At 36.5% G+C, this 115,343-nt stretch carries 126 protein-coding genes, 2 pseudogenes and 1 other annotated feature (2 of these 129 cut by a window edge); of the genes and pseudogenes, 78 read left to right on the top strand and 50 right to left on the bottom strand.

The genetic code is table 11. The annotated features are described in order from the left end of the window. Both NSQ59_RS13240 and NSQ59_RS13235 read left to right on the top strand, forming a co-directional pair. Positions 1-788: the 3' portion of a lipid II:glycine glycyltransferase FemX gene (locus NSQ59_RS13240; RefSeq protein WP_340831617.1), read on the top strand. Its footprint begins 286 nt before the window's first position; only the last 788 of its 1,074 coding nucleotides appear in the window; its start codon lies off the left edge, out of view; its stop codon occupies positions 786-788. A 158-nt stretch (positions 789-946) separates the two neighbouring features. After that, positions 947-1,435, top strand: coding sequence for a DinB family protein (locus NSQ59_RS13235; RefSeq protein WP_055739782.1), 489 nt, complete (start codon positions 947-949; stop codon positions 1,433-1,435). A 190-nt stretch (positions 1,436-1,625) separates the two neighbouring features. Here the strand turns inward: NSQ59_RS13235 and NSQ59_RS13230 are convergent, their stop codons facing one another. Next, the gene (locus tag NSQ59_RS13230) at positions 1,626-2,462 is read right to left on the bottom strand and encodes a DMT family transporter (protein ID WP_340831615.1); all 837 of its coding nucleotides are present in this window, start codon (positions 2,460-2,462) and stop codon (positions 1,626-1,628) included. Between the two features lie 252 nt (positions 2,463-2,714). Between NSQ59_RS13230 and NSQ59_RS13225 the strand changes: the two genes are divergently transcribed. Next, positions 2,715-2,813 (top strand): putative holin-like toxin, encoded by a 99-nt coding sequence (locus tag NSQ59_RS13225; protein ID WP_133120535.1) that lies wholly within the window; start codon positions 2,715-2,717, stop codon positions 2,811-2,813. 195 nt (positions 2,814-3,008) lie between these two features. Here NSQ59_RS13225 and NSQ59_RS13220 read toward each other — a convergent pair whose 3' ends face one another. Then, a complete protein-coding gene (locus NSQ59_RS13220; RefSeq protein WP_055739780.1) occupies positions 3,009-3,209 on the bottom strand; it encodes a hypothetical protein in 201 nt (66 codons plus the stop codon). A 327-nt stretch (positions 3,210-3,536) separates the two neighbouring features. Between NSQ59_RS13220 and NSQ59_RS13215 the strand changes: the two genes are divergently transcribed. Both NSQ59_RS13215 and NSQ59_RS13210 read left to right on the top strand, forming a co-directional pair. Further along, entirely contained in the window at positions 3,537-3,635 is a 99-nt protein-coding gene (locus NSQ59_RS13215; protein WP_220096207.1) for a putative holin-like toxin, read from the top strand. A gap of 251 nt (positions 3,636-3,886) precedes the next feature. Then, positions 3,887-4,306, top strand: a complete 420-nt coding sequence (locus NSQ59_RS13210; protein WP_340831610.1) for a GNAT family N-acetyltransferase — start codon at positions 3,887-3,889, stop codon at positions 4,304-4,306. Between the two features lie 233 nt (positions 4,307-4,539). On the opposite strand, the gene NSQ59_RS13205 is transcribed toward NSQ59_RS13210, so the two are convergent. Further along, positions 4,540-4,872, bottom strand: a complete 333-nt coding sequence (locus tag NSQ59_RS13205) for a hypothetical protein (RefSeq protein WP_055739778.1) — start codon at positions 4,870-4,872, stop codon at positions 4,540-4,542. 267 nt (positions 4,873-5,139) lie between these two features. On the opposite strand from NSQ59_RS13205, the gene NSQ59_RS13200 reads away from it, so the two are divergent. The 3 genes from NSQ59_RS13200 (at position 5,140) to NSQ59_RS13190 (ending at position 6,796) form a co-directional block, all read left to right on the top strand. Next, on the top strand, positions 5,140-5,487 hold the full coding sequence (locus NSQ59_RS13200; RefSeq protein ID WP_055739777.1) for a hypothetical protein: 348 nt from the start codon (positions 5,140-5,142) through the stop codon (positions 5,485-5,487). 254 nt (positions 5,488-5,741) lie between these two features. Next, a complete protein-coding gene (locus NSQ59_RS13195; RefSeq protein WP_340831607.1) occupies positions 5,742-6,362 on the top strand; it encodes a TetR/AcrR family transcriptional regulator in 621 nt (206 codons plus the stop codon). Positions 6,363-6,403: 41 nt separating this feature from the next. Further along, entirely contained in the window at positions 6,404-6,796 is a 393-nt protein-coding gene (locus tag NSQ59_RS13190; RefSeq protein ID WP_055739775.1) for a DUF6262 family protein, read from the top strand. Positions 6,797-7,005: 209 nt separating this feature from the next. Here NSQ59_RS13190 and NSQ59_RS13185 read toward each other — a convergent pair whose 3' ends face one another. Continuing rightward, positions 7,006-7,200 carry a hypothetical protein gene (locus NSQ59_RS13185; RefSeq protein WP_055739773.1) on the bottom strand — a complete coding sequence of 65 codons (195 nt, stop codon included), beginning with the start codon at positions 7,198-7,200 and terminating at the stop codon, positions 7,006-7,008. Positions 7,201-7,350: 150 nt separating this feature from the next. Between NSQ59_RS13185 and NSQ59_RS13180 the strand changes: the two genes are divergently transcribed. The 9 genes from NSQ59_RS13180 (at position 7,351) to NSQ59_RS13140 (ending at position 15,348) form a co-directional block, all read left to right on the top strand. Next, positions 7,351-8,157 carry an amino acid ABC transporter substrate-binding protein gene (locus tag NSQ59_RS13180; RefSeq protein WP_152982374.1) on the top strand — a complete coding sequence of 269 codons (807 nt, stop codon included), beginning with the start codon at positions 7,351-7,353 and terminating at the stop codon, positions 8,155-8,157. A gap of 13 nt (positions 8,158-8,170) precedes the next feature. Continuing rightward, entirely contained in the window at positions 8,171-8,854 is a 684-nt protein-coding gene (locus tag NSQ59_RS13175) for an amino acid ABC transporter permease (protein ID WP_055739771.1), read from the top strand. A 13-nt stretch (positions 8,855-8,867) separates the two neighbouring features. Beyond that, complete coding sequence (locus NSQ59_RS13170; protein WP_055739770.1) at positions 8,868-9,614, top strand: amino acid ABC transporter ATP-binding protein; 747 nt, start codon at positions 8,868-8,870, stop codon at positions 9,612-9,614. 155 nt (positions 9,615-9,769) lie between these two features. Continuing rightward, positions 9,770-9,907: a hypothetical protein gene (locus NSQ59_RS13165; RefSeq protein WP_163258566.1), complete on the top strand. Its 138-nt coding sequence runs from the start codon at positions 9,770-9,772 to the stop codon at positions 9,905-9,907. A gap of 65 nt (positions 9,908-9,972) precedes the next feature. Further along, positions 9,973-10,422, top strand: a complete 450-nt coding sequence (locus NSQ59_RS13160; RefSeq protein ID WP_340831601.1) for a Dps family protein — start codon at positions 9,973-9,975, stop codon at positions 10,420-10,422. A gap of 205 nt (positions 10,423-10,627) precedes the next feature. Further along, complete coding sequence (gene argH / locus NSQ59_RS13155; protein WP_445669242.1) at positions 10,628-12,118, top strand: argininosuccinate lyase; 1,491 nt, start codon at positions 10,628-10,630, stop codon at positions 12,116-12,118. Positions 12,119-12,239: 121 nt separating this feature from the next. Further along, a complete protein-coding gene (locus tag NSQ59_RS13150) occupies positions 12,240-13,526 on the top strand; it encodes an extracellular solute-binding protein (protein WP_083489314.1) in 1,287 nt (428 codons plus the stop codon). 65 nt (positions 13,527-13,591) lie between these two features. Next, positions 13,592-14,506 (top strand): carbohydrate ABC transporter permease, encoded by a 915-nt coding sequence (locus NSQ59_RS13145; protein WP_340831598.1) that lies wholly within the window; start codon positions 13,592-13,594, stop codon positions 14,504-14,506. Between the two features lie 11 nt (positions 14,507-14,517). Then, a complete protein-coding gene (locus tag NSQ59_RS13140) occupies positions 14,518-15,348 on the top strand; it encodes a carbohydrate ABC transporter permease (protein ID WP_126646963.1) in 831 nt (276 codons plus the stop codon). A gap of 225 nt (positions 15,349-15,573) precedes the next feature. Here NSQ59_RS13140 and NSQ59_RS13135 read toward each other — a convergent pair whose 3' ends face one another. Then, positions 15,574-16,059: an NUDIX domain-containing protein gene (locus tag NSQ59_RS13135; protein WP_340831594.1), complete on the bottom strand. Its 486-nt coding sequence runs from the start codon at positions 16,057-16,059 to the stop codon at positions 15,574-15,576. Positions 16,060-16,196: 137 nt separating this feature from the next. On the opposite strand from NSQ59_RS13135, the gene NSQ59_RS13130 reads away from it, so the two are divergent. The 3 genes from NSQ59_RS13130 to proC all read left to right on the top strand — a co-directional run bounded on the left by NSQ59_RS13130 (position 16,197) and on the right by proC (position 17,931). Next, on the top strand, positions 16,197-16,391 hold the full coding sequence (locus tag NSQ59_RS13130; RefSeq protein WP_126646965.1) for a hypothetical protein: 195 nt from the start codon (positions 16,197-16,199) through the stop codon (positions 16,389-16,391). Positions 16,392-16,510: 119 nt separating this feature from the next. Then, positions 16,511-16,999, top strand: a complete 489-nt coding sequence (locus NSQ59_RS13125; protein WP_126646966.1) for a glutathione peroxidase — start codon at positions 16,511-16,513, stop codon at positions 16,997-16,999. A gap of 101 nt (positions 17,000-17,100) precedes the next feature. After that, entirely contained in the window at positions 17,101-17,931 is an 831-nt protein-coding gene (gene proC, locus NSQ59_RS13120) for a pyrroline-5-carboxylate reductase (RefSeq protein WP_340831592.1), read from the top strand. 264 nt (positions 17,932-18,195) lie between these two features. Here the strand turns inward: proC and NSQ59_RS13115 are convergent, their stop codons facing one another. Beyond that, on the bottom strand, positions 18,196-19,458 hold the full coding sequence (locus NSQ59_RS13115) for an Nramp family divalent metal transporter (RefSeq protein ID WP_321198422.1): 1,263 nt from the start codon (positions 19,456-19,458) through the stop codon (positions 18,196-18,198). Positions 19,459-19,766: 308 nt separating this feature from the next. Here NSQ59_RS13115 and NSQ59_RS13110 point away from each other — a divergent pair, with 308 nt between their 5' ends. The 4 genes from NSQ59_RS13110 (at position 19,767) to NSQ59_RS13095 (ending at position 22,523) form a co-directional block, all read left to right on the top strand. Next, on the top strand, positions 19,767-20,204 hold the full coding sequence (locus tag NSQ59_RS13110; protein ID WP_126646969.1) for a MaoC family dehydratase N-terminal domain-containing protein: 438 nt from the start codon (positions 19,767-19,769) through the stop codon (positions 20,202-20,204). 81 nt (positions 20,205-20,285) lie between these two features. Continuing rightward, on the top strand, positions 20,286-20,672 hold the full coding sequence (locus NSQ59_RS13105; protein WP_055739760.1) for a MaoC/PaaZ C-terminal domain-containing protein: 387 nt from the start codon (positions 20,286-20,288) through the stop codon (positions 20,670-20,672). A 200-nt stretch (positions 20,673-20,872) separates the two neighbouring features. Continuing rightward, complete coding sequence (locus NSQ59_RS13100; RefSeq protein ID WP_055739759.1) at positions 20,873-21,340, top strand: flavin reductase family protein; 468 nt, start codon at positions 20,873-20,875, stop codon at positions 21,338-21,340. A gap of 142 nt (positions 21,341-21,482) precedes the next feature. Then, positions 21,483-22,523 carry a TldD/PmbA family protein gene (locus NSQ59_RS13095; RefSeq protein ID WP_340833161.1) on the top strand — a complete coding sequence of 347 codons (1,041 nt, stop codon included), beginning with the start codon at positions 21,483-21,485 and terminating at the stop codon, positions 22,521-22,523. Between the two features lie 72 nt (positions 22,524-22,595). Here the strand turns inward: NSQ59_RS13095 and NSQ59_RS13090 are convergent, their stop codons facing one another. Next, positions 22,596-24,422, bottom strand: coding sequence for a LysM peptidoglycan-binding domain-containing protein (locus NSQ59_RS13090; protein ID WP_340831586.1), 1,827 nt, complete (start codon positions 24,420-24,422; stop codon positions 22,596-22,598). Between the two features lie 227 nt (positions 24,423-24,649). Between NSQ59_RS13090 and NSQ59_RS13085 the strand changes: the two genes are divergently transcribed. From NSQ59_RS13085 to NSQ59_RS13055, 7 genes are all read left to right on the top strand, one after another. Continuing rightward, positions 24,650-25,711, top strand: a complete 1,062-nt coding sequence (locus NSQ59_RS13085) for a permease (protein WP_340831584.1) — start codon at positions 24,650-24,652, stop codon at positions 25,709-25,711. Positions 25,712-25,823: 112 nt separating this feature from the next. After that, positions 25,824-26,447, top strand: a complete 624-nt coding sequence (locus NSQ59_RS13080) for a hypothetical protein (protein WP_126646974.1) — start codon at positions 25,824-25,826, stop codon at positions 26,445-26,447. Between the two features lie 3 nt (positions 26,448-26,450). Continuing rightward, entirely contained in the window at positions 26,451-27,674 is a 1,224-nt protein-coding gene (locus NSQ59_RS13075) for a histidine kinase (RefSeq protein WP_126646975.1), read from the top strand. Beyond that, entirely contained in the window at positions 27,671-28,336 is a 666-nt protein-coding gene (locus tag NSQ59_RS13070; RefSeq protein ID WP_055739753.1) for a response regulator, read from the top strand. Before NSQ59_RS13075 ends, NSQ59_RS13070 begins: the two co-directional genes overlap by 4 nt. Before the next feature lie 152 nt (positions 28,337-28,488). After that, on the top strand, positions 28,489-29,421 hold the full coding sequence (locus tag NSQ59_RS13065; protein ID WP_126646976.1) for an ABC transporter ATP-binding protein: 933 nt from the start codon (positions 28,489-28,491) through the stop codon (positions 29,419-29,421). Positions 29,422-29,432: 11 nt separating this feature from the next. Continuing rightward, positions 29,433-30,629, top strand: coding sequence for an ABC transporter permease (locus NSQ59_RS13060; RefSeq protein ID WP_055739751.1), 1,197 nt, complete (start codon positions 29,433-29,435; stop codon positions 30,627-30,629). Positions 30,630-30,652: 23 nt separating this feature from the next. After that, positions 30,653-31,810 (top strand): ABC transporter permease, encoded by a 1,158-nt coding sequence (locus NSQ59_RS13055; protein ID WP_340831577.1) that lies wholly within the window; start codon positions 30,653-30,655, stop codon positions 31,808-31,810. A gap of 26 nt (positions 31,811-31,836) precedes the next feature. On the opposite strand, the gene NSQ59_RS13050 is transcribed toward NSQ59_RS13055, so the two are convergent. Next, positions 31,837-32,112 (bottom strand): alpha/beta-type small acid-soluble spore protein, encoded by a 276-nt coding sequence (locus NSQ59_RS13050; RefSeq protein ID WP_055741221.1) that lies wholly within the window; start codon positions 32,110-32,112, stop codon positions 31,837-31,839. Between the two features lie 261 nt (positions 32,113-32,373). Between NSQ59_RS13050 and glsA the strand changes: the two genes are divergently transcribed. Beyond that, positions 32,374-33,303: a glutaminase A gene (glsA, locus tag NSQ59_RS13045; RefSeq protein ID WP_340831574.1), complete on the top strand. Its 930-nt coding sequence runs from the start codon at positions 32,374-32,376 to the stop codon at positions 33,301-33,303. 132 nt (positions 33,304-33,435) lie between these two features. Continuing rightward, entirely contained in the window at positions 33,436-33,648 is a 213-nt protein-coding gene (locus NSQ59_RS13040) for a hypothetical protein (protein WP_126646980.1), read from the top strand. Positions 33,649-33,689: 41 nt separating this feature from the next. Here NSQ59_RS13040 and NSQ59_RS13035 read toward each other — a convergent pair whose 3' ends face one another. The 3 genes from NSQ59_RS13035 to NSQ59_RS13025 are packed head-to-tail and all read right to left on the bottom strand — an operon-like array spanning position 33,690 to position 36,671. Further along, a complete protein-coding gene (locus NSQ59_RS13035; RefSeq protein WP_340831571.1) occupies positions 33,690-34,574 on the bottom strand; it encodes a glycine betaine ABC transporter substrate-binding protein in 885 nt (294 codons plus the stop codon). Continuing rightward, positions 34,574-35,422: an ABC transporter permease gene (locus NSQ59_RS13030; RefSeq protein ID WP_340831569.1), complete on the bottom strand. Its 849-nt coding sequence runs from the start codon at positions 35,420-35,422 to the stop codon at positions 34,574-34,576. Before NSQ59_RS13030 ends, NSQ59_RS13035 begins: the two co-directional genes overlap by 1 nt. A 1-nt stretch (position 35,423) precedes the next feature. After that, positions 35,424-36,671, bottom strand: coding sequence for a quaternary amine ABC transporter ATP-binding protein (locus NSQ59_RS13025; protein ID WP_340831568.1), 1,248 nt, complete (start codon positions 36,669-36,671; stop codon positions 35,424-35,426). 403 nt (positions 36,672-37,074) lie between these two features. Here NSQ59_RS13025 and NSQ59_RS13020 point away from each other — a divergent pair, with 403 nt between their 5' ends. From NSQ59_RS13020 to NSQ59_RS12990, 7 genes and pseudogenes are all read left to right on the top strand, one after another. Continuing rightward, complete coding sequence (locus NSQ59_RS13020) at positions 37,075-37,614, top strand: GbsR/MarR family transcriptional regulator (protein WP_126646984.1); 540 nt, start codon at positions 37,075-37,077, stop codon at positions 37,612-37,614. A gap of 393 nt (positions 37,615-38,007) precedes the next feature. Continuing rightward, positions 38,008-38,103 (top strand): annotated as a pseudogene (locus NSQ59_RS27920) (DUF1641 domain-containing protein); the annotation flags it as partial. 175 nt (positions 38,104-38,278) lie between these two features. After that, positions 38,279-39,214, top strand: coding sequence for an NADP-dependent oxidoreductase (locus NSQ59_RS13010; protein ID WP_055739742.1), 936 nt, complete (start codon positions 38,279-38,281; stop codon positions 39,212-39,214). 130 nt (positions 39,215-39,344) lie between these two features. Next, complete coding sequence (locus NSQ59_RS13005; RefSeq protein ID WP_126646986.1) at positions 39,345-39,734, top strand: CidA/LrgA family protein; 390 nt, start codon at positions 39,345-39,347, stop codon at positions 39,732-39,734. Next, positions 39,712-40,398: an LrgB family protein gene (locus tag NSQ59_RS13000; protein WP_340831562.1), complete on the top strand. Its 687-nt coding sequence runs from the start codon at positions 39,712-39,714 to the stop codon at positions 40,396-40,398. The genes NSQ59_RS13005 and NSQ59_RS13000 overlap by 23 nt, the downstream gene beginning before the upstream one ends. Positions 40,399-40,668: 270 nt before the next feature. Next, positions 40,669-42,288, top strand: a complete 1,620-nt coding sequence (locus tag NSQ59_RS12995) for a long-chain fatty acid--CoA ligase (RefSeq protein WP_340831561.1) — start codon at positions 40,669-40,671, stop codon at positions 42,286-42,288. Between the two features lie 75 nt (positions 42,289-42,363). Beyond that, positions 42,364-42,978, top strand: a complete 615-nt coding sequence (locus NSQ59_RS12990) for a lytic transglycosylase domain-containing protein (protein ID WP_340831559.1) — start codon at positions 42,364-42,366, stop codon at positions 42,976-42,978. A 153-nt stretch (positions 42,979-43,131) separates the two neighbouring features. Here the strand turns inward: NSQ59_RS12990 and selD are convergent, their stop codons facing one another. Next, the gene (gene selD / locus NSQ59_RS12985) at positions 43,132-44,187 is read right to left on the bottom strand and encodes a selenide, water dikinase SelD (RefSeq protein ID WP_083489311.1); all 1,056 of its coding nucleotides are present in this window, start codon (positions 44,185-44,187) and stop codon (positions 43,132-43,134) included. A gap of 115 nt (positions 44,188-44,302) precedes the next feature. Between selD and selA the strand changes: the two genes are divergently transcribed. Continuing rightward, positions 44,303-45,712 (top strand): L-seryl-tRNA(Sec) selenium transferase, encoded by a 1,410-nt coding sequence (gene selA, locus NSQ59_RS12980; RefSeq protein ID WP_340831557.1) that lies wholly within the window; start codon positions 44,303-44,305, stop codon positions 45,710-45,712. A gap of 100 nt (positions 45,713-45,812) precedes the next feature. Here selA and NSQ59_RS12975 read toward each other — a convergent pair whose 3' ends face one another. Further along, on the bottom strand, positions 45,813-45,959 hold the full coding sequence (locus NSQ59_RS12975; protein ID WP_083489310.1) for a small acid-soluble spore protein P: 147 nt from the start codon (positions 45,957-45,959) through the stop codon (positions 45,813-45,815). Positions 45,960-46,076: 117 nt separating this feature from the next. Here NSQ59_RS12975 and NSQ59_RS12970 point away from each other — a divergent pair, with 117 nt between their 5' ends. Then, on the top strand, positions 46,077-46,334 hold the full coding sequence (locus NSQ59_RS12970) for a hypothetical protein (RefSeq protein WP_055739735.1): 258 nt from the start codon (positions 46,077-46,079) through the stop codon (positions 46,332-46,334). Between the two features lie 63 nt (positions 46,335-46,397). On the opposite strand, the gene sspO is transcribed toward NSQ59_RS12970, so the two are convergent. Then, positions 46,398-46,547, bottom strand: a complete 150-nt coding sequence (gene sspO / locus NSQ59_RS12965) for a small acid-soluble spore protein O (protein ID WP_055739734.1) — start codon at positions 46,545-46,547, stop codon at positions 46,398-46,400. A 340-nt stretch (positions 46,548-46,887) separates the two neighbouring features. On the opposite strand from sspO, the gene acnA reads away from it, so the two are divergent. The 7 genes from acnA to NSQ59_RS12930 all read left to right on the top strand — a co-directional run bounded on the left by acnA (position 46,888) and on the right by NSQ59_RS12930 (position 52,026). Then, positions 46,888-49,599, top strand: a complete 2,712-nt coding sequence (gene acnA / locus NSQ59_RS12960) for an aconitate hydratase AcnA (protein WP_055739733.1) — start codon at positions 46,888-46,890, stop codon at positions 49,597-49,599. A 112-nt stretch (positions 49,600-49,711) separates the two neighbouring features. Further along, positions 49,712-50,302, top strand: a complete 591-nt coding sequence (locus NSQ59_RS12955; RefSeq protein WP_055739732.1) for a TlpA family protein disulfide reductase — start codon at positions 49,712-49,714, stop codon at positions 50,300-50,302. Positions 50,303-50,425: 123 nt separating this feature from the next. Then, positions 50,426-50,560 (top strand): FbpB family small basic protein, encoded by a 135-nt coding sequence (locus tag NSQ59_RS12950; protein WP_083489309.1) that lies wholly within the window; start codon positions 50,426-50,428, stop codon positions 50,558-50,560. A 55-nt stretch (positions 50,561-50,615) separates the two neighbouring features. Continuing rightward, positions 50,616-50,759, top strand: a complete 144-nt coding sequence (locus NSQ59_RS12945; RefSeq protein ID WP_055739731.1) for an acid-soluble spore protein N — start codon at positions 50,616-50,618, stop codon at positions 50,757-50,759. A 95-nt stretch (positions 50,760-50,854) separates the two neighbouring features. Further along, positions 50,855-51,088, top strand: coding sequence for a small acid-soluble spore protein Tlp (tlp, locus tag NSQ59_RS12940; protein ID WP_055739730.1), 234 nt, complete (start codon positions 50,855-50,857; stop codon positions 51,086-51,088). Between the two features lie 203 nt (positions 51,089-51,291). Further along, entirely contained in the window at positions 51,292-51,714 is a 423-nt protein-coding gene (locus NSQ59_RS12935; RefSeq protein WP_055739729.1) for an acyl-CoA thioesterase, read from the top strand. A 12-nt stretch (positions 51,715-51,726) separates the two neighbouring features. Continuing rightward, positions 51,727-52,026, top strand: coding sequence for a hypothetical protein (locus NSQ59_RS12930; protein ID WP_055739728.1), 300 nt, complete (start codon positions 51,727-51,729; stop codon positions 52,024-52,026). 44 nt (positions 52,027-52,070) lie between these two features. On the opposite strand, the gene NSQ59_RS12925 is transcribed toward NSQ59_RS12930, so the two are convergent. Next, complete coding sequence (locus tag NSQ59_RS12925; protein ID WP_055739727.1) at positions 52,071-52,364, bottom strand: HesB/YadR/YfhF family protein; 294 nt, start codon at positions 52,362-52,364, stop codon at positions 52,071-52,073. Between the two features lie 224 nt (positions 52,365-52,588). Here NSQ59_RS12925 and NSQ59_RS12920 point away from each other — a divergent pair, with 224 nt between their 5' ends. Further along, complete coding sequence (locus tag NSQ59_RS12920; protein ID WP_340833160.1) at positions 52,589-54,265, top strand: FAD-binding dehydrogenase; 1,677 nt, start codon at positions 52,589-52,591, stop codon at positions 54,263-54,265. A 118-nt stretch (positions 54,266-54,383) separates the two neighbouring features. Here the strand turns inward: NSQ59_RS12920 and NSQ59_RS12915 are convergent, their stop codons facing one another. Both NSQ59_RS12915 and plsY read right to left on the bottom strand, forming a co-directional pair. Beyond that, positions 54,384-55,532: a CapA family protein gene (locus tag NSQ59_RS12915; protein ID WP_055739726.1), complete on the bottom strand. Its 1,149-nt coding sequence runs from the start codon at positions 55,530-55,532 to the stop codon at positions 54,384-54,386. A 366-nt stretch (positions 55,533-55,898) separates the two neighbouring features. Next, positions 55,899-56,498 carry a glycerol-3-phosphate 1-O-acyltransferase PlsY gene (plsY, locus tag NSQ59_RS12910; protein WP_055739725.1) on the bottom strand — a complete coding sequence of 200 codons (600 nt, stop codon included), beginning with the start codon at positions 56,496-56,498 and terminating at the stop codon, positions 55,899-55,901. Between the two features lie 313 nt (positions 56,499-56,811). Here plsY and NSQ59_RS12905 point away from each other — a divergent pair, with 313 nt between their 5' ends. From NSQ59_RS12905 to NSQ59_RS12865, 9 genes are all read left to right on the top strand, one after another. Next, positions 56,812-58,530: a glycosyl hydrolase family 18 protein gene (locus NSQ59_RS12905; RefSeq protein ID WP_055739724.1), complete on the top strand. Its 1,719-nt coding sequence runs from the start codon at positions 56,812-56,814 to the stop codon at positions 58,528-58,530. A 35-nt stretch (positions 58,531-58,565) separates the two neighbouring features. Beyond that, on the top strand, positions 58,566-59,861 hold the full coding sequence (locus tag NSQ59_RS12900; protein WP_055739723.1) for a purine/pyrimidine permease: 1,296 nt from the start codon (positions 58,566-58,568) through the stop codon (positions 59,859-59,861). Between the two features lie 58 nt (positions 59,862-59,919). Then, complete coding sequence (locus NSQ59_RS12895) at positions 59,920-60,333, top strand: CoA-binding protein (RefSeq protein WP_055739722.1); 414 nt, start codon at positions 59,920-59,922, stop codon at positions 60,331-60,333. Positions 60,334-60,801: 468 nt separating this feature from the next. Continuing rightward, entirely contained in the window at positions 60,802-62,778 is a 1,977-nt protein-coding gene (gene parE / locus NSQ59_RS12890) for a DNA topoisomerase IV subunit B (RefSeq protein WP_055739721.1), read from the top strand. Continuing rightward, a complete protein-coding gene (gene parC / locus NSQ59_RS12885; RefSeq protein WP_055739720.1) occupies positions 62,778-65,222 on the top strand; it encodes a DNA topoisomerase IV subunit A in 2,445 nt (814 codons plus the stop codon). Before parE ends, parC begins: the two co-directional genes overlap by 1 nt. A gap of 128 nt (positions 65,223-65,350) precedes the next feature. After that, positions 65,351-66,109: a hypothetical protein gene (locus NSQ59_RS12880; RefSeq protein WP_340831541.1), complete on the top strand. Its 759-nt coding sequence runs from the start codon at positions 65,351-65,353 to the stop codon at positions 66,107-66,109. Between the two features lie 58 nt (positions 66,110-66,167). After that, a complete protein-coding gene (locus NSQ59_RS12875) occupies positions 66,168-66,644 on the top strand; it encodes a staygreen family protein (protein WP_055739718.1) in 477 nt (158 codons plus the stop codon). A gap of 158 nt (positions 66,645-66,802) precedes the next feature. Further along, entirely contained in the window at positions 66,803-68,293 is a 1,491-nt protein-coding gene (gene glpK / locus NSQ59_RS12870) for a glycerol kinase GlpK (protein ID WP_055739717.1), read from the top strand. Between the two features lie 576 nt (positions 68,294-68,869). After that, complete coding sequence (locus NSQ59_RS12865) at positions 68,870-70,198, top strand: 6-phospho-beta-glucosidase (RefSeq protein WP_055739716.1); 1,329 nt, start codon at positions 68,870-68,872, stop codon at positions 70,196-70,198. 135 nt (positions 70,199-70,333) lie between these two features. Here the strand turns inward: NSQ59_RS12865 and NSQ59_RS12860 are convergent, their stop codons facing one another. Continuing rightward, positions 70,334-71,185, bottom strand: a complete 852-nt coding sequence (locus NSQ59_RS12860) for a LysR family transcriptional regulator (RefSeq protein WP_055739715.1) — start codon at positions 71,183-71,185, stop codon at positions 70,334-70,336. 227 nt (positions 71,186-71,412) lie between these two features. On the opposite strand from NSQ59_RS12860, the gene NSQ59_RS12855 reads away from it, so the two are divergent. Then, positions 71,413-72,567: an MFS transporter gene (locus NSQ59_RS12855; RefSeq protein WP_055739714.1), complete on the top strand. Its 1,155-nt coding sequence runs from the start codon at positions 71,413-71,415 to the stop codon at positions 72,565-72,567. 186 nt (positions 72,568-72,753) lie between these two features. Here NSQ59_RS12855 and NSQ59_RS12850 read toward each other — a convergent pair whose 3' ends face one another. After that, the gene (locus NSQ59_RS12850) at positions 72,754-73,356 is read right to left on the bottom strand and encodes a TetR/AcrR family transcriptional regulator (protein WP_083489306.1); all 603 of its coding nucleotides are present in this window, start codon (positions 73,354-73,356) and stop codon (positions 72,754-72,756) included. A gap of 222 nt (positions 73,357-73,578) precedes the next feature. Here NSQ59_RS12850 and NSQ59_RS12845 point away from each other — a divergent pair, with 222 nt between their 5' ends. From NSQ59_RS12845 to NSQ59_RS12830, 4 genes are all read left to right on the top strand, one after another. Further along, positions 73,579-74,331: an SDR family NAD(P)-dependent oxidoreductase gene (locus tag NSQ59_RS12845; protein ID WP_055739712.1), complete on the top strand. Its 753-nt coding sequence runs from the start codon at positions 73,579-73,581 to the stop codon at positions 74,329-74,331. A 329-nt stretch (positions 74,332-74,660) separates the two neighbouring features. Next, on the top strand, positions 74,661-75,383 hold the full coding sequence (locus tag NSQ59_RS12840; protein ID WP_055739711.1) for an SDR family NAD(P)-dependent oxidoreductase: 723 nt from the start codon (positions 74,661-74,663) through the stop codon (positions 75,381-75,383). Further along, positions 75,383-76,414, top strand: coding sequence for an S-adenosylmethionine:tRNA ribosyltransferase-isomerase (locus NSQ59_RS12835; RefSeq protein WP_235950419.1), 1,032 nt, complete (start codon positions 75,383-75,385; stop codon positions 76,412-76,414). Before NSQ59_RS12840 ends, NSQ59_RS12835 begins: the two co-directional genes overlap by 1 nt. Before the next feature lie 13 nt (positions 76,415-76,427). Further along, complete coding sequence (locus NSQ59_RS12830) at positions 76,428-76,796, top strand: VOC family protein (protein ID WP_055739709.1); 369 nt, start codon at positions 76,428-76,430, stop codon at positions 76,794-76,796. A 462-nt stretch (positions 76,797-77,258) separates the two neighbouring features. Here the strand turns inward: NSQ59_RS12830 and NSQ59_RS12825 are convergent, their stop codons facing one another. Next, positions 77,259-77,639 (bottom strand): rRNA methyltransferase, encoded by a 381-nt coding sequence (locus NSQ59_RS12825; RefSeq protein WP_244885869.1) that lies wholly within the window; start codon positions 77,637-77,639, stop codon positions 77,259-77,261. Between the two features lie 16 nt (positions 77,640-77,655). After that, the gene (locus NSQ59_RS12820; protein ID WP_055739707.1) at positions 77,656-78,444 is read right to left on the bottom strand and encodes an LAGLIDADG family homing endonuclease; all 789 of its coding nucleotides are present in this window, start codon (positions 78,442-78,444) and stop codon (positions 77,656-77,658) included. Between the two features lie 168 nt (positions 78,445-78,612). On the opposite strand from NSQ59_RS12820, the gene NSQ59_RS12815 reads away from it, so the two are divergent. Continuing rightward, positions 78,613-79,401 carry a Cof-type HAD-IIB family hydrolase gene (locus NSQ59_RS12815; RefSeq protein ID WP_055739706.1) on the top strand — a complete coding sequence of 263 codons (789 nt, stop codon included), beginning with the start codon at positions 78,613-78,615 and terminating at the stop codon, positions 79,399-79,401. A 182-nt stretch (positions 79,402-79,583) separates the two neighbouring features. Here NSQ59_RS12815 and NSQ59_RS12810 read toward each other — a convergent pair whose 3' ends face one another. The 5 genes from NSQ59_RS12810 to NSQ59_RS12790 all read right to left on the bottom strand — a co-directional run bounded on the left by NSQ59_RS12810 (position 79,584) and on the right by NSQ59_RS12790 (position 82,545). Further along, positions 79,584-80,192 carry a class I SAM-dependent methyltransferase gene (locus NSQ59_RS12810; protein WP_055739705.1) on the bottom strand — a complete coding sequence of 203 codons (609 nt, stop codon included), beginning with the start codon at positions 80,190-80,192 and terminating at the stop codon, positions 79,584-79,586. 50 nt (positions 80,193-80,242) lie between these two features. After that, positions 80,243-80,767 (bottom strand): GNAT family N-acetyltransferase, encoded by a 525-nt coding sequence (locus NSQ59_RS12805; RefSeq protein ID WP_055739704.1) that lies wholly within the window; start codon positions 80,765-80,767, stop codon positions 80,243-80,245. A 274-nt stretch (positions 80,768-81,041) separates the two neighbouring features. After that, entirely contained in the window at positions 81,042-81,635 is a 594-nt protein-coding gene (locus NSQ59_RS12800; RefSeq protein WP_055739703.1) for a DinB family protein, read from the bottom strand. A 27-nt stretch (positions 81,636-81,662) separates the two neighbouring features. Next, the gene (locus tag NSQ59_RS12795) at positions 81,663-81,938 is read right to left on the bottom strand and encodes a BlaI/MecI/CopY family transcriptional regulator (protein WP_244885868.1); all 276 of its coding nucleotides are present in this window, start codon (positions 81,936-81,938) and stop codon (positions 81,663-81,665) included. Positions 81,939-82,050: 112 nt separating this feature from the next. Further along, entirely contained in the window at positions 82,051-82,545 is a 495-nt protein-coding gene (locus NSQ59_RS12790; protein ID WP_055739702.1) for a GNAT family N-acetyltransferase, read from the bottom strand. A 156-nt stretch (positions 82,546-82,701) separates the two neighbouring features. On the opposite strand from NSQ59_RS12790, the gene NSQ59_RS12785 reads away from it, so the two are divergent. Next, positions 82,702-82,920, top strand: coding sequence for a hypothetical protein (locus tag NSQ59_RS12785; protein WP_055739701.1), 219 nt, complete (start codon positions 82,702-82,704; stop codon positions 82,918-82,920). A gap of 73 nt (positions 82,921-82,993) precedes the next feature. On the opposite strand, the gene NSQ59_RS12780 is transcribed toward NSQ59_RS12785, so the two are convergent. The 4 genes from NSQ59_RS12780 to NSQ59_RS12765 all read right to left on the bottom strand — a co-directional run bounded on the left by NSQ59_RS12780 (position 82,994) and on the right by NSQ59_RS12765 (position 86,658). Beyond that, complete coding sequence (locus NSQ59_RS12780) at positions 82,994-83,932, bottom strand: phosphotransferase (protein ID WP_055739700.1); 939 nt, start codon at positions 83,930-83,932, stop codon at positions 82,994-82,996. Positions 83,933-84,377: 445 nt separating this feature from the next. Next, on the bottom strand, positions 84,378-84,869 hold the full coding sequence (locus tag NSQ59_RS12775; RefSeq protein ID WP_055739699.1) for an endolytic transglycosylase MltG: 492 nt from the start codon (positions 84,867-84,869) through the stop codon (positions 84,378-84,380). Next, complete coding sequence (locus NSQ59_RS12770; protein ID WP_055739698.1) at positions 84,859-85,239, bottom strand: hypothetical protein; 381 nt, start codon at positions 85,237-85,239, stop codon at positions 84,859-84,861. Before NSQ59_RS12770 ends, NSQ59_RS12775 begins: the two co-directional genes overlap by 11 nt. Before the next feature lie 234 nt (positions 85,240-85,473). Continuing rightward, positions 85,474-86,658, bottom strand: a complete 1,185-nt coding sequence (locus NSQ59_RS12765; RefSeq protein WP_055739697.1) for an LL-diaminopimelate aminotransferase — start codon at positions 86,656-86,658, stop codon at positions 85,474-85,476. Positions 86,659-86,785: 127 nt separating this feature from the next. On the opposite strand from NSQ59_RS12765, the gene NSQ59_RS12760 reads away from it, so the two are divergent. The 3 genes from NSQ59_RS12760 (at position 86,786) to NSQ59_RS12750 (ending at position 89,831) form a co-directional block, all read left to right on the top strand. Further along, positions 86,786-88,156: an aldehyde dehydrogenase gene (locus NSQ59_RS12760; protein ID WP_055739696.1), complete on the top strand. Its 1,371-nt coding sequence runs from the start codon at positions 86,786-86,788 to the stop codon at positions 88,154-88,156. Positions 88,157-88,324: 168 nt separating this feature from the next. Continuing rightward, on the top strand, positions 88,325-89,461 hold the full coding sequence (locus tag NSQ59_RS12755) for a DUF2515 family protein (RefSeq protein ID WP_055739695.1): 1,137 nt from the start codon (positions 88,325-88,327) through the stop codon (positions 89,459-89,461). Continuing rightward, positions 89,358-89,831: a CBO0543 family protein gene (locus tag NSQ59_RS12750; RefSeq protein ID WP_280513054.1), complete on the top strand. Its 474-nt coding sequence runs from the start codon at positions 89,358-89,360 to the stop codon at positions 89,829-89,831. The genes NSQ59_RS12755 and NSQ59_RS12750 overlap by 104 nt, the downstream gene beginning before the upstream one ends. Here the strand turns inward: NSQ59_RS12750 and NSQ59_RS12745 are convergent, their stop codons facing one another. From NSQ59_RS12745 to NSQ59_RS12730, 4 genes are all read right to left on the bottom strand, one after another. Continuing rightward, complete coding sequence (locus NSQ59_RS12745; RefSeq protein WP_055739694.1) at positions 89,832-90,296, bottom strand: GNAT family N-acetyltransferase; 465 nt, start codon at positions 90,294-90,296, stop codon at positions 89,832-89,834. It lies immediately after the preceding gene. 36 nt (positions 90,297-90,332) lie between these two features. Continuing rightward, positions 90,333-90,917, bottom strand: coding sequence for a hypothetical protein (locus NSQ59_RS12740; protein WP_055739693.1), 585 nt, complete (start codon positions 90,915-90,917; stop codon positions 90,333-90,335). A gap of 21 nt (positions 90,918-90,938) precedes the next feature. Next, the gene (locus NSQ59_RS12735; protein ID WP_055739692.1) at positions 90,939-91,505 is read right to left on the bottom strand and encodes a hypothetical protein; all 567 of its coding nucleotides are present in this window, start codon (positions 91,503-91,505) and stop codon (positions 90,939-90,941) included. A gap of 93 nt (positions 91,506-91,598) precedes the next feature. After that, positions 91,599-92,843: an aminopeptidase P family protein gene (locus NSQ59_RS12730; protein WP_055739691.1), complete on the bottom strand. Its 1,245-nt coding sequence runs from the start codon at positions 92,841-92,843 to the stop codon at positions 91,599-91,601. A 148-nt stretch (positions 92,844-92,991) separates the two neighbouring features. Here NSQ59_RS12730 and NSQ59_RS12725 point away from each other — a divergent pair, with 148 nt between their 5' ends. Continuing rightward, positions 92,992-93,150 (top strand): Fur-regulated basic protein FbpA, encoded by a 159-nt coding sequence (locus NSQ59_RS12725; protein ID WP_126647015.1) that lies wholly within the window; start codon positions 92,992-92,994, stop codon positions 93,148-93,150. A 55-nt stretch (positions 93,151-93,205) separates the two neighbouring features. On the opposite strand, the gene NSQ59_RS12720 is transcribed toward NSQ59_RS12725, so the two are convergent. The 8 genes from NSQ59_RS12720 to NSQ59_RS12685 all read right to left on the bottom strand — a co-directional run bounded on the left by NSQ59_RS12720 (position 93,206) and on the right by NSQ59_RS12685 (position 100,204). Next, the gene (locus NSQ59_RS12720) at positions 93,206-94,396 is read right to left on the bottom strand and encodes a S53 family peptidase (protein WP_055739690.1); all 1,191 of its coding nucleotides are present in this window, start codon (positions 94,394-94,396) and stop codon (positions 93,206-93,208) included. A gap of 550 nt (positions 94,397-94,946) precedes the next feature. Further along, the gene (locus NSQ59_RS12715) at positions 94,947-95,933 is read right to left on the bottom strand and encodes an LLM class flavin-dependent oxidoreductase (RefSeq protein WP_055739689.1); all 987 of its coding nucleotides are present in this window, start codon (positions 95,931-95,933) and stop codon (positions 94,947-94,949) included. Continuing rightward, the gene (locus NSQ59_RS12710; protein ID WP_055739688.1) at positions 95,930-96,226 is read right to left on the bottom strand and encodes a DUF3219 family protein; all 297 of its coding nucleotides are present in this window, start codon (positions 96,224-96,226) and stop codon (positions 95,930-95,932) included. The genes NSQ59_RS12715 and NSQ59_RS12710 overlap by 4 nt, the downstream gene beginning before the upstream one ends. 355 nt (positions 96,227-96,581) lie before the next feature. Then, positions 96,582-96,809, bottom strand: coding sequence for an SHOCT domain-containing protein (locus NSQ59_RS12705; protein ID WP_152982370.1), 228 nt, complete (start codon positions 96,807-96,809; stop codon positions 96,582-96,584). Next, a complete protein-coding gene (locus NSQ59_RS12700) occupies positions 96,806-97,210 on the bottom strand; it encodes a DUF6220 domain-containing protein (RefSeq protein WP_055739686.1) in 405 nt (134 codons plus the stop codon). The genes NSQ59_RS12705 and NSQ59_RS12700 overlap by 4 nt, the downstream gene beginning before the upstream one ends. Positions 97,211-97,225: 15 nt before the next feature. Continuing rightward, the gene (locus NSQ59_RS12695) at positions 97,226-97,726 is read right to left on the bottom strand and encodes a hypothetical protein (RefSeq protein ID WP_055739685.1); all 501 of its coding nucleotides are present in this window, start codon (positions 97,724-97,726) and stop codon (positions 97,226-97,228) included. A 337-nt stretch (positions 97,727-98,063) separates the two neighbouring features. Then, entirely contained in the window at positions 98,064-98,750 is a 687-nt protein-coding gene (locus NSQ59_RS12690; RefSeq protein ID WP_055739684.1) for a response regulator transcription factor, read from the bottom strand. Beyond that, entirely contained in the window at positions 98,747-100,204 is a 1,458-nt protein-coding gene (locus NSQ59_RS12685) for a sensor histidine kinase (protein ID WP_055739683.1), read from the bottom strand. The genes NSQ59_RS12690 and NSQ59_RS12685 overlap by 4 nt, the downstream gene beginning before the upstream one ends. A 167-nt stretch (positions 100,205-100,371) precedes the next feature. Between NSQ59_RS12685 and NSQ59_RS12680 the strand changes: the two genes are divergently transcribed. From NSQ59_RS12680 to NSQ59_RS12670, 3 genes are all read left to right on the top strand, one after another. Continuing rightward, on the top strand, positions 100,372-101,067 hold the full coding sequence (locus NSQ59_RS12680; protein ID WP_055739682.1) for a hypothetical protein: 696 nt from the start codon (positions 100,372-100,374) through the stop codon (positions 101,065-101,067). A 111-nt stretch (positions 101,068-101,178) separates the two neighbouring features. Further along, complete coding sequence (locus tag NSQ59_RS12675; RefSeq protein ID WP_055739681.1) at positions 101,179-102,027, top strand: hypothetical protein; 849 nt, start codon at positions 101,179-101,181, stop codon at positions 102,025-102,027. A 24-nt stretch (positions 102,028-102,051) separates the two neighbouring features. Continuing rightward, on the top strand, positions 102,052-102,954 hold the full coding sequence (locus NSQ59_RS12670; RefSeq protein WP_055739680.1) for a VanW family protein: 903 nt from the start codon (positions 102,052-102,054) through the stop codon (positions 102,952-102,954). A 51-nt stretch (positions 102,955-103,005) separates the two neighbouring features. On the opposite strand, the gene NSQ59_RS12665 is transcribed toward NSQ59_RS12670, so the two are convergent. The 5 genes from NSQ59_RS12665 to NSQ59_RS12645 all read right to left on the bottom strand — a co-directional run bounded on the left by NSQ59_RS12665 (position 103,006) and on the right by NSQ59_RS12645 (position 107,356). Beyond that, the gene (locus NSQ59_RS12665) at positions 103,006-103,140 is read right to left on the bottom strand and encodes a hypothetical protein (protein ID WP_280513053.1); all 135 of its coding nucleotides are present in this window, start codon (positions 103,138-103,140) and stop codon (positions 103,006-103,008) included. 198 nt (positions 103,141-103,338) lie between these two features. Further along, the gene (locus tag NSQ59_RS12660) at positions 103,339-103,626 is read right to left on the bottom strand and encodes a DUF6509 family protein (protein WP_055739679.1); all 288 of its coding nucleotides are present in this window, start codon (positions 103,624-103,626) and stop codon (positions 103,339-103,341) included. Positions 103,627-103,720: 94 nt separating this feature from the next. After that, on the bottom strand, positions 103,721-105,679 hold the full coding sequence (locus tag NSQ59_RS12655) for a GTP-binding protein (protein ID WP_055739678.1): 1,959 nt from the start codon (positions 105,677-105,679) through the stop codon (positions 103,721-103,723). A 260-nt stretch (positions 105,680-105,939) separates the two neighbouring features. Next, positions 105,940-106,566: an HAD family hydrolase gene (locus NSQ59_RS12650; RefSeq protein ID WP_055739677.1), complete on the bottom strand. Its 627-nt coding sequence runs from the start codon at positions 106,564-106,566 to the stop codon at positions 105,940-105,942. A gap of 22 nt (positions 106,567-106,588) precedes the next feature. Beyond that, on the bottom strand, positions 106,589-107,356 hold the full coding sequence (locus NSQ59_RS12645) for a DeoR/GlpR family DNA-binding transcription regulator (protein WP_055739676.1): 768 nt from the start codon (positions 107,354-107,356) through the stop codon (positions 106,589-106,591). Between the two features lie 267 nt (positions 107,357-107,623). Beyond that, positions 107,624-107,837: a binding site (T-box leader), on the top strand. A gap of 57 nt (positions 107,838-107,894) precedes the next feature. Here NSQ59_RS12645 and NSQ59_RS12640 point away from each other — a divergent pair. Further along, the gene (locus tag NSQ59_RS12640; protein ID WP_055739675.1) at positions 107,895-109,226 is read left to right on the top strand and encodes an amino acid permease; all 1,332 of its coding nucleotides are present in this window, start codon (positions 107,895-107,897) and stop codon (positions 109,224-109,226) included. 164 nt (positions 109,227-109,390) lie between these two features. Here NSQ59_RS12640 and NSQ59_RS12635 read toward each other — a convergent pair whose 3' ends face one another. After that, complete coding sequence (locus NSQ59_RS12635) at positions 109,391-110,098, bottom strand: DNA alkylation repair protein (protein ID WP_055739674.1); 708 nt, start codon at positions 110,096-110,098, stop codon at positions 109,391-109,393. Positions 110,099-110,325: 227 nt separating this feature from the next. On the opposite strand from NSQ59_RS12635, the gene NSQ59_RS12630 reads away from it, so the two are divergent. Further along, positions 110,326-110,814, top strand: a complete 489-nt coding sequence (locus NSQ59_RS12630; RefSeq protein ID WP_055739673.1) for an SRPBCC family protein — start codon at positions 110,326-110,328, stop codon at positions 110,812-110,814. A gap of 561 nt (positions 110,815-111,375) precedes the next feature. On the opposite strand, the gene NSQ59_RS12625 is transcribed toward NSQ59_RS12630, so the two are convergent. Beyond that, on the bottom strand, positions 111,376-112,497 hold the full coding sequence (locus tag NSQ59_RS12625; protein ID WP_055739672.1) for a sensor histidine kinase: 1,122 nt from the start codon (positions 112,495-112,497) through the stop codon (positions 111,376-111,378). Next, positions 112,494-113,183, bottom strand: a complete 690-nt coding sequence (locus tag NSQ59_RS12620) for a response regulator transcription factor (RefSeq protein WP_055739671.1) — start codon at positions 113,181-113,183, stop codon at positions 112,494-112,496. Before NSQ59_RS12620 ends, NSQ59_RS12625 begins: the two co-directional genes overlap by 4 nt. A gap of 290 nt (positions 113,184-113,473) precedes the next feature. On the opposite strand from NSQ59_RS12620, the gene NSQ59_RS12615 reads away from it, so the two are divergent. From NSQ59_RS12615 to NSQ59_RS12605, 3 genes and pseudogenes are all read left to right on the top strand, one after another. Continuing rightward, the gene (locus NSQ59_RS12615; RefSeq protein ID WP_126647025.1) at positions 113,474-113,950 is read left to right on the top strand and encodes a DUF6220 domain-containing protein; all 477 of its coding nucleotides are present in this window, start codon (positions 113,474-113,476) and stop codon (positions 113,948-113,950) included. A gap of 281 nt (positions 113,951-114,231) precedes the next feature. Continuing rightward, positions 114,232-114,435: pseudogene (locus NSQ59_RS12610) on the top strand (MMPL family transporter); the annotation flags it as partial. Between the two features lie 309 nt (positions 114,436-114,744). After that, positions 114,745-115,343, top strand: the 5' portion of a protein-coding gene (locus NSQ59_RS12605) for a serine hydrolase domain-containing protein (protein ID WP_340831500.1). 937 nt of this gene lie beyond the right edge of the window; the window shows 599 of its 1,536 coding nt (coding positions 1-599); it begins with the start codon at positions 114,745-114,747; its stop codon lies beyond the right edge, outside the window.

Raw genomic sequence — 115,343 nt, 5'->3', positions numbered from 1 at the left:
ATTTAGACGAACAATTATTAATTCATTTCAGACGGGACTTTGAAGACTACTGTAAAAAGGAAAACATCATTAGTGAATTTATCCGTTTTCATCCTTTATATCAAAATCATACCTATTTGGAGAAATTAGTGGATGTTTCATATGATAGGGAAACAATCTATGTTGACTTAACAAAAAGGGAAGATGAAATTTATAATGGTTATCATAAAAATCATAAAAGAAATATTAAAAAAGCAATAAAAAATCAGCTGACATTTAAAGTCTTTCAAAACGAAAATGCCTGTCCGATTATCGATACCTTCTATGAAATGTACAAAAAAACAATGGACAAAGTAAACGCCTCGGCCTATTCCTACTATTCAAGGGATTACTTGGAACAGCTGGTGCAGGAGTTTCCTGATAAATCAATGATTGGGACTGTTTATTATAATGGCGATATGATTGCAGCTGCATTGTGTCTTTATGACGGATTGGTGCTCCATTATCACCTGGGGTGTTCGGAACAAAAATTCTTAAGTCTTGGTTCCAATACTTATCTTTTGCATCACATTGCTTTATGGGGAAAAAGTGAGGGGCTGAATGTTTTCCATTTAGGCGGAGGACATATCGGAAGAGATTCGCTTTTTCAATTTAAACATCGGTTTAATCCAGAGGGGACATTGAATTTTTATATTGGAAAAAAAGTGCATAATCCTGAAAAGTACAAATCACTAGTCGAAAAATGGGAAAAGTTTTACCAGCAAGAATCTAAGCCGTCTTTTTTTCCTGAATACCGGCAAAAAATATAAAAGATAACTTTACGATTACCGAAATGGTTTTAGACAATTGTTCTTTCTCCGTTAACAAAACATATGATAAACTAGAATTATCAGAATTTTATAAATAACAAAGTAAATTTTGACCATGTGATTATCTATTAAAGGGATTAAAATGGAGGGAATAGAAAATGGAGGTAAGGACACTTTTGTTACAGCAATGGGCAAGCTGCTTAGATCAAGAAGACTGGTTTCCACCACTTGAAAAAGTGCTAGAGGATATCACTTTTGAACAGGCAATTTGGAAACCAGTTGAGGGGGCACATTCCATTTGGGAATTAGTTTGTCATTTGCTTTTCTTTGAAAAAAGAATTCTGTTACGATTTCTTGGTGAAACAAAAAATGAACCACAGGCAGAAAATAATGAGGCTACATATCGATTACCAACTGAGACGTCTCAAAATTGGCAGAAAACAAAACAAGAATACTTTTATGTTCATCGTGAACTAGAAAAAATACTAGCAACATCAGAACTAGAAGATTTGTATAGAGAAATCCCTAAAGACAATCCATTAATGATTGAACTAAAGAGTTTAGCAATGCACGACGCCTATCATATTGGGCAAATTGTATTCCTAAGTAAAATGCAAGGAGCTTGGGCAGCGAAACGAAGCTTTTAAAAAGCTTCGTTTGCTTTACAAACTTTAATGGAATAAGAACGGGAACGTCCAAACCGGACGTTCCCATATTTTATACTTAAATACTATTTATCAAAGCCTTAATCTAAATAAGTTGTTCCTTAGCATTTCGTATACAAAAGCAACAAAGTATAAGAAAAGAGCCTTTCATTATGTAAATTTTTATCTGGTGTCAAATTTTCGTCAGCACAATTCCAATTAATGCCGCGACAATACCAGCAACTTGATAGGACCGTAATGATTCTTTGTATATGTAACATCCGGCAAGTACCACGACTAAGCAGTTTAAGCTGACAATAGGGAAGACTATGCCACCTAATCCTTTGTTCAGTGCGTAAAAATAGCAACTGTAGCCGATAACACTAATGATCCCAATGATTGTACCCGTTTTTATTTCGGGAAATGCAATTTTTTCTCTTGTGATCAACATATTAATCCCCAAATATAAGCATCCACCGCCGTACATAGACACTAGCACATCCAAGGAATGAAGATGAAGATAAGAGGTTGTCTTCATTAAAATTCCTAATATCCCAAAAGACAGAATGGATAGCAATATACGAAGCATCCATGCCAAATAGTTTGTATTTGTATGGTGTTTTGGGGTGTACTGAATAACAAAAACAGCGCACAACATACAGATGATACCAATCCACTGTATCCCATTAATTTGTTCTTTAAAAATGAATGCAGCACATATTATCGGAATAATGGTATTTGCTGCAATTAATGGTGATGTTAAGCTTGCCGGTCCCTTTTCAAAGGATTGCGACATTTGAATATTACCATTGGCATTCAAAATGCCGATAAAGCTTCCTAAAAAAATGGACAGTAAACTTGGATGAAATCTGCTTGAAACAGATCCATAACAAAGGGTAAGCAGAAACGCCATGAAATAAAAGAAAAACTGGATTTGTACTTTCGAAAGATTTTTAGTGCCACTCCATTTAAAAATCGTATTGTTGACACCAAAACCAATGCTAGTTGTTAATGCTGCTAGAATCCACACGATGACTACGCTTCTTTCCTAGGAGAGTATTGAATTTTGCCACTATTATTCTAGCATATAAATGAATCTATTTAACGGAAATTTTTAAATGAAAAAAATTTTTTATGAAGAGTAAATACGAAGCACATAGGTCAAATGATACATTTTAATTGCTCTATTATATTTTGCGAACATTTGTGCTATACTAGATTTAGCATAGCAATGTAGGGTGGGCAGTGGTCACTCCTTTTTCAGAAGGGGGGTGATGCACTGATGGTCACAGTTTACGAAGCATTATCATTAATGGTCACTTTCGGATCGTTAATCGTAGCAGTGATTGCAGTTGTTATTTCGCTTGTAAAACGAAAATAACCCACCCTGCCTAGGCCATGGTTAGGGTGAGTTATTCGCATCTTCTCCGGGCCACTGCACTTCTTGCAGCAGCTATGCTTGGGAACATGACCTGACACGTCATTGTTCCTTTTTATTTTATTCTGTTACTAACATTATATACAATTTGATTTTTGTAAGCAAATGATTCTATGATAATCCCGTCATCATTTTTGCTTATTCAGTTTCCGGAGTCCAATCAGAATACAACCCACTTCCGTTGCAGCCTGGACAATCTATTGGTACTGTATAGGCTGTAAAAGCCGGGATGAATCCTCTGCCTTTACAGTCTGGGCATTTCCCCAAAGCTTCCATTGTGGACAGATGCTTCTCATATCTCTCTGCTCTCCAATTAGAAAATGAGTTTAATAATCCCATCCTATCACCTCCATTTAATGAAGAATAAAGGCTTTAAATATATACGCATTTGTTATTATCTCCAAAAAACAAATATTTATAATAGATGGGTGATAGTCGATTATACGGATGAAAATGGTCATAAAAAAAGCGTCAAAGCCGAAAAAAGATTAAGCAAAAATATTCAGCCTCTTTTTTAAAAATGGACAATTTAGAAAGTCTAGTGGGTATAATGAATTATTTTTGTAAGAATTTTCCGAAAAATAGAGGTGGATGTGCTATAATTTTATATAACACAGTTGCAGGGTGGGGAGTGGTTACGTCCTTTTTTGAAAGGGGGGATCACTGTTGATTACGACTTACCAGGCGTTATCATTAATGATTATGTTTGGATCATTAATACTAACAGTGATTTCGGTTGTGCTTTCCATCACTAAAAAGAAATAACCCACCCTGCAGGCCAAAGTTTGGGTAGGTTAACTCGTTTTTTAACGGGCCACTGCTCAACTTGCGGTTTACTGTGTAAGGAACTGTGGTTGGGAGCCACTGTTCCTTTTTTTTCTATTATTTGGCCCAAGGCACTTACCCTTTTAATTATATTTCACTAAAATCATTATATACAATAAAATTTTTATATTCAAATAAACATGTAATATTGTAATGTTTTTTTAAAATTAAGTTGATAAAGAGGGATTAGCATGAATGTCATTTTTCAAGAAGATTTATCAAATGTAAACTGGACAGAAATGAAACAAGTCTATCAATCTGTGGGGTGGAACAAGCACACCGAGGAAATCATTCAATCAGTATTTCAAGCGAGTAATGTAATCGTTATTGTTAGAGATGAAATGCGTATTGTGGGCTTTGGCAGAGCTCTTACAGATGGAGTATTTAATGCTGCTATATATGATGTGGTTGTGCATAAGCATTTTCAAGGCAAAGGGATTGCAAAGCAAATCATAATGCTTCTAACTAGGAGGCTTGAAGGGGTTTCATGCATACACTTAATTTCTACGACAGGTAACGAAGCATTTTACGAAAAAATGGGCTTTCAAAAATTGAAGACTGGAATGGCAAGGTATTTAAACTCATCTCTTGCTGAAGAATATTTAGAATAATAATGGGATATTTACATACATCTGTGAATATATTGACTTAGGTAATTAGAGGGAGAGCAGAACAGGAAGAATGAAAATCATGATAAACTTTGTCGAGCTCCAACGCCTATCGGCTAGCGGATTTCGTAGTCTTGTCAACATCAGCTCGTGGACTATCTCACTGTGTTTCCTTTATCTCAATCGAAGACTACGAAATCCGTACGTCGATGAGCAAGGCGTTTCCGCTTTTCTGTTTATTTCCGTCTTATATCTAGCAATTTTCCATCTTTATATTTAATTTTTACATTCTCGCCAATACTATAATTTAAAAAAGTATGGCAGTCCATGATAAAAACTTTGTCATTGTCAAATTCCATCGCGCATGTTTCTGATTTGGGATTAGTAGGAAGAGAGAGTTTTTTCTTTGTCTTGCTCCCAGTCAGTTTTTCTGTTGGCTTGGAAGCATAATATTTTTCTGTAATTTTTACTTTTTCATAGGTTGTTTGAATAGGATGATAGATTACTAAGCCAACTAGACAGCCGATAAGCAGCACTAACAACAAAGATTTTCCTAATATTTTTTTCATTTTACACTCCTTTTTTTGTAAGGCAAATTACCGATTACCAACAATGTATGGAGCAAAACTAGTATTTATGAATCAATTCCTCATTTTTATTAAGGAAAACTTAATTAAAAAATTTTGAAACTTTTTCCTTCTTTGGAAAGTCTAATATAATGAGGTGTTATCTAAAGAAGATAAAGTTCAATCTGATGATGAACTAAAGCTATATACCTATATGAAATTTTGGGAACTATATTATAGATAAAATCGCAGATTGCGTAGGGGGACGCCATGAATAGAAAGGTAATGCTCTATACTTTTACCATTAGTTTAGTATTAGTCTTATTATCACCATTCCTATTACCAGTCGAGGTCACTAATTTTAGTCAGTTAAAAGCACTAAGATTTGGATTTCCTTTTCCTTTTATTGAACAAGTAAGCAATATCATTCCGGACCGTGAAGAATTTCCAATAAGGTTAACCATGCAGAACCCTTTGACAAATGTAACGCAAATATTACTTGGAAACCTTGTACTTTCAGTGTTAAATGTGATGGTGTTTTATTTGGCATGCTGGTATTTTATTAAAATAATGATGTTCAAAAGAAAAAAGTCTATCAGGTCAAAAATGGACAGTTGATCCTAATAAGCGAAAGAAGTTTTGTTATTCCCTCTACTCAAAAAGAATAAAAAATTCTTGAAATTATAACATTTCCCATTTATGATAGATTTAATGGAAAAATTTTAATAGTTTAAACCGCGAAAAAGTGATAGAACATTCAAGAATATCATATAATCTCGAACATTAAGTTAAATAAGGTAGTAACATTAAATAAACTGACTAGTCATTTTAATACAGTTAACAGATTGCTTGAGATAGCTCGGAGGAACATAATGTCACCTATTGTGTCAGAAGAATACAAAGAAAATCGCAAGAAGTTGATTTTAGAGAGTGCACTTAAATGCTTTGCCGAAAAAGGCTTCGAACTTGCAACCATTGATGATATTTGTGCCAGGTCAGGCATGAGTAAAGGATCCATATATAATTACTTTAAAACAAAAGATGATATATACATACAGCTAATGAATGAACAAACAAAAGCCAATTTTGATTATTTTCAAGAACATTTTAAAACAATTTCGAATGCAACGGAAAAACTGCAATTTCTTTTTAAAACATATCGGGAGGTATCCCTTACGGAGGATTTCAAACATTTAATGCTTGTTCATGGTGAGTTTTGGCTTTCCTCTTCTCGTAAAAAAGAAATACGCAGTATTATGCTGGAAAGATATCAAAATGTATATAAAAGCTTTGTTATAGCAATTCTTGAAGAAGGTATAGCAAGTGGTGAATTCAGAAAAGATATTGATTCATCTGTTATTTCTACCATTTTCTGGACATATGTCGATGGAATTTGCTTGGATTATGCAGTATTAGGTACTGAATATCCGTATTGTGAGGTTTTTCGAAAGACAGAAGAGATGATTTTTTTCTTATTAATGAAACGTGACTAATTTTTGCTAAATGGACAATGATTAGAAAGCAGGTGGAGGTAATGAGTACAAAAAATATTAACGAACATTTAAAGCAAGTTCATGAATTAAAAAGAAAAAGAACTGTACAAAAGGTAAAAAAAGCAATTGATTTATTAATCGAAAGCAACGAAAAAATTAATTTTAACAGCATTTCCAAAGCATCCGGGGTCAGTAAAGCAACGCTCTATAAAAATACCGAAATAAGAACATTGATTGAAAAAATGAGATTACAGGATTCATCGATACCATCTATACGGGAAATTAAGCGGGAAAAAGAAGAAAGATACAAAGGCGTCATGATTTCTTCCTTAAAGAAAAAAATTAAGTTTCTAGAGAAGGAAAACAATGAATTAAGAGAAGAATTAAAAGAAGTATCTCAGCGCCTTGAAAAACATCGCAATTCCGCATCTTAAAAAGAAAAGCGCAAGCACCTTCTTCATCCGCTGACCGATACACCCGGACCAAAATTTCAAAATAATTAATATTAAAGTGAAAGAAAGAGGAATAAGGTTCATACCTTCATTCCTCTTTTTTAATGTAAAAAAGGAGTGAAAATAGTGTTACATAATAATATTATGTTAACGTAATTTGCTCCAATACTTCTAACATTCATTTATCCTTATTATTTAAGACGATTTCCAAAGAGGACTATTAAAGCTTTTACAATTAAAACAACGGAGAAAAGAATGACGATAATTGCACCAACTACCATTAAAACCGTTGCTAAAGTTGCAGGTATGATGGATGTTGTAACCAATGATGGAAGGATAATTAAAGCAAACCCGGAAAGGATTGCGTAGAAATACTGAAGATTCATCTTCACCACCTCCTTGAATTAATATATGTACAATCCTTAAGATGGTGAAGAAATTCCGCATATTTGAAACATTGTCCTATTTGCATACATTTGAAAAACCGTGGAGATGATAAAAAAAGAAACGATGATTTAAATATTGGGGGAATCATTTTGAAAAAATATACACTCATCATCCTATTCTCGGTTTTATTCCTATTGTTAACAGCTTGTGGTACTTCCAATCGCAATACAGGAAGTGATAAGGATGGTAAAAATACTCTTTACCAAAATATCCAAAAAAAAGGAGTTATTACGATAGGGACGGAAGGAACATATGCCCCTTTTACGTATCATGACAGTACTGGAAAGCTGACTGGATTTGATATTGACATTGCAAATGAAGTGTTTAAAAGATTAAATATCAAACCTAAGTACATTGAAACCAAGTGGGACGGAATGATAGCGGGCTTAGATGCTAAACGATATGACTTGGTCGCCAACGAAGTAGCAGTAAGACCTGATCGATTAAAAAAATACGATATGTCTGATCCGTACATTGTTTCAAAAGCTGTGTTGATTGTTCGCAAAGATAACAACACCATCAAATCATTAGATGATTTAAAAGGGAAAAAGGTTGGGCAATCTTTGGATAGTAATTATCGAAAAATTGCAGAAGATCACGGTGCAACAAATACGGTCGTAGACGGCTTTAACCAAGCCGTTGATCTTATAACTTCCCGACGTATTGATGCAACGATAAATGACAGCCTTTCTTATCTCGATTTGAAGAAGCATCGTCCGGATTTACCGATTAAAGAAGTATACGAGGAAAAAAAAGCAACAAGTAATGCCTTTTTATTCCGAAAAGGCAATAAAGATCTAGTAGATGCGGTTAATAAAGCTCTTGCAGATATGAAAAAGGATGGCTCGTATTTAAAGATTTCAAAAAAATGGTTTGGTACAGATGTATCGAAGTAAAGGATAAAAGACAATGTTTACTAGTGACCGTTCAGAACATATTATAGGGATCCTACGCGATTCCTTTTTTCCTATATTACAAGCAGGGTTATACTTTACCATTCCATTAACCCTCATCACTTTTGTTTTAGGTCTGATATTAGCCTTTTTAACCGCATTGGCAAGAATATCTGACATTAAAATAGTGGATTACATTGCTCGTTTTTATGTATGGATATTCCGTGGAACACCATTAATTGTTCAATTATTCATTTTGTTTTATGGTTTTCCTAGTATCGGAATCACATTAAACCCCTTTCCAGCGGCAATCATTGGATTTACATTGAATGTCGGTGCCTATGCTTCCGAAATATTTAGAGCTTCCATTCTTTCGATTCCTAAAGGCCAATGGGAAGCTGCATTCTCAATAGGGATGACAAAATCGCAAGCAATGAAACGAATTGTATTGCCGCAAGCAATGCGGGTTTCTGTTCCTCCATTAGGCAATTCGTTTATAAGTTTGGTTAAGGATACCTCCTTGGCAGCAACGATAACCGTAACAGAAATGTTTCAAAAAGGACAGCAAATTGCCGCTGCAACCTATGAACCATTATGGTTATATATTGAAGTCGCTTTTATTTATTTAATATTTAGCACTGTGCTATCCTATGCACAATCGGCGCTTGAAAAACGGTATAATCGTAGCATAGCAAAATAATGGAGGAAACATCATGATTACAATTGAAAAGCTCTATAAAAAATTTGATGACCTTGAAGTGTTAAAAGGTATTGATGTAACACTGGAAAAAGGAAAAACTGCTGTTATTATAGGTCCCTCTGGGTCGGGGAAAACAACCTTACTCCGTTGTTTAAATCTATTAGAAATACCGGATAGCGGAAAAATCACATTGGGTACAAAGAAAATCGAATTTATTCCCTCCACTAAATTAAAAACCAGGGAAATGATGACATTTCGAAAGCAAACAGGGATGGTATTTCAAGGGTACAACTTATTCCCTCATTTAACTGCAATCGAAAATATTATGGAAGGACAAATCGTTGTGCTGAAAAGGTCAAAGGAAGAGGCTCGAAAAAAAGCCCTTACCTTGTTGGAAAAGGTTGGTCTAAAGGATCGCGGGGATATGTATCCCCATCAACTTTCCGGAGGGCAGCAGCAGCGGATTGGGATTGCCCGGGCGATGGCCATGGACCCGGAAGTACTCCTATTTGATGAACCTACATCAGCCTTGGACCCAGAACTAGTTGGCGAGGTTTTAAAAGTTATGAAGGATCTTGCTAAGGAAGGGATGACAATGGTAATTGTAACGCATGAGATGAAATTCGCTCATGATGTTGCTGACCAAGTCATCTTCATGGACCAAGGTATTGTGATGGAGAATGGGACACCTGATGAAGTATTTGATCACTCCAATAACCCGAGGCTTTTACAGTTTTTAAATAAGGTTATTGCTAGATAAGAAAAGTGAAGCACTGCAGCTCAAGCCTGTGGATTTCGAAGTCTTCGACACAAGGAACCAAGGCGAGGGACAAGCCGATGTTGACTGAGAAATCCCGCTTGCGGGCGAATGACTAGCCAAACTTGTGCAATGATAAAAAAACGAGGTGTAAAAAGATGAATAAGAAAACGGAGACAAATAGAGCTTCCCAGAAGGGCAACAAAGATAATCAATCTTTAGAAGAAAGAGCATTAAAGAATATGCCATCCGAACCATTACCACAGCCAAAAGATTATGATGAAATCGAATATTAATTTTTCATGTATAAAAGCCAGCGCCTTTCAAAAAATAAGAAAAAACTTGAAAGGTAAGGTATTACATGTCAAATCAAAAGCTTATCAATTTTTTAAACCAAGAACTATCTAATTTTAATATTATGTATGTTAAATTGCATCGATATCACTGGTTTGTCCAAGGCAGACATTTCTACTCACTGCACCAATTATTTGAGAATTTATACAATGAAATGGCAGACGATCTAGATGAGATAGCTGAAAGAATCTTGTCCATCGGCGGAAAACCGCTCGCAACAATGAGTAAATATTTAGAGGAAACTACTCTTGTAGAGGCAACAGCTGATGACAAAGAAAATGAAATGATTTCACAATTGATCAAGGATTACCGTCAAATGGTGGATGAAATGAAAAACACCGGTGTTACACTAGCGGAAGAAGTGAAAGATGAACCAACTGTTGACTTACTAAATGAACTTCAAGCAAAATTTGAAAAACATTTATGGATGCTTGGTGCACTAATTGCATACGAATAAAACCTGAAACCGGAACTAGTTTTTGCTTAGTTCCGGTTTTTTACGATTTGGCCTTCCTTGATGGACAAGTATACCTATTAATGTTTAGGTATTCGAAAAAACCATGTCTAATGTGAGGAATGATTTAATAAACTTTTACCAAGTTCGTTTATTTCATATCTAATGTAAAGAAGGAGAGGAAAGCTTGCATAGAATAGAAAAAATAATGAAACAAGAAGGCTGTAAATTTCCGGGGATAACGTACTCGGAAGTCGTATTGGAACCAGCATTTGAAAATGCAAAAAAGCAATTGTTAGAACCAATGTTAGAAGTTAATCGAGCACATTTAATTATGTTGGTAGAACAAAACTTATTGAGCCAAGAAGAAGGAGCAACCATTCTCGATGCTATCAGTCAGATAGATATTGAAACAATCAAAAATACCTCTTACGCTGGAGAATATGAAGACTTATTTTTTCTGATCGAAAGTGAAATTATTCGTCATGCAGGTGAAATTGGGGGCAGTCTTCATTTGGCACGGAGCCGAAACGATTTAGGTGTTGCTATTTATCGCATGACATTAAGGCAGCATATACTTCAAACCATTCAATCCGCACAAAACTTCCAACAAACCTTACTTGACGTTGCCGAGGAGCATTTAGATACATTAATGCTAGGGTATACGCATACTCAGCAAGCTCAGCCCATGACTTTTGCCCATTATTTACTTGCCGTCTATGACATTGTCAATCGTGATGTTAAAAGGCTTCTCAATGCTTATAAAACGTGTAATAAAAGCCCGCTGGGAGCAGCTGCCTTAACAACCACAGGGTTTCCTATTAATCGTTATCGAGTTGCAGAGCTTTTAGGATTTGATGGGCTAGTAGAGAATTCATATGACGCAATTGCAGGTGCAGACTACTTATGTGAGGCTGCATGCACCATTAAAGTAGCACTCATTAATTTAGGGAGGGTTGCCCAAGATTTGTTGCTTTGGTCCACACAGGAGTTTTCTGCCATAAGCGTCGCTGATCCATATGTGCAAATCAGTTCCATAATGCCCCAAAAGCGAAATCCAGTGTCTTTAGAACACATTCGTGCCCTTAGTTCGAGCGGAGTCGGGGATGCCGAGACGGTGTTGCAAATGATTCATAATACTCCGTTCGGGGACATCAATGATACAGAAGATGACTTGCAGCCTTTTATCTGGAAATGCCACAAAACTGCTAAGGACGTATATGCATTATCGACAGTTGTTATCGGTACTCTTAAGGTTAATAAAAATACTTTATATAAGCGTGCAAAGGAAAGTTTTGCAACGATAACGGAATTGGCAGATGCCTTAACACGTGAAGTAAAAATTCCTTTTCGATCATCGCATGCCATTGCCAGCAAACTTGTCCGCATTTGCATGAATCGCAAATTACTACCCTCTCAAATTTCAGACAAACATTTAGAGGAAGCGGCAATACATATTCTCGGAAAACCTCTTCATCTTTCCAACCAATTCGTAGAAAATGCAATGAATCCCGTACAATTTATCCAAAAAAGATCTCAACCGGGAGGGCCGGCTCCAACTGAAGTAAAACGAATGATAAAGAACAGAAAAAATAACATAAAAGCTCAGGTCTTAGAAACAAAAACATTATTTGATAAACTATCCTCTTGCAGCGAATCATTGCATGAAATCACGAATAAATGGACGAAAACAGATTAATAAGAAAAGCGGAAGCACCTGGCCCATCCGCTAGCCGAAAGGCGCTCGAACTAGACAATGGCTAAACATGTCAATCAATTTATCGGAAGTTTTATAGACAGCTTAATGAGGGGGAACTTATATGAAGAAAAGAAAGTATATGATTTTTATTACCTTAGTAATCAGCGTGCTGTTGCTAACAAGTGCATGCGGCAAAGAAGATGGCTCTAAATCAGGCAAGATAACCATTACGTATTGGCAGTACACCTTCCCACAAAAAGTAGATATTATCAAAGATTTAATCAAAAAGTTTGAAGCGGAAAATCCGAACATTAAAGTTGTAGCACAGGATTTCCCATATGATCAATACAATCAAAAAATTGCGGCAGCAGTAAATGCCAAAAAAGGTCCGGATATTATGAATCTCTACTATGGCTGGCTTCCTCAATATCAGCAAAAAGGCTATATTCAACCCATTCCAGAAGACTTCATGAGTGCACAAGATATTGAATCCTACTATATTCCTATGATTCAAGCTTCAAAAATAGATGGGAAATATTATGGATTGCCCGTAGCGGTACGATCTCTTGCTTTATTTTGGAATAAAGATATGTTTAAAGCAGCAGGTCTAGATCCTGAGAAACCGCCAAAAACATGGGATGAACTGATTACAATGGCAAAACAAATGACCAAAATGAAAGCTAATGGGCAATATGAGCAGGAAGGTTTTGCTTGGGATGTGAATGGTCAAGGGTACCATACCTTTGAAGAAGTAATGCTACGTCAATGGGGGGTAACACCATTTAGTGATGAAGGGAAAACAGTTCAATGGAATAGCTCACCAGAGGGTTTAGAGGCATTTAAATATTGGATTAATATGACGAAGGAAGAAAAAATAGGGGATCGTAATTTCCTGACGGATTATAATACTGCGTTTAAAGCGGGCAAAGCTGGAATGATGATTGATGGATCCTTCAGTGTTGCTGCTACAAAAGAAGCAGCAAAGTTCGACTGGGGCGTTACTACCTTGCCTGTTAAAGAAGAAGGAGGAGTAAAATCTAACTTTGGCTCCTATTGGACTAATAGTCTAGCAAAAGGGTTGTCAGGAGAAAAATTAAAAGCCGCAGAAAAGTTTTTAAAATTTTTGATTTCCGAGGATACACAAAAGGAATGGCTGGATAAAGTAGGGGAACTGCCTGCCGCAGCATCTTTTTCAGATGATGCCACCATTAAAAATGATCCTATTTACGGCCCATTTGTGGAGGGATTGGCGGATGCGCATGCGACACTTTTCGTGGATGAGGCAAAGGAAAGAGACTCCATCAATAATGCAGTTGAATCCATCCTGCTTAAAAAAGCGCCATTCGATAAAACATTTGAAGATTTAGTGAAGCAGCAACAAGATATTCGTGATCAATATTATAAATAAGGATTTTAGCACCGTCTGAACCTTTTTCACCAGACGGTGCGTTTTCCAATAAGGGGGACAAGGAGATGAATTCCACCACCGTTCATAATAAGCGGCAACCTATGAAATTACATACTAGAAGAACGCTAACTGCTTATGCCTTTTTAACGATTCCATTGCTTTTCTTTTTATCCATTCGAATTTTTCCAACTCTTTATGCATTTTCACTCTCTTTCATGACCCAGGATCATTCAAGCGGTACATTGGATAATTACAAACAACTTTTACAGGATCCTGTTTTTTGGAAGTCTGTCTTGAACACAGGTTTGTATGTTATTGTCACCGTTCCCCTACAGATGGCTTTTGGGTTAATTATCGCATTAGGGATTGGGCGAGTTAGGCGTTTTCGGTGGCTGTATCGAATGATTTATTTTTTGCCATATATTACTTCCATCGTTGCAGTCAGCTGGGTATGGAGACTGATGTATGACCAAAATACCGGAGTGTTTAATCAGATATTAACTTGGCTTCATATCCCTCCCCAAGGATTTCTCGGAGATCCAAGTGAATCACTTTTATCTGTGAGTGCTGTAATGATTTGGCAGGCGATGGGATTCAGTATGCTGATTTTTATGGCTGGACTTGAGGCGGTTCCTAAGCATTTTTATGAAGCGGCACAAATCGACGGGGCAAGCAAATGGAAAATGTTTTGGAAAATTACATTTCCATTATTAAATCCGACGATTGTATTTTTAGCAGTAACAGGGGTTATTCAATCCTTGCAATCCTTTACGCAAATTCAAAATCTAACCGGGGGAAGCGCCGCTAATGCAGGAGGACCATTAAATAGTATTTTAAGTATCGTGGTATACATGTATAAGAACGCCTTTACTGATTTTAATATGGAGTATGCTTCCGCCATTACAGTTGTTTTATTTATCATTATTTTACTCGTAACGTTAATACAGTTAAGAATTTTAAATAAAAGCTATGAATATTAGGAGGTGTTTTTATGCAAAGGAAGAAGAAGGACATCGGGGCTGTCATTATTCATCTTTTTCTTATAGCTGGAGTCATTATCGTTGCATTTCCATTTGTATGGATGATCCTGTCATCTTTAAAAAGCATCTCTGATTTTTATAATTTTACCTTTCTTCCAAAGAAAATTGATTGGTCAGGCTACGAATATATTTTTAAAGAAACCGAATTCTTGCGCTGGTACTGGAACAGTATTGTCGTAGCAATAATCGTTACTATCAGCTGCCTTATTTTTAATTCTTTAGTTGGTTATGTTTTAGCGAAGCACCGTTTTCCCGGAGCAAAAGTTGTCTTTATTTTAATTCTAAGTACATTAATGATTCCAACAGAGATGCTGGTCATACCCTGGTATGTGATGGGGAGTGATTTTGGCTGGGTAGATACGTTTTGGGGGATTATGTTTCCCGGCTTGATTGAAGCGTTTGGGATTTTCTTAATGAGACAATTCATGCTCGGTGTTCCCGATGATATTTTAGATGCGGCAAGGATTGACGGAATGGGGGAATTTAAGATTTGGTGGCGAATCGCCCTTCCACAAGTAAAACCTGCATTATCAGCTTTAGGAATCATAACTTTTTTAGGAAATTGGAATGCTTATTTATGGCCGGTTATTATCACCGCTACCGATAATATGCGTACCCTACCTGTTGGGATTTCTTTATTTTCGACTGCAGATGCAGGCGGGATAAAATGGAACCTCATTATGTGTATGAGTACAATGGCTGTAATCCCAATGATCATCGTCTTTCTTTTTTTTCAAAAAAGAATTGTGGAAGGGATTGCTTTAACAGGTGTGAAAGGGTAGAAGAGCGAGTTTAAAAATCTATTATGTATTCTTTTTGCTTTTCTTAAAAAATCGATATAATATCGTTCCGATAACAATATAGATAACGACCATTATACTAAGGATTGGTATCCAAATATTACTCATGCTTATTGCTCCTTTCGTTATACTTCCTTATTTTAAAAGTTTCTCTTTTAGATGAAAAGTATTTACAAGAGGGAATCAAAGAAAAAATGGATTTCCTCTTTATTTTATCTTTAACGCTGCTTCTAATATTTTTAACGTAAGTGGATGGTCATCGATGATATAAGAGATTTGGTCCGGTTCCACCCAAATACGAGCTAGAGATTCATTTTTTCGCAAAAATGGCAAGCACTCTGTAATTTCCATACGATAAAACAATTGATATCCGATTAAAGGGTATATTCCATTTGGATCAAAAAGAGGATTATCTGAATGGTTTACTTCTATTGTACCTAAATATTTTATTTCTCCCTTTACATAGCCCTCCTCATAGGCTTCACGATGAAAGGCCTGTTCAGGTGTTTCATTTCCTTCGATATGTCCGCCCGGCATATTGAAGCCGCGATTATCAATCTTAACCAACATAATTTTTTCATCCAGAAAACAATATCCGTGCACACTTGTCATTAATGCAACGTTCGGCATCCTATTTGGAAGCCAAGTTATTTTAACATGATGACCATTCCAGTTAACATATGTTTGATCCATCTGAATTTTCCCCCTAAAATGATGGAATGATATAGTTTAACATTACATTAAATATTCTTGAATAATATTCATTTCCCTTTTTAAGAAGTCGCCAGTTTGTGACAAACTTTTTAAATTTCATAATTGGAGGCGGTAAAATGACAAGAAGAATACCGACATTTATGGATAGTCCTTATTTTGTGGATGAACCGGGAAATTGGCATCTTAAATATGGAGCACCAGAAGAATTACAAATTGAATTACAAGAGTATATGGAAGCCTTAGAAGATGAAAATGTACCTGGTACGATATACGGGAATCATATTTCATACCCCTATGATAATGAAGTATAGACGGAGAAATCCTTTAAGGATTCTCCTGTTTTTATTTATAGTAAATAAAAAGGTATATTTGTTTATAGTGTTTAATCATATATTTAGAAGTATCTATTAAAGAAAAGAGGGAGATATCAATGAGTTTTTACTCGCATTCAGCACGATTAATAAATGGCGAAGAAGTTTCGATGACTAACTACAAAAATAAAGTTCTGCTGATTGTAAATACTGCCAGTAAATGCGGATTCACAAAACAATTTAAAGACTTGGAAACATTATATCAAAAGTATAAAAGCAAAGAATTTGAAATACTCGGCTTTCCATGTAATCAATTTGGGGAGCAAGATCCAGGAAGCAATGAGGAAATTGCCCAATTTTGCACCCTTAACTATAATGTTTCCTTTCCAATGTTTGAAAAGATAGAGGTAAATGGAGAAAATGCACATCCTATCTATCAATATTTAACGTCACATGCAGCAGGATTTTTAGGAACCAAAAAAATAAAATGGAACTTCACCAAATTTTTAATCAACCGTCAAGGCGAGGTGGTTGCAAGATACGCGCCGAATATAAATCCTTTGAAAATTGAAAAGGACATTGAAAAATATTTGACTCCTATAAATTAACAATCCAAAATAAATGGTTAGTCTTATTCTATTTATCTATTTAATTTAACGTGTTATGATAGTAAACGTTGTATAAAAATAGATGGATAGAGGGATTAAAAATGACCTTGAACCAAAGCATCGCTTTTTTAGGAGCAGGGCCAATGGCAGAAGCTATAATATCAGGCATCATAAATAAACAGATTATTCCTGCTCCCCATATATTTGTTCAAAATCATCATAATAAAGAGAGACTATTAGATTTACGAAATAAATACCATATTAATATAGATAATGTTGAAATCGAAAAAGCCGATATCATCGTATTGGCAATGCAACCTAAGCATTTAGAACAAGCATTACTTTCCATTAAAAATAAAGTAACACCAGACAAAGTAATTATATCTGTCGTTACTAGTGTAAATACCAGTTATATGGAGGAATGCCTTGGTGGACAGCCGCAAATGATTCGAGTCATGCCGAATACATCCAGTATGGTCGGAGAGTCTGCAACTGCATTATCCGCAGGTGCTTACACATCAAAAGATTCTGTTGCTCTCGCAATGGAAATTTTCAGAGGTATTGGTGAAGTATACCAAATCGAAGAAAAACGTATGGATATATTTACGGGAATTGCCGGCAGTGCACCTGCTTTCTTTTATGCATTAATGGAACAAATGGAGCAAGCGGCTGTCGAAGAGGGATTACCAAAATCCATAGCTCGCTATGCTATTGCTCAAACAGTCTTTGGATCGGCTAAAATGGTTCTTGAACAAGAGGAATCGTTTGCAGAACTTATTAAAAATGTTGCTGCTCCTAATGGACCTACGGCAAAAGGATTGGAAGCTCTCGAGGCTTTTGGCGGCAATAAAGCAATAATAGAAGCAGTAAAAGCTACAGTTGAAAGATCAAAAGAAATGGGGGAACCTTTCGTTAAGGTCCTTTCAAAATGATAAAAGTTAGAAACAGGTCTGTTTATGCAACGCCCTGTTTTTTATTATGCTTGGCAGGATTTGCTATAAAGGATCTTTAGCAAAACGAATAATTTGGAATTCAGGCAAATGAGGAGATAATTCAGTCAGTTTGAACAATAATTCAGCGAAATCTAGACATAATCCCGCGAATTCCAAGCATTATCCCGCCAATTTTTACAATAATCCCGCAAAACGCTAAACAAAAAAAGTTGTGAAGCACACATGCCATCACAACTTTCCTTTTTAAAATACCGTTTCAATAAGAAGAAATATGTTCAATGCTACTACCAATCCCGCAACAATCCAGCCAATGATAGTTGTAATCCGATGATTTACAAGAGCACCCATAATTTTTTTATTACTTGTAAAAATAATTAAAGGTATTAATGCAAAAGCAATCCCAAATGACAGAATGACTTGGCTGATAACTAATGCACTAGTTGGATTCACACCCAGTATAATGATGGCTAATGGCGGAATCATGGTGATCGCTCTTCGCAGATAAAGATTGATATGCCTATTAATAAATCCTTGCATTACAACATCTCCAGACATAGTACCAACAGAAGAGCTTGAAAGCCCTGCAATTAAGAGTCCAAGTCCAAAAGATATGGAAGCGACCGGACCAACATAATGTTTAAATTGATCATAAGCAACATTCAAATCTTCTACCACTAACCCGTGCTTGTGAAATAAGGCTGCTGATACCACTAGCATACTCATATTAATGGCACCGGCAATAATCATGGCAATCACGATATCAAAAAACTCAAATTTAAAAATTTGTTTCTTCTCGCGGTCATTTCTCCCAACAATTCGATTTTGTGTTAAAGATGAATGCAAGTAAATTGCATGAGGCATAACAGTTGCTCCCAGAATACCTGCACCGAGTAAAATACTATCAACACCTTGAAATTTCGGAAGCACAAGTCCTTTCGCAACTTCACCCAAATCGGGTCTAGCCAAAAAGGTTTGTAAGGCAAATGCCAATACAACGATTAAGACCATTGCAGCAATTCCTGCTTCTAAGGAACGGTAACCTCTTCGCTGCAGCTCTAAAATAGCAAAGGAGCCGACAGCAGTGATTAAAGCAGCTGGAACCATCGGAATATCAAATAATAAATATAGTCCCAGGGCTGCACCAATAAATTCCGCTAAATCCGTTGCAATGATAACAAGCTCACTTTGAATCCATAAGAAGATGGAGGCTCCTTTTGAAAATCTTTCTCTTGCAATTTCAGGAAGATTTTTCTGAGTAGCAATCCCTAATTTTGCTGAAAGAGATTGAATAAGTACCGCCATTAAATTCGATACTGCAATCACCCAAAGTAAAAGATACCCGTATTTAGAACCAGCAGTTATGTTAGTAGCAAAATTACCGGGATCAATATAGGCAACAGCCGCAATAAACGCCGGTCCTAGAAAAGGAAGGATTCTTTTAATGCCTGAAACTTCGCCTCTGAGCACTGCTCTTGCATTGGAAGTTGTTTTATTCGTTTTTGGTATATATTTACGTGGTAATGTTTTATCGCTCAATTTTTGTTTCCTCCCTACTCAAAAGTAAACCTTCAACAAAAAAGTTTCCTTAGGGAAAATTAGTATATTTACATTGTATTCATGTAATTCGAAAATGTAAACTATTTTAATTGATTTTTAGTTAATTAGTTTTTAAGTTTTTTCAACCTGATCTTCATACTTAAATCATGCCCAACTTTGTCTTTAATCACTTGTGTTTCTTGTTGTTATAATTTTAGGAAAAGTAGAAAAGTGTTATAATTAAATTACTTATATTTTCAATTAAGAAGGGAGAAACCATGGAGAAAAGTAATAAAACTGGAAAACCTTTTAAGGTTCGTTCATTTACTGTCGAACGTGGAAAAATAAAAGAATTTGCAATGGCTATCGGAGATGAAAATCCTTTATATTATGATGTTGGAGCAGCGAAAGAACAAGGCTTTCGGGATATTCCTATCCCACCTACATTTCCAACTGTCATAGAAATGTGGAGCGGGTTAGATTTTGAAACATTAATTCGCGAACTGGAATTGAACCCATTAAAGGTTTTGCATGGAGAACAGGAATATGAATATTTGGATGATATTTGTGCGGGTGATGAGATTAGCTGTACAGCTAAAGTAATTTCTCATATTGAAAAAAGACGAATGAACTTCATTACAATTGAAAATCAATTTTCACGTGATGGAAAAATTGTATTAATAGCTCGAAGCAATATTATTGAAAGAAATGAATAAAAGCTCTTTTCTTAAAGTTAAAATCGTTTTTGGATTTTATCTATCCATTCAAAAATCAGCAATAATAAATGAGGTGAAAAAATGAGCGAATTAGAAACGTTGCAAAAAGATACCATTACGCATACGCAGCTCGTTCGATATGCCGGGGCATCCGGAGATTTTAATCCTATACATACAGTTGTACCCATTGGAGAAGAGGCAGGTTTAGGCGGTGTGATCGCACATGGAATGCTTGTCATGGGGATGGCAGGGGAAGCATTAACAAAATGGTTTCCAAGACAAAATTTAAGAGCTTTCAAAGTGCGCTTTTCGGCTATGACCAGACCAGGCGAAAAATTGTCCATCGAAGGAATAATTGATGATGAAAAAAGCGTAGACGGAGAAAGGAGATGGATCGGCAAAATTTTTGTAAAAAATGAAAACGGAGAAGTTAAATTAAAGGGAGGATTCGAGGTTAAAAAGCCATAAATCGGCTACTGCCATTTCTTTACTATCTCTTTCTAAAATGATGATATCAGTACGATTTTTTTGACATTGTTTTCAAAAGAATTGTATAGTTTTATTCATGAGGCATGTTTTTAAAACGAAAAATTAAGTCTTTATAAGGATTCACAAAAAAGCAATACTTTTTTCGAAAACTGCCTTTAATAAGGGAGAGAGGTATTATAATGGATTCAAGAGTCTTTCGCAATGCTATGGGGAATTTTGCAACGGGAATAACCATTGTCACAACAGAATCGGAAGGTGAAATACATGGCATGACTGTTAATGCCTTTATGTCTGTTTCACTTGATCCGATGTTAGTAGTTGTTTCCATAGATAAAAAAGCAAGCATGTACGATATTATGCAAAAAACGAAAAAATACGCTGTAAGCTTTTTAAAAGAAGAACAAACAGATTACTCCATGATATTTGCAGATCAAATGGACGGGAAAGAAAAGGTAGAATATGATCGGTTAGATGGACAGCCGGTTTTAAAAAATGCCTTGACCACCATAGCATGTGAAGTGCAAGATATGGTGAAAGCAGGGGACCATATGTTGTTTATCGGAAAAGTAACAGATATTGCTATAAATGAAGGTGACCCGCTTCTATACTTTGGCGGCAGTTATCGGAAATTAAAGGACATCGAATAAGATGTTCTTTTTTTGTGACTTATTCATTGTCAAACGTATTTGTAATAGTTTTAACAAAAGAAAAGGAAAAAAGAATCTGTGTTCCTCCTTCTCAAGACGGAGGTAAAATCAAGCAAAAATAGGAGGACATTGAAACAGAGTAATATATAATAATTATAAAGATTTCTTTTCGGATGAGTTAGAAAGGGTATCCATTTCAGAAAAGATTCAATTTATGAAAGAGGTCGAAAAGGAAATTTTACAATACGATCCGCGTATTATTGGTACGGATTCTTGCAGCATAAAAAGTGTCAATACTACCCGTGCACTTTCCAATAGTAAAGGACTTTCTTTGCATGATAAACAAAACTATGTATTTTTTATGATCAATGCCATTGCAAGAGACGGAGAAGAAACAAAAACCGCTTATAAATTTTTTACAACTAAGGATTTTGCATCACTTGATCCAAAACAAATCGCAAAAGAAGCAGCAGAAGAATCGCTCTCATTTTTAGGTGCGAAAACCATTGAAAACAAAGACTACAAAATATTACTAAGAAATGATGCAGCTGCCCAGTTGTTAGCTACATTTTCTACTGTATTTTCTGCAGAAAATACACAGGCGGGTAAATCCTTATTAAACGGAAAAATTGGTGAAAAAATTGCACATTCCAACGTTTCAATAATAGATAATCCTTTATTGGAAAGTGGTTTAGCTAGCAGAACATTTGATGGGGAAGGCGTAGCATCAAGAAAGTTGGCAGTTGTTGAAAATGGTGTACTTAAATCTTTGCTTCATAATCAAAAAACAGCGAAAAAGGATAACACTTATACGACAGGGCATGCTTCGAAGCAAACTTATAAAAGTGCTTTATCTGTAGGACCTTCTAATTTTTATATTCAACCTTCATCCAAAGGTTTTGATGAACTATTAAGTTCTATTGATGAAGGCGTGCTCATCACTGAACTATCAGGGTTACATTCAGGTACAAACCTAATTTCTGGCGATTTTTCTGTTGCAGCAAATGGTTTTTATATAAGAAACGGAAAGGTGGATTCACCGGTTAACTTGATGACGATCGCAGGAAATTTCTATGAACTGCTAAATAACATACATGAGGTAGGATCTGATTTAATTTTCCCATTTTATCATGTTGGATCTCCATCCGTAACGATTAGTTCCTTATCGGTTACAGTAGAATAGTCCGTGATGAAAAAAACGTCTCACCATTTTTGGAGAGACGTTTTTTTCGAAAAGGATTATTTTTTTATAAAGCTACTTTACAATAGACAATAGTTGTCCAATTCGAAGCGTATTCGATTTTAAATGGTTGGTCTTCTTGATTTGTGTTATAGATACTTTATATTTCATGGCAATTTTTGATAGAGAATCACCGCGAACAACCTTATATTTAATGGTTTTCGGTGTCACATCAGTAGTCTTTATTATTGGTTTTGCATTAGTACTTGATTTAGTCGTTGGTGCAGGTACTTTAACGGTTGTTTTAATCGTAGTTTTATAGTGTATGGTTAAAATTTGACCGATACGAAGCTTACTTGATTTTAGTTTGTTATCTTTCATAATAGCAGAAACCGTTATTTTGTATTTATTCGCAATTTTCGATAGAGAATCCCCTCGTACCACTTTATATTTAACGGTCTTTTTGACTGTTTTCGTTATCGTTTTTGTAATGGTTTTTGGCGGTACCGGCTTCACAGGCGTTTGCGTTTTCGGTGGTGTCTGATTTTTTTCCGGATCAGAAGGATTCCCCGGTTTGCTTGGTATCATTTGAATAGGTTCACTTGTCACAGGAATTACCAGTACTTGTCCCACTTTAATAACATCTGATGTTAAGTTATTGGCTGTTTTCAATTCTTGTACGGTAATATTATATTGTTTTGCAATTTTCGTGAGAGTATCACCACTTACCACTTGATACGTTATGCTCGTTTGCGGCTGGTCAGTTGTCTCTTGATTTCCATTAGGACTTGCTCCTGGACTTTGGTCCAATACATTACGAAAATAATTCCACATTGCTGTATCTTCCTGATTTAAACTCCAGCTTCCTGTCCCTTTTAGGTTGTATTTACTTACTAATTGAATTTTCTTTGTTATAGATTCTTGATTGTCGTACCAAAGGATATAATTGCCTGCCGTTAATTCAACACCTCCAACTTTTGTCGTTGGATCAGTTGCCTTAATAGTAAAGGTTACTTTAGGACATTGCTCCGTTGTGTCATAATCTACTTTTCCATTATAGGCTTGGATTATATCATTTATTAATTTATGAGAAACTCCGGTTCCATTTACTTTCGTTCCATTAGAAGTTGGGCCGTCTGTTTTCCAAATTCGACCGTATAAAGGAATGCCCAAAACAATTTTGTCTGACGTTACTCCTTGATTCAGTGCATACTGTATGGATTTCTCTACCCATGGAAGTCCTGCTACAGGTCCATTAGAAGTATCCCCATCCCAATTTTCATCATATGCCATTATCATTAAATAGTCACTGTTAAGGGAGAGCGCATTATAGTCGTACATTCCTTGCCAGCCTTTTGTCCAGCTGTTAGGATTGGCCGCTACAGCAATAGATACTTCTTTGTCAGGAATTTGCTTGTTTAATTTTGTAACAAAATCGGTGAAATTTGTGCGATCTGCCTCTGTTAAACCTTCTATATCTATGTCTACTCCGTCTAAATTGTATTGATTAATTTTATCTACCAATTGTTTTATTAATTGCTGGCGATTAGCAAGCCCAGCACGTCCAATAGTCCGATCCCAATTATTGCTTAAATAAGGAATTACTTTTAAACCTTGACGGTGCATTTCATCGATAAAGGTTGGATCAAATTTTGACGTAAGAATAAGATTGCCATTCGTGGATATCTCAAAATAATTGGGAGCAACGGCATTTAGAGAGCCTTTCGTTGCGGCAACCTGATTAAAATAAGAACTTTTTGTCCCGAAAAATAAATAGGACATATTAAACTTCGAGGAATTAGTTGATGCTTCAGCAGAAGCATTTCCAATAAAGGAAGTCGACAACATCGTTGCAGACAACGCTATTCCCACAAAAGAGTTACGCAGTCGAGATTTATTCATGTAGTTCTCCTCTCTTGTTACTATTACGTTACAAAAATATTATAATAAGATTTCAAGAATAAGAGAATAGAAAATAATTTGGTAAATAAGATTTTTTAAACGATTAGAGGAACGAATAGGGATTTTTTAGAATTACTAATATGATGGAATTTGACCCCGATTTATTGGTTTGATAGAATTTAAAGGTTGAAGAAATATAGTTTTTACATTTTATAGGAGGAATTCAAGTGCAATCGGGCATTACTCATAATCAATCGGTTAGCAAAAAATGGTTAGGTTTTGCAGTGTTTTTAATCGTTTTTGCTGTTGGTTTATATTGGGCTAAATGGAATCCATATTTTCATAAAGCCATTTTAGCCTCCAAAGAACATAATATCGGAACTTCGCTTTTAGCGGGAATGACTGGTGGGAATTTCTCGGAGGTAGTAAAATCAGCTTGGAATTATTCTATCACTTACTTTTTAGCAATCTGGAAAGCGTTATTAGTGGCGACTATTGTCGCTTCCCTTATGCAGGTAATCGTTCCGCGCGAATGGCTGACTCGCGTACTCGGAAAAACAGGCTTCCTAGGTTCTGTTAGCGGAGGGTTATTAGCGTTGCCAGCAATGATGTGTACATGCTGTGCCGCTCCAGTTGTTTCTGGCTTAAGAAAATGCTCTAGTTCAGTAGGTGCAGCTATTGCCTTCTGGTTTGGGAATACAGCACTAAATCCAGCTGTTCTTATTTTTATGGTGTTTGTTTTGGGTTGGAAATTTACGATTTTAAGACTAATTCTTGGAATTATCTTAGTGTTCGGTGTAAGTTATTTGGCAAATCGGATAGCCAAAAATGAGGCTGCAGATCCCGCGATGATGGAAAAAATGAATAAAAAGGATAAACTCAGTGGAAAGCCTTTATTGGTTCGCTGGATTTATACCTTTGGGAAAATGCTAGTTACGATTCTTCCATTGTATATTTTATCTGTTTTCGTCATGGGACTTCTTATTTCTTGGGTTTACCCAACGCTGAATGGTCATGCCATTCATTCATTTTGGCTTATCATTGCCTTTGCCATTATTGGTACATTATTCGTCATTCCGACAGCAGCGGAAATTGCCATTATTCAAGCTGTTCTGGCACTAGGACTTGGACACGGTCCTGCTGCAGCTTTATTAATAACTTTACCTGTCATTAGTATTCCATCGATCATTATGGTCCGCAAAGCATTCTCAAAGAAAACGATTGCGTTTTTAACGATGAGTGTGATGGTGCTAGGAATCGTTGCAGGCTGTATAGGGACATTTATATAATTCATCCCTAAAAGGATCACGTTCACTTCCACGTGATCCTTTTTCGGTTTATTGGAGGATTTTTTACTATTTTTATTGAATATGTTTCTATTACTAGATGGGAGTGATATAAATGTATGTTTGGTATGTTAGCTATGGATCCAATCTTTGTAAAGATAGATTTATGTGTTATATCCAAGGAGGAAAGCCTGAAGGTTCGGTAAAGATTGAAAAAGGGTGCAGAGATCAAACACCACCTGAAGCGGATGAAAAAGTAGATCTAATGTACCCGTTATATTTTGCAAAAGAAAGGAGCAAGTGGGGAGAAGGCGGAGTAGCTTTTATTAGTCACGACAAGCTTTCCGCTTGGAAAACAATTGGCAGAATGTATTTAATCACAGATGAACAATTTGAAGATGTCGTGGCACAAGAAAATAATCAAGACAAACTATCAATTGATTTACATAAAGTAATAGAAAATGGCTATCAAGATATAAATAAGAGTTGGTATGGAAGAATCCTTTTTTTAGGCTATAAGGACAAGGCACCTATGTTTACATTTACAAACCCAAATCCAATGAATGATGAAAAACTCACCCTTCCGCCTGCATCTTATTTAAAAATAATTTCACGGGGATTAATGGAATTAGGTTTACATACGGAAGAAATTATCCGGTATTTCAATACTTGTATGGGGATTAATGGAAAATTTACTACTGATAAATTGCACCAATACATATTTAGTGAGCGGGGATAAGAGTTGAAAAAGGGTTCGTTTTTATCATTATCATTGACAAGGATTTTCATGTTTTTACTTTTAAGCAGCAGTTATTTTACCTTTATTAGTGACAATGATTCGTTTAAACGAATATACATTATTGCAGCTATGATTATATATATCGTGAATCATTTTATTCAATTTTCTACCGAGAAAATATCTGTTCGATTGTTATCTTTTTCTATTGATTTTATTTTAAGTGCGGGATTTGGTTTTTTATTTATTAAAGAAGAAAGCTTAATTTATTTAATATTCTTCGGTGTAATAGCTACTTCTATTTTTCTAGTTATGCAACACAAAAAGATACTAGTCTTGTTTTCTGTTATCTTTTTTATAATATGGATCCTAATAAGCTATGAAAAATATATCTTCACACAGACGTTTTCCATTGGAGATAATATTTTAAACTTCATGTTCGTTGTATTTTGTGCTATTGTAGGAAGCTTAATTCGGAATTTAATCAATGCAAGAGAAACCATCTCGACCCAATTCACACAATTGAACGATTCTCATGAGGAACTTCGGAAAGCACATCAACAATTAAGCGAATATTCAAAGCAGGTAGAGGATTTAACCGTCATTCAAGAACGAAACCGAATAGCGCGCGAAATTCATGACACGGTTGGTCATAATATGACAGCATTATTAGTACAAATCCAATTAGCAAAGGAACTCTTGAAAATAGATGTGCCAAAGGGAGAGGAGGTTCTTGATGTTTGTGAAAAATTAACGAGAAACTCCTTAGAAGAAATTCGTTTATCTGTCAGAACGCTGCGAGACGAAAAGTCCGAACAGCTTTCATTCGTTCCATCGCTTAGATCGATGTTATCTAATTTTTCAACTGCATCCGGTTTGGAAACCAACTTGAATATTGTAGGTGATCCAAAACTTATATCATCGTCTCTTCAGCCTACGATAAAAAGGGTGATCCAGGAGTCTCTAACGAATGCTAAACGGCATGGATTAGCAACATTTTATAAAGTTACCATACAAATCTCCCAAAATAATGTTTCGATGGAGATTTTCGATAATGGCCAAGGGACCAAAAATGTTGTGCCAAGTTTTGGGTTAATTAATATGAAGGAACGTATTCAAGAGCATGGCGGAGAAATACATTTTGAAGGTAAAGTTGGGGAAGGGTTTTATATCAATATATCCATCCCACTAAAACAGTTGCAGTGGAGTTCTACGGAGGTAAAAAGATGATTAAGATAATCATAGTGGATGACCAGCCTCTTATCCGGGAAGGTCTTGGTACCCTTTTAAATTTACGGCCGGAAATAGAGGTAGTGGGTATGGCAAGTGATGGGCTCGAGGCATTGAATGTGGCCCTTGAAAAACGGCCTGATTTAATATTAATGGATATTCGTATGCCAAATATGAATGGGGTAGAAGGAACAAGAGTGTTACGTGAAAAGCTGCCTGATATCAAAGTATTAATGCTTACAACCTTTAATGATAGCGAGCTGATCTATGATGCCTTGCAAGAGGGAGCCAGCGGCTATTTGTTGAAGGATATGTCAACCGATACGATTGTTCAATCGATCATGACCGTATACCATGGCGGAGTGGTTCTGCCAAAAGATTTCACCAATCAAGTATTAGCAGAGAAACGAAAGACAAATTCAGCGAATGATAAGACAGAAGAAATACCGAGCCTTATCAAGGAATTAACAGAGCGTGAATTAGAAGTGCTAAAACTATTAGGTCTTGGGTTAAACAATAAAGAGATCGCTAACACACTGTATATTACGGAAGGTACAGTCAAAAATCACGTCTCCAACATCATACAAAAATTAACGATAAGGGATCGAACGCAAGCGGCTATTTTTGCCGTACGTTATGGGATCACGACTTTTTCGATATGACTTTTGGCATATTGGAATATGAAGAACGGCACGCCATGTGCCGTTTTTTTATGCGCCAAAATCTATCTGCAGAGTGATGGAACGAAACCTCCTTCCATTTAAAATAAAAACAGATTTAAGAAGAGGAAGATAATAGTCAGGAGGAAAAACAAATGCTAACGATATCAAATATTAAAAAAAGCTTTAAAGATCACCATGTAGTCAAAGATGTATCATTTGAAGTACAAAAGGGGGAAGCGTTCGGGCTGCTTGGTCCAAATGGTGCCGGAAAGTCAACGACTATTTCCATGATTTGCGGACTGATTCCATATGATGAAGGGGAAATTCAGGTAGATGGATTATCCGTAAAGAAAAAGCCAATGAAAATTCGTGAAAAAATTGGGGTAGTACCTCAAGATATTGCTCTATACCCAACTATGTCCGCATACGATAACTTAGTTTTTTGGGGAAAAATGTACGGTTTAACAGGCAAAACAGTAAAGCAAAGAGCATACGAAGTGCTTGAAATCGTTGGTCTAAAGGATCGGGCAAAGGATAAAATCGAAACCTTTTCCGGTGGGATGAAACGCCGAATCAATATAGGAGCTGCTCTCATGCATGAGCCGGAGCTTCTCATTATGGATGAACCTACTGTAGGGATTGATCCGCAGTCAAGAAATCACATATTAGAAACCGTTAAACGATTAAATGAAGCTGGAATGACCATTATTTATACAAGTCACTACATGGAAGAAGTAGAATACTTGTGCAAACGGATTGCGATTATTGATTATGGGAAACTGATTGCAATTGGCGATAAGACAGAGCTTTGCAATCGCTTGGCTGGAGGACATATTTTGGAACTAACCGTTGACAATCCAAGTGTGGACTTTTTAATCCAACTGGAGAGTATTATCGGCATAGAAAATGCAAATATGAGAGAGGATGGGATCATTGAAATCATCCTTTCCGATAAAAATACGGTTTTATCGGAAGTGATATCACTAAGTCTTAAACAAAACATTTCCATCCAATCGATGCAAATAAAAGAACCAAATTTAGAATCTTTATTTTTACAATTAACCGGCAGGACATTAAGGGATTAGGAGTGAAGCAAATGAAAAGCATAGCAATAGCCATAAAAGATTTTTCCATTCGTTTTAAGGATAGGAAGGCAATAATCATGATGATTCTGATGCCCATCATCCTGACCGTTATTCTAGGTTCTGCTTTAAAAGGAGTGATGGGAGACTCATCCTCTTTACCAAAAACAACAATCGCTGTATACCAACAAGATGTGAATCACATAAGCAATCAATTTGTTCAGAAAGTTCTACAGGGTAAAAAATTAAAAAAATCAATAAAAGTAAAAAAGGTGGAATCGCAAAAGGAACTCAACCAATTGATCCAAGATAAGAAAGCGGACGTTGGTATAGTGCTGCCTAATAATTGGGGGTCAAACCGACAAGTCGCGATTATTAAAGTCGCTGCAGGAAAAGATTTTGAAGCAAATTTTGTCCGGCAATTAACCGAATCCTATTTAAAAACAACGATAGCTGTAACCGGATCTGCTAAACTGATTATTTCTGAATTAGCAGCGGAAGGAAAGACCGCTAATGAGTTGAATGCAATTGGATCGGAATTAACAAATAAACTTATGAATGGAACAAAAGAAGGAAATCAATATGTTTACGATAAACCTGTAGGGAAAAAACAAGTATCTTCCATTCAGTATTACGCGGCAGCAATGGCTGCAATGTTTTTATTATATAATGCGATGGTTGGAGGAAAATCTATCCTAACAGAGCGTGCAAATATCACTTTATCGAGAATGATGATTTCCCCAACGGGTAAAGGGTCCATCATGACAGGAAAATTTTTAGGAACCCTTTTGTATACTTTCATACAATTCCTTATTTTTATGGGGGCAACCCATTATGTTTTACAAGTTAATTGGGGAAATGATTTTATCCAAATTATTGCAATTGCCATTGCGTACAGTATTTCGGTATCAGGACTATCCATCATTGTAGCCGCCTTTATGAAAACAGAAAAGATGGCTGATTCATTAGGCGGAATGCTTGTGCAAGTACTGTCTCTGCTAGGAGGCTCTATGATTCCTATTTCGGTATTTCCGCAGGCTTTACAAAAAATCTCGATGGTTGCACCTAATTCTTGGGCATTAAATAGCTTTACCAATATTATGTCGGGAACCTCTTGGGATAGCTTGATTATTCCACTTTGTACATTATTAGGAATTGGAATCATTGCTACATTAATTGGAACTTTGCGTTTTCGAATGTTATCAAATTAAATACGATGGAAGGAGTAATGAAAGTGAGAAAAGCATTATCTGTTTGTTTATTTGAAATGAAAAGATCTTTGAGCAAGCCTTCTGCCTATATAATAATGATTGTAATGCCAATTATTTTTACACTATTATTCGGAAGCATATTTGGTCAGGATTCATCACAAGCAATTGCCATCAGTGTTGTTGATAAAGATAATAGCCATTTATCAAAAAGCATCATAAGCAGATTACATCAAGATGCAACATTAAAAGTAAAGGAAAGTAGCAATAAGAAAGCCACAGAGTTATTTAAGAATCACAAAATCGATGGGATTATCACCATTGAAAAGGGGTTCCAAGACAAAATAACAGCGGGTGGGAACCCTACTCTATCTTTCCAGCATCAACCTGGAGCATCTAGTTCCATCTTTGTAAAACAATCGTTAAACCAAGAGATGGAAAGAATGAAATTACAAGTAGTTTCCGCTTTGGAATGGAGTAAGGCAAGTAACAATATTAATTGGAAAGAGATGTTTGACAAAATCTCCAATTCTAAAGACGGCACTGGAGAATTGACAAAGATTGTATCGCCAAATGATAAGAAAAAAACGTTAAGTGGGATGTCTTATAGTTCAGCAGGATTTTCTATTATGTTTGTCATGTTTATGATGATGTCTGTTACAGGGGTCATTATTGAAGCGAAGAATTCTGGAGTCTGGTCAAGATTATTAACGACTTCCATCACAAAATTTCAACTTTTACTAGGGTATTTATTGGCATTCTTCCTAATTGGCTGGGTACAGTTCGCCATATTAATGACCTTCTCATCTTTCGTTTTTCATGTAGAATGGGGTAATATCATAGGGTTAATTGTTTTAATCTCCGCGTTATTACTGTGCGTAGTAGGGCTTGGGCTGGCCATTGCAACCATTGTAAAAACAACGGAACAACAAACCGCTATTGGCTCATTAATTATAGTTTCTACCTGTATGCTGGGCGGTGTCTACTGGCCACTAAGTGTTGTTCCAAACATCATGCAAAAAATCGCCAATTTTGTTCCGCAATCATGGGCCATGAAGGGATTTACAGGGTTAATTGCAGAAGGAGGGACATTGCCAGATATTTTGCAGCCAGTAACAATACTATTAGGATTTGCTGTTGTATTTCTTTCATTTGGATTATTTAGAGTAAGAACTAGTTCATGATAAAAAAGTGCCGGGGTGAACCGGCACTATTTTTTTCCTAGCTGTTCCTGTGCCATTCTAATCATTTCCTTGACCATGTTACCACCGATTGGACCGCCTACTTTCCCAGCTTCCTCGGCAGATAAATTTCCGTTATATCCTTTTTTTAATGACACACCTTGTTCTTTTGCTACTTCATATTTTACACTGTTCGGATCTTGCGGATCGACTTTATATCCCTGTTTTGCCATCACTTGTCCTTTGAATGAATCCAGTGCATTCCGGACTCCGGGTACAAGTGTTTGTCTATTTCTTCTCGCCATCAACAATCCCTCCTTTTCATTAGTTTTTCCACCTTTTATTTTTTCATGTGATAGTGTATCCTTACTTTTTGGAGCAGAATAAAAAACAAATGCGCAAGCGCCTGGCTCTGGCATACGGATGAGTGGAATTTGAAGTCTAATTTTCCCTCGTAGTCTTCGACTGAGATAAGGAAACACAGTATGGAGACGGAGAAATCCGCTAGCCGATTGGCGCTGAAGCAACACGTAGGTATATATAAACAATTTTACGGGGGAATAATTTTGAACTGTCAATCAAGCGAAGAATTACAAGCATTAGTGAATGAATGCAGAGATTATGCGAAACAAGGGAAGGTAGCTGATTATATACCTGCATTAAAAAAAGCAAAACAAAATGATTTATCCATCTCGATTTTTTATCCGGATGGATATGGGTTCTCTGCAGGAGATTGTCAACAATCCATGACTCTGCAAAGTATATCAAAGGTAATTAGCCTAGCACTTGCCATCATGGATAGGGGAGTGGACTATGTTTTTGAAAGAGTCGGTCAAGAACCAACAGGAGACCCGTTCAATTCTATTGCAAAATTAGAAACAAATAAGCCTTCTAAGCCGTTGAACCCAATGATCAATGCAGGTGCTTTAGCCGTTACTCATATGATAAAGGGTGCAAATGTACAGGAGCGATTACACAGATTAATGACCTTCATCCATGCCATTACAGGAAACGATCAAATTAAAGTAAATGAAGAGGTTGCTGATTCTGAATTTAAGACTGCAGACTTAAACCGTTCACTTTGTTATTTTTTGAGACAGCATAATGTCATAGAGGAAAATGTGGAGGATTTAATTGATCTATATACAAAGCAGTGTGCCATTGAAGTAACCTGCTTGGATTTGGCTAAAATCGGCTGCATCTTGGCGATGGACGGGGTTGAAATGTCAACCGGGAAGCAAGTGATACCACATGAAATTGCCCGAATATGCAAGACATTTATGGTCACATGTGGAATGTATAATGCTTCAGGTGAATTTGCTATCAAAGTAGGAATTCCAGCGAAGAGCGGTGTTTCAGGAGGTATTCTTGGAGCAGTCCCTGGTAAATGCGGGATTGGAATATATGGTCCTTCATTAGATGAAAAGGGAAATAGTATAGCTGGGGTAAAGCTATTGGAGAAATTGTCCAAAAAATATTCTTTAAGTATGTTTTAACATGTTCTTTCATCCCTTCTATACATAGGACAACACACATTTAAAATTCTTCAGGATAAATACATAATCCGTTTTCATGTATTTAGAATTAAATGTAAAAGATACTACATATCATGTACAGAGGGGATGAACGTGAACTTTAGAAGAACGCTAGCCTTCAGAAATCATAAATGGGTAGAAATTGACTTTAAGCAGCTGCAAAAAGGGGACAACTTTAGGATGTTTGAACTAAATGGGGATGAAGTTCTTGATGAATATGGAAATAAAACAATGCAAGCTAAATCAGATCCATATTATGATCTTGAACTTGAATGCTGGATAATAGATTTAGAGGATTATGAATAGGAAAAGAGCCTCTAATAGTAGAGACTCTTTTCTTTTATAAATTATTTTTTTAAATCTTCGATCGAATCAATTTTCATATATTTTGGAACGACAATACCTATTTTTACCCCAGTCATACTTGTTCCTATATCTTCAAATTTACCATTATATTTTTCAGAATAATTTTTATGTGTTAATGGAAGCCATGCAGAAAGGGAAGCATCCGCACTGCCGTCGGCAACAGCTGTCCACATAGGACCAGCTTCTACTTGCGTCAATGTAACATCAAACCCTTGGTCTTCAAGTACCTTGCCAATCACATTCGTACTTGCAATTTCACTATCCCACGCTACATACACCAATTTAATTTTCTTTCCGTTCACTTTTTTTGTACCATCTGTCCATTTAGCAACCTTTTCTGGATTATCTTTCACCCAATTTGCAGCAGCATCTGCTGGTTTTGTGCCTTGTTGAATATCAAGCATTACTTTTCCCATATCATCCTCTGACCACTTAAAGTTACTTAGAATCTTATAAGCTTCTGGAAGATCTTTCTTTAATCCTTTTCTGGCAATAGTATGAATTTCTTCTGCGCTTCCATATACACCTTTTGGATCCTTAAGGTATTTTAAATCATATTTTGCAAACATCCAATGTGGGTTCCAACCTGTAATAATTATAGGTTCTTTTTTATCATAAGCTTTCTTTAATGTTGCAGTCATCGCAGCGCTTGATCCAGAAACAAGCTGCCAATCATCTAATTTATAATCCTTTAATGCTTTATCTGTTGCTTCCATAATTCCTGCACCTGGGTCAATACCAATTATTTTATGATCAACACTGTCTCCAACAGATGATTTGTTAGAGCTAGCCTTATCACTTCCACATGCTGCAAGACTGAATGAAAGTGCAACTACAGAAGCAAACCCGATAATTTTTTTCCACATTATAAATTCCCCCTTTTCTTTCTTTTGCCAGCGTTTTGTGTAATTCTGTCTAAAACGATGGCAACAATAACAATAGCGATACCCGCTTCTACACCGACACCAATTTTTAATTGTGTTACTGCCCGATACACTTCTTCTCCTAACCCCGGTGCACCTACCATAGATGCAATAACAACCATTGAGAGTGCAAGCATGATGCTTTGGTTAATGCCGGCCATGATAGTAGGCATAGCAAGCGGAAGTTGTACCTTCAATAACCTCTGAGAAGTAGTGGAACCAAAGCTTTCCGTCGCTTCAATGATATCTGCAGGAACTTGCTGAATTCCTAAAATGGTAAGTCTTATTGTCGGAGGCATCGCAAATATTACCGATGCAACAACACCCGGCACCACTCCTATATTAAAAAAGAAGATGGCTGGTAGCAGGTACACGAAAGCAGGCATTGTTTGCATGAAATCAAGGATTGGTGTAACGATTTTGCGAACCATTGCTTTTTGTGAGGACCATATCCCGATTGGTATTCCGACGACAATGGAAATGATAACCGAAGTTAAGACAAGAGCCAATGTGTTAAGCATTGCATCCCAATATCCAAGATAATCAATGATTAGGAAGCCGATAAAAGAAAAAATCGCAATGCTTTTTTTGGTTAGCCATAAGGCAAGCAACCCAATAATAATCGCCAGTATGATAGGCGGTAATAGACCTAATACTTTTACAATACCGTCCACTGAGTTTTCAACTGCAGAAGAGACACCGTCAAAAAGTCCGCCAAAGGTAGTAGTTAGCCAGTCGACAAATGTATCGATCCAATCTGCTAATGGTATTTTAGGGAGCCATTTATCCATCTTAATTCACCTCCTTCAAAGAAGAAGGTTCCAGAATTTCTGCCTGATGAATATAAGTTTCATTCCCGGCAAGGGCACCAATTAATGCACCTCGAATGACAATTCCTTTCATCCTGGAGCGTTCATCCACTACTGCAACCGGAATACTTGCAGTGGACACCATTTCAAAGAGATCCGTCAGTAATGTTTCACTCGGAACGGTCGTAATTTCCCTAATTAGTACTTCCTTAAGAGAGATGCCTTTTTCGACTGCTTCTTTGGCACTTTGCGCGGTAACTGCACCTAATAAACGATTTTGTTTATCTACTACATAAATAGAAGAAATACCAAGATTCTTCATCAAAGTTAGAGCTACCCTGGGACCTTTCTCCACTTGTACCGTTTCAGCACGTTTCATAATATGCCCTGCAGTCAATACCTTAGAGAAATCAACATCTTCTACGAATCTTTCAACATATTCATTGGAAGGATTCATTAAAATTTCTTCCGGTGTGCCAATTTGCACGATATTGCCATCTTTCATTAAGGCAATCCGGTCACCAATACGAAGAGCCTCATCAAGGTCATGGGTTATAAAGATAATTGTTTTCCCCATGGTATCATGCAATTCCAGCAATTCATCCTGCATATCTTTTCTAATTAACGGATCCAATGCACTAAAGGCTTCATCCATTAACAAAATATCAGGATCATTTGCTAAAGCTCTTGCCAATCCAACTCGCTGCTGCATACCGCCGCTTAACTGATCGGGATATTGATCTTCATAACCATTTAATCCGACTAGTTTTAAAGATTGTAAAGCTTTTTCCTTCCTTGTTTGTTTATCGATTCCTTGAATTTCCAACCCATATTCAGTATTTTGGAGAATGGTTCGATGAGGTAATAGCGCAAATTTCTGAAAAACCATACTGATTTTCTTTCTACGGACATTACGAAGCTGTTCCTTTGTCATGGAAGTAATGTTTTCGTTATCAATGAGAATTTCGCCATAAGTGGGTTCAATTAATCGGTTTAGCATTCGGACCAATGTAGATTTACCACTCCCGGTAAGTCCCATGATGACGAAAATTTCACCATCATACACCTCAAAATTAGCCTGATTTACTCCAATGGTGGCGCCGGTCAATTTTAAGATTTCTTGTTTTGATTTTCCATTTGACAATAGCTGAGACGCTTTTTTTGTATGTTTGCCAAATATTTTTGTGACATTCTTTACTTTTACTTTTGTCTTTTTGTTTTCTTCTATCATCCAATCACCCCTCTTAGTTGCCACCATATCATTTTATAGAAAGCGGAAGGGAACACTCAAACTCCATATTCCTTTATATTCCGTATGTACAGTTCGTAAAGTAAAAACTGTACGTACTTGATGGTGTGTGTTCTCAAATATCCTTCCATTTCCTCTTGAATCCTCCCTTATGAACACACTTTACATTCCTAGTGGAAACGGATAGATTATTACATGAGGATTTTTTTGAGGCTCCATTTCTTAAACTTTTGTATACATAAACACAATAATATCCTTTTTCGGATGGATGAATGAATAACTGTTAAGAAAAGATGCCCTGAAACAAAGTCTGGATAGGGAATAATTAGAACAAAAGAAATAATGCATACGAAAACAGCCATTTATGATTAGGATGTGAATATTGTTGAATGCGAAGGATCAGCTTGAAAAAATCAGAGAACGGGTCATCGAGTCCATTGCACAAAATATGAACCTATATGGAATTGCTCCTTCCATTGGAAGACTATATGGTATGATGTTTTTTCATCATGAGCCATTAACTTTAGATGAAATGAAAGATGAGCTCGGAATGAGCAAGACAAGTATGAGTACATCTGTTCGAGCATTACTAGAATTAAAAATGGTCGATAAAGTTTGGAAAAAGGGTGTACGCCGGGATTTATACGCAGTAGAAGGGGATTGGTACCAAAATTTTATCGATTTATTTTCTGTCAAATGGAGAACTGCTATTTCCATGAATACAAATACTATCTTAAAATCTATTAAGGAACTTCAAGACATGTTACTCCATGAGGAAATGGATAAAGAGATAAAAGATATTATTAAAAGTGATATTGATAAATTAGAATATACATTGGAATATTATGATTGGCTGAATCGTTTAGTTGATATTTTTGAAAGCCATGAAATCTTTAATTATGTACCCAAAAAAGTGAAAGAATAACTATTAAACGAGATTCAACTTTGTTGAATCTTATTTTTTTTGCATCAAATCATAAAACGTTTCATACGATTAAAGGGTGAATTCTTTGTTGGGGGTTTTGTTATGAAACATTCAATTAGTAAGGCAGATTCCTTCCCACTTCGTGAAAAAGATTACCCTGCAGATATCCAGCCATTTTTAGAAAATAATAAAGAACATATATACGAACTTGTCACACTTGTGAAACATCTGGAGGAGTATAATCTTCTTTCCATTGTTAATGAATCTATAACGAAATATTCAAATCGATTAAATGGAATAAACAGTAAGGACATGGACCAATTAATATTTGGAATAAAGAAAGGAATCGAAGAAGGTTCTGCAAACATAGATACAGGAAAGGATATTAATGCCTTTCAGTTAATGAAGTATTTGAAGGATCCCGATATTAATCGTGCAATAAATTTTCTGGTTCATTTTTTAAGGGGAATGGGAAGGACATTAGAATAGAGTTTTAGAGAAGGGCAGGGAAGGCCCTTCTTTTTTATTTAGCAATATTGTAGTTATGTCAACTAATTGTGGTTATAATATCTTTTATTTTTGTAGAAATTACTTAAGGAGCAGAATTCTTGCCCTTTTGAAACAAATATTTATACTTGATTAAGTAAAAAGGAGGAACAAAAATATGAAAGCTATTGTAATTGAACAATATGGTGATAAAGAGCAACTAAAAGAAAAAGAGGTTCCAGCTCCAAAAATCAATGAGAACCAAGTCTTAGTGGAAATGAAAGCCACTTCTATCAATCCAATCGATTGGAAATTAAGAGAGGGTTATTTAAAGGAAATGATGCCATTTGAGTTTCCGATTATTTTAGGATGGGATGCAGCGGGAATTATTAAAGAAGTAGGCAAAAATGTAAAAAATTTTCAAGTGGGAGATGCTATTTTTTCCCGTCCGGCAACCACTCGTTTTGGTACATATGCGGAATATGTTGGAATAGATGAAGAGCTTTTAGCAAAAAAACCAGAAAACATTAGCTTTGAAGAGGCAGCGTCGATTCCATTAGCTGGCCTTACCGCTTGGCAGGCTTTATTTGATGTGGCACATTTGGAAAAAGGCGAAAAAGTTCTTATTCACGCTGGATCAGGCGGTGTGGGAAGCTTAGCAATACAGCTTGCAAAGGAAAAGGGTGCTTATGTGGCAACAACTGCAAGTGAAAAGAATCATGCGTTTTTAAAAGAGCTCGGTGCGGATGAAGTAATTGATTATAAAACGACAAATTTTGAAGAAGTATTGCATGATTATGATGTTGTGTTCGATACGATGGGTGGAGAAATCCAAACCAAAAGCTATCAAGTGTTAAAAAAAGGCGGAAGATTAGTAACGATTGTCAATGCGCCAGATGAAGAAAAAGCTAATGAATATGGTGTGACAGCAAGCAACGTTTGGCTGCAACCAAATGGGAAACAATTGGAACAGTTAGGCGCCTTACTTCAAAATGGGAAATTAAAAGCGATTGTTGGACATGTGTTTCCGTTCTCAGAACAAGGTTTAAAAGAAGCACATGCGCTTAGTGAAAGTCATCACGCTAAAGGGAAAATTGTCATCAGCTTTGATTAAAAAATACGCTTGGAGAATAAAATCTCCAAGCGTATTTTTATTTCTCTCGAATGTCTGAAATTTATAACAGGAAAATCACACAATGAATCGAATAAGTATAAGAATATCTTTAAAGTAGGGAGCTATCATTTTGAAGAAAATTCTCGTCATTATTTTTCAGTTGTGTATCCTTTGGGGGCTAAATGAATTGGGATCTGTGATTGTAAGGCTTACGCATATTCCTTTGCCTGGGAATGTTGCAGGAATGATTTTATGCTTCATCCTTCTGTTGACAGGAGTGATGAAGGTGCAGTGGATTGATAGGACCTCATCGTTTTTAATCCGGCATCTTGCTTTCTTTTTCATTCCGATATCAGTTGGATTAATGACTTTAGGGGGAATATTTCTGAAAAAAGGGGTTATTTTACTCTTTATTTTAAGTATTAGTGCTATCGTTGGCATATGCGGTTCAGGGTATTTGTCTCAAAAATGGATGAAATCTGCGGAGGAAAACGTACATGATCATCATCACAGTCTTTAGCATCGTTCTTACTATTTTGGTATATATTTTCACCCTTTTTGTTGCAAAAAGGTATTCTTCCCCGTTTACAACACCTGTATTTTTAAGCACAGTAATCATCATTATCGCGCTCGTTGCCAGTCATATTTCATATAAAGAATATGAACCTGCAAAAGAAATCATGACGTATTTACTCGGACCGGCTACCGTTGCATTAGCTGTTCCCCTGTATAAAAATCGCCATATCTTAATCCAAAATCTTTTGCCGGCACTTGCAGGGGTTTTAACAGGAACCATACTTACCATAATAACCGCTATTTTGTTAGGCAAAGCATTTAAGCTATCAAAGCTAATGATTACATCATTAAGTATTAAATCTACCACTATACCAGTTGCGTCTGAAATTTCCAAAATAATAGGCGGAGATGAAATATTGGTTGCAGCTTTTGTGATGATTACCGGCATGTTCGGAGCGATGTTCGGACTTAAAATACTAGATAGAATAAAAGTTTCAAGTCCTTTTTCAAGAGGATTATCTTTAGGAACGATTTCCCATGGCATCGGTACTTCTCAAGCAGTAAAAGAGGGAGAGCTGCAAGGTGCTGTATCCAGTGTCGCAATGGCATTATCCGCGGTGTTCACGTCTATTTTAGTGCCATGGTTGATTCCATTGTTTTTGAATTAATATTTAGCCATTTTAGCCTATAAGGCAGGTATTTTGGTCTATAGGTCGAAATGATTGAATATAACCATCTTAGAACCTTCATATTCACAATGTATTTCTATCGTAAGAGGTAGGTTTTTTGTTACCGGATAAGGTGGAGATAGTTTGGGGGGACTTTTGCTCAAAGCTCAACAATCTAGGATGGGCATCATGTAGTATAAAAATCGCTTCCGCTAGTTTTCAACACTCTATCCCACATTATCTGAACATAAAATGAGGGGGAATTGAAAAATGATGGACACACCGCTACTATTAACCTCCATGATGGAACGTGCAGAAAAATATTTTCCGCGAAAAGAAGTCATTTCCAGAACGGCATCCGGCATTCACAGATTTACTTACAAAGAAATTGGAGAAAGAACGAGAAGATTGGCAAGTGCACTAACAAAAATCGGGTTAAAGAAAGGGGATAAAATCGGAACATTTGCTTGGAACCATCATCGGCATTTAGAAGCTTATTTTGCCGTGCCATGCAGTGGTGCAGTCCTCCACATGGTTAATATCCGCTTAACCCAAGAACACTTGACATATGTCATCAATCATGCAGAAGACAAAATTTTACTTATTGACCCGGATTTAGTGCCTATTATAGAAAAAATTAAAGCTCAATTAACAACGGTTCAATGCTTCGTAATAATGTCTGATGAGAAAGAAATACCGGAAACAACTTTGCATCCAGCATTTTCTTATGAACAACTGATAGATGATGGAGACCCAGCATTCAACTTTATATCGGATATGGATGAACGTACACCAGCAGCAATGTGCTATACATCGGCCACTACCGGTAATCCAAAAGGGGTCGTTTACACACATAGAGGTATCGTCCTTCATAGTCTGGCAATTGGTCTCGCTGATACACTTGGACTTTGTGAAAGAGATGTTGCCATGCCAGTAGTGCCGATGTTTCATGTAAATGCATGGGGGTTACCTTTTGCTGCTGTTTGGTATGGGACAAAACAGGTTTTACCAGGTCCTTCATTTACTCCGAAAATTTTAGCGGAGCTGATTGAACAAGAAAAGGTAACCATTACAGGCGGTGTTCCAACGATTTGGATTGGTCTGTTAAAAGAATTAGAGGAAAATCAATATGATATTAGCAGTATACGTGCTTTAGTTTGCGGAGGAGCAGCATCACCAAAAGGATTGATTCGCGCCTTTGAAGAAAAGTATAAGGTTCCTTTTATTTCGGGATATGGTATGACGGAAACAAGTCCAATCGTAAGTTTATCTACTTTAACAAGTGAGATGGATTCTTTATCTTTAGAAGAAAAAATTGATATCCGTGCGAAAACAGGATTGGTTGTACCTGGCCTTGATATACGGGTAGTGAATGAAAACGGAGATGTCCCGTGTGACGGTGCAACAATGGGAGAATTAATAGTCAGGGGGCCATGGATTGCCAACGAATATTATAAGGATGAACGTACAAATGATGCATTTAAAGATGGCTGGCTTTATACCGGCGATATCGCGGTAATGGATGCAGATGGATACGTTCGAATTACCGATCGGACAAAGGATTTAATAAAGAGCGGCGGAGAATGGATTTCCTCTGTTGCACTTGAAAATGCACTTATGTCCCACGAAGCAGTTTATGAAGCTGCAGTTATCGCCATTCCACACCCTAAATGGCAGGAACGTCCATTAGCCTGTGTTGTACTGAAAGATGCCTATAGAAATCAAATTTTCGAACAGGATCTTATTTTATTTTTAAAAGGACAATTTTCTAATTGGTGGTTGCCGGATGAGATAATATTCTTAAAGGAAATACCGAAAACCTCCGTAGGCAAATTTCTCAAAAGGACATTGAGAGATCAATGGAAGCATTACTATTCAAATGCTGAATAATACTCTTGTAGTATTATAAATCTATTGTAAAATGGTACTCAGTCTTTATCCAAGAAAGGATCATTTTAAAGAAAAATGGCAGCAAAGAAAAAATCATACAAAAAGCGAAAAACGAATAAACGCTCACCAATATTAATATTGCTCATACCGGTCGTGATTATTGCATTATATGTTCTAACAAATGATCATGACGACAAAAAAAAGCCGACCAAAACTCCTGATATGAAAATCCCGGCTCAATATATTCCGATTTATAAAGCAGCAGAAAAAAAATACGGAGTACCATGGTATGTCCTTGCAGCACATCACCGTGTGGAAACTCGCTTTTCTACCATGAAAACAATGGTTTCACCTGTTGGGGCTGAAGGGCCCATGCAGTTTATGCCATGTACATTTGTCGGCTGGAAACATCCATCCTGTTCCGGTAAAGGGAAGGGGAACATTCCAAAAGAAGAAAAAGAAAACCCAGCGGTTATCAGAAAATATGGAGGCTATGGAGTGGATGCAGATGGAGATGGGGTAGCAGATCCATTTAATATTTATGATGCCATCTTTAGCGCAGCAAACTATCTTGCACATAATGGTGCAACAAATGGAAATTTAAAAAAAGCGATATACGCCTATAATCATAGCAATGAATACGTAAAAGAAGTTTTATATTATGCAAAAGAATATGAGCAGGCTTTTTAAAGGATAAGTGTCAGGCACCACTTGTGGACATTTCCGGAAACTGTCCACACCCGATGGACAGTAACATTGGATTGTTTTATTCAAAATATGAAAATCCCCATTAGAAGTTGATTACACTAACTTCAATAGGGGATTTTTCATTTCAAAAAAATATCACTTTATAACCCGAATGGTCGAAATTTCCTTTTCTGTAACCCTGCCAATAATGGCGGCATCTTCAATGCCTTTTTGCTGCAAATCCTCTACATACAATAATGCATCTTCTTCTTTCAGCGCAACTAGCAACCCACCGGAAGTAACTGCATCACATAGAATAATCTGTTGCTCCAAGGACAGGGATTGATCATAGACAATATTCTCTGCTAACCATTGATGATTAGATTTGGAACCACCCGGAATGACACCATTCATGGCAAGTTCATATGTACCATCAAGAATCGGTACTTTACTATATTCAATCGTAAAGGTAACGTTGCTTCCGCCGGCCATTTCGCTTGCATGTCCTAACAATCCGAAACCTGTGACATCCGTGACAGCATGTGGTTCATATTTCTGTAAGCACTCAGCAGCGTCCTTGTTCAGCGTTGCCATAACCTTAGTGACAATTTCTTCTTGCCCCTGTGTCACTGCATTCCGCTTTATTCCCGTCGTCATAATGCCGACACCAATTGATTTTGTTAACACAAGTACGTCACCAGGCATTGCTCCAACATTCTTCCATACTTTCTTTGGATGCACAATACCGGTTACAGATAGACCAAACTTCGGTTCCTGATCATCGATGGAATGCCCGCCAATTGTTATAGCACCCGCTTCATGAACTTTATCAGAAGCACCTCGTAAAATCTCTGCTAAAGTATCAGCACCTAATTTTTTGATAGGGTACCCTACGATATTTAAGGCTGTTTTTGGTGTTCCGCCCATGGCAAAAACATCACTAAGGGCATTTGCTGCCGCTATTTGCCCAAACATGTATGGATCATCCACAATCGGTGTAAAGTAATCAATGGTCTGAACTAATGCAATTTCATCTGTCAATTGATACACTCCTGCATCATCAGATGTCTCATTTCCAACCAATAGTTCAGGTACATTTTGTGTTTTCGGTAATTTACGCAAAACTTGCGCAAGGTCCTCGGGACCAATTTTGCAGCCTCAGCCAGCTTTTGTCGAAAGAGCTGTTAACCGTAGCTTTTCATGCTCACTCATCCATACCACCTCCAATATTTTTAGTTTATCCTTTTTTAGTGAACCTGAAAACAAATTTGCAATAGGAATACCATCAATAATACAATGTTTTTAATAAGAAATAGGGGGAAATCAAATGCTTGACATGGTTCGATCTATACCACCTATACATGAACTGCAAAAAACAGATTTATTTCTATATATCCAAAATAAATATCAAATTCCTTATGAACAGCTAACTTCCATCGTAAAAGATGAAATTAGTGATATTCGTGAGTCCATATTAAAAAACAATTGGAAAGGCAGTTACCCGGGAACCGCAGAATTTAGCAAAGAATTATTTACTAGAGTGGAGAACTCAACAGCTCACCGTTTTACCTACTCAATTAAAAAAGTAATTAACGCAACTGGCACCATTTTACACACAAATGTGGGAAGAGCTCGTTTAAGTAAAGAAGCTGCTGAACATGTGAAGGAGACTGCTTTATCCTATACAAATCTAGAATATGATATAGAAAAAGGGACTCGCGGAACAAGGCATACTCATGTAGAGGAACTAATAAAGGCACTTACTGGCGCAGAAGCGGCACTAATTGTCAATAATAATGCTGCAGCTGTTTATTTTATTTTACATACTTTTGCAAAGGATAAAGAAGTCGTTATTTCTAGAGGAGAACTCATCGAAATTGGGGGATCCTTTCGGGTTTCTGCCATTATGGAGGAATCCGGAGCAAAGCTAATAGAGGTTGGGACCACTAATAGAACACATCTAAAAGATTATGAAAATGCTATTAGTGATCAAACATCTATTATCCTAAAGGTCCATACAAGCAATTTCACCATCAAGGGATTCACAAGTTCCGTTGATACAGAAGCACTTTACAACTTTAAACAAAACCATCCTTCACTCCTACTATATGAAGACCTTGGCAGTGGGGTCTTGATTGATTTAAACCCTTTTGGAATCGGAGACGAACCGGTAGTTAGCAGAAAGTTAAAAGCCGGAGCAGATATTGTATCATTTAGCGGGGACAAACTACTAGGCGGACCACAAGCGGGAATTATCGCCGGCAAGAAGGAATATATTGAAAAACTGAAAAAGCATCAGCTTGCACGCGTATTGCGTGTTGACAAAATGACAATAGCGGCACTAGAAGCAACATTGCTGCATTACTTAAAGGGAGAGGCTTTTACTAAAATCCCCGCACTGCACTCGATAACTATGGATGCATCTATCGTAAGACAAAGGGTAGACGATTTTAGAATGAAGCTATCCAATGAAAGAGAAGATTTTACCATTACTATAAGGGAGGGAACAAGCCAAATAGGCGGGGGCTCATTGCCTGATGTTTCCTTAAAAACATATGTGTTAAGTTTAAAGCATAAAAATATCAAAGCAGAGGATCTTTCTATGCAATTACGAACTGGTGAACCTTGCATTTTAACAAGAATTCATCAAGAGGAAGTAATATTCGATTTTAGAACAATCGCGATAGAAGAAGAAGACTTGTTGCTGGAAGCATTAAAAGGAATACCAGGTCGATAGTGATCTGGTATTCCTCTATCATATATCTATTACACGACAAAAGTCTTTGTCAAGCGCAAGCAGTTTAGCGGATGTGTAAGGAATTTTATGTCTTTCTTAATTACATATCATGGCTTTGATTATGTTTCGCACGGGTATGGTTACGGTTTTTTACTTTTTTAGACCCGCTTAATGGCTCTGGTTGTCCGTTATCATGTCCTTTTTCGGCATTTTTTCTCATATCTTTTCCATCATTTTTATTCGTCATTTTAATATCCCTCCTATATTTTAGATTGTGCCGTCATCAACAATTTATACTGAATAATAATTGAAATTTTGCACAATCTATTTTTGCAATCGATTATTGTGAAGGGAAGAAGAATGGATGGCACATCATAAAAATAAACAACAAGCATTCCAAGCTGCCCAGAAAGGTGCAAAGCAATTACATGATGCTTATAACAATCTTGAAAGAGACAGTGCAAGCTACGGGCAACAATTAAAGCATTTAAAACAAGAAGTAAACGAAACCTATCAGCAAATTGAAAATGCAATGGAAGTGGCAAGTGAAACACAAAGACCACAATTAGAAAAGTTTAGAAGGGATCTTCAACAAATTGTAAACGAAGTAAATGAATTTTAATGATTTCCATAGAAAAAACTCGCAAATGCTTGCGAGTTTTTTTGTTTAAAATAGGTTATAAAATTATTGGTTTTTCTTTCGTTTCTTATTATTTTGTTTTTGTGCTGCCGTTAACGGTTCGTTAGACAATTCTTCATTGTAACCAGTTCCCATACCTTGCGCTTTAGCTGCATTTGCTCCAGGAATAATATGATTAGCCTTACGTTTTCCCACTTGATTCACCTCTAAAAAATTAATATTTCACCCTAAAGTCTCCGCTTAAGCAATCATTGTTACTGAAGCAGAAATTTCTATTATTTTTCACTTAACCAGAGAGATTAAACGGAAAATAATATATAATTTCATGGAAGATTCACCATAAATTTTGATATGAGAAATATGCTTTACATGCTTCGATAAGTAATACTTATTAAAAACAATAACATTCTTGTTATTTACTTATGTAATTTCTTGTATTAAGATGTTAATGTGCGAAAAGTAAGAGACCAACATTCGAGCTTTTCTTCCAATTATCGATTTAAGATGCATTATTGAAAAGAAGGGGGAATCTCAGGTGGCTAAAAATGACGTATTTAATTCACGTACTTCCTTTGAATTAGAAGGAAAACGATATAACTTTTATCGTCTTGCAGCTCTTGAAGAAGCAGGTATAGCAAAAGTATCACGCTTACCTTATTCCGTAAAAGTATTATTAGAATCTGTTCTTCGCCAAGTAGATGGCCGTGTTATTACAAAAGAACATGTTGAAAACCTAGCAAAATGGGGATCTGAAGAAGTAAAAGATGCAGAAGTGCCATTCAAGCCTTCTCGTGTAATCTTACAAGACTTCACAGGTGTTCCTGCTGTAGTAGACCTTGCTTCACTTCGTAAAGCAATGGCTGACTTAGGTGGAAACCCTGATAAAATTAATCCAGAAATCCCAGTAGATCTTGTTATCGACCACTCTGTACAAGTTGATAAATACGGTACTACTGATGCATTAAATGCAAATATGGATTTTGAATTCGAACGTAATGCTGAGCGTTATCAATTTTTAAGCTGGGCAACAAAAGCATTTGATAACTATCGTGCTGTTCCACCAGCAACAGGTATCGTTCACCAAGTTAACCTTGAGTATTTAGCAAGTGTTGTTCATGCTATCGAAAATGCTGAAGGTGAATTCGAAACATTCCCTGATACATTAGTTGGTACTGACTCTCATACAACGATGATCAACGGTATCGGTGTTCTTGGCTGGGGTGTAGGTGGTATTGAAGCAGAAGCTGGAATGCTTGGACAACCTTCATACTTCCCAATTCCAGAAGTAATCGGGGTTAAATTAACTGGCGAAATGCCAAACGGTGCTACTGCAACTGACTTAGCATTGAAAGTAACTCAAGTATTGCGTCAAAAAGGCGTTGTTGGTAAGTTTGTTGAATTCTTCGGTCCTGGTGTTTCTACACTTCCACTTGCTGACCGTGCAACTATTGCTAACATGGCTCCTGAATATGGTGCAACTTGCGGTTTCTTCCCAGTTGATGCTGAATCTTTAGAATATCTTCGTCTAACTGGCCGTCCTGAAGAACATGTAAAACTTGTAGAAAAATATTTACAAGAAAACAATATGTTCTTTACACCAGAAAACGAAGAACCAGTTTACACTGATGTAGTTGAAATCAATCTTTCTGAAATCGAAGCAAATCTTTCTGGTCCAAAACGTCCACAAGATTTAATCCCGTTATCCAAAATGCAAAAAGCATTCCAAGATGCTTTAACTGCACCTGTAGGTAACCAAGGATTCGGTTTAAAAGATTCTGAGATCAATAAAGAAGCAGTGGTTAAATTTGATAATGGTGACGAAGCAACAATGAAAACTGGTGCTGTTGCCATTGCCGCTATCACAAGCTGTACAAACACTTCCAACCCTTATGTAATGCTTGGCGCTGGTTTAGTAGCGAAAAAAGCAGTTGAAAAAGGTTTAGAAGTTCCTAAATATGTAAAAACTTCATTGGCACCAGGATCTAAAGTTGTTACAGGGTATCTAAGAGACTCTGGTTTACAAACATACTTAGACAAATTAGGATTCAACCTAGTAGGTTACGGATGTACTACATGTATCGGTAACTCTGGTCCTTTAAAAGACGAAATTGAAAAAGCAATTTCTGAAAGTGATTTACTTGTAACTTCTGTACTTTCTGGTAACCGTAACTTTGAAGGTCGTATTCATCCATTAGTAAAAGCTAACTACTTAGCTTCACCACCACTTGTTGTTGCTTATGCATTAGCTGGTACTGTTGATATCGATCTAGTAAACGACCCTATCGGAAAAGATAAAGATGGCAACGATGTATTTATGAAAGATATCTGGCCATCAACAGAAGAAGTAAATGCAGCAGTAAAAGAAACTGTAACGCCAGAATTATTCCGTAAAGAATACGAAAATGTATTCAACGATAATAAACGTTGGAACGAAATCAAAACAAGTAATGATCCATTATATACTTGGGATGAAGAGTCAACTTATATCGCAAACCCACCATTCTTTGAAAATCTATCTCCAGATCCAGAAGAAGTGAAACCACTTAATGGCTTACGTGTAATTGCGAAGTTTGGCGACTCTGTTACAACAGACCATATTTCACCAGCAGGTGCAATCGGTAAAGATACACCAGCAGGTAAATATTTACGCGAACGCGGTGTTGAACCACGTGAATTCAACTCTTACGGTTCACGTCGTGGTAACCATGATGTAATGATGCGCGGTACATTTGCAAACATCCGTATCCGTAACCAAATTGCTCCTGGAACAGAAGGTGGCTATGCTACTTACTGGCCAACAAACGAAGTGACATCTATCTATGATGCATGCATGAAGTACAAAGAAGATGGAACTGGATTAGTAGTACTTGCTGGTAAAGATTACGGTATGGGATCTTCTCGTGACTGGGCAGCAAAAGGTACTAACTTATTAGGTATTAAGACTGTTATTGCGGAAAGCTTCGAACGTATTCACCGTTCAAACCTTGTATTGATGGGTGTTCTTCCACTTCAATTCAAGAAAGGTGAAAACGCTGAAACTCTTGGCTTAACAGGAAAAGAAGTAATTGATGTTCAAGTGGATGAAAATGTAAAACCACGTGATATCCTTACTGTAACAGCTACTGATGAAGCTGGTAATAAAAAGCAATTCGAAGTATTAGTACGTTTCGACTCTGAAGTGGAAATTGATTACTATCGTCATGGTGGTATTTTACAAATGGTACTTCGTGATAAATTACAAGCGTAATGTCATAAAGGAACACATCTCGTTTTTACGGGATGTGTTTTTTTTCTTCTTCTAAAAAATATATGATTACATACAATAACCCATATATCAGATATTTTTTTGGAGGAAGGAAATGGGACGAAAAATAATTGCGCTAACAATCCTTCTTTTTTTGGGAGGAGTATTTGTTGTACAAGCAGTCGAACAAAATACACATATTATGGATTATAAGACCAAGGAGAACCTTTCTAGAAATGAAAATATCAATACGGGAAAGAAGCAAGATGTTCAAGAAGCCGATATTTCAAGTATAGGCTTGTCTATTGGCCAAAAAGCTCCTAATATAAAAGCAGTCGCGTTAAACGGGAAGAGCATTGATCTATCCGCTTTTAAAGGAAAAAAGGTCATCTTAAATTTTTGGGCAGCGTGGTGTCCGCCTTGTAAAGAGGAACTTCCAGAGCTAGTAAAGTTTTATAATGAACATCACTCAGATGTAGAATTGATTGGTATTAATATTGAAAGTTCGAAAGCCCAAGTGATGGACTTTATGAAAAAGTATGACATTACGTATCCAATTATTATGGATAATAAAGAAACTATAAGTAATCAATATGAAATACAACCAATTCCCACTACCTACGTTATCGATGAAAAAGGTATGATTATGAACAAACAAATTGGGGCAGTAACTTATAACCATTTAAAACATATTTTAACGAAATGAACACCTTTTAGGAGGTGTTTTTTCTTTTAAAGGGGCAAAATGTTCTAAAAATATTATAATTATGCAAATAACTGACCATACTAAAAAGTAGAAAAAAGTAAAATTGCCAAAGGAGACTTGCAAATGAGAAAATCAATGAAAAAATCGTTTATAGATTTAGTAATGGAGAATAAACAAGAACTTCTGAAAGATCGGGATGCAATGGATCGTATTGAAGAAAAATTAGAACAGAAACGAATGATAAAGAAAGCTGAATAGACCACATATTCCCTGACTTTTCGGAAAAACTAACAGAAAAGGAGGGAATTTTTCATTGAGCAACCCAAAAAGAAAACCACAGGATTATGTACCTAACCATATTGGAACACAACAGCGATCCGCAGGAGGCAACAAGGGAAAGAAGATGCAGGATCAATCTGGTGAACATGCACAAGTAATGCAAACGAAGGGTGAGTAAACACTAATTTCCATCAATTCTTTTTTCATATCTAGTTACACTAATGATGTACCGAGTAATTGGTGCACTTATTTTCTTCAAGGAGGAATAAGCGAATGGCATGGAACAAACCGAAACCAGATGACCGCAGCGATAACGTAGAGAAGCTTCAAGACATGGTGCAAAACACTATTGAAAATATGGAAAAAGCAGAAGCAACCGCTGAATTTGCTGACGGTGAACAGCGAGCACAAATTGAGGCAAAGAATGAACGCCGCCGTGAAAGCATTGATGCGATGCGCAGTGAAATTAAAGACGAAGCACATGCTCAAGAAAACAATAATCAATAATGTATTGACAAAGCCGGCTAAATGCCGGCTTATTTATTGGGAATCAAATGATAAAATGAAATCCGGTCGAGAACTTTCAAAAAAATGTCGCGACTAGCTATAGAGCCTGGAAGATTTGTTCTTGGTTAAATTCTTTTATTTTTCGAAGTTTAAATTGCATGATACAATGATGGTACTAGTTATTTTTACTTGAGGTGAACTAAATGTTAATATCTGATAAAAAGATTGAAGTAAGATACGCCGAAACAGATCAAATGGGTATTGTATATCATGCAAATTATTTAGTTTGGATGGAATTAGGACGTACACAATTGGTAGAAGATCTCGGCTTTAAATACGCTGATATGGAGGTGGAGGGCATTCTCTCTCCAGTAATCGATATCGAAATTTCCTATAAAAAACCTGTCCTATACGGAGAAATGGCAACAATCAAAACCTGGATAGAAGAATATGATGGGATCCGTATTACATATGGCTATGAAATTTATAAAGAAAATGGAGAACTATCGGTTACCTCCTACTCGAAACATGCCTGTGTGAGAAAAGAATCATTCCGACCGATTTCTATTAGAAAAATATTCCCAGACTGGCATGAAGCATACGAAAAAGCAAAAAAGACAGAGTAAGGTGTGGATCTAGTGGCATTTGGAATAACTAAAGATGAACTTAGAACCTGGAAAAAATCAATTGATCGCGGAGAAATCGCTTTTTTAACCCATTATTGGCTAGATGACCGCTTTCCAGAGGCAAGATCCGTAACCAAGGTAGGATGCAATGATTTACATAAGCTTCAGAAATGGGGTGCCAAGTACGGGTTAAAAAAGGAATGGATCCATCATCGTAAAGATGGGTATTCCCACTACGATTTACTTGGAACAAGGCAAAAAGAAATTTTGGAATCGGAAGGAATAATAAATAAACATATTAAATACCTATAAAATACAAAACCTCCATACCGAATATTTCGGATGGAGGAATTTTATTACCCTTTTTTATACTCGAATACTGGTTCGTCTAGTCCAGAATTATATCCAACATGTAAATCATGACCATCAAAATACCATACATCTCTTTCCTCAATAAAAAATAATATACCGTTTTTTGTTGTAGTAACGACAGGATCTTCCGCTTCCTCTTTCATTAAACCGAGTGAAAAACCTTCTTGCACAGCGGTAGAACCTCCATATTTAACAAAGAAACGAATGGAATCTCCTGCTTCTATATCCATTTCATCTTGAAACCACTTTACCGCATCATCGGAAACAAAAATTTGCATATTCCAAACCTCCTAAAGAAAACAAGCATATTTAGTATACTTCCAGCACACACAGACTATTTTCATCAAATAATATTGAACTTTCCTTATTTTATCAAAGAAGCATCGATGAAGAAAACAATTAGACTTTGAGGAACTATTTAAATACTTCTAAATGTTCTTAATACATTGAGTTTGAATGCAAGCATATATATACTTAATGTAAAAACTACTGTAAATACTTTATAAAGCAATGGGGGATGCTTGTGGACTACGACGTTATTGTTGTTGGGGCTGGTTTAGCAGGTTTAGTTACTGCAACGGAAATTGCCGATTCCGGAATAAAGGTCCTCCTTCTTGATCAGGAGCCCGAAAGCTCACTAGGCGGACAGGCATGGTGGTCGTTTGGCGGTTTATTTTTAGTAAACTCCCCTGAACAACGAAGGATGGGTATTAAGGATTCGACAGAATTGGCTTGGCAGGACTGGCTTGGAACAGCAGGGTTTGACAGAGAAGAAGATGAAGATATTTGGGGAAAAAAATGGGCGAGGGCGTATGTTGAGTTTGCTGCTGGTGAGAAGCGTGAGTGGCTTCATAATATGGGAGTAAGATTTTTCCCTGTTGTCGGATGGGCAGAACGAGGTGGCTATCTTGCTGATGGACACGGAAATTCCGTACCAAGATTCCATATCGTATGGGGAACTGGCCCTGGCATCGTAGCGCCTTTTGAACGAAAGCTGAGAGAACATATAAAAAATGGATTGATTGAATATCGGTCCAGACATCGTGTAGACCGTCTATTAACAAGAAATGGTGCTGTAGAAGGGGTAAGTGGGTCTATTTTAGAACCAAGCACTGTATCTCGCGGAGAAGCAAGTTCTCGTGAAATAATAGGGGAATTTGAATTTAAAGCAACCATTGTTGCGGTGACAAGTGGTGGAATAGGTGCAAATCATGATTTAATCCGGAAAAATTGGCCAAGTCGACTTGGAACACCACCGAGGCAAATGCTTTCTGGTGTGCCTGCGCATGTCGATGGAAGAATGCTTGCGATAACAGAAGATGCTGGAGGACGTATCGTAAATCGAGATCGGATGTGGCACTATACGGAAGGAATAAAAAATTGGAATCCTGTTTGGAATCTTCATGGGATCCGTATTCTTCCCGGCCCATCTTCCATTTGGTTAGACGCAAAGGGAAGGAGATTTCCCGCTCCTAATTTTCCTGGTTTCGATACTCTTGGAACATTGGAAGCTATTCAAAAAACCGGATATAGCTATTCATGGTTTATCCTGACACAAAAAATTATTGAACGGGAATTTGCCTTATCAGGTTCCGAGCAAAATCCAGATTTAACAGGGAAAAGTATTAAACAGGTATTAGAAAGAGCATTACCTGGCGCTTCTGCACCTGTCCAAGCTTTTATGGATAAAGGGGAAGATTTTGTTATTGCAAATACATTAGCTGATCTTGTAGAGGGAATGAACAACCTGACAGATAAAAAGCTTCTTCAATTAAAGGAAATTGAAAAGCAAATTCAAGCACGCGATCGCGAAATCGAGAACCCTTTTACAAAGGACCTGCAAATAACGGCTATTCGTGGTGCACGCAAATATCTTGGGGATAAATTAATTCGTGTGGCCAAACCACACAAAATACTGGATCCTAAAAACGGACCTCTTATAGCAGTTAAACTGAATATTATTAGTCGAAAGACATTGGGAGGACTGCAAACCGATTTATCAGCAAAAGTTCTTGATTCGTTGGGTAATCCAGTTCCCGGTCTTTATGCCGCAGGAGAGGTGTCGGGATTCGGAGGAGGAGGCGTACATGGTTATCGTGCTTTAGAAGGTACATTTTTAGGAGGATGCCTCTTTAGCGGAAGGGTTGCTGGCCGAGCTATTGCAGCAGAATTAAAATAGAAACAAACTATACATGATAAATAATTTATATTATAGATAAATATTTTCCTATTTCTAAATAAAGAAAAGAGCTTATTCTATAGTTTTCTCACCTAGAATAATAAGCTCTTTTTCTACATTATTTAATACCGCCCATCATGTGCTCCATTATCTCTTTATAGGAGTGATCTGCCATCCCTTTGGCATAGGCTTCTTGCAATGGATACAATTGGTAATTTTTAAATTTATGATTATACACAAACGTAGGGTAGAATTGCATATCCTCTAATTTAATGTTGTTTCCATTGGTGGTTACATCTTTTGTAACCTTCACTTCAAACATACCGCCGATATCTTTGTAATCCCACATTTGTCCAGAAATAAAGTTCCCGAGCGAGTATATAACAATCGCATCACGTCCATCCTTTGTATGAAACTTTTGGATTGGCTGCAAGACATGAGGATGACTGCCAAGAATGATATCTGCACCGCCATCTGTAAAAAGCTTTGCTAGTTGCTGTTGTTCTTCATTAGGTTGGCGTTGATATTCAATCCCCCAATGCATACCTAAAACAACAACATCTGCTTGTGCACGTGCTCTTTTTAGCTCAGCCAAAATCTTATCTTTATCTATCATATTAACCAGATAATCTTTACCCTCTGGTATTGGAATTCCATTCGTTCCGTAGGTATAAGAGAGAATGGCAATTTTAATGCCATTAACATTTTCAATTCTTAGCGTTTCTTGATCCTCTTTGCTTTTAAACGTCCCAACATGCGGCAAATGTACTTTATCATAGTAGGTAAGGGCACTTAACAATCCTTTCTCGCCCTTATCGAGAACATGATTATTTGCGGTTGTAACAAAATCAACACCAGCATCCATAATAGCATCCACAATTTCATACGGGCTGTTAAAGCACGGATAGCTGGAAACACCTAATTGCGCTCCGCCTGGGGTCGATTCTTGATTGGCAATCAATAAATCAGGTTTTTTCATTATAGCTTTAACATTTTGAAAAATCGGTTTAAAATCATACCCGTACTTGGTTTTTGCATCTTCATACACCCAGTCATGAATAAGTACATCCCCAATTCCACCAATTACAGCACTTGAATGGAACTCCTTTGTTTTTACACTTAATGTTCTTGTCGTGTTTGTTGCGACTGTAAATGTTTTTTTAGACACTGCTTGTTTCCAATTATCGAATTGTATAAAGAATAATACCCCTATAGCAACAAGCAAACATAGCAATAATATACCTGCAACCTTATGTTTTCCCCTCATCCCATAACCAGCCTTTACTTTTATATCTATACTGCTATCTTACTATACCAATGTATATTAGTGGAGGTTTTATGCGAAATTTGTAGAAAGTTTAAAAGATTACAGAAAAGCGCAAGCCCGCAGCACTAGCGTACGGATTTCGTAGTCGCTCACCTCGAGATAAAGGAAACACAGTGAGGTAGTTCACAAGCTGATGTTGACTTATCGTAGGGAGGAGACAAGAAATCCACTAGTCGATATCTGCTTACGCTAGACAAAATTTAACTTGTTAAATTATTTAGATGTTGAAAAATTTTATACTTTCCTCCTTTAAATAAAAAAGCGTCCTAATCATCTATATTAGGACGCTTCTCTACTTATGACCATTTATATCCATTTTACTTTTGGCTCTGTTTTTTCTCTAATTCGTTTGATGTTCGCCCGATGTCGATAGATGACAAAAAATGCGATTGCAAAAATGACAACAAAGAACGGCCAATCATGACGAATCAACATATCGATAAAAGCGTAAATGATCGCAAATACTCCACAAATAATCGAGGACAGCGATACATATTTGCTTATTTTTAAGCTAACGAGAAAAACAATTACAATTAATAAAAATAATAGAGGACTGTAAGCCAAGATAACACCGCCTGATGTAGCCACCGCTTTTCCACCTCTAAAGCCTGCAAAGATTGGAAAGATATGTCCAATCACTGCAACCAATCCGACTAATAATGGGTGAAAACCTGCTGATACTCCAAAAATAAGAGGAAGGCAGGTAGCTAATGTACCTTTTAGAATATCTGCAACAGTAACAGCAATACCCGCCTTTTTACCTAACGTCCGGAAAGTATTGGTTGCTCCAAGATTCCCGCTCCCATGTTCACGAATATCTATTCCGTAAAAAAGTTTTCCTACAATTAATCCTGAAGGAATTGAACCTAGTAGGTAGGCAAGAATTAGTATGAGTGCATAAATCATTCACATAGCTCCTTTAATGCTAGTTCAAAAGAAATCGTTTGGAATTCTTTTATCTATTCAAATTTATTATTGCTTTATTATTGTATCATGTAAAGAATGTGAAAGAAAAAAGATTTTTTAATCGTTTAGGGCATAAATAAAAAATTTAATCCTATGGATACACTTAAAAAAATGTTTATTTCTAGCACCATCAACTATCATCTAGGAGATGACCGAGATGTTTTCACATTTGTTTTAAAAAAGTCATATTTTTACTCTTTTCACGGACTTTTTCCTCCTGTACGATTAGATTATGGCATTTAGGAGGATAATGATGGAAACGATACCTTTAAGATCTAGACCCAAAAGAAAAACAAAATGGCCTTTGACTATTATTTTGCTTTTATTCATCATAACGGGAACTCTATTATATATATATTACCCCTTTGCATCTACGAAAAAAGGAAACTATTTATCAGGAGAATATCCGATATTGATTAAAGGGGCAATACACGGTAATGCAATCCGCAGTGAAAATGAACTTTATATCCCACTTAATACAGTAAAAAATCAAATAGATGATAGTATTTATGAAGAAAGTCATTCCCTTATCATCACAACCAAATTAAGTGTGATTCAAATTCCATATAATCAAAAGGTCTTGTATGTGAATGGAAAGCCGAAACAAACAAAATTCCCTATAATGAAGAACGTATCGAATCATACATATATATCGCTTGAAACACTGCAATCACTGTACCCAATACAATACGAGATCACGAAGCATACGGGAGTCATTTGGATCCATTTGGATGGTGAACAATACGATAACGGAAAAATAGTATCAAAGAATGTTCGGAAAGCTTTCTTACGTCTTCGAATGCGCCAGAACTTGCAATCCCCGTACGTTACTGAGGTTAATAGGGGAGAAACTGTTCACATTGAACGGGAATATAAAGAATACTATTTTGTTAGAACTCTTGATGGGTTTGGGGGGTATATTCAGAAGGCTTATGTCAAAAAGGAAAATGCTAAACATGTGCAAATCCCTTTTCCTAAAGAAGTTATTAACCTTCCAGCTATCTCAAAGCCAATCCAAATGTCTTGGGAAGCCGTTTACACCAAAACACCAAATCCATCCCAGCTGCCAATCATGGCTGGAGTCAATGTAGTCTCACCGACATGGTTTCGATTAAAGAATGAAAACGGGGATATTTCAAACCTATTATCATCGAAATATATTAAATGGGCAAAACAGCATCATATACAAGTTTGGGCACTATTTTCTAATTCATCTAATCCTGATTTAACAAAAGCTGCTTTTAGCACATTTGAGAAAAGACAAAAAATCATTCAATCGATAGTAAAAATTGCAAATAAAGAGCATTTAGACGGAATAAATATTGATATCGAAAATGTCCGCCCAGAAGATGGACCACTAGTCACACAATTTGTACGTGAAATAACGGCTTTGCTCCATGCCAATCATAAATATGTTTCGATGGACATTACCTTTATTGCAAAAGGAAATTGGTCTGAATTTTACGAGCGGGAAAAACTAGGAAAAATTGTTGATTACCTTATCATAATGGCATATGATGAACATTGGGCAAATTCACCGGTAGCGGGAAGTGTTGCAAGCTTGCCATGGGTAGAAAGTGGACTTAAGCCGATATTAAAATTAGTTCCAAATGATAAAATCATCTTAGGTGTGCCTTTTTATTCAAGGTTATGGAAAGAGGAATGGAAAGATGGCAAAAAAAATACATCTTCCCGTGCATTAACCATGAACCAAGCAAATGAATGGATAAAGAAGCACAAAGTAAAAGTACAAATGGATTCCGAAAGCGGACAGCATTATGTTCAGTATTTAGATTCCAAAACCAATATCACATATAAAATGTGGATTGAGGATGAGTATTCTTTGGCTAAGAGAGCAGATATTGCAGGTCATAACCAATTAGCAGGCATCGCTTCTTGGGCGCGGGCATTTGGTAACGAACATGCCTTTATGTCACTGCAATCTACCCTTTCTGCCTACAATCAAAATTAATATTACGTACTTTATGAAGTTAGGGGTTTTAAAGAATGAAAACATTTTTGTCAGCCATCCAATGGATGGCTTTTATGATTGCCGGTGCTATCGCAGCACCAATCGCTATAGCTGATCTATTTCACTTAAATCCGATTGAAACATCAGCATTTGTACAAAGAACGATTTTCGTATTAGGAATTGCTGGACTATTACAAGGATTTATCGGTCATCGCCTACCAGTTTCAGAAGGACCTGCAGGCTTATGGTGGAGCGTATTTGCCATTTATGCCGGCTTTGTCGGGACCATTTATTCCACTAGCATTGAAGCGTTGAATGCACTTAGCGGAGGCATGATTTTTAGCGGTATCGTTTTCTTTCTTCTTTCTGCCTTCGGGTTAATTGAGAAGTTAGCAAGGCTTTTTACTCCAACTGTAACGTTTATTTATCTCTTTTTGCTGATCCTGCAGTTAAGCGGTTCCTTTATAAAAGGAATGCTTGGATTATCGGAGGAACAAGCCCATATACAACCTAAAGTAGCTGTGTTATGTATCGTCATTATTCTTGTTACTTTTTACCTTGGTCAAATGAAAATACAATGGGTACGGCAATTTTCCATTATTTTCGGATTATTGATAGGATGGATGCTTTTTATCCTTTTTGGACTAGCACCAAAGGTTCCAAGCAGCCACGCGATAATCGCCTTTCCAAAACTTTTTCATTTTGGAAAGCCAACCTTTGATGCAGGTGTATTAACCACTTCCTTTTTCATAACGATATTACTAACGACTAATATGATTGCTTCGATTCGAGTGATGGAAGAGGTTTTAAAAGGATCTAAAACCAAACCAGTTAGCTTTAAAAAGTCTGGCTTCATTTCCGGAATCAACCAAATACTTGGCGGGGTTTTTTCTGCAATTGGCTCCGTGCCAATTTCCGGTTCAGCAGGATTTGTATCTCAAACTGGTATTAAGTCCATAAAACCATTTATTATTGGCGGCGTTTTAGTAACCGTTATTTCCTTGCTTCCACCGCTTATGAATATTATGTCAGCACTTCCTGCACCTGTGGGCTATGCGGTAACCTTTGTCATTTTCACGAAGATGATTGGGCTTGCACTATCGGAAATTGAAAAAGTTACAGATCGACAAATTACTTATACAACTGCCGGAATCGCTTTAATGGTAGGGGTTGGAACGATGTTTTTGCCTGCGGAAGCAACCGTGAAACTTCCTGCATTCATCGGATCCTTAGTCAATAACGGATTAGTGTTAGGAACCATTATTGCCATCATTTCAGAGCAATACTTGCGTTGGCAAAAGAAAAGAAAATCAGCTTCATCCGTATCGTAAGTTGCAGGAATCGCTAGAAAAGCGTACGATAAGAAAAAAGACACATGGGGGTTTTTGAATGACAATTGAAAATCCAAGCAGAGAAGAAATCAAAGGGATTTTAAAAAAAGCGAAACGTATAGCCGTAGTAGGGTTAAGTGATAATCCCGAGAGAACATCTTATATGATTTCAGAAGCAATGCAAAAAGCGGGCTATGAAATTATTCCTGTTAATCCTTCTGTCGAGAGTGTGTTGGGTGTGAAGGCTGTTTCATCCCTTAAAGAAATTGAAGGACATGTGGATATTGTCAATGTGTTCCGCAGGTCCGAATATCTGCCGGAGATTGCAAAAGAATTTGACGAAATCGACGCAGATATCTTCTGGGCACAATTAGGCCTTGAAAATGAAGAAGCATATCAATTTCTGAAAGAAAAAGGATATACGGTAATTATGAATCGCTGTATTAAAGTCGAACATGCCTTAACAAAATGAGTTTCTTTAAACAAGCGTATTTCTTTTATGGTACGCTTGTTTTTTATTCATTTAAAAACTCCCAATTAACGGCTATGAAGCCTATTATAGATTCACGATGGATTTTTAAAAAGTACAGTAGTTTCACGGATCATTCAGGCAGAAAAATTGTTTGTCTTTAAAAAGTAATTTGCCAAATAAGAATTTATCGTTAAAATAGTTCATAGACGCTTGTTCGGATATGTTATAATGATAAGCGAACAGATGTTTGTTTCATCATTTTAATTAGGCTGTTTTCATGTAAATTCTATTGTAGACTTAGCCTAGGGGCACATTTTCTTAAAGATGTGTTAATCATTCTTAACTTAAATAAGGTTTTTATTGGTTTTCGTCTACAAAAGCAAGATAGTTTATGAAATAGCCTTTGATAATGATTTACGATTGTTTTATATAGAGACAGAGAGTTGTGTTGTTGAAAGGGGAATTTTTGTGACAAAGAAACAAGACTTAATTGAGTATAACGATGATGCCATCCAGGTGCTGGAGGGTCTTGAAGCGGTTCGGAAACGTCCGGGGATGTATATAGGATCAACTGACGCGCGAGGATTGCATCACCTTGTATATGAAATTGTCGATAATTCCGTTGACGAGGCACTTGCCGGCAATGGTGATCATATTATTGTCAAAATCCATAAGGATAATAGTATAAGTGTAGATGACAAAGGGCGCGGTATGCCGACAGGAATGCATAAGTTAGGAAAACCAACGACAGAGGTAATTTTTACAGTCTTACATGCCGGGGGTAAGTTTGGGCAAGGCGGATATAAAACGGCAGGTGGATTACACGGTGTTGGTGCTTCCGTTGTAAATGCTTTATCGGAATGGTTGGTTGTAACCATCAAGCGTGATGGGTATGTATATGAGCAACGATTTCGTGATGGCGGAATACCGGAAACGACCCTTGAAAAAATCGGAAAATCAAATCAAACAGGGACAAACATCCATTTCAAGCCTGATCCGACTATTTTCAGCACTACCACCTTTAATTACGACACCCTTTGTGAGCGATTAAGAGAATCCGCCTTTTTATTAAAAGGTTTAAAAATTGAGATTATCGATGAACGCTACGGCCAAAGTGACACCTTTCATTATGAAAACGGCATTGAAGCATTCGTTGAATACTTAAATGAAGGGAAAGATGTTCTGCATCCCGTTGTCATGATTGAGGGGGAAGCCAGTGATATTGAAGTTGAATTTGCTTTCCAATTTAACGACGGATTTTCAGAAAATATCCTCTCCTTCGTTAATAATGTGCGTACAAAGGACGGGGGAACCCATGAAGCAGGCGCCAAAACCGCATTAACACGAGTGATAAATGAATATGCACGGAAGGTTAACCTTTTAAAAGAGCGGGATAAAAACTTAGACGGAACAGACATTCGGGAAGGATTATCCGCTATCGTATCTGTTCGAATTCCGGAAGAGTTTCTGCAATTCGAAGGACAAACAAAAGGTAAGCTAGGTACGAGTGAAGCACGTTCTGCTGTTGATACTGTCGTTTCAGAGCATCTAGCCTATTTTCTAGAAGAAAACCCTGATTCCAGTAATTTATTAATTAAAAAGGCTATAAAAGCAGCACAAGCAAGAGAAGCAGCGAGAAAAGCCCGGGAGGAAGCACGCAACGGGAAAAAGAAAAAGAAATCAGAGAGTATCCTTTCAGGAAAACTAACTCCTGCCCAATCGCGAAATCCGGAAAAAAATGAACTTTATCTTGTTGAGGGTGATTCCGCTGGAGGTTCGGCAAAACAAGGCCGTGACCGTCGTTTCCAAGCCGTTCTTCCGCTTCGTGGAAAAGTAATTAACACGGAAAAAGCGAAGCTTCAAGACATTTTTAAAAATGAAGAAATCAATACCATCATTCATACAATTGGAGCGGGTGTCGGACCTGACTTTAATATTGAGGATGTTAATTACAATAAAGTGATCATTATGACAGATGCCGATACGGACGGTGCTCACATACAAGTACTGCTCCTTACTTTCTTCTATCGTTATATGCGTCCATTGATAGAAGCTGGAAAAGTATATATCGCCCTCCCGCCGCTTTATAAAGTAAGTAAAGGGAGCGGTAAAAAAGAGGTAATCGAGTATGCTTGGACAGAAAATGAATTGCAATCGGTGATAAAAAAAGTTGGAAGAGGCTATATGCTTCAGCGATATAAAGGTCTTGGCGAAATGAATGCAGACCAATTATGGGAAACAACGATGGATCCGGAATCAAGAACATTAATTCGTGTACGTATTGATGATGCTGCAAGAGCAGAACGCCGGGTAACAACCTTAATGGGAGATAAAGTGGAACCGCGACGGAAATGGATTGAAAATAATGTTGCTTTTGGACTGGAAGAAGATCAAAGCATATTAGAGAATGAAAATCTTACTGTCGAAGGAGGGGAACAGATCTAATGACAACAGTAGAACGTTTTCAAGATTTACCTTTAGAAGAGGTTATTGGAGATCGTTTTGGACGATACAGTAAATATATTATTCAAGATCGTGCCCTTCCAGATGCTAGGGACGGTCTAAAGCCAGTGCAAAGGCGTATTTTATACGCGATGCATGTAGAGGGAAACACTGCAGATAAAGGCTTTCGAAAATCTGCTAAAACAGTCGGAAATGTTATCGGTAATTACCATCCTCATGGAGATACATCTGTTTATGATGCAATGGTAAGGATGAGTCAGGATTGGAAGGTTCGCAATGTACTAGTAGAAATGCACGGAAACAACGGTAGTATTGATGGCGATCCTCCTGCTGCTATGCGTTATACAGAGGCGCGTCTTTCTGCTATCGCATCTGAACTTTTGCTTGATATTGATAAAGACACAGTTGATTTCATCCCAAACTTCGATGATACATCTAAGGAACCAACTGTTCTGCCAGCACGGTTTCCTAATCTATTAGTAAATGGATCAACTGGTATATCAGCCGGATATGCAACAGATATTCCTCCTCATCATCTTGGGGAAGTAATTGACGGAACCATTATGCGTATTGAACGTCCTGATTGTACAGTAGAGGATCTTATGACGATTATTAAAGGTCCTGATTTCCCAACTGGCGGAATCATTCAAGGTATTGAAGGGATAAAGAAGGCATATGAAACAGGCAAAGGAAAAATGGTGGTCCGCGGGAAAACATCCATTGAGGATATGCGTGGCGGGAAGCAGCAAATTGTTGTTACTGAAATACCTTATGAAGTCAATAAAGCTAATTTAGTAAAAAAAATTGACGAGCTTAGACTAGATCGTAAAGTAGAAGGCATTTCAGAGGTCCGAGATGAAACGGACCGCACAGGACTTCGTATTGTCATTGAATTAAAAAAAGATGCTGATGCCGAAGGAGTTCTGTACTATTTATTCAAAAATACGGACTTACAAGTATCTTATAACTTTAATATGGTCGCAATCCATAATCGCCGTCCAAAATTACTTGGTATTCGTGAGCTTTTAGACTCCTATATTGAACATCAAAAGGATGTCGTGACGAAACGTACGAAATTTGATTTACAAAAAGCGATGGATCGTCAGCATATAGTAGATGGACTAATGAAAGCATTATCCATTTTAGATGAAGTAATCGCGACCATCCGTGCCTCTAAAGATAAACGCGATGCTAAGGATAACTTAATTGCCAAATATGAATTTACAGAGCCACAGGCAGAAGCGATCGTATCATTGCAGCTATATCGCTTAACCAATACCGATATTACGGCCCTTCAAAAGGAAGCAATGGAATTAAACAAGAAAATCGAAGAATTAACAGCCATTCTTGAAAGTGAAAAAAACTTACTAAAAGTAATTAAAAAAGAACTACAAGAAATTAAAAAGAAATATGCGGACGCACGCAAAACAAAAATCGAGAATGAAATTGAAGAGATAAAAATCAATTTAGAGGTTATGATTCCTAATGAGGACGTTATGGTAACGGTTACGAAAGATGGTTACGTGAAACGTACAAGCATTCGTTCTTATACAGCTTCTAACGGTCTTGATCTTGCCATTAAAGAAACCGATCGCTTGTTATTCCAAGAGGAAATTAATACCACCAACGTTATTTTACTCTTTACGAATAAAGGAAATTACTTGTATTGTCCAGTACATGAATTACCAGATATTCGCTGGAAGGATCTTGGCCAGCATATTGCTAATATTGTACCAATCGAAAAGGACGAACAAATTGTTAAAGTTATTACTATTCAGGATTTTTCCGCACCACAATTCTTATTATTCGTAACAAAAAATGGAATGGTCAAAAAGACTGAATTAAGTCAGTATAATGCACAAAGATACTCTAAACCATTAGTTGCTATTAATTTAAAAGGAGATGACGAAGTAGTAGATGTTCATCTTACGGATGGTCAAAAGGATTTATTTATAGCAACTCATATTGGCTATGGTCTATGGTTCAGTGAGGAAGAAGTTAATATCGTAGGAGCAAGAGCTGCCGGTGTAAAAGGAATTAATCTGAAAGAAGGAGACTATGTTGTCTCTGGAAAAATCATTTTGGATCCTGACAAAGAATTCATTTTCATTGCTACCCAAAGAGGAGCGATTAAGAAAATGAAAATCGCAGAATTTGAAAAGACAACTAGGGCAAAACGCGGTGTTGTAATGCTAAGAGAATTGAAAAATAATCCGCATCGTGTAGCAGGTATGGATATCGTAGACAATAGTGATATTATGAACGTTCAAACAGAGCAAAATAATATCGAACAAATTAATATAGCGGAAATGCGTGCAAATGATCGTTATTCTAATGGCTCCTTTATTTTTGATGAATCGGAGAACGGATTAACAGTAGGCATTTGGAAGGATACAACCAACAAGAAAGATACAGAAAACAACTAAAAGGTTCCTATCATTTAAACTTGTCACTAAGGTGGCAAGTTCTTTTTTATCTTAATTCAGGGAAAAATTACATACTTTCTATCTATTTGCCAATAATAGTAACAATCGGAGAAAAAGGAGTTTTTAAAATGAAAAAAGAATACTTACTAGCTATTACTGCCTTTTTCATGCTGAGCTTTACAACTGTTGCGATTACTTATGCAGGTGAAGAAGCTACCCCTGCTATCTCCATTATTAAAACATATAAAGAGGATATAAATGGGGATGGAAAAAAAGAGAAGATAGTGTTAAAAGGGACCCCAAATCAGCAGGGAGGCAAATATTATAAAAAAATTTGGTCGGAAATTGTTTTCCAAAATAAATCAATCGTTAAAATTAAGTATAGTCCGGGATTAGAACCAAAAATCGAATTTACTGATTTAAATCATGATGGAATAAAAGATATGCTAGCTTCCAGCTCCACAGGCGGGAGCGGGGGTATTTATAACTATCACTTGAATACGATAAAAGATCAAAAAGCGGTTGCAATTCCTTTACCACCCCAATTAAATCTTCAAGGGCAATTTGAGAATAACTTCAAAGCAACGATAAATGTTACAGAAACAAAAGAAAGATTCCATCTTAATGTGATCAATCGCAAAAAAGAATACATTCAAACAGGTTTGTATCAAGAAAATGGAAAATTAAATGAACCAACCGAACTAATGATTGATCCAGTTGCTATGTATAAAATAACAAAGGTTAGAGGAAAAAAAGGATATGGGCTTAGGTCTTACAGACAAGTTAGTGGTGCATACCATGCAGATTCACTAGGCGTTCTAACGGCAACCTGGTATTTCGAAAATGGAAAATGGAATTTGATTAAGACAAAATGGGCAAAAAGGTAACCTTTTATAGGCAAGTATCATATACTGAGTTAAGTAATGATTAAGGGGGTTGCTTATCGTGAGCGAATGGACATCTGAAACACTTTCAGTGAATATTGCTCCTCCAGCGACAGTCTTTCACCCATTGGAAGGAAGAAAATATACCTTATCACAGTCAGAATATACCGGAAAACTATTTTTATCGATTAGCAACCAATTCAGCAAACAAACAAACGACTTAGATGTATCAGAGATTCTCCAAGCCGAATGGATTACCTTAATGGGAGAATACGCGCTTAATGGTAATATAAGCATGAATGGATCAGAATCCGATAGAAGACTCACTCAAGTTCGTTGTATGATCTTTCAAAAGGAACTGCCGGAATTGATTCGGATGCTTGTAATAGCAGATAATCAATTTTTCAACAATTATCCATTGCTATTGGATGCACCCATTATCATCCATTTCAATACCGACATTCCTGAATTCAGCGGAACCTTCCAACTAGGAACTCCTAGACAGTACCTTTTAAAGCCTATTGTCACTAGTACGTAGAAACAAATAAAACAGTCACAAAAAACATGAGACGGTTTGTATACTGTGTCATGTTTTTGTATTTTTAATAGATAATTTTATTAGGTCATGTTATTTTGGAATTAATAATAAAGGAAAACTAATAAATATATATAAATTGCATTACTAGGGGGAGAACGATGAAAAAATACATATTATCATTGGACCAAGGAACAACGAGCTCGCGCGCAATATTATTTGACCATGACGGAAAAATAGTTCATGCAGCCCAGAAAGAATTTACACAAATTTTTCCGAAACCTGGCTGGGTGGAACATAATGCAAATGAGATATGGGGATCGATTCTTGCCGTTATTGCAACAGTCCTTTCTGAGTCTGGAATTAAACCAGATGAAATAGAAGCAATTGGGATAACTAATCAAAGAGAAACTACTGTTATTTGGGATAAAGAAACAGGACAACCAATATATAATGCCATTGTATGGCAATCAAGACAAACCTCCGATATTTGTGATGACTTGAAAGCAAGAGGTTATAACGATATATTCAAGGATAAAACAGGCTTATTAATTGATCCTTACTTTTCAGGTACTAAGGTTAAATGGATACTGGACCATGTAGAGGATGCCCGCAAAAGAGCGGAAAATGGGGAATTATTGTTTGGCACAATCGACACCTGGTTAGTTTGGAAATTATCCGGCGGAGCCGTCCATGTTACCGACTATTCTAATGCGTCAAGAACCTTAATGTTTAATATATATGATTTAACATGGGATGAAGAATTATTGGAAATTTTGTCCATACCTAAATCATTGCTTCCGGAAGTCCGACCATCTTCTGAAATTTATGCGAAAACTTCTTCCTCTCACTTCTTTGGCCACGAAGTGCCAATCGCAGGTATTGCCGGTGACCAACAAGCCGCATTATTTGGCCAAGCTTGTTATCAGACAGGGATGGCAAAAAACACTTATGGCACAGGTTGCTTTATGTTGATGAATACAGGTGAGCAGGCTGTTAAATCAAAACATGGCTTATTAACTACGATAGCATGGGGAATTAACGGTAAAGTTGAATATGCATTAGAGGGCAGTATTTTTGTTGCCGGATCAGCTATTCAATGGTTACGAGATGGAATGCGTATGTTTAAGGATGCAAGTGATAGTGAAAACTATGCTTCCAAAGTAGATTCAACAGATGGTGTTTATGTTGTACCAGCCTTTGTTGGTTTAGGTACACCTTATTGGGATAGTGATGTGCGCGGGGCAGTTTTCGGTATTACAAGAGGTACAACAAAAGAGCATTTTGTTCGTGCAACACTGGAAGCTCTCGCCTATCAAACACGGGATGTCCTAACAGCGATGGAATCGGATTCAGGAATTTCCTTAAAAACGCTCCGTGTGGACGGCGGTGCAGTGAAAAATAACTTTTTAATGGAGTTTCAAAGCAATATATTAGGTGTTCCGGTTGAACGGCCGTTCGTAAATGAAACAACTGCACTTGGAGCTGCTTTTTTAGCAGGTTTAGCAGTGGGATTTTGGAATAATCAGCAGGAGATTGCAGCCCAATGGCATGTTGACCGAAGATTTGACCCAAACATGAGGGAGGAGAAAAAGGAAGAACTATATAGCGGCTGGAAAAAGGCTATTCAAGCGGCAAGAGCATTTAAATAGCGATTCGTATGTAATTAAATTGTTTTTTAATAGGGACTGAATTCTCTCAAGCTGCAAGCCCTTAAAGACATACGAATCTTATCAATAAAATGCGAAATGCTAAATAGAGCTCGCCATGGTAATAGCCGATTATTCCTATGTTTAGCGATATCTTCAGCAACACTTACACTAAGACACTTTTTGAAGTTAAAAACCTTGATTTTTTATGCAAGCAGAAAAATCAAGGTTTTTGTATTGTCTTCTTTTGGGTTACAAAACAAAAATCCCCTACAGACATATTGTTACGTTCTTATGACGTAAGTGGGAATGATATGCCCAGACTAACACATCTCCTGCATAAGATACATGTTGTTACATTTAGGTAACAAATGACTTCTTGTGTTTTTAAAAACTAGATGCTCCCGAATTATTTACTGTTTAATGCAACACCGATACAATTCAGTCATAAGTACTTTTACTTTCCTTACACAAGAAGAGAAATGAAAAAAAGACACTTTACATTACAATTTTTGCGGTAGGACTCTACAAATCGCAACCAGCTATTTAGCTGTTACATTACCCGGAGGTGTATAGAGAATGACACAAGGTATTAAAATTGTAACGATTGGCGGGGGATCTAGTTATACCCCTGAACTAGTAGAAGGATTCATAAAACGATATCATGAATTACCAGTTAGAGAGTTATGGCTAGTGGATATTGAAGCAGGAAAAGAAAAATTAGAGATTGTAGGGAGCCTTGCAAAAAGAATGATTGAAAAAGCAGGTCTTCCCATCGACGTTCATCTAACATTAGATAGAAGAGCAGCTTTAAAGGATGCTGATTATGTTACAACTCAATTCCGTGTAGGGTTACTGGATGCTCGTGCTAAAGATGAAAGAATTCCTTTAAGTCACGGTGTATTAGGACAAGAAACAAATGGACCAGGTGGATTATTTAAGGGGTTGCGTACCATTCCAGTTATTTTGGATATTGTAAAAGATATGAAAGAATTATGTCCAGATGCTTGGTTAATCAACTTTACAAATCCTGCTGGCATGGTGACAGAGGCTGTTCTTCGTTACACTGATCACAAGAAAATCGTTGGCTTATGTAATGTTCCAATCGGGATTGAAATGGGGGTTGCAAAGCTATTAAATGTTGATCATTCCCGTATTCGTATTGATTTCGCTGGTCTAAATCATATGGTATTCGGATTAGATGTGTATCTAGACGGAGTTAGTGTAAAAGATAAAGTAATTAATTTGTTATCCAATCCTGAGAACAGCAGCTTTGTTAAAAACATAAAAGGACAAGGCTGGGAGCCAGAATTTATTCGGGCATTAAATGTCTTAACTTGTCCATATCACATGTACTACTACAAGAAAGATGAAATGCTGCAAAAAGAATTGAAAAACTTTAAAGATGGCACAACGAGAGCGGAAGTCGTTCAAAAACTTGAAGCGGAACTATTTGAGTTATACAAAGATCCAAATTTAGCAATTAAACCACCTCAATTAGAGGAACGCGGTGGAGCATATTACAGTGATGCAGCGGTTCGTCTCATTTCGTCTATTTATAACGATAAACGTGATATTCAGCCGGTTAACACCATTAATAACGGAGCTATTGCAAGTATCCCGTATAAGTCCGCCGTTGAAGTAAGTTGTGTGATTACAAAAGAAGGACCAAAGCCAATCATCAACGGAGATCTTCCAGTGGCAGTTCGAGGACTTGTACAACAAATAAAATCATTTGAACGTGTAGCAGCAGAAGCGGCTGTAACAGGCAACTATGATACTGCATTACTTGCAATGGTAATTAATCCTCTTGTTCCTTCTGATAAAGTTGGTAAAGCTATCTTGGATGAAATGTTAGAAGCACATAAAGAGTATTTACCGAAGTTTTTCCAAAAAGTTGAAGCGTAAAACAATAAAAATTGTTCTAGTGTTTATAGCACTAGAACAATTTTTATTGTAAAATCAGGCTTTTTTCATTACGCCATGAAAGCGCCTGATTGTTGAAGATCATTGTGTTCGAATAGTATGGAGGATATTATAAACTTAATCAACTGCTGTCATAAACTCATATAACTGAGATCCAATTTTGCTACTCTTAGCAGCTAATGAAACAGATCTTTTAAAATTCACAATCGGTAAAGAAGAGAGTTTAAGATGACTTATATTCTTAGCTACTAACTCAGGTACAATCGTGATTCCCATCCCACCCATTACATATCCATAGATAAAGTCCCCGAAAGCAACCTCACTAATAATGTTTGGCTTGAGCCCTAGTAACTCCATTTGGGAAATAATATGATTTCTTGAATCACAAGGAGCTTGATGAACAATTAGTTGTTCCTCACAGAGTTCAGCAAGATCAACGCTCTTTTTTAACTGAAAACGATGATCTAAAGGAAATACGACATAGTAAGATTCCATAAACAATTCGCAATTCCACAACGACTCATTCCTATACGATGTATCAACAAAGGCGGCATCAAGTCTTCCTTCCTGTAAGGACTGTACTAATTCCTTTGAAGTGTTTTGAAGCATTAATGTCATTGGTCTATCCAATAATCGAACCCCTTTGATCCTTGATGGTAAATAATAAGTAGCTAAACTGGGTAGACTGCCTATTGCGATAGGAGTAGTACGGCAAAATTGTCGTAATTCCTGGCGAATCTCCGTTAGTTCTGCAATGACCGGCAATATTCGAATGTGGAAACGTTCACCAGCTTTAGTCAGTTCTATACCAGCAGATGTTCTATGAAACAATACAACTTCAAGATCATCTTCCAGATTACGAATGTGTTTGCTCAGTGCTGGTTGAGAAATATTATTTTCTTTTGCTGCCTTCGAAAAACTTTTTTGCTTAGCTGCCTCAGCAAAACTTTGTAACCACTCTAAATTCATTACCTTCCTCCATTTATTATAACGATTTGTTATATCCTCATAAAATAATGATTGTTCCTTCTTCATTATTTATTTGGTAATCTCTTAAATATCGAAGTCCATTCGATTATAACATAATGTTTTAGGTAATCGGCTAATGTGAATTTCGTTTCAAACTGCGATAAACAAAATAAGTAGAAACGGTTAACTAAGCATAGAACTAACTGACATATATAAGGGGGATTACCATGCGAAAAGTTCTTCTTCTCACTATAGGCATGTTCGCTCTTGGATTTGATGCCTATGTGATGGCTGGCTTGTTGCCTGAAATTGGTGCAACATACAATATTCGTGATTCACAATCAGGACAAGCAGTGAGTGTATTTACGCTTTGTTATGCACTTGCTGCTCCCATTTTTGCGACAGTATTAGCAGGAAAACCAGTTCACAAAATTTTAGTAATGGCACTTGCTGTCTTTTCAATAGGAAACGGAGTTAGTGCACTGGCCCAAAATTTTCCCATGTTGCTTATTGCTCGTGCAATAGCAGGCATCGGTGCAGGCCTATATTCGCCACTGGCTGCTGCAGCTTCAACTTTAATTGTTAGCGAACAAAAAAGCGGTCGTGCCCTGGGAATGACACTAGGCGGTATGAGTATGGGTACAGTTGTAGGGGTTCCACTTGGATTAATTACGGCTGAACACATAGGGTGGAAGGGGACTCTTTGGTGTATCACCGCTATTGGTATAATCTCTATGTTTGGGATCATAACCAGGTTTCCGAATCTCCCTGCTGAGACTCCTCCGTCGTTACGTCAACGTTTAGCCTTGATTACCGATAGACGTGTTTCGACCATAGTTGGCATTACGTTTGTTACCAGCATTGCAAGTTTAGGTCTTTATACGTACATCGCACCCATTTTACAGAGCCTTGAAGGTATTCATAATGTGACTCCATATTTGTGGGCATGGTGCATCGGCGGTGTAATCGGGAGTTTTTCGATTGGAACTCTGATTGACCGAACGGGACGTCCAGCCCTGCTTATGGCCTGCATCCTAGTGATATTGGCATTTGCGATATTTAGCTTACCAACCGCACTTAAATTTCCTGTAATAGCGTTTTTACCTTTCTTTTTTTGGGGGACAGTGGGATGGGCTTCATTAGCTCCGCAACAGCATGTATTACTTCACTTACAACCTAAACATGGTGCAGCTGCCGTTGCATTAAATAGTTCTGCCAATTATTTAGGGAGCGCAATCGGTTCCACTTTCGGGGGAATTGTCCTGTTTGCCGGTTTAACACCTTCTTATTTTCCTTTTGCTGCTGGCTGTCTTGTTTTAGTAGCATTTTTCGGACAATTGATTCTAATGTTAACAAATAAAAAGGAAAGTAAAATTAGTTAAATTTCTGAACAAAAGAGAAGTAGTTATTTCTAAAGTCTCTCTTAATGAAATTAGATGAACTTAAGTGATGCTATTTTTAATACCGTTCAATCTTCTAACGTTGTTAAAAATGGGGAGCGACAGGAAAATGGGCTTAGCGTTGAAAATCCGCATTTTCCTGTCGTTACTCTATTTTTTTGTTATTCCTTAAATAAATGGATCGTCGACATAAGGGCCTTTAATGGCAAGACGCATTAACTGCGTTGCCATAAAGGTAGGAGTGTATGGCATATCATTTTCTAACCACCATACAATTACCCCTAGAAAAGCGGAAGCATAATACCGGACTGCGATATCCCGAGGTACGGTGAGCATTTTATCATTCGGTTGCATAATGTTTATTCCTCTTGAAATAAAATCAATAAGGACATCCATCATACTGGCAGTGAAGTGGGGCATATTTTTTTCGGTAAGAAAAACTTTATATAATTTACTATTTAGCGAAATTTGTTCAAATAAATGGATGAAATTTCTATGCGGTTTTCCACTTAAAAAATCAAATTCATCTTTTCCTTCAAAAGACATGTTAATACTTTCGGTTAAGTCATTTAATATTTCTTCTGAACTTTGGTATAGAAGGTCAAATTTGTCACGATAATGCAGATAGAAGGTCGCACGATTTAACATTGCTTGCTTTGCAATATCTTGAACAGTAATTTTTTCATATCCCCGCTCACAAATTAATTCAACTAGTGCATCTCTTAACATTTGACGTGTTCTTATAACACGCGGATCCATTTTTTTCGACATTTTTATCCTCCGTGTATTACTTTTCTTTTTTTCGCAACATCCATGAATTGATTGTCGACTAAACGACGTATTTACAAATGATGTTGGTTGTCCTTTTGTACATGATTGTTATAATGAGATTAACACCATGGTGTTGATAAAACAACAGTCTGTTTATGTATTCACAATATCGTAATGATTGTGGTACTTTCTTACATTAACTTTTTTTTGGAGGGAATAGATATGGCAAGATTAGCTGGAAAAGTAGCAATTATTACTGGTGCAGCAATGGGAATGGGCGCTTCTGAAGCAAAACTATTTGCAAAAGAAGGCGCAAAAGTTGTCGCAACAGATCTTCAAGTTGAAGCATTGAACGAAGTTGTAAAAGAGATTAAAGATAATGGCGGCGAGGCAGTAGCAATTAAACATAATGTAACTTCTGAAGAAGAATGGAAATCTGTCATTGCCGAAACGGTGAAATTATACGGAAAAGTCGACGTTCTCGTGAATAATGCAGGTGTATCTTCTCCGAAAACAATCGCCAACATGGAGATGGATGAATGGAATAAGATTTTGGATATTGACTTAAATGGATGCGTAATCGGGATGAAATACGTGATCCCTGAAATGAAAAAAGCAGGAGGTGGTTCGATCGTTAATATTTCTTCGATTGGCGGCCTTGTTGGGATGGCAGGTACAAGTCCATATACTGCTGCTAAAGGAGCACTTCGAGTATTATCAAAATCTGCGGCGGTTGAATATGGTAAGGATAAAATTCGTGTGAATTCCGTACACCCAGGAATCATCGTTACACCAATGACATTGCCAACGATGGAAGAAGGAGGCGCTTTACCTTATTATAAAGCGTATACACAGCTTCCATACTTTGGTGAACCAGAGGATATTGCATATGGTGTACTATTCTTAGCTTCTGACGAATCTCGTTTTATGACTGGTTCTGAATTAGTTATCGACGGTGGATGGACAGCTCTTTAATCCGTATCCTTTAAAATAATGTTTCATTCTAATAGATTGGTGGATTTGTAGTTACTATTCTTATTAAAAAAGTGGTGGAGAGAGTGCATTTTGTGCACTCTCTTATTTTTTATATGCATTTACATTAATTATCGACTATCGAACAATTAAGTAAAAAAATCCGTAAACATAATATTATTATGTAAACTCAAATATTAGTATGCTAAAGGTTATCATCTCATTCAAAAGTCGTAGATACAATTCAAACTATTCTCTGAGGGTAGAACTTCCAGAATCCTTTAAGCTAAATACAAGAAGAAATTCACATTAAAGAGGAGAGGAAATTGAAAATGATAAAAGAAAAAGTGGTTATGATTACAGGCGCATCAAAAGGTTTAGGGAGAGCATTGGTTTTAGCTTTTGCAAAGGAAGGAGCTCGTTTAGCCATCTGTTCTAGGTCATCCGAGGGGCTGCATGCGGTAAAGAGCGAAGCGGAAGCATTAGGGGCTGAGGTGCTTGCCGTTATAGCAGATGTATCAATAGCAAGGGACGTGGAGCGGTTTGTTGCGATGACGGAGGAGACCTACGGGCAAACGGACGTCCTTATTAATAATGCTTCTATTTTAGGGCCAAGTCCCATGCCATTGTTGCTCGATTATCCGGAAGAAGATTTTGCCGAAGTTTTAAGAGTAAATGCCATTTCGCCATTTTTAGTGACCAGGCGAGTTATTTCGGGGATGCTTCAGCGTAATCAAGGCTCCATCATTAATGTGACATCGGAAGCGGGGCATATTGGCTATGCGGGCTGGGGCGCATATGGTATTTCAAAATTTGCGGTCGAGGGTCTAACTCAAACATGGGCAAATGAATTAGAGTCAACAAATGTTCGGGTAAACTTGGTCGACCCGGGGGAAATGGATACCGAAATGCATCAATTAGCTGTTCCTGATTGTGATTATCCACTCGCTAAACCGGAGGAAGTAGTGGACATTTTCTTGTATTTGGCGTCGGAAAAATCTGTTGGCATTAACGGGCGGCGATTTGAAGCCCAAGAATTTTCGGGGGAATTATGATGACGAAAGCAACTACGTTTGATTTTTACCTCCCCTCTGAATTAAATGCCTCCCATCCTCCTGAAAGACGGGGGATAAGGAGGGATCATGTTAAGATGATGGTTTTAGATAGAATAACAGGGAATATTAGGCATGACCAATTTTTTCAGTTGTCTAATTATCTAAAGCAAGGTGATTTGGTTGTTTTGAACAACAGTCGTACCATACCAGCCATTCTGCAAGCAAAGTTGCTGAGAGAAACGAAGCTGATAGAAGAAAATGTAGAAATCCGGCTCGCCAGGAGTCGTGATGAAGAAGTTTGGGACGTGCTGATTGTAGCAAATGAGATTAAAAGGGGTGATATCTTACAATTTTCATCCGATCTTTCTGCCATCGTAATTGAATATACAGATAGCAGTCCCCTAAGAACGATTCAATTTTCCAAAAAAGGAACAGAACTATTTAACCGTATTTATGCGCTCGGGGAACCGATTCGCTATGAATATATTCATCAACCATGGGCGTTGGATTACTATCAAACTGTATTTGCCAGTGTGCCAGGTTCCGTTGAGATGCCTTCCGCAGGCAGAGCATTTAGCTGGGAATTATTGTTTAACCTACAGCGCAACGGTATACAGCTTGAATTTATTCAGCTTCATACGGGACTAAGTTACTTACTGGATGACGAGCTGGAGACATCACCGACAGATAATTATGAAAAATATCATCTTTCCGAGACAACCGTAGAGAAAATAGATAAGACAAAAGCATCAGGGGGAAGAGTGATCGCTGTTGGTACAACAGTAGTTAGAGCACTGGAGAGTGCAGCAATGACCGGTGTGTTATCGGGGGTGACGAATCTATATATCAACCAAAGTTTTCCGCTAAAGTTTGTGGATGGAATTATTACTGGATTTCATGAACCTAAAGCAAGCCACCTAGACATGCTTACAGCCTTTTTGCCGCAGGAATTATTATGGAATGCTTATGATGAAGCGATAAAGAATAGATACCAATGGCATGAATTTGGGGATATGAATTTAATCATTTAAAGGGGGAATCTCCATGCGATTTCACCATTTTGCGAATGAAGTAAAAGATCTGGAGACATCGGTTGCTTTCTATAAGGAATTATTTGGTCTTCAAGAAGAACAGCAAATTGTTATCGGTGAGGAAAAAAATGTCTTTTTGGTATCGGATCATTTTCGTCTTGAACTCACTTCCGGTGGAGGGCAGTCAGTAGATCTACACCAAGCCGTTCACATATGTTTTGAGGTCAACAGCATAAAGGAAGTCATCTATCGTTTTAACAAGAATGGCATTGCTGCATTGGAAGGACCCATAAAGCTTGAGAATGACTGGCAAACGGTATTTTTTGAAGGGCCAAATCATGAGGTTATCGAATTTTTACAGGTGAATGGAGAAAGAGTATAAGCTGACCGTCAAAGCCAGCTTATACTTATGTAATAAGAATTTAATTACAGCAGCTAAATACAACTTATTTACCGATGCTTGATTAATCAACAATCTAAACAATAAAGCAAAAAATTGGCAAACATAAAATTGTTATGTAAACTTAGATGTTCGTTTTAAATGATAGCAGTAATTGCAACTGTAGAACAAAAATTAAACTCCAGGTAATGACATATCAACAAAAACTAAGTATAAATGATAAATTTTTTATTCATAATGGGAAATCTTCATTAAGATCTATATTAATAATTATTCCGTGTGCAAACTAATTAAAGTTAGATCTTAGTAGAAAAAATCTTCTCTGTCTCATTATTTAAAGTATTCTTAGGATATGAGACAGAGATTATTGTTTTTCCACTGCTTCCTATAATATATATTACGTCGGGGGCGTTTTAAGAAATATAAAAGTTAGAGTATTCATCTCTACTCTATCCTGTTTCTATATCCGCTGTTTTTTATATTATTTAAATCAATAAATTGTACGCTATATTCAATGACATCATTTATGTATAAATGATGTTCCTTTGCAAACTTTTTAACGTTTTCAAGTAATTCTTTATCATAGGTTGTTTTATATTGAACTCTATCCTTCGGTCTCGTTTCTTTATTATAAGTTATAACACCTTGTGTTAAAACATTTTTAAGGCCGTTTTCAATAAGATAGTTTACATGTGAATCAAATTCCAATGCTAATGTATGAAGATCCTCTAATATAGATTTACTAATATTTGTTCGAAACTTGATTCTTGATTCATCACTCGTTTGTACCAAACTACCATTAATTAATTTCCACAAATTAATCACTCCTCATAAATATTATTTAACTTTCATTAGGCATTCGCTGAGTTAAACGATCTTTCTTGTATTGTACGAAATTATCTTTCGCATCCCGATATATTATTTTTGCTAACTTCGGAAGATCATATTTGCCTTTTACCCAAACTCTATAAATAGCATTTCCTGCCAGGCTAATGGCCGATGTAATTTCTGAACGTAGGTTCCAGCTTTGGAAAACATTTAAAAGACCATCTGCGAATTCAAAGCTTGCTGTTGTAATGTTCATTACATATCCTGTACTCTGTATCCAACCATCTCCGTCTATAACGCCTCTAATAAAAGAAGGTAAATATTGATCCGGTATATTAGGAAATGGAACCGTCAATGACTTTTTGGATTTAACACCTAAATTTGCTAAATCCATTTTTATTTCTTTTGAATTTATGATTAATGTTGGAGTTGTTCTGGTTGATCCACTTGGAGCTAAAACAAAATCCGCTTCCATATATTCGGCAATTAATTGGAGTAGCCTTTTATCTTTTTGGGAAAATGAAATGCTATGGAGATCCTTATGTACATGTCCATCAGTAATAAATAAGCCTAAAACCCATGCCATTTCATGTGACCATACTTTAAAAAAATCCTCATTCACTTTATGTTTACGAGGTTGTCCAGAAAATTGCTCTCGATTCATCTTAACTCCATGCTTATACATAACATTTCTGATAGCACGGTCGGATATTCCAATGATGGAAACCATTTCTTTAAATGACATACCGTCTTTATACATTTTAATGATCATCTCATCTGTTATTCCCGGTTTTCTAGGCAATTCACACCCCCCACTTCATCTACAATTCTATCTGATTTTTATTATATCACAAATATAGAATGTACGTTCTTATTTATATAAAAATTAAAGATATCTGCACATTGAGTTTACAATTCTTTAATATTCAGATGATATGATTGGCTTACCAACGAATGAGGAGGCAGAATAATGAATATGCGTGCAATATTTATTGATATGGATGGTACACTCCTAAATACTGCAAACAACATTTCCCGACGAAATATGGAAGCCATTTATAGGCTGATTAATCAAGGAGTCATGGTCTTTCTGGCAACCGGTCGACATTACGAAGTAACCGCTCCCTACCATCAAGAAATTGGATTACGAACTCCCATGATCTGTTTGAATGGAGCCGCTATTTACAATGCAGAGACAGGAAGGGCTATTCAAATGAAAACCGTCCGACTGAACGAAGAACGATTCCACCATTTGACCGCTGAAAATCCGTGTAATGTTATTATCCATACAGCAAATGGGCTTTATTGTAAGGAAACAAATGAAGAAATCGATTATTGGACTAAAGTTGGGAAAATTCCGCCACGGTATGTAGGAGATTTACGGAAGGCCAATTATCAAGATGTTCTTAAATATAGTATTCGTACAGGTGCACCAAGTCCTGAACTATCCGATTTGTTTAAAAAAGAAGCAGAAGTCATTAATTGGAGTGACGGATTTGAGATGGTTGCTCCTTATGTTTCTAAATGGTCTGCTATAAAAAGCTTACTTCCCGCATTTCGAATTAGTCCAAATGAAGTCGTAGCCATCGGTGACGGACCGAATGATATAGAGATGCTTCGTAATGTCGGTACTGGTGTGGCGATGGGCAACGCTAGTAAAGAGGTTAAGGCAGTAGCTGATTTTGTTACAGGGCATCATGAAAAAGATGGATTAGCGGAGTTTATAGAACATTATCTTCAAAAATCATATGTGGTTTAAGGTTGTTTTAAAACATATCTGATTTATTTCGTATTTTTATCAATAATAATCATTTAATTCTGCGAACCTATTGATGTTTATCAACGTTTACTTGGCTGCAAAAAAAGCCCTACCAGTAGGATTTATATTATATGAAATGGTAACTTTTTAGATAAGAGTTTTATAGAAAAAGTATTGAACTTTTACTTAGTGGGTCTTGCTTGTACCAAATAGATGATATCTGACCAATAACGTTCGATTTGATCAACCTGAAGATTAGATTTTTCAATTATCTTATTGATATTTCTGTTACAATGACACCCAGATATCTTAGTATATAGTGGGTCAATCATTTTTTGAGTAACGGATAGGATTGGATTAGAGCTCAAACCATGTTCCATCAACAAGATGATCCCATCCTCACGGCACCAACTATTAAATCTATTTAAAGTTAAAATTGGCTCAGGATAACTGCAAAGCGAGAGGGTTGATACGATGCAATCAAAAGAGTTGTCTTCTAAGATTAACTCATCAATATCTTCCTGAATAAATTTTGCTTTTACTTGAAAAATAGATGCTGCTCTTTTGGCATTCTTAATCATCTCAAAGCTAAAATCTACTCCTGTTACCTCAACATTATTCCTATCATAGTAAGGAAAGTTTGCTCCAGCTCCAACACCAACCTCTAAAACTTTTCCGTAGGCTTTTTTTATAATTTTATTCCTCAATCCGGCAAGCTTTTGATTTTTACGATTATTTTCATACATTTTTACCTGTTTATCATATTTTCTAATTAACTTTTCTTTTTTCATTTGCTCACTTCCTAAGAGATTGATTTCTACCTCTTTTAACTATTACTTATCTATTTACCTGAATTTAGTTTAAAACGCCAATTATTACAACGCATAAAACTACCTTGAGGATATTCGAATTCACATTCAGAGATAAATTCAAAGTCTAGCTTTCGACAAATTGCATTTGATGCAGGATTATCGATGGAAGGAAAGGCGTGAATGTATTTATATTTGGCATGTGCTGAAGCTTCTTCTATCATTAACTTTGCTGCAATTGTAGCTATTCCTTTCCCTTGATGAGATGGTAAAACACTCCACCCCATTTCATATACATCTTCATTTTTCCATGAAGTTTGCCAGTATCCGATAGAACCAACTGATTCTAATTCCGGTAACAATACAATGCTAAACATACATCCCATACTACTATTGCAAAGCTCAAGATAGCGTTGGTGTCGTTTCAAAATCTGTTCTTTATTCTCTGGACCACCAAGATGACGCGTCATTTCCGGAGAATTTATTTGAAAAAGTAATTCAAGATCATTTTCCTCCCAAGGTTTTATGTGAATAATTTGGTTTCTTCTTTCCAAAATTTCCTCTCCCTTTTCATAATTTAATTACTCTGTCTTTATGAAAATTAAAATCCTTTATGTAAAAATATATTACCTGTATTGATATATGTCTTTCGACTTCTTTACTTTAAAATACTTTTCATCTGCCCTTGGAAGGTATCATGCTTTGATACCAACATATCCAGATTAGCTTCCAATTGAAAGAATGAAGAAACAAATCATCCAAGAATTTTGCAACTTCTCAATAAAAAGCGATAAAAATGAATTCAAATTTTGTCCCTAAATTTTAAATAAACTAGTCTTCTGTACCTAATATATCTGTATTTGGGGGTTCATACCCCATTTGTCGTAACATTGCTACGATTTGCCCTTTATGATGGAACTCGTGAGTAATTAGCAATGCTTTGGATTCTTTGTTTGATCTGTTTTTTTGATCTTTAATAGTCGCAGCTGACTTTTTTATTTGGTGGATCTGATAGTTTGCATAAATGGTGACTCCAATGAATATAGCCAGGCCAATGATCCAAAATACAATAAAAGTATGATAGAAAATATCTGAAGTTGACTTGTTCACAGATACGGTGAAATTATGCAGAATATCATTATTGGACGAATGGGAATCATCTAGTCTATCTATACTCCCGTTGTTCATTACCGTATCTCTTTTCATGAAAAGTAAGTTTTTCAAAAATGGTAGTATATCTCCTAATCGTAAAAAATCCGGTGGGATCAGGAAAGAAATTAGTGGCATAAAAAGAAAATACCAAATCTTATAATGTGTTTGCTGAGACATATGCTTATTAAATAATTTTTTTATTAATAGGATTACTAAGACGAGGAAGGATACCACTGCCGTACTTATTAAAAAGCGAAGTATAATGGTATCCATCATTTTCCCCCGTCCTTCGTATCCCTCTCAGATAAAATACTCCTCAGTTCTGCAATATCTTCCTTTGACAGTTGATCCATTTTCAATAAAATTTAATACCATGGAGTTTAACGTACCGCCAAAAAATTGTTTTAGAAATGATTTACTTTTTTGCTCCACATACTCGTTCTCTTGAACAAGAGATGTATATATAAATGCTCTGCCTTCCTTTCTTGTTTGTAATGCTTTTTTCTTCACTAAGCGCACAAGCATTGTCTGAATGGTATTGGGTTTCCAATGAATTTTTTTCGATACTTTCTCCACTATCTTATGTTTCCTAGTCTAAGATAAATTTTTATCACTTTTGATTTTTTGATGGTATAAAAATAAAAAGGCACATTTTGCTGTAAAATGTGCCTAATTTCAGGAAAATAAATTAAAGAAATTTATCATAACAAAAATACGGCCGAGTTTTTCCATGGTAAGGCATTTCTCCTACTTTTATATAGCCATTCTTTTCAAATAATTTTTGCGCCTTTTTATTTAAAGAGTATGTATCTATCCTCATATAAGGAATTTGGTTATCAATCGCATACTGTTCAGCAAATTTTATAAGTTTTGTTGCCTCACCTTTCCCTCTGGAATGCGGATTGACAACAAGTCGGTGAAATATAAAGGAACTGCCTTCTTTTCGCCACGGAATCAGTTTATATTCAACTGGTTGATTTTGATCAACCGTTATTGAACCAATCACGTTTCCTTCATCCTCTAAAACAAACAAAGTACCATTTTGGACATCCGTTTCAAAGATGGTAGCTGTTGGATATGCTTCATCCCATTGATCATTATGCTCTTCCCTCATAATTTCAACTGTCTCCCGAACCATTTTCATAATGGCAGGAACATCTTCCATTTTTCCTTTGCGCATCATTGTTTTACATCCTCTTCTAAAATAAATTTTGATATTAGTATACTAACATTTTTTTTAGCATCTTGAAATTTTTCCGGCTTCTTATAAACTCGGTCTAAATTTGCATGCGATCCAATATTTTAAAAGGAGAAAATAATTTAAAGGGGCGACCAAAAAATGGCTATAGTTCATTTCTTTGATAACAAAACCGTAGTTCTAAGTCAGCTGCTTAAAAATATCCCTGTTGTCGATGACAATATTAAAATCAAAGGGAGAAAAGGCAAAGTTTTAAGTGTAAGAGAATTGGATGACAATCAAATTCATGTTCAAGTATTATTTGAGCAGGTCATTAAGTCCCAAACACTTGCTAAAGATAACAAAAAGAAAAAACGTTAAATATATTGCTCCTAAAAAAAACTGTAGAAGATACCTCTACAGTTTTTTTTAGGAAGTTTTATTTTCACTTTCGTTAGAATGCTAATTTGTACTTATCAAAAGGGGATGTCATAAATTCAATTAAGCTGACAAATAGCTTTTGCTGTGATGGATTGAACCAATCCTCCTCCACTTCAGCCATGAGCCACATTACTTCATCAAGGAACACATGCTCCAGCGCCTTTTCCCAATATTCTTTTTCCAACTCCGTTAAGGTAATTACTTCCCCATAACCGCTGATAAACGCACTCCATTCTTCAAGTGTAAAAATTCGTTTTGGAGCAGATTCTAATTCGTTATGAAATAGCAGCAAGGCAAGAGCCAAATCAAATATTCTAGGAATCCAAGATGCGTTGTCAGGATCAATTAAATAAGGTGCTGGTGTAAAAATCAAATTATTCGCTTTGTAATCATGCGGAGTTGCTACCCATGGCAGTGAACTATTCTTTAATTCATTTTGTTGAGAAACTGCTTTTAATAGTTTTTCCTTCAATAGCAAGCTATTAATCTGCACTCCATTCTTTTTGGAATATTTTTCGATATTTTGAACGGATTCTTCCACTTCTTCCTTATTAAAATCAAAAACATCATATTTTAATAAATCAAATGTATTCCTGCTTGGAGAAAAGTCATGAATTCTACCTAACAATCTCCCAGCTTCAAAGATTTCTTCCTTGGTACTGGTATAGGTTTTACCCGTAATAAAAGGATAAGCTACAAAAGTCTCATCACCAATTAGCTGCGGATTCTCCACCGGTAATGAAATTGGCGACACGACTGAGATTCCACTTTGATTTAATAAATTTATAAAATTCATTAACTGATTGCCGTGCTTTAATAAGCTTTGAGTACGTTTGATAATGATATCCCCTGTTTCATTCTTCACATGATATACAGGTGAAAATGCATAAATACTCTGTGGTTCTTCTTGGACATCAAAACCAAACATTGTTAAAATATCTTTCCCCTTCATCATTATCCCCCCATAATATTACAAATATCCTTAATTCTATAAACTTCACTTTCTTTTAAGCAAGCATGTTGGTAAAAATCTCTTCACAAGGATGTGAAATGTAATGTAATCGGCTGATTTCTTTGCATTGTTGCTTTGTATAAACTAATTTCACCTGCTGGCGGAATGGATGCATCAGAATGAACCGTGAAATTTTGATTTAACGATATCGTCTATGCAGCTTGATCATTTTTGACTAAAACAATAGCCAATGTTCCAAATTGAACAACATGATCCCAATCGAAAGTTTCTGACACCCCATTATGCCAATAACTCCTTTTTAACTTCCAGAAGATTTTCTTATGTTTAAGAGAATATCAAAATTTTAACAGTTAATATACTAATAATTTAATAATAAATTACTAAAAAACACTTTCCCATAAAGAAGAAAGTGTTTTTTAGTAACTTATTTAAATATTGCAGCTATTAGTTGATCATAATTCATGCTGCTATCCACTGCATAGGATCCAGGACGTAAATGATTTTCAACACCTTTTTTCTCTACTATTTTTGAGAACTTAAAGGCATTTTTGATTAATTTAGCTTTTACAAGCTGTTTACCTACATCGATACTAGTCATCCCTTTTGAAACGTTAACGACCGCTCGATACACAATTTTAGAATCATTATTCTTCGATGAAGTGTTCTTTTGTGTTTGCGCCTTTGCATCCGCAATATTTTTATCATATTCAGCTTTTGTTTGGACTATGTAACCTGCAGATACAAGTTTATTTTTCATCTCTTCTTCGGAAGGCAGTCCAGATGTTTTAGTTTGTGTTTTTACTACTTTGGCAGGGGTATTTGCAGCCTCATTTTTACTAGAGAAGTAAACGGCGCCGCTAATGCTTGTGGCAATAAATAAACCCGCTGCAAAGCCACCTAATAAATTAAATTTCATTTGCAACTTTACCCCCTTCATCCTTTGATCCAAGGTAAGAAGAAAGTATTTGTTTTATTTCATTTTCAGATACTTGCTTTTGAGCTGCAATACTTTCGATCGAATATTTTCGTTTATATAAGTCTAGTACTTCACGCATTATAGCTCTTTTCTCCGAAGAAAGTTGAATTCCCGCTTCCTTCATCATAATTTCTATGTCAAACTCAAGATTCCGAATAGAATCCTGCATATTGTTGATATCGTCCATCACGGATAAGTGAACCATATCAATTCCTTTTTGCTCTGCTTTTGAAGCTCGACGGGTCATTATAATGGAGATGATGAGTAGTAAAGCTGACACTACAAACAAAATGGCTAAAGTCCATTCCATCAAAAATGTCCTCCTTCTTTTGAATAGATCGTACAAGTTCTTATTATACACGGGAAATGAATATTTTTCGATTTAAAATGTGTAAATCCATCGAAAGTCGCAAGGATTCGACAAAATGAACCTTTGTTACCACAGTTACCCATCCAAAATTTAGCAAAATTTGCAAAAAGAAAAACCTACAGAGCATCCTCTGAAAGGTTCTTTAGTTTCGTAATATATTTATATTAAATAGTTTTAATAGACTAGCGAATCAACCGGAAAAATTTCACTTTCCTTCAACCTTGAAACAACCTTTTTTAATACTTCCTCTGTTTGAACAAGGCCTATTCGGACATAGCCTTCCCCTTCTATACCAAAGGCATTTCCTGGAATAACAACAATCCCTGTTTCATCTATTAATTTATATGTAAACTCCTTCGATGTATATCCCTCAGGAATTTTTGCCCATATAAACATGGAAGCTTTCGGTGGATCGATTAACCAGCCTATTTCTTTCAAGCCATTAATCAAAATGTCTCTTCGTCTTTTATATATCTCTCTTAAATTGTCATTGAATTCTGAGGAATGACGCAAAGCAGAAATAGCCGCTTTTTGAATGGGGGTAAACACTCCAAAATCAAGATTCGAATTAAAACGCTTCAAAGCATCTACAATCATTGGATTTCCCATAACATAACCTATTCTGCATCCTGCCATGTTGAAGCTTTTGGAAAATGAATTAAACTCCACTCCTACTTCTTTAGCACCCTCTACAGAAAGAAAACTAATTGGTTTCTCCTCATAGTAAAGCTCAGAATATGCAAAGTCATGTAATACGGCAATATTATACTTCTTCGCAAACTCTACAACCTTTTGATAAAATTCCTTCGTTGCAAGTGCAGGTACAGGATTGCCCGGAAAATTTAAAATCATAAGCTTCGCTTTCGAGCGAATTTCCTCAGGAATCTCTTCTAAATCAGGCAAGAATTGATTTTCTTCCTTTAATGGCATAGGGTAAGGAGTAGCGTCTGCCATGGAAATTCCTACTGCATAAGCGGTATATCCCGGATCAGGTACAAGCACAATATCTCCAGGATTGGTCAATAACATCGGCAAATGCACTAAACCATCTTGGGAACCTTTAACGACTAAAACTTCATTTTCTGGATGCAGACTTACTTGATATTGACGATAGTAATAATCCTTAATCGCTCCATAAAGTTCATCTGAGCCGATCATAGCATAACCATATTCTAAAGGATTACTGGCATGCTTCGTTAACTCCTCTATCACATAGTCTGGAGGTGGAAGATCAGGGCTGCCGACACTTAAATCAATTACTTCCATGCCTTCTTTTATTTTTTGTTTTTTATAAGCACCAAGTTCATTAAAAATAGAAGTTTGAAAAGCTTCCATTTTTCTAGATAGTGTAATATTCATTTTTGTTCACCTCAAAAATATCCTTTTTAAAAAAAGTAATTTAATTATAACGAAAAAATATATTTTATTGTAGAATATTTTAGCAGATATTACTAAATAGAGTTATGATTACATTCTTGGAGGTTCCATGAAAAACTACACCACATTAATAGAAAAACAAAAAGCATATTTTAAAACTAATGAAACTAAGGACATTCCATTTCGTTTGAATGCTCTTCAAAAGTTAAAATCCGCTATTCAAACAAATGAAATAGAATTAATGAATGCGTTAAAATCAGATTTAAACAAATCCGAATTTGATTCTTATTCAACCGAAATTGGAGTAGTACTGGAAGAAATTCGTTTTACTTTAAAGCATCTAAAAGCTTGGAGCAAACCGAAAAGCGTGAAAACACCGTTAACACATATTGGCTCCAAAAGCTTTATTTATCCAGAACCATATGGGGTTGCGCTTATCATCTCCCCTTGGAATTATCCGTTCCAGTTAGCCATCGCACCTTTAATCGGGGCTATTGCAGCTGGCAATTGTGCCATCATTAAGCCTTCTGAATTAACGCCAAAAACATCGGAAATAATCGCTTCCATCATTCAAGACATTTTCCCGGAAGAGTATATTTCAGTTGTATTAGGTGGTGTAGAAACAAGTACTGCACTTTTGCAAGTAAAAACAGATTATATCTTCTTTACAGGAAGTGTGCCGGTCGGAAAAATGATTATGGAAGCGGCAGCTAAAAACTTAACACCTGTTACATTAGAACTCGGCGGTAAAAGTCCTTGTATTGTTCATAAAGATGCAAAAGTAAAACTGGCAGCAAAACGAATCGCCTGGGGAAAATTTATGAATGCAGGACAAACTTGTATTGCACCTGACTATTTGTATCTTCACCATCAGATCAAGGATGAATTTTTATTTCATTTAAGAGAGGCAATTGAAGATTTATACGGAGAACAACCGCTTCAAAATCAAAACTTCACCCACATTGTCAGTGAAAAACATTTCAACAGGTTAGCATCCTTTTTAAAAAATGGTGAGATTATTATTGGTGGAAAAACGGATGGACAGCTTAATAAAATGGAGCCTACTGTTATTACGAATATTTCTTGGGAAGACCTCATTATGCAGGATGAAATTTTCGGCCCTATACTTCCAGTACTAGAATATAACAATCTATCGGAAGTCATCGGAGAAATTCAGAAACATCCAAAACCGCTATCCCTTTATCTTTTTACGGAAAGTCATACGGTACAGCGTGAAATCCTTCAGAGCGTTTCCTTCGGCGGAGGGTGCATTAATGATACTGTATACCATTTTGCATCCCCTTACTTACCATTTGGAGGAGTTGGTAATAGTGGGATCGGAGCCTATCATGGTAAAGGAAGCTTTGATACTTTTTCCCATCAAAAAAGTGTCTTAAAACAAACAACATTATTCGATATACCTTATCGATATCCGAATATGAAAAATGGGCTTAAAAAAATCAAGCGTTTTTTAAAATAACAAGGCGTTAAGATGCTTTGTTTTTTTATTTATTACACAATTTCACGAAGATAACATCATGTATCATGAATGTTGAAATGAATTAATAAACTGATTAATAACTTCCATGTTTAAATGTGGATATCCCGAATGACAACCTCTCCTAATGTAAAGGAGGTTAAATACCTAATGAAGCTACTACATCAAAAGAAACAACAACTTTCGGAACCACTAATTAACATCAAGCGTGAATTAAAGAAAAAAGGGAAATTATCCTTTGTAAATGAGCTTACAAACGGGGAAAGCTCGCTTATTCAACAGATTAGGCAGCAAACAAGCAGCTTAAACATTAATAATGTAACAAGAACAAAAGCATATCTGGAATTTTACAACCGGCACCCTGAAGTACACTGGGCTTTTCTCGGACATATGGTATCCAGGAATGGCGGCTGGAATATGACAGATTTAAAAGGCGGACTGCTCACCAGACTATTATCTAAAAAGGAAGCTGCTTCTTTTTTCGCTTTTTTAGAAAGGGGAAATTGGCTGATATTTCAAGATGTATTTCCCCAATTTTTACTTTATGAAGAAAGCTTAAAAAGAAACCAAAACTTGTTTTACTTATTGAGGCATCTAAATGTGTCCCTGTTTATGGAAGTGATTTGGAACTACTTTTGGGTTCAACATGATACTTATATCCTAACTGTTGCGCAAATTATTAATGAACAAAGCTATTTAGAATTAAGAGTAATGAAAAATCCAATTTATAAAAAGGAAATTTTCAGTTCCTTAGAATTTAAGCTTCAAGATTTACTCTCTATGAACCATATTTTATTTCCCTATTTTTTTCACCAACAGATAAAGTTAGTAGGTAAAACACTCCATCATTTTGAGTCCTTGCACGAACGAATTTTATTAGGGAAGCGGCTATATTCTATATTATTCAGTAATCAAAATCGCTTAAACATGTTAACAAAATGGGCAACTACTACTCCCCATACTGGTTCCAGAAAGGATTATTGGCCACATATTTTTAATGATGTGGACGAAGGACTTCCTGGAAGTATATTTAAACCAAAATTAAAATCATGCCAATTGCTACCGGGTGCAACGAAAATCTATAGTCCGAAACTTGAATTTGCTTGGAAAAATGTAGAGCATGGACCTGCAGAAAAAATAGACTGGTATAAAGACTGGAGAATTATTTATTACTTAATAGAAAATGACGAAAAGGCAGAGGATAAAATTGAAGAAGAATATTGTAAAACACTCGAAAGACTGGAGCTTGCTGCAAACACAAAAAAAGCAATCTCCCATTTCTATTAATGCTTTGTTATCAACAATATTTATTGGTGCCCTAATAGGAACCTATCTCGACTTATTTTTTGTCGGGAAAGGAATATACGTTTTTCCGAAGCGGCCATTGCCTAATGTATTCCAAATTAACGTAGCCTTTACTCTCTTTGGACTTCCTATTTTCATCTGTCTGTTTCTTTTCGTTAGCAATCTATTAAAATCTTGGCAAAAAATATGGTTCATTTTCATCATCAGTTTGTTTATGTCCGTTTTCGAACGAATATCGGAATCATTTGGTTTTTTTATTCATCTTGAATCCTGGAAACATACTTATTCTTTAATAGGATATATAATTTATTTATCTTTTATTTATATTTATTATCAGGCGTTGAATCATTAATCAGCCAAGCCTTTTCTCATATTCCACTAAGGTGAGCTGATGAGTCATCCTTTGTTCCCCAATGAAAAAATAACCTGCTTTTTCATAAAAATGGCGATTTCTCGCATTGTCCTTTTGTGTTTTTAAACTCCATATTGTTACATTAGGAAACATTTCTTCCATCATCTTCATGATTTTTGACCCGAATCCGCGGTTTTGCCATTTCGGGTTTAAACATAGCTGATTTAACAAATAATGATCCTCTGAAATTTTTCTAATATCAATGGAACCGGCTATTTCTTCATCGATAAAAATAGTATAGTGCTGTGAAATTAGAATCCTTTGAATGAAAGATATCAACGATTCAGCAGCAGGATTTGTCGCAAAGTCTCTATATTTTTCTAAGTCTGATTGAAAGGCTTGCTTTTGAATGTTTAACAATTCTTGTGCTTCCTCCATATTTGTTCGTGCGATTCTGATATTCATACAATCACCCTTAACTTTTTCGAACATTGTATGAAGTTATATTGTATTTTGCTTATTCAACTTCATCTTCGTTCTAATACCAGAGTATACCGCAATCACCAACCCTCCTAGAATATCCGCGATTAAATCAGTCATCGTATCTGTATTGCCACCGCCTTGCATCGTTGTTCCAAAAAATTGATCACAACTAAATTCATATGTTTCCCACAACACGCCGCCAAGTGCAGCAAATCCAAATGTAAATAAAAAGACAAACCAAGGAGAAATATCGTTTCCGGCATTTCGATGTACAAGCCTTTCATATAAGGCAATAGCCGTGAAAGCAAGAATACCGCCGCTAATAAAATGAATAAAGGTGTCCCACCAGCCGAGGCCATACCATCCACGAATCGAACCAAGGTATTGAGAACCAAATAAAAAAATAAAATAAGAAATGATAATAGGCAAATTTAATTTCAGCTTCGTGAAAATGGACAGAAATAACGGAATTGCACCGCAAACTACACCGCCAACAGCAACCCAAGCCTTTTTTGATTCTTCATTTGGAAAAAGGTAAAATGCCAAAATCCCCATAAAAACGATGTATAACAAACTTACGGTAATGACAATTTTTCGATTCACCTTATCACCTCAAAGAAATATTTAAACTCGCAGTTTTCGGACAGCACCGTAAATGGCAATCAATAATCCGCCAATAAGACCTGCAATCAAGTCAATCATCGTGTCCGTATTGCCGCCCCGCTGCATTGTCTGAGTTATGAATTGATCCCCTAAAAATTCATACACTTCCCATAATATGCCCGCTATAACTGCAAGAGACACAACAAAAAGAAAAATAATCCACCGAGAAATTTCAGGGCTCACCGATTTACGGATGAATACTTTTATTAAAGTAATGCCAATACAGCCAACAAATACCCCTTTGTACAGATGAAGAGCACTGTCCCACCAATTGTAGTGTAGATAAAAACTGGCAATGGAACCTAAATAAGTGGTGCAAAATAAAAATACATAATACGCAATGATTGTCGGTATATTAAAGGGATTTTCTTTTAGAAATAGTAAACATAGCGGAATAGCACCAACAATGATCCCGCCTAATGCTACTTGCCATCTGGAAGAGTCGCCTTTAATTAGATAAAATATCGTTAAAATGGCCATAAAAAGGATAAAAACAGTTGCTAGAAAGATGATAATCCATTTTTTCACTGCATGTCCTCCTTATAAAAAGCAAAAAAGATTTGGAGGTGTTCTTAAATAAAAACCCCTCTCTTGTATTATTCTTCAAGAGAGGGGAAATAATTATTTATTCATAAATGCTTCAATATCTTCAATGGAACGAATAATATCTTTGGAAAGATTTTCGTTACCGTTCTCTGTTACCAACACATCATCTTCAATACGAATGCCAATGCCTTCTTCTTCAATATATAGTCCTGGTTCCACTGTTAACACCATTCCTGGCTCTAAAACTTTATCACGGTAATTTCCAACATCATGTGTATCAAGACCTAATGAATGACTGACACCATGATAATAATATTTGCTGATCTCACTTTCTTCTTTAATTAAACCGAGCTTCATACATTCTTCTGCTAATACCTTTTTTGTATGTTCATTTAACTTGGTAAATGGAACACCGGGCTTAATAAGGTCTGTGGTTTCTCTTAATGCTCTTAAAACGATATTATAGAAAGTTTTTTGTCTTTCCGTAAATTTCCCATTTACAGGGAAAGTAAAACTAATATCTGCGCTATAGTAGTCATGCTGAGCACCTAAATCAAGGAGAACTAGGCTGCCATCTTCGGCTACCGCATCATTTTTATCATAATGAAGAACGGTTCCATTTTGGCCGCTCGCTACTATGGTAGGAAAAGCGAAATCTTTTACCCCTTCTGTTTTCAACACAAAGTCAAAATGTGCTTCAAGCTGGTATTCTTTCATTCCTGGCTTTGCATTGCTCATCAGGTTATAGATACCCTTTTTGGTAATTTCGATTGCCTGTTTTATTTTTTCAATTTCTTCCGTTTTTTTATAAAGTCTTAAATCACAAATAACAGGATAGACATTTTTTACTTGCAGGAATGGATAGTTGGTCTGAAGTTGTTTGACAAATTGCTGTGATTTCGTTGTTAAAGTATCTAATTCACTTCTTTCCAGATCTACATAGACATTTGCAGTTTGAAGAGAAGAGACAGTTCTGGCAAAAAAGGATTCGAATTGCTCGGTAAATTGAATATTTTCTACACCGGATAGATCTTTTGCTTCTTCTACCGAAATTGTTTTTCCTACCCATTTTTCTAAAACAGGATCAGATTTGACAATAAACAAGTATTCTTCTACCTTATTATCTCTTTTGACTGCAAGAAAAATATTATTCGGTTCATTAACACCTGTTACATAGTAAAAATTCCGATTCGGAACAAATTTATATGCTTCATCCGCTGATTTTTGAGGCGCTTTGCCGGCAAATAAAACGAGTATTGACTGATCCTCTAATTTTTCATATAAATTTTCACGATTATGTACAAAAAAATCTTTATTCATGATCATTTCTCTCCTCTGCAATTTCTATTATTTTTTTTATAATTTCATTATACTATACTATTTGAATTTTTTATAAATATTAAAACTGCAGGAGATGAATTAGAAACAGACAAATGGTAAAAGATAAAAGAGGAAAGGAGTCCAATATATGTCAAATATTATTCGCAACCCACTCGAAAAACGAAAACAAATTTATATTCAAAAATTGCTGGACGCAGGAATCTACAAAGTTTCGGGGCGTCAATTATATAATCTCACTTTAAGTGAACTGGAAAATACGTATCAATCAAGACCACATCATGACTAAAAAGCAAAAACTCTGCATGAGGGCAGAGTTTTTGGCAACAATATCTATTAAACTATTATTTTGTATTTAAAACAGGGACCAATTGATTGGCGATTGGACTTCCGATCCCTGTTACAATATCATATCCTGCTTGAGCTGAATAACCATTACTTCCTGTTAAAATATCATGATAGTTTGTTTTGTATCCAATGCTGCCAGTTGTTCCAGCAAGGCTATAAATTTTATTCAAAACCTCTGAACTGGATAATGATTGTGAATGCCCTTCATTTGCTAATGCAATAAGGGCTCCCCATGCCGGTGCACTAAAGCTAGTGCCGCCAACCTGGAACCATCCTTGTTGTCCTTGATTCCTAGTACTAGTGTACACATATACACCTGTGTTAGGATCTGCATCAAATGCGACATCAGGTATTCCACGTTTCGAACCTACTACACTAGTCCAATTTGATTGATATACAGGTATACCTTCATAGGAGCTTAATGCACCACCTGAACCAGACCATGCAGATTCACCGGCATAATCTCCATTACTTGTTACACTTAGCGTTGTACCGCCAACTGCTACTACGTTTGGCGATGAGGCTGGCCAGGAGCTTCCTTGACCGTTGTCACCAGAGGATGCCAAATAGGTAATCCCGCTATGATTAAAGTGACTATCATATGATGCCTCCCCTGAAAATTCCGATCCTCCCCAACTGTTAGATACAATCGTTGCACCGTGGCTTGTTGCATAATCTTCTGCAACAAGTAAATCATTTATAGATGCTGATTTAGCTGAAACAACCAAGATTTTTGCATCAGGCGCAATAGCATGTGCCCATTCCACATCTAATGCTGTTTCCAGTGCCCAGCCTCCATCCGTTTTGGGTTTTCCTTGTGGATAGACAACTTCAATATTGGCTGCCGGAAGCCCAAATTGTTGATTAAAAACTTGCAAGTCATTTTCGATGGTTGGACTTCCGTATGCCTCGACTAGAGCTATTGTCTGGCCTTTTCCTGTTTTGTTTAAAAGATCAATACCATATGCCTTTTTAATATCTGTGGGGTTAAAAACACCAGTTACCGCATTGGGTTTTCCATTACCTGAGTTGTGCTTAAAGTGAATAGGATGCTGTGCTACTAAACTATCAAACTGGTTAGAATGCGTTACCGTTTGTGCACTCGCAGATGAGGATGCAGCAAAAACACCAAAGGAAACTAATGCAGCAGCAAATCCAAATTCAGCCTTTCTAAAAAACTTTTTCATTCGTTTTTTCCTCCCCTAAATTTAATTAAAAGACAAAAAATGGTGAATCTGTGAATAAATTTTAGTTTTTTCATATAGTAAAGTAAATGAATCTTTTGATTCATTTTCGGAATATACCGAATATTTATAATGCATGTACTTTAGTTCCTTTGCACTATGACAAATACGAGATAAAACCCAGCTTTATACTATAATGAGAAATAATAATCACAGATAAATAGCTGCCTATTTAATTGAATAAAATGAGAATGAAATAGAATATCAATATAATTTTTTGCTAAAATATGGTTTTTTAAAATAATCTTGTGCCGACTTCTCCTATCCATTCAGTTGGATTTATATATATGAATATTTTTATATTCACTTATTTCAATTTGAATGTGGTATCAAGTTTCCAATTTCCCCTTTCTTTTTACCTGGGTATTGTACCTTATTCGCAAAAAAAAATTTTTAAATTCCATATTACTCTCTGTCACCTTTAACATAAAAAAACGAAACTTCCAGTAAAAAAGGAATACTAGAAGCTCCGTTGTTTTAAATAAAGTATATTTTAGTCTAATAATGCATCTGCTAATAATTCATAAGAACGAATTTTATCGACGGAGGAATGTGTAATGGTTACTATCATTATTTCATCTGCTCCATTATGCGTCTGTAAATCCATTAGACGTTTCTTGACCTCCTGAGGATTTCCAACGATCATATTATTACTTTTTATTGATTCTGAATGGTCTTGTAAATAATTCTTCGCTTCGTCTAACGAAGGAATACCATTGTTTCCTTCTCCTCTCTCTTGCTGTAAAGACCAAACACGTGCACTCAATGCAATTTCTTCTGCTTTCTCTGTTGTTTCAGCGCATATAACAGTAACGGTCAGAATTACTTTTGGTGTTTGACCGGACTTTCGTGGCTTAAAAGCTTTCTTATATTGTTGAATAATTTCTTGACCGTCTTGATCGCTCATAAACATTCCAAAAGCATAAGCCATTCCATATTCCGCTGCAAGCAAGGCGCTTTTTTTGCTCGTACCAAGAAGCCAAGGTATGGGTGAAACAGTTGGAACTGGTGAGGCTTTTATTTTTTCATAGTCGTGCTCGGCAGGAAAATCATCATCAAGAAAATGCAGCAAATCCTTAATGAGGTTTGGCATCTGATATACATTTTGCAGAAAATTATCCGATAACGCATTTGTCACTTGGGCCGATCCGCCTGGCGCTCTTCCAATCCCAATATCGATGCGATCAGGAAACAGGGTTGCAAGCATATTAAAGATTTCGGCAACTTTATATGGCTTATAATGAGGCAAAAGAATAGCTCCAGAACCAATTCTTATATTGGATGTATTTGCTCCTATATAACTTAGCATCACCTCTGGTACGGAACATGCCAGTCCAGGAAGATCATGATGTTCTGCAATCCAATACCGTGTATATCCTAACCTTTCGCCCGCTTGCGCCAATTTAACTGAAGCTATTAAAGCATCTCTTGCAGACTGATTCGAAGAAATAGGAGCTTGATCTAAAATACTTAATTTCATCCCTTCCCACCGCTCTCTAATTCCAACAAACTGACTTTATAATCAGCAACCTGGTCTTCTTTATATAAATTTGTGATGGATGTGGAATATTGAGAAATACTTCCTCTAAATGATAAGCCCCTTTCCGGAACCTTCACATTGAATGTCTCTCTATACAGAAGTACGGCAATATCATGATACATTTCACTTGTGACTTTAAAATCAATCGTTATTTTCGTAAGATCATTTTGCTTTACTTCCTCATATTGTTCTACCTGAATAGTAGTATCGTCCAATATTATTTCTTTTACCAAGTAAGTCAACCCCCTTTTCGATTTGTACGAAAATAATAGCATTACACCCTATATAGAGCAACTTTACTGTTTTTAGTCCCTTCTAAAATTTTTTCAAACCAATACCGTCTTTAAGAGCAATGACAATGCCTGATTCTTCATTATTTTTTCTATGGCATTCTAATTTCTTCATAAAAAAATCCCTCCACAATAGACAGATTAGTATGATTACTTTTATCAGTCTATTGTCGAGGGAATTAATCAATTTACAAAAAACTATAATTTTGTAGATGAAGTTCGAATAAAGAACAAACTTCTTTTATAATCTAATATACATATCAAGAAAGTGGACAATAAATGAAATTGTCTTCCATCCTTATTTTATATTTTTTATTAATATTTCCTTTAGTTTTTCATATTCCTCCACTGAAATTTCTCCAGATGCAAGTCGCTTATCAAGAATTGAACATGCATCCGGATATTGTCGATTGGAACAATAGCCCCTTCTGCCACGCCACATTCTTATATTGGCAATGATTAAGCCAATCATTAATATAATAAATAGAAAACAAAATGGATAAAAATGTCCCCAATGATGCATCATGATTCACTCCTCGTGTTTTTTATTAATTTTATAGATTCCTGTACTACCACAATCGCTCTCCAGAATAAGAGCAATGCAATAACCGGATGAAGTGCCGATATATATGGTACTTTTCCTATAAGGATAGCAGTTACATACTGCAAAATAATCATTAAATACAAACTTGCACTTTGCCATTTCCACATCTTTGGTATTTTCCCGAAGAACGATAGAATGAACATTCCAACCGGAATAAATTCAAAAAATCGCACAAAGATTTCATGATATGACCAATTTCCAATATCGACAAAAATGGCAAATCCCGCTAAAAACACTTGAACAAATAAACCAATTAAAAAAAGTGTAGAGAAAATCGCAAATATGATTCTAATTATGTTTTTTCCGTATTTTTTTTGATTCAAAGGAATCTCCCTCCTTTACTTTCTTTTGATCATTCTTTTTCCCCATGGTTTGAATACAGAAATGACATACATCAATACCAACGAGATAATTTGCAAAAAAATTCCTGTCCAAAGATATGCTTGATTAATTAAACCATTTATATCAGATTCCTTAGCAATAATAGCTTGCATGGTCCATGAATACATTCCCCATAAATTTATTCCTACTGCAAGCAATGTCAGTCCTTCCTTTGCAAGTATCCAATAGTAACGAAATAATCCCCATTTCGTCCATATACACAGAAATATACCGGTTATGGTTGCTCCAATTGTCGATGCCCGAACAGATGTTTCGGATAAAATGTTCATTGCATGAAAACACATAATTGCTGTTTGCTGATCTCCTTCTGCCGCAATAATGCTGAAAATCAGAAAGGTTATCATATTCCCTAACATTATCGCTGCAAAAATAAGATGAAGTGTAACCAGCAGCTTTTTGGATTTTATTGAAAGCTTCAGTCCTTTCTCCCCCTTCATTCATAATTTCTCTTCCAACAAGCTATATTGTAGGTGTGAAATATAAACCCGCTCTTAACCAATTCTTAAATATTTATTAAAACAAATGTGTTTAGTGCGTTGCTTATCTGTGTATGGATAAGTGAAAAAATGGAAGTGCATTTCACCTACGTCATCTTCGGCGAGACCCAAGGAAACACAACGAAGTAGTTTAAGGTTTTGATTCCATTACCCATAAGAAGGAGACTAGAAACGCGCTACCGATGGCTGTTTCCGCTAATAAATTTTCCACAAGGTTAACTGATAAATATAAAAAAGCCGCTCTTCACCTCTTTCAAGAGATAAAGAACGACTATTATCAACCCTTAAAGCGATACCCCGCTCCCCATACCGTTTCAATATACATTGGATTACCAGGATCCGCTTCTATTTTCTCTCGTATTTTCCGTACATGTACGGTGACTGTTGACGTATCTCCCATTGAATCCAAGCCCCAAATCCGCTCAAATAAATGCTCTTTGCTGAAAACTTGATTAGGGTGAATAGCTAGAAATATTAATAAGTCAAATTCTCGTGCAGTCAGAACAATTTCCTTTTCATGAACAAATACCTGTCTTGAAGCCTTGTTAATATAAAGCCCTCGGATTTGTAAATCATCAACAGGTGCTGATTTTCGAATGAGTCTTTCGAATCTGGCAAGATGCGCTTTCACTCTTGCAACAAGTTCACTTGGACTAAACGGTTTCACTATGTAATCATCGGCACCTAGACCGAACCCGCGTATTTTATCAATATCTTCATTTTTAGCAGTCACCATTAGAATAGGAATATCCGTTGTTTTTCTTAGTTTTTTACAAATCTCAAATCCGTTTCCATTAGGGATCATCAGATCTAGCAAAATTAAGTGAAAGTTCCCGTTAAGTGCCATTTCCACTGCATGTTTCCCGTCTTCTACAATAGATGCTTCAAAGCCTTCTATTTCTAAATAATCTCTTTCAAGTTCTGCAATGCTTTGATCGTCTTCGATGATTAATATTCTTTTCATTCGTAACCACCACCATCATTTTCGGGTTTCTTTAATGTGAAACGGATGGTTAGACCTTCTCCTGTAGATTGTTCTGCCCAAATTTCCCCTCCGTGCGCTTCAATAATCTGCGCTGCAATGGCTAATCCAAGACCGCTTCCGCCCGTTTTTGAATTTCTTGAAGGATCTGCCCTATAAAAACGATTGAAAATGCGGTTAATATCTTCGGATGAAACACCTGGGCCATTGTCCTTAACCGAGACACACACTTCTTTTCCCATATCCTGCAATGAAATCATTATTTTACAAATCTCTTTATTATTGTACTTCATACTATTTCGAATAATATTATTCATCACACGAATAAGCTTATCACGATCTACTAAAGCAGTTAATACATTATCCGCGATAAAAGAAACTTCCAAAGCTTGATTATTTTCCATTCTTAACTCTTCTATATAGTCCTCCAAAAAAGCATTCATTTTCACCTTCTCAAATTGAAACAGCACGCTTTTGACATCCAACTTGGAATATAAGGATAGTTCCTCAATTAAATGGGCCATATGCTCCGCTTTAGCGTGTATCGTATTAAGATAGCTCTGCAGCTTCTCTTTTGAATTTGCTACACCATCCATAATTCCTTCCACATAACCTCGAATGGAAGTAATAGGTGTTTTTAAATCGTGAGAAATATTTGCTATTAGTTCTTTGCGATTGTTTTCATATCGCTCTCTTAATTCCAAAGATTCTTTTAATTTCTCTCGCATCTGGTCAAAGCTTTTCACCAATTTTCCTAATTCATCCTTACTTGATGTCTCAAGATGAAAATCTAATTGTCCCTTACTGATTTTCTCAGCAGCAACAGATAATTGATTAACAGGTCTTAAGATACTTCTTGACATAAAGTAAGAAAGCAACGCATTCGTTCCGACTAGAATAAGCACTATGCCAAAAAAGATGAGCGGGAAATATCTTCTGGCAATTTGCATAAAATTGATGCCTTTATCAACTAAAAATATGGAACCTTCCATTCCATCTCTAAAGTAAAAGTCATGCTGTCTCATGGAATATTGCTTATGACCAATCCATACCACGGGATCATATCCTTCCTTACCGAACACTGGAAAGTCAGCGTTTGAAACATGCAGTACATATTTTGATTTATACAGAATCTTATTCCCTTTTCGAATAATGATACCCGAATGGTTTTTCTCCATATTTTTTGTTATCGATTCAATATAATGTTCATCTAATAGTTTTTCGGAATTTGTTGATGTAAGCTTAATGAGTTGATTGAATATGTTCGTATTCTTACTTGATTCCGGACGCTGCCAGCCTTGATGAAAATTACTGCCTAATATTTTTATATCTCCACTAAATACGATACCCAATAATAAAAAATAAAGGATTAACACGAAAATTGGCATCAACACCATTGCTGCATTGGAAATAAATAACCGTTTTCGAATGGACATTATTTCACCCTCTCCATTTTAAGACAATAATTTGAACAATAGCATCTATTTCTAAACGGAGAATAAACAAAATCTTAAATATTTATTAAATCGAATATATCATGTAAAAAGGGTTTTTTTTAAATCTTCTTGAAAGTATTAATAAATAACTTTTCGGAGGTTTATGAATGAAAAAAAGGTTTTACAATTTATTATTAAGGCTTCTTCTGTTCCCATCTCCATCAATAAACCTGTCACCTCATGAAAAAGAACAATTTGAGCTCCTCTTTGAAAGATTAGCTAAAGAGGACCTTCCTAAATTAGAATATAACTTGCCAATACCAAAATATAAGTTCTTATCCTACTTAGCTGAAAATAAACAGCTTATATTACATGGTTCAAATCATCCATCTATTCATACTTTTGAACCAAGGAACCAAACTCTTTTTAACGGTAAATCTGTCAACGCTGTTTTTGCAACGAAGGACCCCATATGGTCGATTTTTTATGCTGTTTTTCGAAAAGAAAGCGTTTATTCGAATTTTCGAAATGGCTGCATTCCTGCGGATAATAAACATAAATATCATTTTTATTCCTTGACCCATGAAACATTTCGGAACAATCCATGGACGAATGGGACCGTATATATTTTACCTCAGAAAACCTTTCAGCACGTTGAATCAGGAGCTATACACTTCGATGAATGGGTTAGTCAAGAACCCGTAACACCGATTGGAAAAATAGATGTGGAACCAGCAGACTTTTATTTTCTTTCCAAAGTTGCATCTCATCATGCAAAGGAACCTCTTCTAAAATCGTGGTTCCTTTATAAAATTCGAATTTTAACACAAAGAAAAGCCAAAAATATGGTAAAGATCAAATAAATATTTTATTTTTCCCCTTAACCATACTCTATTTCCATAATTTTTAAGCTATTCTTCTCGGTTAATAGTTAAAAATAATGGTAAATTCATGGAGGACTCGAGGAAACAAAAATGAGAATAATCGTTTATGTATTTATTTCGCTCTTTTTGGTTGGGGGTTTTGGTGTATCACCTACATATGCAGAAAATACGAATAACGAAGAATATCCTTTAGATTTTCACATTGAGATGCTTCATTGGGCAATGGTAAATGAATTGCTACCACGCTACTCTAAATTTACCGTTATTGATGTCGAAACAGGGAAAAGCTTTCGTGTTCAAAGACGAGCAGGACGATATCATGCGGATGTACAGCCATTAACGAGGAAAGATACTAAAATAATGAAGGAAATTTATAACGGTCATTGGAGCTGGAGAAGAAGGGCTATTCTTATACAAGCTGATAACAAATTAATTGCTGCGTCCATGCATGGAATGCCACACGGTGCCGGTGCATTGGATAATGGATTTAAAGGTCATTTTTGTATTCATTTTAAAGGCAGCGTAACTCATCGTTCCGAAAGATCAGACTTATCTCATCAGGTGATGATTAACAAAGCCGGTGGTACAATAGATGATTTCGTGCGTGATCTCTCACCAAATCAATTAACAACTACTTTTTTAGTATTTATTAAAAATGGTGATCCAGGCTTAGTTAACAAAGTGGCAATAACCAATAAAAAACAAGTTAAAAAAGAGCTCAAAAAAATGAAAAAAATTGAAGCGATAAACTGGAAACTTTTATCAGCTGATGAACCAGACCCTTTCGCATTGGAAGCAGAAATCCCAGTTGAAGTCAGTTTATTAGTTAAAAATATTGGACCAATAAAAGCAAATATCGATTTTCACCTAATACGAACATCACCAATTTCACCTTGGAAAATTAATATGGACCCATTGATGAAACTAACCAAGAAGTAAATGCATTTTTATGGAGGCCGAAATATGAAACTCTTCTTAAGCTTACTATTAATGTCCTTTTATCCTTCAGAAGAAAACAGCATTCATTTAAAATTAGATGGTACTACGATTGATACCGTCCAAAAATCTGATTTTGTTCTGCCTCCATTTCATCCAATCATAAATGAAGATAAATTCGATTTTTTTGTTGACCAGGTTGGAAAAAAGGCTTTTAAAAATCCAATTAATGCAACGATAGATGAAAATGGAAATATGATAAGCGAAATACCCGGATATAAGCTTGATCAAAATCAGTTTAAAGATATGTTTTATACCTCTTATTATCAAAAAGGATCTGCAACGTTTGAAGTCCCGCTCCAAACTCTCTATCCACGAGTAGATAGTGAGCTTCTCGAAAATTTGAGAGGGAAAAGCATTGGCCGATATGTTACCTATTTCAACAGCTCTAATAAAGAACGGACTCATAACATCCGTCTTGCTGCAAATGCTATTAATGGACATGTTATTTTTCCTGGTGAAACCTTTTCTTTTAATAAGGTAGTTGGAAAGCGTACCATTGCAAAAGGCTATCTTCCTGCTCCTGTCATTGTTCGGGGGGAACTTTCAGAAGGTATCGGCGGTGGAATTTGTCAAGTATCCTCCACTTTGTTCAATGCCGTTGACAAGGCAAGTGTCAAAATTACCGAACGCTATTCCCACAGCAGGCGTGTTCCATATGTTCCCCCTAACAGGGACGCGACTGTAAGCTGGTATGGACCTGATTTTAAATTTAAAAATCCTCACAATCAGCCCTTACTTATTCGTGCAAGGGTAATTGGAGGGCAATTATTCGTAGTTGTGTTATCTTCTGAAGATATTTACTACAAACCAAAGAATGTCCCGAGTGCCCCAAAGAAATTGCCAATAGAGGTAAGTCGGGAACATTAAAACTACTTAGTTTAAAACCAATTCTTAATAATTAACGTTGATTTTTTACGATTATCCCATTTTAACATTTTGTTGAAATGTTCGTCGGTAGCTTTTGATTTTGGCTGAAAGTTTTCGAGCTAAATTCTTTAACCATACAGCACTTTTTACAGTTTCCACCACTTTTTTTATTATCCTTAATTTCATCATGAGTCCTTCACCTCTTATAAAAAGTTAAAATGATAGAAAATAACCGGAAATGGGCTGAATTAAATGAACACAAAAAACCACAGAATTTTTTCACAACTCTGTGGTTGTCTTGCAATCATAATAAAAATTTTCCATTGCCCATACCATCAACATTTTAAAAGAGGAATAGAATCCGTTAGGGTGAGAGGCAATCTATTACATATCACTAATATGTTCTCTGCAAAAATCCTTTAATAATTTTTCCTCATCTTCTTCTAGTTCAAACTCAAGATAACGGTCTGTTACTTTTTCAAAAATATGATATTGGGCTACACGTGATTGGTTGCCTTCATCGACATATATAGCTTTTATATATAAACCGTTTTCGGAATATAGCTCATCATCTTCCGGGACTTCGATATTTAGTATAAATTCATAACGATCCCCGGATAAGATTCCTGTTGGATCCTCAAGTTGTTCGACTGTATGTCCAGTAATATCCATTTCTTACGTCCTTTCTTTTTCCTCTATTCATTTGTGTGATAACATCTTCATTATTATACACTTCAATTAGGAATAATAAATAACTTTTCACTTATTACTTCAGCAAATGCATTTTGCTTTCCGCCTCATCCCAAGGAACGGAATAACCTGCTCCTTTTGAACAAAAGATGGAGGAAGATGTGTATTCGGGATCAGCATTCTTATCATATTGGATCTTCTCCATTACTTCATTTTGATTATGACAAGGATAATAGCCTCCAAAAACAAGACTCATAGTCCCTCTTCCTTGCGTAAAGGAAGCTAGAATGGTTCCATAGTCCATAAAGGTCGCGACGGGAACCTTTCCACTGATTATTGCTTTATTTCCTGCCGTCTCTGGATTTTGAAAATTCCCATATGCACTTTGCACATCGGATAGAACTCTGCCCATTTGTTCTATATCTACCTTTATTTTAAAATCATAATAAGGCTCTAATAATTGGTTTTCTGCCTTCTCAAGTCCCTGTCGCAAAGCCCTTAAAGTTGCTTCTCGAAAATCCCCGCCGCTCGTATGTTTAATATGTGCTCGTCCGGTTAATAAAGTAATCTTAATATCTGTCAGTGCCGAGCCAGTGAGAATCCCTCGATGTTCTTTTTCAAATAGATGATGTCGAATCAAATTTTGGTAACTTACCTGCAAATCATCTGGGTGACAATCACTTACAAATCTCACTCCACTTTGTCTCTCGCCAGGTTCCAATCGAAGATGAACCTCGGCATAGTGCTTTAACGGCTCAAAATGCCCATACCCGACTACTTCTGAAGTAATCGTTTCCTTATATAAAATTTCAGGTTTTTCAAATAGCACTTTAAATCCAAACCGATCGTGAACAATTTGTTCAAGAACCTCGAGTTGAATGGTTCCCATTACATGAATATGAATTTCTTGAAATTTCTCCTCCCAAGCGACCATTAGGGAAGGATCTTCATCATCTAACATTCGAAAGCATTTTAATACTTCTTTCACATTTAAGGTAGGATCAAAAATTACCTTTGATTTAAGGGTTGGAATCATTTCATAGTGTGCCTTTTCCTGAATGCTGCCTAAGCCATCCCCAGCTGCAACAGCTGATAATCCAGTTAGAGCAAATACTTCACCTGCTTCTACCTTATCGACAATTTGAAACTTCCTTCCGTTATACTTTCTAATTTGAGTGACTTTTTCACTTATCTCTTGTTCATTATGATCGTAAGTTATTTCATCTCTAACCTTAAGTGTGCCGCTTAATGCTTTAATAAAAGTGGTTCTTGCTCCGCTTTCATCATATCGAATTTTATAAACTCTCCCGGAAAATGGTGTTTCTGCGACATAATCTGTAATTGTTAATATATCTAGTTTTTCTAAAAAGTCAGTGATACCAACATCCTGTAATGCGGATCCTGAAGCTAATGGAAAGATGGCATTGTTTTTTATCATCTGTTGCATTTCCGTCAGCCATGTCTTTTTCTCATAGCCACCCGCCATATAATCATCAAGCAAACATTCATTCCGCTCCGCCAAAAATTCTATTAATGGTTCGTCCATTTTACCATCTATAAAAGAGTTATCTATATGACAAACGTCTTCGGTTAAATTTATCCGTATTTCCTCTATTACTCTATGAATATCTGCACCGACACGATCTGTTTTATTAATAAAGAAAAAAGTAGGAATACAATGCTTTTTAAGCAAATTCCATACTGTCTCGGTATGTCCCTCAACGCCTTCAACTGCGCTAATGATGACAATTGCATAATCCATAACCTGAATGGCGCGCTCCATTTCCGGTGAAAAATCAACATGTCCTGGTGTATCAATTAATGTATAGTGTGACTCATGATAACGAAAAATAGCTTGATCAGCAAAAACAGTTATCCCCCTAGCTTTTTCAATTTCATGAGAATCTAAAAAAGCGTCTCTATGATCCACTCGTCCCCGCTGTGGAATGCTTTTTGTATGGAAAAGCAGTTGCTCTGCAAAAGTGGTCTTTCCCGCATCTACATGAGCTAAAATCCCAATTGTTTTATGTTTCATTGTGGCACCTCAATATGTCAAATCTTGTTGTATATCATTATAGCAAATACCACACTGCTTTATTAGATTGGAAGAATTTCTACAACTTAATCGATTGATAAACGTTTTTTCCGCTTCCCTTAATAACAATAAAATCTTCACAATTTGTAATGTTCCATTTCAGGAAGCTCCGGCATTATTCCCCCTCCTACATTACTTCGTTGTGTTTATTATTTCCTATTATTTCTTGCGTATTTATTTATGGGAATTAAAAAACTCTGTCAACTAGGACAGAGTGTTGATAAAATATCTGTAGGTTTGTAGAAAATATGGTCAGCTTCTTGGAATCCTTCAATATTTTTTGTCCCCCAATAAGCTAAACCAAAATCAGCTCCCGCTGATTTTGCACACTGCAGATCATATTGCGTGTCACCAATATAGATTGTTTCTTCCGGTTTCGATTTTAAATGGGTGATACATTTTTGCAGCGGTTCAGGATGGGGCTTATGTCTGTCGGTATCATCCGCACAAATATAATGATTAAAATAATCTGTTAAACCAAAAGGCTCGAATCCATCTATATATTCCTGCTTTGTTTTGGAGGTAACGATTCCAATTTTTACATCACAACAGGAAAGAAATAAGATAACCTCACGAAGACCAGAAAAAACCGAAATTTCGTTAAAATAACTCTCTCCAAGCTGGATCCAATTATGTAAAACTCGTTTTGGATTAGAGATAGGCAATAAGGATAAAGCGTTCTCTCCGGGAATCCCTAAGGCAAATCGTAAATCTTCCAAAGGAAACACAAGTCCTTCCATTTCCAATGCCTTTTGTAAGGACTTTAACACAACTATCTCTGTATCTAATATCGTTCCATCAATATCAAAAATGAAACATTTATACATGTGTGGCACCTCCCCAAATATTTTAGAACTCCCCTCTTGCTATAATCAGTTCAACTCCATGTTCCAGTATTTTTTCCATTATAGTTGGTTCTGGCTCTCTGTCTGTCACAATAGTATGAATTTGTTCAAATCCCGCCAACTTGAAAAACCTTCTCTTTTCGAACTTGGAGTGATCCGCAAGTACAATGACCTGATCCGCTCTGCGCATAGCTTCATTAATCAAAGAACTTTCCTCTTCAAATGGAGTGGTTAGTCCATCAAAGGAAATTCCGCATGAACCTATAAACGTTTTATCCACATGATATTTTTCCATCATTTGCGTAGCCTGGGCCCCATAAATAAAGCGTTGATCATTATGCATTAAGCCGCCAAGTAAATGAATGCGGATGTTTTCCTTTTGGGTTAATAGTCCTGCGGTGTCAATCGCATTCGTGACAACAACGTTATTTTTTGAGGATAGATACTCCATTGCTTGCCGTACGGTTGTGGAATTATCTGCAAATAGATAATCACCATCCATAATAAGGGAAGCGGCTTGTTTTCCAATCATCCTTTTTAAAGGCATTTCCGATAACATTCTTTCTTCGTAATTAGGTGTTTCTTTTGATAATGAAGGCAGTAATGCTGCTCCACGTGTACGGATAATCTTCCCTTGCTCTTCTAGCTTTACAATATCTCTGCGTGCAGTATCTCTCGAAACATCAAAATGTTCACATATTTCCTCTACACTAATTCGTTGATTTTTTTCTAAAAATTGAAGTATGGATATTAATCGCTCATCCTGAAACATACATTTCCTCCAAAAGCACTCTTTAGGTAAGTGAAATTAAGTGATTTTAAGTTAATATAAGTGATATCTTTATTATATTCCTTACAGGTTGAGAGTCAATCATTTAAATAAATATTTGCAAAATAATTATTTTTAGTTAAAATATCTTTTAAATCAAAAAAATAAATTGACATAGGAAAATCATCTTGCTATATTAATAGACATACTTTATTACTTAAAAGCACAAACGTCCGAAAGATAGTATATTAATTTAGAATATTTCATATAATAAATGCTTGGAAGGGAACAAAGTAGTTCTTGCATGTTGCTTAAAGAGAGCTGATGGTTGGTGAAAATCAGTACACTTGCAAGGAGCGAATTTCATTCTTGGAGCAGCTTATTCAGCGTAGAATAAGACGGTTATCAATCGTTAAAACAATGAAGTGGTAAGCTTATTTGTTTGCAAATAGGGTGGTAACGCGATAATTAAATCGTCCCTACTAGGATTTTTTTCTAGTAGGGATTTTTTTATATTTTAATAAGAGAGGCGAAGATCAGCATGGAGAAAAAACAGCAAGATTTAAAAAAAGGATTATTACCTAGACATGTGCAATTTATAGCACTGGCCGGAATGATTGGAACTGGTATTTTTAAAGGCAGTTCTGATACATTATCGATTGCTGGTCCAAGTGTGGTCCTTGCCTATTTATTAGGTGGATTATTGCTATTAATTGTAATGGTAGCATTAGGAGAAATGGCTATTGCCCATCCTGGAATGAATGTTCAGCATTTAGTAAATAAGGCGTTTGGTCATCGTGTATCTTTCATTGTCGGGTGGTTGTACTGGATCAATTGGGTAATCGTTACGACGGTTGAATTATTGGCAGGAGGAAGTTTTCTGCAATATTGGTTTCCTAATATCCCCCTTTGGTTATTAAGCTTTTTATGCGCTGCAGTTATATTAGGGATAAACTCATTTCATGTGAAATTTTATGGAGAGCTTGAATTTTGGTTTGCCGGTATTAAAATTTTTGCCCTTATTGCCTTTATTATTTTAGGTTGTCTTATATTATCAGGCATACTTCCAAGCTCAATTGACAATCCAATATCCAACTATACCTCACATGGCGGATTCTTCCCTCATGGTATCGGAGGAATTTTCAGTGCCTTTCTAGTCGTTATGTTTTCTTATGGAGGTGCTGAACTAATTGGTGTAGCTGTAACCGAAACGCAAAATGCGAAAAAAGTATTGCCCAAAATTGTAAAAGGGACTGTATGGAGAGTTATTATTTTCTACATTTGTCCAATTCTCATTATTTGCGGTATCGTTCCTTGGGATAAAGTATCAGGTGTAGATAGCCCCTTTGTTCAAGTATTCAGTACTGCAGGGCTTCCAGGGGCAGCAAATATCATGAATTTTGTCCTTTTAACCGCTGTTCTTTCTGCGGCTAATTCAGGAATATATGCAACTTCCAGAACACTATTTTCCATGGCGCAAACAGGTGAAGCACCGAAATTACTGTTAAAAGTCTCCAAAAACGGTACACCTATAAACGGAATACTCATTACAGGATTTCTTATTCTAATAGGTGTTTTCTTAGCCTATTTAGCACCTGAGAATATCATCAATTATATGATGACCATTCCTGGTTTTACCATCATGCTGATTTGGATCAGCATATGCTTTTCTCAATTAAAGCTAAGACCGCAATATAAGGAAAAACCTTTCTTTCAAGTTAAATGGTTTCCTTTTACCACTATCCTAGCTTTAATCGGATTAATTACGATTTTTATTTCTTTTATGTTTAATGCACAAAATAAGGTTGGCACAATCGTCTGTCTTATTATTCTTTTACTGCTAGTAGTCTTTTCCCTTAAGCATAAAAAATGAGGTTACTGAGAATTATATATAAGTTCAAGAGGAGATAAGTAGACAATAGGAGGATCATACATATAAGATATGTCTAATATGTATGATCCTCTTTATTTCTTGCTCAACTAATGCACTTGTAAGCACAATGATTCTTAATTTAACGCCCCGATGCGAAGCTACTTTTAACATCTTACATATTTACGTTTGAAACCAATCCTTCCCCTATTAATTTCTTTTTGGATACTTTCATAAGCGTTTAGGAAACTACTTTTTTTCTTGGCTCGTTTGACCTCTACTATACCTACTTCCTTTGCAGTCTCTACTGCCTTTTCATGTAGCGGTAAATATGAAATCCCCACAGTGTATAGAAAATTATTCATAGCAGATTTCGTTCGTTCTGGCGAATCATGAATCGTATTTTTTACCATATCAAGCATTTTGGACATCTTGTTTTCAGAAAATTCATTATCTAGGCGATTCCCTAAAAGCCAACAGTAACAACTCCAACCCGCTGACATTCTCAGTTCGTTACCACTTGCAATCCATTTATCGGCAACTGCTTGAGAAATATCTGACTCAGATAGAGTTACCGCCACCACATAATCGGACAGCATATAAAAATACGCTCCATCTATCCAACGATCAAAATCTGACTCAGTCATAGCTTTTGGGTCTGCGATAATGCCTGCAAAGTACATTGCATCGTAATTACCTGTGGCATAAAGCTCTTCCGCTAAGCGTTGATTTATTTTTACTTTCTTTGCAATTGGTTTCATAGCACCTGTAGCAACGCCAAAAAGTGGCTCATGCGCTCCATTGGATATGTACATTTTTTTCGTTCGTTCCTTACCGAGAGCTTCTAGCTCCTGCATAACAGTTTCGAAATCCATAGTCTTGTACTTCCTCTCTTAACATTCATTCTCATTATTTTTATCAAATCTACTATATCTCTTAATTTTATCATTAATCTTATTCAAGTATTCTGCAACTTTCCTTTAATAAGAAAAAACCATCCTTATTAAAGGAATGCGCCAGTTATTTTAATTACTTTATATCAAAGTTTTCCTAATAGTGTTAAAATTTATATGTAATAATTTAACATAAAGGGGTGTATTTTTTGAAAACTACCACAAATGATAAAGCTATTATTAAAGAAGTAACAATTGACGCACCATTAAACCTAGTATGGTATGCTTGGACGATCTCTGAAAGAGTTTCAGAATGGTTTGCAGCTGAAACCGTAGTGGAGGCTAAGGAAGGTGGTGCATACGAACTTTATTTTATACCTGGAAATAGAACGGGTATGAATACTAAGGGTTGTAAAATCACTAAACTTATTAATGAAAAAGAGCTACATTTCACTTGGAAAGGACCAGACCAATTCGATACATTCATGAACAATGAAAATGAACTAACAACTGTTAAAGTAAGTTTCTCATCAATCAATGAAAATACTACGAAGGTAATTGTTGAACATATAGGATTTAAAAATGATGAGGACTGGATTGAGGCTATTAATTGGCACCAAATGGCTTGGTCAGGTGTTCTTAATAGTTTAAAATCTGCTCTAGAAAAGGGCGAAGGCAATTTATGTTGCCACCCCTAAAATATTATGTACATTAACCATTTATATACCTTATATATAAATGGTTTTTATATCCAAAAAAGCAAATTGAATTTATAGTAGCACTAGTTGTTGTCGAGATAACCAGTAAGTTATTTTAATAATAATAAGGCTTTATTCTTTATTGAAGTAAGTCCACTTAATTCAAGATAATTAAACTTAAAGCTCACTTCCAAAACAGCTACAATTTTCTTCGCGGCGACTTTCCAACTGCTCTCGAAGAAGCAGCGTCATATCTTCGTACTGCACAACATATGTTTATCGATGCGCTCCAGATAATCCCGCTTCTTCTCACATCTCGATAGGGAATCATTCTTTAAATTCAAGTTTATCCAGTCTGGTAAAGGACTTTCTTAAATAATATCAAAAGTAATTTCACTTCCTCTAGATGTTTTCTGATTTGTTCACTTGAAAACTTCTACAAGTCGGGGTAAAGTCCCTTTAATGCTCAAAAACCTTTGCAGATCAAGAGCTTAGACTAAGGAAAAATGCTCTTTTAAATACACATCTTTGGATAGTATCTTTGAAAAGAGCATTTGTTATCTAACATTTACCCAAAGGTAAATAAACGGTAAATGTTGTACCTTGGTCAGGCTCGCTCTTGACGCGGATGAACCCGCCGTGGGCTCTAACAAAATGATGAGATATGGATAATCCCAGCCCCGTTCCGCCTGTATGCCGTGAACGTGCCTTTTCCACGCGATAAAAACGATCGAATAGGTGGGCTAGTTCTTCGGCAGGAATACCGATCCCTGTATCTATCACTGATACACATGTATACACTGTATTTTTATCCAAGACATTGTCTTCCATTACAACCGAAATCTTTCCTCCTACAGGTGTGTAGCGGATTGCATTAGTCAACAAATTGATGAACACCTGCGTGATTCGTCTTGCATCGGCCATCACTGTTACCGACCTCTTGTTCGTATAGAAGTGCAATTCCAGTCCGTTCTCTTCAGCCTCCATTTTTACATCATCCACAATTTGTTCAAGTCTTGCAGACAAATCGAGCGGTTTGCAGTCCAATACCAACCTGCCCGCCTCAGCCAACGACAAGACATGAAGATCTTCCACAAGCAGTCCTAAACGTATCACTTCGTCATGGAGTCTTAGCAGCATTTCCGGAGGGATGTATTGTCCTGACTGTTGAGCATTTTCTAATTTCAGCTGCATAATAGACAGCGGAGTGCGGAGCTCATGAGCTACATCAGCTACCAAACGCCTTCGTGCCTCCTCTGCCTCCCGGAGGCGAAGTGTCATCTCGTTGAATGTCCGTATTACTTTACCATATTCGTCTTTTGATTGAACAGGAACGTTCACATCTAGATCCCCTTGTGCAACTCGTTCGATAGCCGCAACGAGCTTTCTAAGCGGGATTGTCAGCAATCCCGAAATCCATAAACTAAACAACAACCCGGTTGCTATGAAAAACACCCAATTTCCAAGCAAAAAATTCTGCATCTTATCTGAAACGTAAGTCTTCAAGATTTCGATTTGTTCCCCCGGCATGGCGTTTAAATAAGATGCATCGATTTCTTCCTTACGAAATTGATCGAATAAAGACGCCATATATGCCTGTTTGGTTAAAGCATGAACGCCTCCGATAATAAGAACAAGCAATCCCATTGAGATAAATATTTTTTGCCGTACCGTCAACATCATGATTGTTCACCGAATCGGTAACCGAAACCATATACCGTCTGAATATACCGAGGATTGGCCGGATCGTCACCCAGCTTACGACGAAGATTCCTAATATGGGAATCCATCGTTCTTTCATATCCCATATATTCGTCCTCGAGAGCAGCTTTAATTAATTGCAGGCGGCTAAAAAAGACCATTCCGGGACGAGCAGCCAACGTGTACAGAATTTTAAATTCAGTCGGTGTCAATTGGATCTCCTGACCGTCCTTTAATACCTGACATTTGGCCTCGGAAATGATAAGGTTGTCTCTTTCCAAGAACATCGAATTATCTTCAGGACCACGCAAGCGGCGAAGTAAAGCACGGATACGCGAAGCAAGCTCGCGCAAACTAAATGGCTTCGTCAAATAATCGTCCGCGCCGATTTCGAGACCAACAATTTTATCCGATTCATCCGAACGGGCCGTGACCATAATAATACCACAATGCGAGGTTTGCCTTATTTCGCGGCATATGTCGATTCCGCTTTTCTCGGGGAGCATCCAATCAAGCACGACGATATCAGGACGTTCAGACCGGACAATTGTGAGTGCTTCCTTTCCCGTACATGCGGTCAGTACCTGAAACCCTTCACGTTGCAAATAGGTGTCCATTTCCTCAAGCATGCCCTGTTCATCCTCCACGAGCAACAATTTTGGCTCCATTCCGATCACCTCTTTCCAATTTCATATGATACCTGTGCGAGATTACACCGCTTACCGATGATTATAACGTAATTTAGCATGTTCTTGAACAAATTCACAGAAAAAGGAGAAGATTTGCATAAGTTCTCGACTTTTATTGTTTAAACTGATTGTGTAACGGAGAGATCGTTTCATTTAGGGGTTACAGATGCTATTTAACGATTAAAATCCTGAAGTTGAGCAATCAATGGAATGATCTCATATGGAAAAAAACCAACAAATTATATTTTAACGAAAGTGAGGAATTAAAGATGAGCAACTTATCACTAAACCGCGGTAAACCTGATGTTGGGGATCACTCGAAAGAAAAAACCAACCTTTCACGGCTAGTGGTTGGAGCACGTATCGCGTTTAAAGCAATGGTAAGGATTTTTGCAATTTGCATTTTGATCCAGGTGTTTCTTGCCGGTCTTGCACTGTTTTGGGATTCGAGTCAATGGGTCAGTCATACTGTCTTTGCCAGATTACTGATCATTGTTTCAATCCTGATACTCTTGATTTCTTTCATCGCTCGCCTGCCGCATTCTATTCGGCTGCGTAGTGCGGGATTAATCGGCATCATTATTTTAATGGCGGTTAGCGCAAAATTACCATCTGGGATTGGATATATATCTGCTCTTCATCCGGTACTAGCTCTGATGTTGTTTTTTGGAACTATGTCTCTCACACGGAAGACCAATGAGAAAATAAAAGTAAAAAAGCAAGAATCTAAGGAGCAAGACGTTTGAATTGAAGTTTGATCATAATCTCAACATGGATGGAGAAAAAAAGATGCCACCCTAATCTATCCTATTATCTATTACTCTTTCTATTTCTTATCATGTCTGGAGTATCGCTGCATCTTGTTACGCATCATTATTCGTTTAGATTTCATTGGTTTCGAATCATTGTAATTGTTCTATACAGTATGAGCGGTATCCTTGTTTTATTTATTTGTATGCCAAGGTAGGGCAGTAAAGATTTTTTGATTGAGATCTGCACCTTATGGATCAATGTTCGGATACTTTAATTGATCACGATGCCGGTTCAGTTGATGTTGCAAATGGGTGTCATTGTCGCGCTCGGGATTCTGCTCGATACGTTCGTTGTGCGCCCATTTCTCGTACCGGCCATTACGCTGATCCTAAGCAAGCTGGCTTTTTGGCCTGGACGTCGAAACACTGTTTTAGGCACTGAAGTAACATCTAACGAAAAGCAATTCGAGATCGATTGAACCGTATTTAACGGAATTTATTATAAGGGGCAACAAATCATCTGAGAAACATTGCTCCAATTCGTTTATAATCCAGAGGAAACGAATTGGGGATCATTTGTGTAGTAAATGGGCTTGGGATTTCCGCTATCATCGCACCTATTCTAAGCACCACTCTATATGTAAGTGCACCCAATTGTTAAAGACTGTTTTGAATATAATAGCACTAAGTTTATTTATTATTTTTGGAATATAGCTCTTTCCGATAGAAACCAAAATGAATTCCTGTTGAATGAATGGAATAAAAAAAGAAAAATGGATGGAATGAAAATGAGAAAAATAACAATTGCAATATTAATTCTGAGCAGTCTGTTCATCTTCCCCATTTTCAGTTTAGTGCGAAGTGATGAAAACATTCCAGATGAGCTATCTGGAACTTCGGACTTCTCCAAAGTAGATGCGTATATTGCTCGCGAAATGAAACGGCAGCACCTTCCAGGGCTGGCTCTTGGAATCGTAAAGGGAGATCGCATCCTTTACCTAAAGGGATATGGTCAGGCAGATTCATCAGGTCGGCTTGTAACACCTGATACACCTTTCGGATTAGGTTCGATCGGCAAATCGATTACCGCCACGGCGGTTCTGCAACTTGCCGAAAATGGAAAAATTGACTTAGATGCGCCTATAAAGCGATATATTCCAACTAAGTATAAGGGTGCAGAGTTCATTACCATACGTCAGTTACTAAACCAAACAAGTGGGTTCTCCCAAATCTCCACTTTTAGCAACTCACTAGCAAGTATTAATGATCCAGATCAAGATGCTCTGGAGAAAAACGCCATGTCTTATGCGAAAAAGTTTTTAAAGGATACCAAGCAAACCGAACATCCCTACAGATATTCGAACGCAAATTATGTACTGCTCGGCTA

Source organism: Margalitia sp. FSL K6-0131, from assembly GCF_038008735.1.
Lineage (GTDB): Bacteria > Bacillota > Bacilli > Bacillales > Bacillaceae_C > Margalitia > Margalitia shackletonii.
This window is presented reverse-complemented; position numbering and strand designations above follow the sequence as displayed.

Coding starts and splice junctions, on each gene's coding strand:
- NSQ59_RS13105 (WP_055739760.1), top strand. CDS start 20,286: ATGAGCGAATTAGAAACGTTGCAAAAAGATACCATTACGCATACGCAG.
- NSQ59_RS13070 (WP_055739753.1), top strand. CDS start 27,671: ATGATTAAGATAATCATAGTGGATGACCAGCCTCTTATCCGGGAAGGT.
- NSQ59_RS12705 (WP_152982370.1), bottom strand. CDS start 96,809: ATGATGCATCATTGGGGACATTTTTATCCATTTTGTTTTCTATTTATT.
- NSQ59_RS13125 (WP_126646966.1), top strand. CDS start 16,511: ATGAGTTTTTACTCGCATTCAGCACGATTAATAAATGGCGAAGAAGTT.
- NSQ59_RS12995 (WP_340831561.1), top strand. CDS start 40,669: ATGATGGACACACCGCTACTATTAACCTCCATGATGGAACGTGCAGAA.
- NSQ59_RS12690 (WP_055739684.1), bottom strand. CDS start 98,750: ATGAAAAGAATATTAATCATCGAAGACGATCAAAGCATTGCAGAACTT.
- NSQ59_RS12900 (WP_055739723.1), top strand. CDS start 58,566: ATGAAAACATTTTTGTCAGCCATCCAATGGATGGCTTTTATGATTGCC.
- NSQ59_RS12775 (WP_055739699.1), bottom strand. CDS start 84,869: ATGAAATTTAATTTATTAGGTGGCTTTGCAGCGGGTTTATTTATTGCC.
- NSQ59_RS12745 (WP_055739694.1), bottom strand. CDS start 90,296: ATGAATATCAGAATCGCACGAACAAATATGGAGGAAGCACAAGAATTG.
- NSQ59_RS12620 (WP_055739671.1), bottom strand. CDS start 113,183: ATGGAGCCAAAATTGTTGCTCGTGGAGGATGAACAGGGCATGCTTGAG.
- NSQ59_RS12815 (WP_055739706.1), top strand. CDS start 78,613: ATGAATATGCGTGCAATATTTATTGATATGGATGGTACACTCCTAAAT.
- NSQ59_RS13145 (WP_340831598.1), top strand. CDS start 13,592: ATGAATTCCACCACCGTTCATAATAAGCGGCAACCTATGAAATTACAT.
- glpK (WP_055739717.1), top strand. CDS start 66,803: ATGAAAAAATACATATTATCATTGGACCAAGGAACAACGAGCTCGCGC.
- NSQ59_RS13000 (WP_340831562.1), top strand. CDS start 39,712: ATGATCATCATCACAGTCTTTAGCATCGTTCTTACTATTTTGGTATAT.
- NSQ59_RS12835 (WP_235950419.1), top strand. CDS start 75,383: ATGACGAAAGCAACTACGTTTGATTTTTACCTCCCCTCTGAATTAAAT.
- NSQ59_RS13060 (WP_055739751.1), top strand. CDS start 29,433: ATGAAAAGCATAGCAATAGCCATAAAAGATTTTTCCATTCGTTTTAAG.
- NSQ59_RS13110 (WP_126646969.1), top strand. CDS start 19,767: ATGGAGAAAAGTAATAAAACTGGAAAACCTTTTAAGGTTCGTTCATTT.
- NSQ59_RS12680 (WP_055739682.1), top strand. CDS start 100,372: ATGAAAAAAAGGTTTTACAATTTATTATTAAGGCTTCTTCTGTTCCCA.
- NSQ59_RS12990 (WP_340831559.1), top strand. CDS start 42,364: ATGGCAGCAAAGAAAAAATCATACAAAAAGCGAAAAACGAATAAACGC.
- NSQ59_RS13100 (WP_055739759.1), top strand. CDS start 20,873: ATGGATTCAAGAGTCTTTCGCAATGCTATGGGGAATTTTGCAACGGGA.
- argH (WP_445669242.1), top strand. CDS start 10,628: ATGAAACAAGAAGGCTGTAAATTTCCGGGGATAACGTACTCGGAAGTC.
- NSQ59_RS13140 (WP_126646963.1), top strand. CDS start 14,518: ATGCAAAGGAAGAAGAAGGACATCGGGGCTGTCATTATTCATCTTTTT.
- NSQ59_RS13160 (WP_340831601.1), top strand. CDS start 9,973: ATGTCAAATCAAAAGCTTATCAATTTTTTAAACCAAGAACTATCTAAT.
- NSQ59_RS12750 (WP_280513054.1), top strand. CDS start 89,358: ATGACGAAAAGGCAGAGGATAAAATTGAAGAAGAATATTGTAAAACAC.
- NSQ59_RS12675 (WP_055739681.1), top strand. CDS start 101,179: ATGAGAATAATCGTTTATGTATTTATTTCGCTCTTTTTGGTTGGGGGT.
- NSQ59_RS13235 (WP_055739782.1), top strand. CDS start 947: ATGGAGGTAAGGACACTTTTGTTACAGCAATGGGCAAGCTGCTTAGAT.
- NSQ59_RS12765 (WP_055739697.1), bottom strand. CDS start 86,658: ATGAATATTACACTATCTAGAAAAATGGAAGCTTTTCAAACTTCTATT.
- NSQ59_RS13210 (WP_340831610.1), top strand. CDS start 3,887: ATGAATGTCATTTTTCAAGAAGATTTATCAAATGTAAACTGGACAGAA.
- tlp (WP_055739730.1), top strand. CDS start 50,855: ATGGCATGGAACAAACCGAAACCAGATGACCGCAGCGATAACGTAGAG.
- NSQ59_RS13225 (WP_133120535.1), top strand. CDS start 2,715: ATGGTCACAGTTTACGAAGCATTATCATTAATGGTCACTTTCGGATCG.
- NSQ59_RS12625 (WP_055739672.1), bottom strand. CDS start 112,497: ATGATGTTGACGGTACGGCAAAAAATATTTATCTCAATGGGATTGCTT.
- NSQ59_RS12770 (WP_055739698.1), bottom strand. CDS start 85,239: ATGGAATGGACTTTAGCCATTTTGTTTGTAGTGTCAGCTTTACTACTC.
- proC (WP_340831592.1), top strand. CDS start 17,101: ATGACCTTGAACCAAAGCATCGCTTTTTTAGGAGCAGGGCCAATGGCA.
- NSQ59_RS12615 (WP_126647025.1), top strand. CDS start 113,474: ATGAGCAACTTATCACTAAACCGCGGTAAACCTGATGTTGGGGATCAC.
- NSQ59_RS13030 (WP_340831569.1), bottom strand. CDS start 35,422: ATGGATAAATGGCTCCCTAAAATACCATTAGCAGATTGGATCGATACA.
- NSQ59_RS13080 (WP_126646974.1), top strand. CDS start 25,824: ATGTATGTTTGGTATGTTAGCTATGGATCCAATCTTTGTAAAGATAGA.
- NSQ59_RS13200 (WP_055739777.1), top strand. CDS start 5,140: ATGAATAGAAAGGTAATGCTCTATACTTTTACCATTAGTTTAGTATTA.
- NSQ59_RS12720 (WP_055739690.1), bottom strand. CDS start 94,396: ATGAAAAAGTTTTTTAGAAAGGCTGAATTTGGATTTGCTGCTGCATTA.
- NSQ59_RS13025 (WP_340831568.1), bottom strand. CDS start 36,671: ATGATAGAAGAAAACAAAAAGACAAAAGTAAAAGTAAAGAATGTCACA.
- NSQ59_RS12695 (WP_055739685.1), bottom strand. CDS start 97,726: ATGAAGGGGGAGAAAGGACTGAAGCTTTCAATAAAATCCAAAAAGCTG.
- NSQ59_RS12880 (WP_340831541.1), top strand. CDS start 65,351: ATGAAAAAAGAATACTTACTAGCTATTACTGCCTTTTTCATGCTGAGC.
- NSQ59_RS12810 (WP_055739705.1), bottom strand. CDS start 80,192: ATGAAAAAAGAAAAGTTAATTAGAAAATATGATAAACAGGTAAAAATG.
- NSQ59_RS12790 (WP_055739702.1), bottom strand. CDS start 82,545: ATGATGCGCAAAGGAAAAATGGAAGATGTTCCTGCCATTATGAAAATG.
- NSQ59_RS12670 (WP_055739680.1), top strand. CDS start 102,052: ATGAAACTCTTCTTAAGCTTACTATTAATGTCCTTTTATCCTTCAGAA.
- selA (WP_340831557.1), top strand. CDS start 44,303: ATGCTTGACATGGTTCGATCTATACCACCTATACATGAACTGCAAAAA.
- NSQ59_RS13035 (WP_340831571.1), bottom strand. CDS start 34,574: ATGTGGAAAAAAATTATCGGGTTTGCTTCTGTAGTTGCACTTTCATTC.
- NSQ59_RS12780 (WP_055739700.1), bottom strand. CDS start 83,932: ATGAAGGGGAAAGATATTTTAACAATGTTTGGTTTTGATGTCCAAGAA.
- NSQ59_RS12860 (WP_055739715.1), bottom strand. CDS start 71,185: ATGAATTTAGAGTGGTTACAAAGTTTTGCTGAGGCAGCTAAGCAAAAA.
- NSQ59_RS12655 (WP_055739678.1), bottom strand. CDS start 105,679: ATGAAACATAAAACAATTGGGATTTTAGCTCATGTAGATGCGGGAAAG.
- NSQ59_RS12935 (WP_055739729.1), top strand. CDS start 51,292: ATGTTAATATCTGATAAAAAGATTGAAGTAAGATACGCCGAAACAGAT.
- NSQ59_RS12685 (WP_055739683.1), bottom strand. CDS start 100,204: ATGTCCATTCGAAAACGGTTATTTATTTCCAATGCAGCAATGGTGTTG.
- NSQ59_RS13090 (WP_340831586.1), bottom strand. CDS start 24,422: ATGAATAAATCTCGACTGCGTAACTCTTTTGTGGGAATAGCGTTGTCT.
- NSQ59_RS12975 (WP_083489310.1), bottom strand. CDS start 45,959: ATGACGAATAAAAATGATGGAAAAGATATGAGAAAAAATGCCGAAAAA.
- NSQ59_RS13150 (WP_083489314.1), top strand. CDS start 12,240: ATGAAGAAAAGAAAGTATATGATTTTTATTACCTTAGTAATCAGCGTG.
- NSQ59_RS13195 (WP_340831607.1), top strand. CDS start 5,742: ATGTCACCTATTGTGTCAGAAGAATACAAAGAAAATCGCAAGAAGTTG.
- parC (WP_055739720.1), top strand. CDS start 62,778: ATGACAACAGTAGAACGTTTTCAAGATTTACCTTTAGAAGAGGTTATT.
- NSQ59_RS13010 (WP_055739742.1), top strand. CDS start 38,279: ATGAAAGCTATTGTAATTGAACAATATGGTGATAAAGAGCAACTAAAA.
- NSQ59_RS12925 (WP_055739727.1), bottom strand. CDS start 52,364: ATGCAAATTTTTGTTTCCGATGATGCGGTAAAGTGGTTTCAAGATGAA.
- NSQ59_RS12660 (WP_055739679.1), bottom strand. CDS start 103,626: ATGGATATTACTGGACATACAGTCGAACAACTTGAGGATCCAACAGGA.
- NSQ59_RS13175 (WP_055739771.1), top strand. CDS start 8,171: ATGTTTACTAGTGACCGTTCAGAACATATTATAGGGATCCTACGCGAT.
- NSQ59_RS12840 (WP_055739711.1), top strand. CDS start 74,661: ATGATAAAAGAAAAAGTGGTTATGATTACAGGCGCATCAAAAGGTTTA.
- NSQ59_RS12950 (WP_083489309.1), top strand. CDS start 50,426: ATGAGAAAATCAATGAAAAAATCGTTTATAGATTTAGTAATGGAGAAT.
- NSQ59_RS12715 (WP_055739689.1), bottom strand. CDS start 95,933: ATGAAATTAAGTATTTTAGATCAAGCTCCTATTTCTTCGAATCAGTCT.
- plsY (WP_055739725.1), bottom strand. CDS start 56,498: ATGATTTATGCACTCATACTAATTCTTGCCTACCTACTAGGTTCAATT.
- NSQ59_RS13185 (WP_055739773.1), bottom strand. CDS start 7,200: ATGAATCTTCAGTATTTCTACGCAATCCTTTCCGGGTTTGCTTTAATT.
- NSQ59_RS13130 (WP_126646965.1), top strand. CDS start 16,197: ATGACAAGAAGAATACCGACATTTATGGATAGTCCTTATTTTGTGGAT.
- NSQ59_RS13135 (WP_340831594.1), bottom strand. CDS start 16,059: ATGGATCAAACATATGTTAACTGGAATGGTCATCATGTTAAAATAACT.
- NSQ59_RS12645 (WP_055739676.1), bottom strand. CDS start 107,356: ATGTTTCAGGATGAGCGATTAATATCCATACTTCAATTTTTAGAAAAA.
- NSQ59_RS12915 (WP_055739726.1), bottom strand. CDS start 55,532: ATGAGGGGAAAACATAAGGTTGCAGGTATATTATTGCTATGTTTGCTT.
- NSQ59_RS13205 (WP_055739778.1), bottom strand. CDS start 4,872: ATGAAAAAAATATTAGGAAAATCTTTGTTGTTAGTGCTGCTTATCGGC.
- NSQ59_RS12970 (WP_055739735.1), top strand. CDS start 46,077: ATGGCACATCATAAAAATAAACAACAAGCATTCCAAGCTGCCCAGAAA.
- NSQ59_RS12725 (WP_126647015.1), top strand. CDS start 92,992: ATGTCAAATATTATTCGCAACCCACTCGAAAAACGAAAACAAATTTAT.
- NSQ59_RS12800 (WP_055739703.1), bottom strand. CDS start 81,635: ATGGATACCATTATACTTCGCTTTTTAATAAGTACGGCAGTGGTATCC.
- NSQ59_RS12955 (WP_055739732.1), top strand. CDS start 49,712: ATGGGACGAAAAATAATTGCGCTAACAATCCTTCTTTTTTTGGGAGGA.
- NSQ59_RS12635 (WP_055739674.1), bottom strand. CDS start 110,098: ATGGATTTCGAAACTGTTATGCAGGAGCTAGAAGCTCTCGGTAAGGAA.
- NSQ59_RS12855 (WP_055739714.1), top strand. CDS start 71,413: ATGCGAAAAGTTCTTCTTCTCACTATAGGCATGTTCGCTCTTGGATTT.
- NSQ59_RS13065 (WP_126646976.1), top strand. CDS start 28,489: ATGCTAACGATATCAAATATTAAAAAAAGCTTTAAAGATCACCATGTA.
- NSQ59_RS12785 (WP_055739701.1), top strand. CDS start 82,702: ATGGCTATAGTTCATTTCTTTGATAACAAAACCGTAGTTCTAAGTCAG.
- NSQ59_RS13050 (WP_055741221.1), bottom strand. CDS start 32,112: ATGGCGAGAAGAAATAGACAAACACTTGTACCCGGAGTCCGGAATGCA.
- NSQ59_RS12895 (WP_055739722.1), top strand. CDS start 59,920: ATGACAATTGAAAATCCAAGCAGAGAAGAAATCAAAGGGATTTTAAAA.
- NSQ59_RS12665 (WP_280513053.1), bottom strand. CDS start 103,140: ATGAAATTAAGGATAATAAAAAAAGTGGTGGAAACTGTAAAAAGTGCT.
- NSQ59_RS12760 (WP_055739696.1), top strand. CDS start 86,786: ATGAAAAACTACACCACATTAATAGAAAAACAAAAAGCATATTTTAAA.
- NSQ59_RS13190 (WP_055739775.1), top strand. CDS start 6,404: ATGAGTACAAAAAATATTAACGAACATTTAAAGCAAGTTCATGAATTA.
- NSQ59_RS12865 (WP_055739716.1), top strand. CDS start 68,870: ATGACACAAGGTATTAAAATTGTAACGATTGGCGGGGGATCTAGTTAT.
- NSQ59_RS12905 (WP_055739724.1), top strand. CDS start 56,812: ATGGAAACGATACCTTTAAGATCTAGACCCAAAAGAAAAACAAAATGG.
- NSQ59_RS12640 (WP_055739675.1), top strand. CDS start 107,895: ATGGAGAAAAAACAGCAAGATTTAAAAAAAGGATTATTACCTAGACAT.
- NSQ59_RS12755 (WP_055739695.1), top strand. CDS start 88,325: ATGAAGCTACTACATCAAAAGAAACAACAACTTTCGGAACCACTAATT.
- NSQ59_RS12730 (WP_055739691.1), bottom strand. CDS start 92,843: ATGAATAAAGATTTTTTTGTACATAATCGTGAAAATTTATATGAAAAA.
- NSQ59_RS12850 (WP_083489306.1), bottom strand. CDS start 73,356: ATGTCGAAAAAAATGGATCCGCGTGTTATAAGAACACGTCAAATGTTA.
- NSQ59_RS13165 (WP_163258566.1), top strand. CDS start 9,770: ATGAATAAGAAAACGGAGACAAATAGAGCTTCCCAGAAGGGCAACAAA.
- NSQ59_RS13170 (WP_055739770.1), top strand. CDS start 8,868: ATGATTACAATTGAAAAGCTCTATAAAAAATTTGATGACCTTGAAGTG.
- NSQ59_RS12830 (WP_055739709.1), top strand. CDS start 76,428: ATGCGATTTCACCATTTTGCGAATGAAGTAAAAGATCTGGAGACATCG.
- NSQ59_RS12845 (WP_055739712.1), top strand. CDS start 73,579: ATGGCAAGATTAGCTGGAAAAGTAGCAATTATTACTGGTGCAGCAATG.
- NSQ59_RS12650 (WP_055739677.1), bottom strand. CDS start 106,566: ATGTATAAATGTTTCATTTTTGATATTGATGGAACGATATTAGATACA.
- NSQ59_RS13220 (WP_055739780.1), bottom strand. CDS start 3,209: ATGGGATTATTAAACTCATTTTCTAATTGGAGAGCAGAGAGATATGAG.